The sequence below is a fragment of the Aetokthonos hydrillicola CCALA 1050 genome, assembly GCF_017591665.1.
Classification (GTDB): domain Bacteria; phylum Cyanobacteriota; class Cyanobacteriia; order Cyanobacteriales; family Nostocaceae; genus Aetokthonos; species Aetokthonos hydrillicola.
Map to the genome: position 1 here is coordinate 1 of NZ_JAAKGC010000028.1, position 88,346 is coordinate 88,346.

The following is an 88,346-nucleotide window of genomic DNA, read 5'->3' on the forward strand; positions in this document are numbered from 1 at the left end:
GGAGCAGGGGGAGAAATGGTGGCAGGGGGGGAATTTTGCCTCCCCTGCTTCCCCTGCTTCCCCTGCTTAACCGAACCGTATTGCCACACCCCCCACACTTCCTGGATTTCTCACTTGTGAGAAATCCAGAAGAAGAGTTCTTGAACGTCTATAGACAAAAACCAATTTATGCAAAGTCAAAAGAGCAGATTAGAACTTGGTAAGGAATATCCATCTGCAAATGAAGAATTTGCCATTCAAGCAATTGAACAGATGACCAAAGAGCAGGTTGAAAAAAACTATCATGAAGGCGAAAAACCTGCCCGAAGAGATGCCCATGCCAAACATCATGGTTGTGTAAGAGGCGAATTTATCGTTGAAACCAATTTATCGGAAGAGATGAAAATTGGGATTTTTCAACAACCAGGAAAGAAGTTGACTGCTTGTATTCGCTTTTCCAATGCCTCAGGAAACGTCTCTCAACCTGATTCTAAAGGTGATGGTCGTGGCATGGCAATTAAACTCATTGGTGTAGAAGGCGAAAAGCTGCTACCTGACGAACAGAAAACTCAAGACTTTGTGATGGTCAATTATCCAGTATTTGCGGTTCGCAATCTCCAAGACTATGTTGAGTTTTTTACTGTTCTCAAAGAGGGAAAGGGTAGTTTTCCATTAAAGTATTTCTTTCCTGGTTACAATCCATTTAAATGGCGTTGGTCTGAGTTGATCATTTCTCTGTCGATCTTTAGTAAAAAGATTGCTAGTCCTCTAGGCATTCAATATTGGAGTATGACCGCTTATAAATTTGGCGATCGTGCAATTAAGTTCTCTGCAAAACCTTCTGCTGATAATATTTCAGGGAAGACAGTCTCTAGTTCTTCAAACTATCTTCGTGAAGCTATGGTCAAGCATTTAAAAAGCAACGAAGTTTGTTTTGATTTTTTGATTCAGTTTCAAACAGACGCTGAACAAATGCCAATTGAAGATTCTACAATTGAGTGGAAATCTCCCTTTCACAAAGTAGCTACTATCAAGATTCCTCCTCAGATCTTTGATTCTCCCGAGCAAATGGAATTTTGTGAAAATTTGTCTTATAGTCCTTGGCATTCCCTACCAGAACATCAGCCGCTAGGAGGAATCAACCGCGCACGTAAACAAATTTACACAGCAATTTCAAAGCTGCGGCATGAATTGAATGGTATTTCCCCAAAAGAACCTAGTGAGGAAGATTTTTCTTCACTTTTTGGTCGTTTGAATTGAGCATTTCCCCAAATTTTTTGCGTCGTATGCAGCGAAAATCTTAAAATTGAATTCTCCTAAAATTTGAGGATTCGTTAGCCAAGACTACATGTGTGAATCCTCTATCTCTATCCTTCAAAAGACACGCTTGACGTGAGCTGAACACCGAAGATTTACAATCTATCGATATAAAGCATCTGGCGTGATGAGGGCTATCAAGTTTTTTGCATCTAAATATAACACCCATCATTCTTCTGGTGATGCAATTGGCAGTTTAATAACAAACTCTGTACCTACATTGACCCTTGAATGAAAGTCAATCTCCCAATTGTGCCATTCCACTACAATTTTATAGCTAATAGACAACCCTAAACCTGTTCCATTTCCTGGTGGTTTTGTAGTAAAGAAGGGGTCAAATATTTTCGGCTGAATTTCAGGTTTGATTCCAGAACCGTTATCAGCGATAAAAATGGCGATCGCAGAATCTAACACCCTAGTGGAAATGCGAATTGTAGGACTTAGGGATTCAGTACTTCGAGTCTGCAACTCCTCCTCAAGTGCATCAATCGCATTACACAGTATATTCATAAATACCTGATTCAGTAACCCAGGATAACAATTTATGAGTGGGATCTGACCGTACTCTTTAATCAATTGGATCTCAGGATGATTAGGTTGTTTCAGGCGGTACTGTAAAATTAACAGAGTATTTTCAATACCTTGATGAATGTCTACCTGCTGGCGGTTTTCTTGATCTAACCGGGAGAAGTTCTGTAAAGACTGCACAATTTGGCTAATGCGGTTTGCCCCCTCTGTCATTGACGCCAATAGTTTCGGGAAATCTTCTGTAATAAAATTTAATTTTATAGTTTCTGAATATTGAGCAATTTCTGGAACTACGTTAGGGTAGTGCTGTTGATATAACTTAATCAGGTGCAGCAATCTCTGAGTATATTCCGTTGCAGGTTGGATATTACCGTAGATAAAGCTTGTGGGATTGTTTATTTCATGTGCTACTCCAGCGACGAATTGCCCTAAACTAGCCATTTTCTCATGGAGCACAAGCTGTGCTTGGGTTTGCTGGAGTTCTTGTAGAGTGACTTCTAGCGTTTGTGCCTTTTCTCGTTCTCTTGCTTCACTTTGCTGAAGAGCTAGTTCTACTGTTTTACGTTCCGATACGTCTTCCACTATACCAATAAAATACTTTGGTTTTCGGTGCTCATTTCTAACTAGCGAAATACTCGTTTTGATCCAGCGCGATCGCCCTTGTTGACAAATAAGGCGCTTTTCTGTGATGTAGCTAGGAATTTCCCCATCTAAGAGATGCTGCATGTACCGCCTATCAGACTCTAAATCTTGTGAATCGGTGATTTCTTCTAAAGTTAAGTGCAGCAACTCAGACTCAGAATAACCTAAAATTTCACATAACCTTGGGTTTACAAGGAAAAGCTCACCAGTTAATGTCGCCTGATAAATGCCCACTGCGGCTTGTTCAAAAATAGCGCAGAAAATTTCTTCACTCTCTCGCAGTGCTATTTCAGCCATTTTGCGCGCTGATATATCCTCAACAACGCCAATTAGATACTGAGGAACCTCGCCGTCATCACGGACTAAGGATACACTTACTCTTGCCCATCTTAATTTACCATATTTGCTAATGAAGCGCTTTTCAATCGAGTAATGGGAAATCTGACCAACGAACATCTGGCGTATATACGCTAGCTCAGGTTCTAGATCGTCTAAAAACGTGATATCCTGCCATTTTCGCTGTAATAACAATAATTCTTTATACTCTAAGAGACGACTGAATTCTGGGTTTACTCGGAGAAAATCTCCATATAGTGTCGCTTGATAAATACCTACTGCGGCTTCTTCGTAAATAGCCCGAAAACGTTCTTCACTCTCACGCAAAGCTATCTCTGCTTGTTTACGTTGAGTTATGTCTCGTGCCACCCAAAGGACTGCGTTTTCAGAAATAGGGGATATACTAGCACTAAACCAAACTTTATGTTCGTTGTAACATAAACTATAATCATAACTAGCTAGTTTTTGTGCATCTAAAGCTTGTTTAACTTGCTGCAACCAAGCTTGGTTTGTCTCTTCTCCAAGAAATTGTTCTACAGTTTGATCAATCAAGTCAGATCTATATTGATCTACACAGCTTGGATTAGTTGGTAAAATTTCAATATTTTCAATCTCACTACCTTGCGTGTGAATGATAAGTACTATATCTGTCATCGCCTCAAAGGTAGCTCGCATTTGTGCTTCAGAGGTGCGTAACCTCTCTTCAAGCAGTTTAGTTTTATTAATCTCTTTTTGAAGTTCTTGGCTTAAAAGTTGTAATTTAGATGTTTGGGCTGTCACTACATCTTGTAATACTCCGAGGTTGTGAGAGAGTTCTGTCTCGCTTATTTCTTCTATGCTTTTAGTTCCAGTGATAACACCAACCAGTAATTCACTGTCACATGCTATCAATAACCTCTGTATTTGATGTTTCTCCATAGTTTAGTGGACAGTTATTTTGTTAAATTGGAAACAATTATATACTTAACTTTTGTTGCTGCCTATTTTTGTGGTTAATTTTAGTCCTTTTGTAATTATACTGAAAGTTCAGGTAAATGTAAGCAATAAATTTACGAAGTTCTCAAACTGTTCGTACTATAATAGTTGAACCGTGAGTTGTAATATTTTTGATTTTTTGATTTTTAATTCCCAAACTAGCAATAGGTTGGTGATTTAAGCGTACTCATTATATGATCAGGGCATCAATAGACTTGCCTACCGTTCTGTACTGTAAATTTTGATCACTAAAATGTGATACAAGAACAAAGAGCCAAAAGAATTGCAGTCTCAAAAAGATTTAAAGATATGAACGAACCAGAAACAGAACACAATAATCACTCTATAGAACCAGCGCAAGTTGCAGGAACTCGAAAGATAAATACACCGCAATTTAGTAGCACCGAACTGGGTGAAAGTAACAGCTTAGCTAAAGTTAGAGATCTATTGTTCGGCAATCAGATGCGGGATATTGAAAAAAAATTGACCCGCTTAGAAGAACGTTTGCTTAAAGAATGTACATATTTACGGGATGAGACAAAACAACGGCTAGATTCACTAGAAATATATATAAAAAAAGAAGTTGAGTCTTTAACAGAACGGCACAAAAACGAGCAAGCAGAACGAGAACAATCAATCCAGTCACTAGTTGAAGAACAGAAAAATATAGCTATATCATTAGAAAAAAAGATTGCTTTATTTGATGAACAAACTGCTAACGTTCACAGAGAGATTCGAGAACAAATTCTTAACCAATCCAAAAGCTTTCAAGATGATATTCGGCAAAAATACGAGGAAATTTTAGCTCTCCTGCAACAAGAATCTCAAGAACTCCAGAAAAATAAGACAGACCGTTCTACACTTGCAAATCTGTTTACAGAACTAGCCATAAGACTCAATTCTCACTCGGGGGATGAATTGTGAATTGGGCATGGGGCATGGGGCATGGGGCATGGCGCGGAGGGGCAGGGGAGCAAAAAAGGTTTTTCCGAACACTATTGACTCTTTGTCAGTAAAGACTGACTAATATATTTCTTCTTCTCCTCCGCACCTCTGCCCCCTGCTCCCTAGCCATTACCCAATGCCCAATGCCCAATGCCCCATGCCCTATGCCCCATGCTCCATATCCAATGCCCCATGATGAAAGAACATTCCCAAAAAGAAATAGAAAAATTGACTAAGAATGGTTATAAACAAGCTGACGATGACGAACTTAATGAGCTTCGCAGGTTGCTTTTTGGTGTTGATCCAACCAAATTAAACAAAATTTATGAGCGCTTAGATAATCCTCAGATAACCGCAGAAGATATCAGTCGCTTACTCCCAGAAGCGGTTATTTTGCGGACAATGCAAGATAAAAATCTAAGTGAAGCAATTGTACCTACTGTTGAACAAGCAATTCATACATCTGTTAGACAAGACTTAAATATTCTTTCAGATGCAATTTTTCCCATTATAGGATCAGCTAGCCGCAAAGCGATTGGGACAGCTCTTGATGAGATGCTTCAATCTTTGAATCAAACTCTAGAACATAGCTTATCCCCACAAAGTTTTAAATGGAGACTCGAAGCACGACAAACAGGTAAATCGTTTGCTGAAGTTGTGCTGTTGCGCACCCTAATTTACCGGGTGGAACAGGTATTTCTTATTCATAAAGAAACTGGACTATTACTACAACATGTCGTAGGTTCACAGGTAGCTGTTCAAGATCCGGATTTGGTTTCAGCTATGTTAACAGCTATCCAAGATTTTATCAAAGACTCATTTAAAGTACAACAAGGTGATACGCTGCAAAGTTTGGAGTTCGGAGAGTTGACTATTTCGATTCAAGAAGGTCCAGTAGCAATATTAGCATGTATTATCCGAGGAAATGCCCCCCAGCAATTGAGGTTGATTTTTCAACAAGTCTTAGAAAAAATCCACTTAAAGCTGGATCAAGAGCTTAATTCTTTTACAGGCGAAACAGAGCAATTTACAGCTAGTAAACCTTACCTCGAAGTTTGTCTAGAATCTCAATATAAATTGCCAAAAAAGAAAAATTATATTTACGCATGGACTTTCCTAGGTATAATAACCTTTGCTGTTGGAATTTGGGGATTTTTTGCTATAAAAAATGAAATACGTTGGAAAGGTTTTGTTAATAAACTTAACTCCCAACCAGGAATTGTAGTACTCCAAGCGGGTAGGCAACACGGTAAATATTTTATTTCTGGAATGCGCGATTCTTCTGGTGTAGATCCAAATATGTTGATGACACAAGCGGATCTTAATCCTAAAACTGTTATCACCGAATGGAAGCCTTACCTATCTTTAGAACCACCGTTTGTACTCAAAAGAGCTAAAGACTTACTCCAACCTCCACAAACTGTATCACTAAAAGTCGATGAAAGGGGTATTCTTTATGTCAGTGGTTCTGCAAAGCGCGAGTGGATTCTGGAACTACGTAAATTATGGCGCTTTATTCCTGGTGTTAGTCAGCTTCAAGAGAAAAATCTCGTTGATTTAGAACTTAGTAAGCTTGAGGAATACAAAAAGCAGATTGAAAAACAGATGCCATTTTTTGTACAAGGAACAACAGAATTTTTACCTAATCAAGAGAGTAAACTTCAAAACCTAGTAATAACAGTACAAAAACTTTTAGATCTTGCAAAAAATATAGATAAAGATGTGCGTATTCAAATAGTAGGACACACAGATACCACAGGAACAGAACAAACCAATATACTTCTCAGCCAAGCCAGAGCTAATAAAATATTATCTTATCTTTCGTCGGCTGGGATCAATACCAAAAATTTCCGAGCATTGGGTGTAGGTTCAACCGTGCCCTTGAACGGAGGAAATGTACAAACTAAAGAATCCCTACGTCGAGTCTCTTTTGAAGTCTTATTAGATGAAGGTAAGACTCGGTAAATACAATGAAATTTCTCGTAAGTCGTTAAATATAATTAATTCTGTTTGAGTGATTAAAATTTTATAACTTATTTATTAAGGAATTAAAAGGTTCGTAGTTGCGCTTTAGCGCACTAAAGTGAGCTAGTACAGTGGAAGGGAAGCTTACCGTAGAGTAGCACCTGGCGTGCAATTACGAACTAAATATGTTAAATAAAGTAAAGGATTACTATGATTCAAAAAAAAATTTGTATAGTCGGTGCATTTGCTACGGGTAAAACTAGTTTAGTCGCGCGATTTGTACATGGAATTTTCTCAGAAAAGTATTTGACAACCGTAGGGGTGAAGATTGATAAAAAAACAGTCAATGTTACTGGCAAACAGTTAAATCTTATCGTTTGGGATATTTACGGTGAAGATGAGTTTCAAAAAATACGAATGTCTTATTTGAGAGGGGCATCAGGGTATTTATTAGTAGTCGATGGAACACGGCATAATACTTTAAAAAAAGCTTTGGATTTGCAAAAACAAGTGGAAGAAGTAGTTAAGCTAGCACCCTTTATTTTAGTACTTAATAAATGGGATTTAACTAATGATTGGGAAATTCAGTCTAGCGAAATTGAAGAACTCGTGCATAAGGGTTGGAAGGTGGTACGAACTAGTGCTAAAACTGGAATGGGTGTAGAAGAAGTTTTTCAAAGTCTTGCTGAAAATATCTTGGAGAGATAGATGGTTGATTTCCCCACTCCCGTTATAGAATATGTTCTGACTTTGATTATAGAAAACCGTTCTCTTGCTTATTTTTTAGTAAACAAAGATGGCTGTTTATTGACTTGGGGTGGCAAGCTTGCTGAATATGGGGTTACAAACTTACGTAAAGGAGAAAATGCTCTCAACCAAATTTGCTTCTTAGAAGGTTTATTACCTTTAGATGATTTTCCCCTGTTTCTCCCTTGCTTGCAAACTGAACTCGGCAGGTGTGCAGATGTACATATCTTCTCTACCGAGGAAGGTGATTGGGTGTTGCTCTTAGATGCTACTTTGAATAAAATGCAGACCAGTATTATCCAACAACAAGCAAATGAACTCAGCTTATTGCAGGAAAAAGGGCTTAGGGGATGGGAGTTGGAGATTAATTAAAAATTATATAATTTCGTTTGAATACAATATAAATAATTTTTACAAAAAGTAACCGATGAAACTTAGCTTATGCATGATAGTTAAAAATGAAGCAGTGGCACTACCACAATGCCTTAGCAGTGTGCAAAATGTTGTTGATGAAATAGTAGTGCTAGATACTGGTTCGAGCGATCGCACTCCTGTGATCGCCAAACAGTTCGGCGCGAAAGTCCATCACTTTCAATGGTGTGATGACTTTAGTGCAGCCCGCAATGAAGCTTTAAAATATGTTACAGGTGACTGGGTTTTGGTTTTGGATGCGGATGAAACTCTCTCCTCAAAAATCGTGCCAGATTTACAAGACGCAATTTATCGGGAAGAATATTTAGTTATCAACCTTGTCCGTCACGAAGTGGGCGCACAACAATCACCTTACTCTCTTGTTTCTCGCTTATTTCGCAATCACCCAGATATAAGCTTTTCTCGTCCTTACCACGCGTTAGTAGATGACAGCGTGTCCAAAATTATAAGTCAAGAGCCACACTGGGAGATAGGTTATTTACAAGACGTAGCAATTCTGCATGTAGGATATCAAAAAAATGCGATCGCCCAAAAAAAGAAATTGTTCAAAGCTCAAGCAGCAATGGAAGAGTTTCTTGCTGCTCACCCCAATGATTCTTATGTTTGCAGTAAATTAGGAGCATTGTATGTAAACATCGGAAAAATCTCAGAAGGAATTGAGCTATTAATTCGAGGAATTGCAAATTCTGAAGAAAACCATGAGATTTTGTACGAACTTTACTATCATTTGGGTATTGCGTACAGTCGTTTGAATAATCCCAAACAAGCGATCGCGCACTATCAGGCTGGAATTAAATTGCCTATTTATCCTCTCGTAAAGCTAGGAGCATACAACAATCTAGGCAACTTGCTTAAAGATACTGGAGATTTAAAAGGTGCAAAAGCTGCTTACGAAACGGCGCTGAAGATTGATCCATCTTTCGCAACTGGTTATTGCAACCTGGGTATGACGCTCAAAGCAATGCATTTGTACACCGATGCGGTTACAGCATACCAAACAGCGATCCAGTTTAACCCTAACTATGCTGAAGCTTATCAAAATTTAGGTGTCGTGTTACTGAAACTCGGTAATGTCCAATATAGTTTAGCTGCGTTTCGGACTGCGATCGCTCTTCACCAACAAGATAACCCCAAAGAAGCAAAGCGCCTACGTGAGGGTTTGCAAGAGATGGGGTTTCAATTGTAAGGTTCCGCGCACGAAAGAAACACAATCAAAAATTGAGTTCTTCCAAACATATGCAGAATCGTTATCAACGCTCATTCTCACAAGACTCTACCCTTAGTCCAAAATTATTCAACCTACTAGAAATTGTATTTCCTGGAGCAGGAATTAGAGATCTTGCAGAACAAGCTAGAAAACTAGGCGTCGCGTGGGAAGACGCATCAACACCATTCGCACGCTTCCATGAAGACGGTAGTTTAATAAGCCATGTTGGAGTACTGGAAATTCCAATGCGACTCATGGGGGAAGATGTAGTAGTTGGCGGAGTTCACGCAGTATGTACTCATCCTGATTTTCGTAGGCGTGGTTACTATCGCGAAATTATGAATGAAGTATTAGATTATTGCGATAAGCGCTACCAGACTTTAGTGTTGACTACTTCTAACCCAGAATTTTACCATCCGTTTGGGTTTCGCTTTGTCCAAGAACACATTTTTATAGCTACCGTCAACTCTCCTAGTAGCGTAAATGGAATACGTTTGCTTGATATTAATAATATTGATGACGTCAAGCTTTTACACCGACTGTTAGAAACGCGAGAACCTGTATCAAACATTATTGGCGTAGTCAACGCAAAGGCTTTGTTTCTAGTTAACGAAGCGACAAGATCTATGTATTACTTTCCGGATTTGGACACTATTGCTTGTATGTCTATCGAAAATAACGAACTTAAATTGTATGACTTAGTTGCACCGAAAATATTCCCCCTTCAAGAGCTTATACAAAGAATACCTCACGATATAAAATCCTGTTGTATCTACTTTAACCCACAAAGTCTAAACATAAATGCGGAAGCATTACCAGATATGTTAGATGGAGACTCTCACCTAATGGTTCGTGGTAGATTTACTCCTGAAAACCAAAAATTCATGCTCCCCCGTTCTGCTCGTTGCTAAGTTTTAATAAAATGTTAATTACCTTTAACTCAAGCTGATAGGCTCCAATACACTAAAATGAAAAATTTATTGAAAACATTGTATATCAAGTATGGTATTCCTACTATTCTCGTCCTAATTACAACGGCAACTATCTTATTGCTAACAAAATCTTTTCTTAAAATTCCTGTACTGATTCCAGCAGATTATAACGAGGGCTGGAATGCTTTTCATGCCACGCGTGCTTTTAACAGAAGTCTTTATCCAGAACCAAATGCACTGATATCGAATAATTATCCGCCTCTATCATTTTATATTGTAGGTAGCTTAGGTCTTCTCCTAGGTGATGATATCATTGCAGGGCGTATTATTTCATCGGCTAGTCTACTCATCGTTGGTCTTAACATCGCTTTAGTTGTCAATTGGTTCAGCAGAGCAATAATCACTTCTCTCTTTTCTGGTCTACTGTTTGTTGCTTATATGGCAGCTTACCATCCTGGATATGTGGGCATGAATGACCCTCAACTACTAGGTCATGCCCTTATGTTAACTGGACTTGTTGTATTCCTGTTTTTAGGACAGGAAAAATTGCCATTATTAATAACTATGTTGTTGACAGTTGCTGGTGGACTAACTAAGCATAATTTAATTACCTTACCTCTTGCTATAACCATTTGGCTATTCGTATATAAACGTCGGAGTTTCTATATTTGGATTGCTAGCTCGACAATAGTTTTAGTTAGCTGTTTTCTCGTGTTCTATTTAATTTACGGTTCAAACTTTTTTATTGCTATTTTTGCATCTGCACGTGAATATAACCTTGATATTATTCCTGGTAAACTCACTAATTGGCTTACTCCTTCACTTATTTTGGTCGCAGCATGTATCACCTTTATCACAATCCCCCACCGAAATCATTACACTAACTTAATTGTCCTTTATGTTCTATTTTCTGGTGTTTGGGGTATTTTTATTATGGGAGGTGAGGGTGTAGATTCCAATGCGATATTTGATCTGATCATTGGCCTTACAATAATAAGTGGTCTTGCAGTCGATGAAGTATCAGCACTAGTTGATCAACAAACACTAACACGCTCATCTGTAAAAACAATGAGTATGTTAATTCTGTTGCTTCCAGTTCTACTAGTCATTCCACAAACTCTCAAGGATGTCCGAGATTTGCCCAGCAATTTGAAGAATCAAGAGGCATTAGTTGCTCAGGATATTGCCTTTATTAAAGCACAGCCTGGTCGCGCTATGTGTGAAGAGCTTGCGCTTTGTTACTGGGCTGGAAAATCGTTTGAAGTAGATTTCTTTATGACTGGACAAAAAATTAGAAAGGGTGTAATTTCTGAAGATAACTTATCTAGACTTATTAAGTCTCACTATTTTTCTGTTGTTCAATTTTATCCGGGTATTCAAAGATTGCCTGAGCAGCTAAATCAAGAAATTCTTGGCTACTATGAGGATAAAAAAGCATCTAAATCTGGCTTGATGTTATTACTACCAAAATCTAAATCCAATTTAAGCCAATAGGGTTCAGTTAAGGTTAGTGGTAGTTAGTGGTAGGTTGGTTTGTAGCTTGCTTCCCCGTAGGGGTACGAAGTGAAACCCAACAAAATCCTAAAAATGTTGGGTTTCGTTCCTCAACCCAACCTACGCAATTTTAGGCTTTAGGCTTTAACTGAACCATATTTGTCTATAAAAAACTTGTAAAGGCAAGCGACATTTGCGCTTATCCTATGATTCCCTTCTTTACGCATCCGCACGACACCCACAATTTTTGCTAAATGCTCAACACCAGATGCTTTAAGCCGAGGAAACCTAGTACCGCAAGGCGGAATTCGCTCATTCAAAATTCTGTTAGGAATACAGCGTAGGCTTTTCAGAGATTTTGAATGGTATGCTTATTTACGCCGCGCTGTACTAGTCGAACACTCGCTTCTCGTAACTTCTGAATTCTTTGTATTAATTATCGCACCTTAAGCTGTTAACTCGGTCATCAGAGTATTCAACAGGCACAAATATATATTTATAATATGAACACTTAGAGGGCATAACCTTGACCAACTGGTTTGTAAACTCCTTACGGTCGCCATTTTGAAAAGAAATTTCTCCCGAAGCTCCAATAAATCGAAGATCTACTAATGTCTTTTGTATGAGAGTGCGATCTGGCTGGTCTAATTTTTTTAAAGCGTTGATTAAAGCAAGAGCTGCATCATACGACATTGCTGTATATGCATTGACCTCTTGTGTTCCCCATAATTCTCTAGCTCTTTGGAGAAAGTTTGGATTAGTGGTCAAACGATGCCAAGGTACATCTACCACTAAGCGACCCCCTACAACAGATGCTCCCTTTTGTAGAACCTGAGTATCGTACAGTACCGCTCCTCCTACGACTAAGGAATCGCCCTGATTCGCATCTATTAAGCTTAAAGTGTTTTTGAAAGCGAAAGGGTCGACTTGACCATCAGGAAACAGGACAAACACTGTAGCCCCTTTTTCTTTGGCTCTTTTTATGGCTTGTTGGGATATAAAGCTATGATTGGACAAATTAAATTCTGTATCTTCCAGCTTTACAATCTTTCCTCCTTTTCTTTCAAAAATGGTGCGGAAATTCTTCTCAATAGATCTGCTGTAAAGACTTTCAGGAGTGTAAAAAATTGCTGCTATTGGGTGGTTAGGACTGTGCTTCAGCACATATTTAGCTAAAGACTCGGCACTCATACTAGTGTTAGTTATAGTGCGAAAAAAGAAATCATTTGGAGTGACCTTGTCTCGGATCTCTTCTGCAGTACTACCTGGCGAAATCAATACTAGATGATTTTTTTGGTAAACAGGTAAAGCTTCTACAGTTACTTCAGAAGCATAATCACCAACGACTCCCAAAACGTCAGGCTGGGACACCAGACTCTCAGCAATATTTTTGGCTTGATTAGGATTATTAGCATCATCAGCAATTAGTATTCTAATACCTCTCCCATTTACCTTTACTCCCTTATTTACCTCATCTTGAGCTTGTGCAATTCCTCGCAAAATTGCCTCCGCCATTAACGGATTATTAGTGATGGGAACTGACACAGCAATTGTGTAAGTATTTGCATTCTCATATCCCAACCGAGCATTGTTCAAGAAAATAAGGGTTTCTGGATCATTTTTTCGCTTTTCGTGCGCTACTGTCAAGAAATAAACAGCATTTTTATAATCCTTCTTAGCTAGGGCATTAACACCGAATTGTTTTTCTTGTACAGCAGAATCTTGAGGAAATAAGCTTTCTTCTCCACAACTTAAATGGTCATCAAATTTTAAAGGACAGGTTGGCGACGATACAAATATTCGGGTTGCTAAAGCGATGAGAGCTACAATGCTCACTATTCCAACAAATACATGTAAAGACCTCCGAGACTTTGGAATTCTAGGCCTTATGCGGCTAACCCAAGTTGGATTAGGAGCAAGGGTTGGGGTGATGGGCGAAGGTTGCCGTGGAGGAGGCAGGGTTGGGGTGATGGGCGAAGGTTGTAGTTGTAATTTTAGCGCGGAAAGTTCTTCCAAAACTTCTTCTGCTGATTTATAACGCTCCTTGGGGTTAGAACGCACCATTTTATTTAAGATACGCACTAGTCTATCACTAAATTCTGTTCTATTAGACCAAATAATTTCCCCAGAGTCTTTGTCTTTTGAAAGACAATCAGGTTTTATACCTGTTGCCGCTTGAATTCCAAGCATTCCCACCGCATAGATATCACTGTTAAATCTTGGTCTTCCTTTCTCTTGTTCGTCTGGCATATAGCCTGGTGTTCCAACTAGCACCGTTAAAGGCTGAGCTGAATAAGAATATATTTCGGTGCTAACTTTTTTAATGGAGCCAAAGTCAATCAAGACAATTTTGTTATCTTGTCTGCGTCTAATGATATTTGAGGGCTTTATATCTCTGTGGATCCTATTATGGTGATGGACAAACACTAAAATTTCTAAAATATCTTGTAAAAGTTCAGTAACAACTGCCTCACTCAATTGCTTACCTGGTCTTATTTCGTGGCTCAGATCGTCACCATGGATGAATTCCTGAACAATATAAAATTCTTGATTTTCTTCAAAGTAAGCTAATAATTGAGGAATTTGAGGGTGTTCCCCTAGCTCAAGAAGGGATTGTGCTTCTTCAGTGAATAAACGTTGCGCTATGTGCAAGATAGACGGATCGTCAGTCCCAATTGCAAGTTTTTTAACAACACAAGTTTGCTCTTGACGATGTATATCTCTGGCTAAGTAAGTTTCCCCAAAACCTCCTTTTGCTAATCGACGAATTATTTCGTAACGTCCCCCGACAACCAGTCCCATATTACACTCCCCGCTTATCCCGGATTTCTCACAAGAGTTTAGAAAATAGGGATCAAAAACTGCCAAAATATATGTTGCACAATAATTCCAGCAGCTTTATTGTATGAACCCAGATAAAAACCATTCTAGCCCGGAAGAGTTCATCTTTGAACAAGTAAAGTCATGTCCAGTTGTAGTTAATTTCAAGGGTGAGCATGTAACATCATGCAAACGACATAGTGTTATAAAACAAGATTAGTTTAGGGGCAAAATTTTAGTAAAGTTAAACACAAATCCTAATAAGGAAGAAGGAGTGAAAGCATTTGCTTCTAAAAATTTTAACGAAGCCACTAACAAATTCTAAACATCACTTCAATATAATCGCAATGCTCCTGAAACTTTAATTTCCCTAAACAATGGTAAAGTTAATAATAGTAATGCTTTCAAAATAGCTACTCGCGTCCCATAATATACAAATTAAATGCGTAACAGCTTATGCGAAAACATCCATGCAGTGAATTTGTATCACCTTACCGTTTTTAACAGTAAAAATGAAACTTGTTGGACTAGGTTTATCAATACTATAGTTGAATTGAGTTAGATTACCCTCTTTGGAGCTTTCGATTCTACCGTATGTTCTAATCAATTTATCTTGCTTATCACCGATTTTAATTCCGTCAGGAGTTGCATATTTAGAAGCGGTAGCTTTGATTTCATATACACTAAAGTTACCAGGTTTAGAACCCTCAGCTAAATCAACTGTAATTCCTGAATATGTGAGAGTGCGAGTTTTGCCAATAATCCCAACGAAACCATCTGCAACTTTTACAGGTTTACCTAAAATTTTTCTAACCTGCTTCTCAGACATAGAGAGTGTCACACCACCGACTCCAATGCGATCGTAACGAATTCGAGTTGATTGAGTAGTATTTTGAGAAATATGATAACTTGTGGGAGTCTTAGCAATTGTTGGACTGTCGATATAGCTAGCAAAAGGAATAATCACAGTAGCGACTAGAAGGGGAATTGCTTTTAACATAGAATGACCTTAGTGTGATTGATCGTGTGTTTGTGTTGTGTGTAAAAATTAATAGAAAAATACTTTTTGAATTAGTGTTCAACCAGCTTAACTCATAAGTACAGAACTGAAAACTTCAGTAGTTGTGACATTTTTAACAAAACGAACTCTCGAAGGAGAAACCGTTCTGCGTTCAACAGTGATTAATTTCCGTTGAGAGAAATCTGCGGTGTAAGTAAATTTGCCGTTCTTGGCAACAAATACATTCAAGTTACCGTCTACAGGAGACGCAGCGAAAGCTCTTTCCTGACCACCATTCTTGTCACTAATAACCATGTAGTAAGTGTTATTATCTCCACTACAAATAGTTACACTATGCGCTGTGCCAAATCCTCTTGCTAAAAGACCTGGACAATTACTATTTAACGAAGCTGGTTGCTCGTTTTGAACTGGGCTAGAAGCTTGAGACGATGGAGATATCAAAAATGAGGGAGCTAAGAGTAACAATGCACTAGCGCTTGCTATGGCTAACTTGATGGTTTCATGAGCCAAAGTTTCTCTAGAATTCATGAGTTTTATTTTTCTGTTTAAAGTTTGATCGTTTAAGGTTGTCCTTGTTTGTGTTACTTCACTAGACCTCTGTCACTTTACGGATAAAGTCTCTTATTTTTGTACAAGACTTCAATACTAATATCACCAGAAATACCTCGGGCTAGAGCTTCACTAGTTGCCGCCACAGTACTATTTTCGTAGGAAGTGGCACGATCAATCCCTTTCCGTCGCGGTAATACTAGTGCTTTGCCTGAAATTTTGACTGTATCAGTAGCTTGTAAACGAATATTACCAGATCTTCCACCGCTAAAACTTCGAGATGAAATTTCTGCTCCATCAGTGACAGTCAGAGACTTGCCACTAATACTGATATTACCAGCATTGCCTAATGCAGTTCTATTGCTTTTAGCGTCTGGAAATCCAACACCTGTAGAAACCTAATACAAAGCCAGTAACGCACCATTTTGATCTTTTGGTGCGTTACTGGCGATCGCGTTAAGCTATGGTAACATCTTTTGATAAATACACATCTTGTATAGCGTGGAACAGCTTCACCCCTTCCTCAAAAGGACGCTGGAATGTCTTACGTCCAGAAATTAATCCTGTTCCTCCAGCACGTTTGTTAATTACAGCAGTGCGAACAGCTTCCGCAAAGTCGTTTTTACCAGACGCACCACCAGAATTAATCAACCCAGCCCGTCCGCAGTAGCAATTAAGTACCTGGTAACGAGTCAAATCAATTGGATGATCGCTGGTTAAATCTGTGTAAATCCGCTCATTGGTTTTACCGTAACTCTCCCCAGTCGCTTTAGCAACTGCTCCATAACCGTTATTATTCTCAGGTAGTTTTTGTTTAATTATGTCTGCTTCAATTGTCACACCAATATGATTCGCTTGTCCAGTCAGGTCAGCAGCAAGATGATAATCTTTATCTTGCTTAAAAGCGTTGTTCCGTAAATAGCACCACAGAATAGTTACCATACCAAGTTCGTGGGCACGTTTAAAAGCTTTGCTAACTTCCTGAATTTGTCGGGTGGAGTTTTCTGAACCAAAATAAATTGTCGCACCAACCGCCGCTGCACCCAAATTCCAAGCTTGTTCTACATCGCCAAACATAACTTGGTCATATTGATTAGGATAAGTCAGCAGCTCGTTATGATTGATTTTGACAATAAAAGGGATTTTATGAGCGTATTTACGCGAAACACTACCCAATACTCCCAAAGTTGTAGCAACAGCGTTACAGCCCGCTTCTATCGCCAGCTTAACAATATTTTCTGAATCAAAGTAAATAGGGTTGGGTGCAAATGATGCACCTGCTGAGTGTTCAATACCTTGATCTACCGGCAAAATAGAAAGGTAGCCTGTATTAGCCAAACGACCTGTAGAATAGAGTTGCTGGAGATTACGTAATACTTGGGGGTTGCGATCGCTGTTCAGCCACACTCGATCTACAAAATCCGATCCTGGTAAATGTAATAAATCCTTAGAAACTTTTGCCTTGTAGGTAAGGAGATCTTCCGCTTCCTTACCTAGGGAAGATTCAATTAAATTAGGCGTATCCAGTGCTGCGGTCATAGTTTTCCCCTCAAAATTTTAGCGAATGCTTTGCCTTTAACAAAAAAATTCAGGAGCCAGAAGTCAGAATGCTTCCTAACTCCTGACTCCTGGATTCTGACTTCTGAATTCTCCTTTAAGATAGCACTCCTAAAGTTAGTTCAATACTTCGTCATTCAATGTTATTATTTACTTCTTCTTGCTCTTGTAAACCTAAATTTTGCATGTATCTAAAGGCATAAATCTTCAGGGCAATTTTTTTATTTTTATAACCAAAAGATTGAAACCTAAAACAAATATTAGGATCATTGTAATAGATGTCAATGAAATTAAGAAACTTACAGTATCTTCGAGGTGTGTGAGGTACAAATGTATCAAATAATACTTATATCATGCATTATCGTGCAAAAATTGGTGAACTAGCTGAAAATGATACTTGATAATGCTCAGTCCCACACCCCACGGTAATTTAATGTTTACTTTAGAAATGGGCTCAAACTATGAAAATACTGGTGCTTAATGCAGGATCAAGTAGCCAAAAGAGTTGTCTTTATGAGATGCCAGAAGAGGCTATTGTTGAAGAAGCGATCGCCCCCCTTTGGGAAGCCAAAGTAGACTGGACTCATCATGAAGGGATGGCAGAAATTGAAGTTAAAACCTCTACAGGGCAAAAACTTCAAGAAGAAATACCCGCCAAATCTCGAGGAGAAATTATAGCTCACATGCTCGATACGCTGTGGAATGGTTCTACTCAGGTGATTAGTAAACCTTCAGAAATTGATGGTGTGGGACATCGAGTGGTACATGGAGGAGAGGATTACCGAGAGAGTGTAGTGATTACTGAAGATGTTAAGGACGCGATCGCTCGTCTTGCAAACCTCGCTCCTGTACATAATCCAGTAAATTTAGAAGGTATACAAGCAATTGACGACTACTTAGGACAAGTCAAACAAGTTGCCGTTTTTGATACTGCATTTCATTCTAGTCTACCTGATGCAGCAGCAATTTATCCTGGTCCATACGATTGGGTAGAAAAAGGTATCCGCCGCTACGGCTTTCATGGCATTAGTCACCAATACTGCGCGCAACGTGCTGCCCATTTGCTCAATAAAGATTTAGAATCCTTACGTCTCATCACCTGTCATTTGGGTAATGGTTGCTCTTTAGCAGCAATAAAAAATGGTCGCAGTATTGAAACAACAATGGGTTTCACACCACTTGATGGACTGATGATGGGTACTCGTTCTGGATCTGTTGATCCAGGTATCTTGATCTACCTTTTACAGCAATCGGATGATTCTGCCCAAAACCTGGATAATCTTCTGAACCGTGCCTCGGGTTTACTTGGAATCTCTGGGGTTTCTGGTGATATGCGGCAGATTCAAAAAGCGATCGCCCAAGGTAACCCCCGCGCTCAGCTCGCTTGGGATATCTATATACATCGCCTACGATACTATATTGGTGCCATGCTAGCAATTCTTCAAGGTTTAGATGTTTTAGTATTCACCGCTGGGGTAGGAGAGAACGCTCCCGATATTCGTGCTGCAACTTGTGAAGCATTTGGATTTTTAGGACTACATATAGATCCAGAAAAAAATCAGCACAAACCTATTGACATAGATATTGCTACCCCTGACTCAAAAGTACGAGTCTTAGTAATTCATACTCAAGAAGATTGGGCGATCGCTCAAGAATGTTGGCGACATTTACAATAGGGGATTGGGGATTGGGGATTGGGGACTGGGGACTGGGGATTGGGGAAGAAATGTTTTCAGGTTTGATTGTAGGATTTTTCCTTAAAAAATAATGGTTCTGTTGAAATTTTTAGCAACAGAACCATTTCTTCCGGATGATGGAGTGCATTAGCTGTTAATATTCATTACGCTTGGTTTAAAGAGAGTGCTGTGGGAGAAAATGTTAACTATAGTTGCAGCACCAGTCATGAAGGAGGGTTCAAGCGATGAACAATACTTCGCAGCAAATTGTAAAGCCGATAGAGCAGAAGCAAGCGGAGATAGGTTTTGCCAGTGCTGATCAGACAATGCCTCAGCGTCTAATACTAGCAGGAACATCCGACGGCTTGCTGTTTATTGACTCCAAACAGCATGTAGAACTTAAAGGTCATTCGATCAACGCTCTTGCATCGAGCACTGATGGACTGTGGGCGATCGCTGATCGAAATTCAGTATGGCATCGGGATTCTAAAGGTGAGTGGCATCAAGTCGCTTCAGTAAATGATTTGCGACTAAACTGTATCTTGCCCTTCAAGGGTGCAGTTCTGGTGGGAACATCGGAAGCTCATCTTCTGCGTATTATTGTAGACGGAAGCGTAAATCGGATCAATTGCTTTGAGACAGTTGAAGGACGCTCTGAATGGTACACTCCCTGGGGAGGTCCTCCAGACGTTCGCTCAATGGCAGTGAGTCAGTCGGGTGAACTCTACGTAAATGTGCATGTCGGAGGCATTTTACGCTCCAATGACGAGGGAAAATCATGGCAACCAACTATTGACTTTCATGCAGATGTACACGAAGTAAGAACCATTCCAGAGCATCCAGAGATCGTTGTGGCAGCTACAGCTCAAGGGCTGGCAATTAGTCGCGATAGAGGAAACTCTTGGAGCTTCGACAGCACGAACTTACACGCCGACTACTCACGAGCTATAGCAATTTGTGGAAACACAATCTTGATGACCACTTCTATGGGTCCTCACGGTGGTAAAGCTGCTATCTATCGCCGTGCACTTGATGAGTCAGGAACTTTCTCCAAGTGTGAAGAAGGCTTACCAGAGTGGTTCTCAGATAATATTAACACAGGAACCCTCTCAACCCTCGAAAACATAGCGGCCTTTGGAACATCTGATGGTCAAATTTTTCTCTCCAATGATGCTGGCTTGACGTGGAGCCAGATTGCAACAAATTTGGGCACTATTCTCTGCATGAATCTGATTAAATCAGACTCTTTAAGAGAGTATTAAATGCAGTTGAATCCATCCGAAAATATGGTAGCGAGCGTAGGGTGCGTTACGGCTTCGCCTAACGCACCTTGAATTTGTGGCGTTGCTGACTTACTTAAGTATAGAAATCCTATTATATCTACTATCTACTAAGAGTGAGATCTTTCCTATTACTACCTTTATAAAAAGTTAAACTAAACTTACATAGATACTGAATATTTATTTTTTTCTCTGTGAGATATTTTGCAAGTATTTTGTGAGAAATGAGATGGGAATACTAAACCTATGTTGACTTGGCTATAACTGACCTATCGCTATGAAAATTTCTCACAAACTGGTTGGAAGCTTTGTAGGTGTTTCCTTTTTAACAAGCATTGTTGGTGTAGTTGGGATTTCCCAAAGCGAGAGAATTGCCGCCAATCTTGCAACCAAAGAAGCTGAACACGCTGCCCAAGTGGTTGCGATTTTCGTTTCGCACGTTCAAGAGGATGCTTTGGCGACAGGTGTTTCTCATCCAAATGATTTACAATACTTCACTAGCTTCCTGCATAACCAGCAAAAGCGCGACATTGCCGTGGTCAATCGGCAAAAGCTAATTTTGGCAGATGCTGTTCCTAGAGAAGTTGGTACCATTTTTGAGGAAGACAAAGGCAATGAAGTCCAAGAAACGATTCGAGATGGCAAAATTAGAACCTTTGTAGAAAAGAGCGTTGACTATCCCCAAGGGATTAAACTCGTTGTCACTCCGCTGAAGGATAAACAAAATAAAATCCAAGGAGCAGTCATCCTAGAGTGGTCATCTCTGTATCAGGAGGCGATCGCCCAAGCTAGACCCACAATAATTGTGATTAGTATCACGAGTTTAACCTCTGTTATTTTAGCATTGGTCCTAGGCTTGACAATTTCAAGCAACATTGCCAAACCACTGCAATCCCTGACAGAGATTGCACAGCAAGTTACCCAAGAATCTAACTTTGACCTACAAGCTCCCATACTCTCTAAGGATGAAACAAGCTTTTTAGCGATCGCATTTAACCATTTAATCGAAAGTGTGAAAAAAGTGCTGATTGAAAAAGAACAACATTTAACAGAACTTCAGCAAACTTTAACAGAGCTTCATAACACTCAAATTCAACTAGTTCAAAATGAAAAAATGTCAAGTTTAGGGCAACTGGTTGCTGGTGTTGCACACGAAATTAATAATCCTGTGAATTTTATTCATGGTAATATTACTCATATTAATAGTTACAGTCAAGACCTACTAAAATTGGTTCACGCTTATCAGGCGCATTACCCCAATCCCCCCCAAACACTCCAGATATTTTTAGATGAAGTGGAACTTGAGTTTCTCAATGAAGATCTCGTCAACCTTATGCAATCAATGAGAGTTGGTACTGAGCGAATTCGGAGAATTGTTTTATCTCTTCGTAATTTCTCTCGTATTGATGAAGCCGAACTAAAAGCTGTTGATATTCATGAAGGCATTGACAATACATTAGTCATTTTGGCACACCGACTCAAGGCAAAATCCGAATCTTCAGCAATTAAAGTAGTTAAAAATTACTGTCAACTACCTTTGATTGAGTGCTATGCTGGACAACTTAATCAAGCTTTTATGAACTTGCTGGCGAATGCCATTGATGCACTGGAAGAATCTACACAGCAATACGCAAAAGGTGAAGAACGAACACAACCAAGTACAATTTGGATTTCAACTCAATTGATAGCTGATAATCGAGTACAAATTGTGATCGCAGATAATGGTTCAGGGATACCTGAAACAGTGCGATCGCGGATTTTTGATCCCTTTTTCACCACTAAGCCTGTCGGTAAAGGCACAGGTTTAGGCTTATCCATCAGCTACAAAATAGTCACAGAAAAACATCATGGTAAGATGTGGTTTGATTCCACACTAGGAGAAGGCACCAAATTTGTCATTGAAATACCAGTTCATCAACCTGAACCAAAACCAAGTTGATACCATTTGACTTAAAGACTGAATACATTTGGCAAACAGGGAAGGGGGACAATGGGAGGGAGTGCTTTCTGGAGCGAGTTCCGGTTAAAAGCGTTGTAGCGACTGCCGCCCTGTTGTAGCGTCTTAAAAGGATTTGTATCTAGAATTTAGTGAAATGGTTTGAGATGATCTCTATTAAAGACTTATATTTGCCTTTTAGTTTCCAATTGGTGGTGCTAAAGGTTGACGTGGAGTACCGCCTCCACCAATACTGTTAGGTCCGTTGTTGTCCACAACCTTGAGTGCACCAATAATTTTGTTGAAGTCAGCTAGAAATTGAGGGTCATTGGTGAGACTACGTCCAGTGCTTTTTGAGTACTCTACATCGGCATTGTGTTCAACGCAGAGTTCATTGTAGTCCCAAGCAGAATTGTCAACAACATAAGCACCGTAGTCTTGCATTGCCTGAAATATCTTTTTACCGGCTTTGCTAGTCAGTCCCAAGCTATCAGCTGTCACTCCTGGGGGTATTGCTAGCAAGGAACCCATTACCAATGCTGGATTAGAGCCTTGATAATCACTTGTATTATTATCAGCGTGTTGCGCTGGCCAACGATAACCAGGAGTTGATGATGAAGGAGCGTGCATCCACTTACCCCAAATATCAATCTTGAGCGCGTGACGGATAGGGGTGTCATTCAGTAACTCGCCCACCCGAATGCTACCACCAATGCTGGACAGACTTGAGCCTCCATGTCCACCTTTAATGCCATCACCGTAGATATCCTGCTGTCCAAACCAATTCCCGTAAAGTGGACCACCCTCTTGACATCGAGCAGTCACATTGAAGGATACCAAGGTTTTTCCATCTGGCTTCAGGAACTGCGAAGAGTTATTTGGCGTATAATTTGGCTGAGCATCTCCAATAACCAAATCATAGGGAACGTTCAATGGTTGACCTGCTTCAGGAATCCACTGTGCTTGCTGTTGTGGTGTGGTTCCAGTACAACGACCTTGACCCCACGCGCCAGGCATATAGATTGGCACTTGAGGATCGCTTTGTTTGGTGATGACAAACCAGTCGGTGTCAACGCCAAAACCTTTTGAGCCGATATAGGCATCAACGTATTTTGCATTTGAGCCAATTGGTACGTTCCAAATGCTATCGCAGGCAAACGGCCATGTATTTTTGTCCCTTGGTTGACCAGCGCCGCACTTACTAGTGTCTTGAGCTATGAGCGTGCGAGTGGTAGCTGAAGCTGAATGCAACAGCAATTTCGAGCTATTTGCTCCCTGCTGTTTAATACTTTCAGTCAAATTCAAACTCGATTGATTTTGAGTGTTTGCACTGATGACAATAGCAGGATTGTGAGTATGACTAATCATACTCGCAATATTGGGAGCGAAAATTACCATTTGCCTCTTCTCCTTTTACCTAAGTTGGTTGAAGCTCATATTGGCGAGCTTTCCTCTTCCACGTAGGTAGAGGCTGAACCCTGAAAAATGACGTTTGATTCCGTGGTATTTAACGAATTCAAGCAACATGAGATTTCGTCTAACCACAACAAAGATTGGCAGACTTACAGATGTAAGAATTGCTCAAAACTTGGAATTTAATCATTGACAAAACACAATAAGTCGAAACCTTTAAAGATGTCAATGCGTAAATCTAAGTAATTTCGATACCATAATCTGATAAATCTCGAATGTTCCGTGTTCGATAGCTCACAATCTTGTTACAGTAAGTCTTTCATGAGATAAATAAAAATGTGCTTTTGGCTTTTGAAAAATCTTCCCTGAAGGAAATTCTGTGGATGGTTTTAGGTTCTGGCTTAGACTGTTATTTTGGCAAGATATGCGGGAAATATATATCCGGAAGTCTGGATCTATCTATCATTTAACTAGAATGCTCGCTTTATCTCGTCAATTCTTCATCACCCCTTTTGTTGTTTGTTTCTGCATATTAGGATTGGGGTTGCTCCAATTTCCATGTATGCAGAAATTACTCAAGAGCAACACAACTGCCTCGTCAGAAACTTTAGCAAAGGAGATTAACTCAGAAAAGTTACGTCTCAACTTTTTAAAAAAAGTGCCAAGTTTTGGTTATGATAATTTAATGGCAAATTGGATGTATCTCAGTTTCATACAATATTTCGGAGATGATGAAATTCGTGATAAAACAGGTTATGGCCTTAGCCCAGAATATTTTGAAGTCATTCTAAAACGTGATCCTCGATTTATAAGTGCTTATCTCAGTCTTTCCACTAGTACTTCGATATATGCCGGTATGCCAGAACGATCAATAAATTTGATGGAGGATGGTTTAAAGCTATTATCCCCTTGGGTTCCCAAAAAATCTTACTATATCTGGCGTTATAAAGGAATTGATGAATTATTATTTTCAGGAAATTCATCTGCCGCAAAGCAATCTTTTGCAACATCTGCAGATTGGGCTAGTAAGCATTCTGATGAGGAAAGTAAACAAGTAGCATTCTTTTCTCAAAAAACTACTGAATTTCTTGACAGGAATCCAAGCCTGAGAAAAGCTCAAATTGCAGGATGGACGATGGTTTTAAATAATGGAGTCGATGAAAAAACTCGGCATCGAGCCATCAGCAAAATTGAAGCATTAGGCGGAAAGGTGCTCGTTAATCCCGATGGAACTATGACAATTAGGGGGTAGGGTGTAGGGTGTAGGGGGTAGTGTGTAGGGAAACAGGTATAATTGTATTAACCTTAAAGTGAAACACTATAATCCTTATCTCTTATCGCTCATCCCCTTTTTTGGTACAATGGCAAATTAATTAACTCTCGGACTCTGGAATTACCAATTGATGATCCAGGGTTGCTTTATGGTGCAACCGTTTTTACAACGCTACGGGTGTATGGCAATTCCCTTAATAATCGTTTAACAAATTGGCAAGCACATTATGAGCGTCTACGATTTAGCGTGCAGAGTTTCTGTTGGCAAACCCCAGATGAAGTCAAGTTGCGTCAAGGCTGTGAATTAATCATGGCCCACTTCCCTGTACTGAGGATTACAATTTTTCCTGATGGCCGAGAATGGATAACTGGCAGATATTTACCAAAAGACTTGACGAAAAAACAGAATAATGGTATCGTGTGTTGGCTTGCACGACAGGAATATTCTCGGTCTTTGCCTACTCATAAAACGGGAAATTATTTGGGTCCTTGGTTAGCAAAGGAGAGTGCTCAAAAATTAGATACCCAGGAGGCGATTCTGGTAGATGCACAAGGAAATTGGCTAGAAACTAGCACGGGTAATCTTTGGGGATGGCGAGATGGGAGTTGGTGGACTCCGCCAATAATTTCGGGAATTTTACCAGGGGTTGTGCGATCGCAACTTATCAATTGGCTGAAAATCGAGAAGCAACCAGTGAGGGAGGAACCGTGGACGCCAGAGCTAGTCTCAGGATTTGAGGCGATCGCCTACACCAACAGTGTAGTAGAACTCGTCCCGATTCATACGGTCATCATGCCCATAGGATCGCTAAAATATAATCCCTACCATTGGAGTTTTCTACAACTCCGAAAGTTTTTTCTAGCATGAGAGGAGCATTATTTGCTATAAATTAAGATAAGTTAACATAATTCTTAAGAACGCTGTCCCAACGGATAACAAATGTAGGAGGATAGATCGGTAGTGAATAATAAACGATGGAGAAATGCGGGGCTGTATGCACTGCTGTTTATTGTTGTCATAGCGCTTGGTACAGCGTTTTTTGACAAACAACCACAAAGCAGAGAGTCCTGGCGGTACAGTCAGTTTATACAAAAAGTTCAAAATCGCGAAGTAGATAAAGTCAGTATTAGTGCAGATCGGTCTACAGCGCTCGTAACAGCTAGGGATGGTAGCAAAAAGCTAGTAACCTTAGTCAATGACCCCGACTTGATAAATACTCTGTCTTCTAAAGGTGTAGATATCAGTGTTTTGCCTCAAACTGATGATGGATTTTGGTTTAAGGCAGCAAGCAGCTTATTTTTCCCTATATTGCTTCTAGTTGGGCTATTCTTCTTACTGCGTCGTGCGCAAAATGGTCCTGGTAGCCAAGCGATGAACTTCGGTAAGTCGAAAGCTAGAGTACAAATGGAGCCACAAACCCAGGTAACATTTGGCGACGTTGCAGGAATCGACCAAGCTAAGTTGGAACTTAATGAAGTCGTAGATTTTCTGAAAAACGCCGATCGCTTCACTGCTGTTGGGGCAAAAATTCCTAAAGGTGTACTGTTAGTCGGTCCTCCTGGAACTGGTAAAACCCTACTAGCACGTGCTGTAGCAGGAGAAGCAGGTGTTCCATTCTTCTCTATCTCTGGTTCAGAGTTTGTGGAAATGTTCGTAGGTGTGGGTGCTTCCCGCGTCCGCGACTTATTCGAGCAAGCAAAAGCCAATGCACCTTGTATCGTCTTCATAGATGAAATTGATGCTGTAGGTCGCCAGAGAGGTGCAGGTTTAGGTGGTGGTAACGATGAGCGTGAACAAACCCTAAACCAGTTGCTTACAGAAATGGATGGCTTTGAAGGCAATACTGGTATCATTATCATTGCTGCGACGAACCGTCCTGACGTTCTCGATGCTGCATTGCTGCGTCCTGGTCGTTTTGACCGTCAAGTTGTCGTAGATCGCCCAGACTACGGTGGAAGAGTGGAAATTCTTAAAGTTCACGCCCGTGGCAAAACTTTAGGGAAAGATGTAGATTTAGAAAGGATTGCCCGTCGTACTCCTGGATTTACAGGTGCAGATCTTTCTAACCTGTTGAATGAAGCCGCAATTTTAGCAGCACGGCGGAATTTAACCGAAATCTCCATGGATGAAATCAATGATGCCATTGACCGCGTATTAGCTGGTCCAGAGAAGAAAGACCGCGTAATGAGCGAAAAGCGCAAAACCTTAGTAGCATATCATGAAGCAGGTCACGCTCTAGTAGGTGCATTGATGCCAGACTACGACCCTGTGCAAAAGATTAGCATTATTCCTCGTGGTCGTGCAGGTGGTTTAACTTGGTTTACGCCTAGTGAAGATCGGATGGATACCGGTTTGTTCAGCCGCTCTTATTTAGAAAATCAGATGGCGGTAGCTTTGGGTGGTCGTGTTGCTGAAGAATTAATCTTTGGTGAAGAAGAAGTCACCACTGGTGCTTCTAGTGATTTGCAACAAGTAGCTCGTACAGCCCGTCAAATGGTAACACGTTATGGGATGAGCGATCGCTTAGGTCCAGTTGCCCTTGGTCGTCAACAAGGTAATATGTTCCTGGGTCGCGATATCATGGCAGAACGTGACTTTTCTGAAGAAACTGCTGCTGCAATTGATGAAGAAGTCCGCAAGCTTGTAGACACAGCTTATGAAAGAGCTAAAGATGTATTGGTGAATAACCGCCACATTCTTGATCAACTTTCAGAAATACTAGTGGAAAAAGAAACAGTTGATGCTGAAGAGTTGCAAGAGCTACTCGCTAATAACGATGTAAAAATTGCGGCGCTCGCGTAATTTTTAGTAAAAATCCTCGCATTTTATAATGCGGGGATTTTTAGTACCCATTTGCCAAGAATCCCACGGCTATCAATCGTGGGATTGTCAATTTTGGCAACTAGTTGTCAAAGGGTTGCTAATTTTTTGGCGGCGCATTCAGTTTTCACGATCGCGCTCCAAGTCGTGAATAACCTTTTCTATATACCATTCCTCTGGCATTCCTGGATAGTAACTTTTTGCTTGTGTAATAAGTCGTTGAGCAATTTCCCAATGTCCACCAACTAGTCTCAGCAAACGCTGGCGTAACACGTTATAAGTTGCTTTGCTAGAATCGGAGTTAGTAAATTGAATTTTTTTGAGACTATCTAAGACTTGTTGGTAATTTTCCCAGTCTTCTTTTTCACAAAAAATACTTGCAGCATACTGATAATCTTCAACAGCACGTTGTATTTCTTCTATACAGGAATAAGCCATACCGCGATTGTAGTAAATTTGAGCCTCATCAGGATTAATTTGCAGTGCCTGGGTATAATCTTTAATTGCAGCGTGATAATTCCCCATGGCACGAAAGACATTTCCTCTAGCAATATACAGCAACACATCTTCTGGTTGCGTTTGGAGCGCACAGTTAAAATCTGCAAGTGCTCCTCGATAATCCCCTAATTGAAAACGCGCCTTTCCTCGATTACGATAGACAATGGCATCTTGAAAATTTAACAGTAGCGCTTGATTAAAGTCCGAGATCGCTTTTTGATAATTTCCCAGCTTGCAGTGCACAACCCCGCGACAGCAATAAGCTTGAGCATCTTGTGGATCAACCTTTAATGCCCAGTCTAAATCTTCCATTGCCTGTTGAACATTTCCCCTTTCTGCCTTTTCTAGTAACTGAGTGAAATATTCCTTTTCTGATATGATACGTGCAGGCTTGTAAGTCCATTGCTCAAGGACAACTGTTTTTTCTGTTGGTTGTAACTGCTTAATCTTGTCTAGACATTCCTGACAGTTCTCTTTATCTTTTTGCTCTAAGTATAATTCAGCAGCTTTCTTGAAGTTGGCGATCGCATCTTGAATGAATCCTTGCTTACGGCGTACTATCCCTTTTAAATTGTAAGCCGCTGCATAATTAGAATTGCGACGAATAGCTTGATCAACATCTTCCAATGCTCCTGGTAGATTTTTTAACCCCACCCTTGCTAAAGCTCTACAATAGTAAGCCTCGACACTTTGGGGATTTAGTTTCAAAGCTTCTGTATAATCAAAAACAGCCTTAAGAACTTCGCCGGAGTCGTAATAAGCCAATCCTCTTTGAAAATAAGCCTCAACAAAATAAGGATCCAACTCCAAAGCACGGGTAAAATCCTCAATAGCTCCAGTATAATCTTTTGTATTAGCTTTTTCTAATCCCCTATTGTAGAATTCATCATTCATAGCATTTATTGGAATGAACCAGTTACTTGATCTTAATCTTCCGTTGTAGTGAATGGCGTATTACGATCCTCATTATTAAGATCATCTTCCGCAAACCAATGAGCTACACCAAAACCAGCTGCACGATCATTTTTGGTAAGTTCAGCAGTAAGTTTTAGCCCAAAGCGTCTACCAATCGGCGTTTCAAATACAGTTGAAAAAACAGCGTCTATCTCGTGATTACCACAGAACTGACGTAAAAGCTTTGGAGAACCAAATATAGCTGGTTTAATCACAAAAATACCTCGCCAACCCCTTTGATAACATACTTGTAACTGCTGGAAGTTAGCGACTGATTCATCCAAAGCGAGCTTCGTTGAGTATTGTCTACTCAGATCAAGCATAGCATCAAATTCACTAACAGCTAGAGGCTGTTCCAGAAATTCTATACCATCGCACACTTTTAGCCATTCAACAGCTTCTATAAAGCTCAGTCCACCGTTAGCATCTAACCGCAGCTTTGCATCACTTGGCAATGCTTTTACCAACTCATAAAAAACTTCTAGCTCATCTGCAAGTGGTGCAATGCCAATTTTCCACTTAAAAGTACAATAACCTTGATTCCAAAGTGTTCTCCACTCATGCAAAGCCGCTTTGCCTGATGGTAGCAAACCACTGAAGCTAATTGATTCGAGTGGCTGCAATTTGCTGGTTTGAAGATAGGATATCATCTGATGTCCATATTCAACCCTGCTCCCTCTACCCAGAGGGTAGGTCACTTCTTCCCAAGCTGACTCTAAGCCAAACTGACAACAAGGTAAATGTGAGGGAACAGCAAACACATCATCTTTTGTTATTTCTAATGGTAATTGAGCGCAGAATTCAAGTGCTTGTTCCAAGCTTTCAGATCCAAACCATGTTAAAGGAGCAATCTCACCAAAACCCACACGACCTGTTTTGTCTGTTAACCGAATAATAATACCTTCCCTCACTTCCCATAAACCGTGACTGGTTGCAAGTGGTTGTTTAAACTTACGCTGATAAGGACGAAACTCAAAGCTGTATTTCATAATATAAAGGCAATGGGCATGGGGCAATGGGCAATGGGCAATGGGCAATGGGCATGGGGCATGGGGCAATGGGTAAGATGACTGACTATATTTACCGCTACCCATCCTTGTATTCTGGTATCTTGGTAAGACGGTACAAAAGGTTTTTTGCTGATGTTGAACTCACTTCAGGGGAAGTGGTAACAGCACACTGTCCGAATACAGGACCAATGACAGGGGTATCAACTCCTGGGAGTGCGGTGCAGTTATCTTTAAGTGATAATCCTACCCGGAAACTGCCTTATACACTGGAATTAATTCAAGTGCATGATAACGATCCAACTTGGGTAGGTATAAATACAGCTTTGCCTAATCGCATAATTAAGATAGCTTTGGAAAAACACCTTTTCCCAGAATTGGGTGATTATAGCCAAGTTCGGGGTGAGGTTCCTTATGGACAAGATAAAAAAAGTCGCGTAGATTTTTTGTTATCTCACGAATCTCCACTAACCGGAAATATTCACCATATTTATCTCGAAGTTAAAAATACCACGCTGGCGGAGGGGAAATTAGCTTTATTTCCCGACACAGAAACAACCCGTGGACAAAAACATATACGTGAACTAACAGCGCTGATCCCTGGAAGTCGTGCGGTGATGCTTTACTTCATTAATCGCGGTGATTGTACTGAGTTTGCTCCTGGTGATGCGTTTGATCCTATCTATGGTCAACTATTACGCTCTGCGATCGCGCTAGGTTTAGAAGTGTTACCCTGTCGTTTTGATGTTACCCCAGAAGGTATCCGTTATTTAGGTTTGGCACCATGCAAATTTTAACAACAAGAATTCAGGAGTCAGGAGCCAGGAGTCAGAATGATGAGTAGATGAGTAAAGGGGGTTTAAATCTCCATCATCTACAGGGGAGCATAGCATGACATGAATAAATTCACTATCAAAGGACAAGCACGTTGTCTGTCTATCTCCTGACTTCTGAATTCTGACTCCTGACTCCTTTTTTAAGAGATAACTTGTATAATATTTTGATGTGGTAAAAACAGGGTAGTTCACAAGCTTGTCTTGAAGAGAGAGGAACACTAGCACTATGGGTATGACCCTCACTGAAAAAATCTTGGCAAAAGCTTCTGGTCGGTCGGTAGTGACACCAGGAGAAAATATTTGGGTTGATGTTGATGTGCTAATGACACACGATGTCTGCGGACCAGGAACTATTGGGGTTTTCGAACGCGAGTTTGGAGCAGACGCGAAAGTTTGGGATCCAGACAAGATAGTGTTAATTCCTGACCATTATATTTTCACTGCTGATGAACGCGCTAACCGCAACGTAGATATTTTGCGGGATTTTGCTCAGCAACAAGGGATTAAATACTTTTACGACATTACCGATAGAAGCAACTTTAAAGCCAACCCAGATTATAAAGGCGTTTGCCACATCGCCCTAGCCCAAGAAGGTCACACCCGACCAGGAGAAGTTTTATTTGGTACAGACTCTCATACCTGTAATGCTGGTGCTTTCGGTGAATTTGCTACAGGGATAGGCAACACAGATGCTGGCTTTATTATGGGTACTGGTAAGCTTTTAATTAAAGTTCCTGCTACCATGCGCTTTGTGTTGGATGGTGAATTGCCTCCTTACTTGTTAGCAAAAGATTTGATTTTGCAAATTATTGGAGATATTGGTGTTGCAGGTGCAACTTACCGAACAATGGAATTTGCAGGAGAATCCATCCAACGCATGACGATGGAAGAACGGATGACTTTATGCAACATGGTTATTGAAGCAGGTGGTAAAAACGGCGTCATAGCACCTGATGAAACTACATTTGAATATCTGAGAACTCGTACCGATAAGCCATTTGAGGCAGTTTACACAGATCCTGATGCTAAATTTTATAGCGATCGCCACTACGATGTCTCTCAACTAGAGCCAGTAGTCGCCAAACCCCACTCTCCAGACAACCGCGCTTTAGCACGAGAATGCAGCGATGTCAAGATTGACAGGGTTTATATTGGTTCCTGCACTGGCGGTAAAACAACAGACTTTTTCAACGCCGCTCAAATTCTCAAAGGTCGTAAGGTAAAAGTTCCTACCTACTTAGTACCTGCTACGCAAAAAGTATACGAAGATCTGTTTAAACTTAAGTACGAAGGACAAACCCTCTCAGAAATCTTCCTAGAAGCAGGTTGCATAGAACCGGCAGCACCATCCTGCGCTGCTTGTCTCGGTGGTCCCAAAGACACCTTTGGAAGAGTCAATGAGCCAGAAGTTTGCGTCTCCACCACGAACCGCAACTTCCCCGGACGCATGGGAAATAAAGAAGCTGGTATTTATCTTGCTTCTCCCTACACCGCTGCTGCTTCTGCACTTACTGGTTATGTGACAGATCCTCGTGAGTTTCTGCAATAGAGTTTTATGTACCCACGTTTAGAAACGTGGGGCTCTTCTTTGCAAGATCTCACAGCAATCCTAAATGCAGCTTTACAGCAGCATCTACCAGTACCATCAACTCTTTGTTGAGACTACCTATTACTTCACTAGCAATTCGCTCTTTAGAAATAGTACGTATCTGCTGCGCTTGTACTTTAGATGGTTTGGGTAAACCACTATCTTCTGGACTAAGCAAAACCTCAAAAGGATAGACACGGTTTACATTTGATGTAAGAGGTAAAACCGTGACTGTGGTAGCGGCACGGTTATTAGCATCATTACTAATGATCAGCACTGGACGACGTTTATCTATTTCTGAACCCACAGTAGGGCTAAGATCTGCGTAGAAAATGTCACCACGCTTCATCGGCTAATCCATCCGCAACTGTTATATCCCAAGTGGAATCGATCTCAGCAGATGCTTGTCGATAAGATTCTTCTAATTCTCTATTCCTCAATAACTCCAATGCTTCTTCAATGACTTGGGATCGAGACTTGCATCCCCTGTTCTGCTTATAATTTTCAATAAACTCTACCAAAAATACTGGTAAAGAGATGGATATCTTTTCGACGTTCATTTTGCTACCATTTAGTAGTAATTATTTTCCTACTAATATATTAGACCCGTTTATCGCATAAAATTGTTGTGTTTCTTCAGTTTCTCTGAAATGCGCTAATATGTCTTTGCACCTTGGCGCTATGTACTCATGATTATTCTTGTAATAGGCGTTTCTGGTTCTGGCAAATCCACCATTGGTAAACAGTTAGCAGACTCGCTACACTGGGAATTTAGTGACGCTGACTCATTTCATTCCCAAGAGAATATTGAGAAAATGCGAAATGGTATTCCCTTGACTGATGCTGATAGAATGCCTTGGTTACAGGATTTGCAAGCAGCAATCAAACAATGGTTACAAGAAAATAAAAATGTCGTGCTGGCTTGTTCAGCGCTGAAAGCCAGCTATCGCCAGATGCTTGTATTGGATAAAGAACGAATTAAAATAGTTTACCTTAAAGGATCTTTTCAAGAAATTGAACAACGGTTGCGATCTCGTCGCCATCACTATATGTCGGCAGAACTTCTTCAAAGCCAGTTTGACATTTTAGAAGAACCAACTGATGCAATTAAGGTAGATATTTCCGACACTCCAGAACACATTGTGCAGCATATTAGGGTGAGCTTAGAGATTTAATTAACTTTGGGAAGTGCTGCACAAGTTAACTGCGGCTGAATATTTACCGGAAATGGATCTGCAATTAACTCAATTTTGCCATCGGCACGACGATGCCAGGAAGTAGCTTGGACAAGAGTTTCTGGAAATTGAGGGATTTGGGTAGTGGTACTGCCTGTTTTATGGTGTGAAGTTAGATCGCGAATATCAGACCACGGACGATCTGCCAACGGCAGCAGCGCTTCTCTATCTTTGCTCACTTCCTGTGTGGGATTTTGCGGTATTCCCCCCCGCCCTGTGGCAACAAAACTACTGGCATTTATATGACTTCTATTGGCTGAACAGCCTTGAGCAATTAGCGTACTCACATCAACTAGCTGTGTTGCAAGTTTGGCTAACCCATAAGTAGGGTCAGTATTTGCCTGCGTTTTGATTTCCACCTTGCCCGATAGGCTTGGATTTCCACCTATTTCAGCGTCACCACCAATAGCAGTAATTTTACTATCATTTGAGATAAGTAATCCCTCTGTGTTGATAATCACGTTCCCACCGAAGCTGTTTCTCGCATTAGAAGTGATAAAGCTGTTATCTATTAATACTAAATTGTCACTTTGAATACTTACGCTGCCACCGCGAAATTGACTAGCATCAATAGCACTAGTAACTATCTGACCACTGTTTCGTAGCAATAAAATCGCTGCTTTGATATCAATACTACCTCCCGATGTTCTAGGAGAGCCAGTTGTTATAGAACCATTGTTCAGCAACAATTTTCCCGTGTTGATGATAATATTTCCTGGATTTCCGTTTCCTTCTGAAGAAGCAACCAATCGAGCATGATTGCTTATCGATAACACTTTGCTGTCGATTGTAATAGTTCCGGCATTACCCATTGCTATATCACCAGCGAATTGAGCAAATATATCACTGCCTTTTCCACTAAAGGTTACACTATCACTAGCTTTGATAGTTACGTTGCCTGCATTGCCTTGTCCAAAGGTCAAAGTATCCAATTGCCCAATATTATAGACTTGAATATCTAGAGGTACACCAGTTACAGTCACAGATTTTGCTGTAATATTGATATCTCCAGCCCTACCTATCGCTCCTGCTCCTAACCTACTGAATATAAAACCACCATCAAACGTAACCGCACCCTGAGCATTAATGTTTACACTACCTGCATTTCCTTGTGTTCCAGGATACACATCGGTTGCCAGAAATGCCTCGTTAGTCACCAATAATGAGCCAGTATTGATATTGATATCACCACCCTTCCCCACACTTCCAGCCATTAAGCTAGTTACTTGACTGTTGTCAAGAAAGACGCTACCACGAACATTGATATTCACTTTACCTCCATTGCCTTGCCCAGCTGCAGTAGCATCTAATGTTGAGTTATCACTTAAAGACAATGAGCCAGCTGTTACGTTAATATTCCCGCTATTACCATCGGAGTTAGCAACGTTTTCAATTCTGCTTCCTTTGATGGTGATATTTCCTGTTCCATTAAGTGTAATATCTCCTGCTTGGTTGCCAACCGCTCCCAAATTGCTTGTTATTCCACTACTCAGAAGGCTAGCTCCAGAAATATCTATGTTGTGTGCATTGATTGAAATACTACCACTACTACTATCAAGCACGTTCACACCAGATTTGTTAACTACCGAAACATCAGATGGTATGACACCCGTGGGAAAAACGAAACTGCCATTCTCTTGAAAGATGACTGTCCCGGCTTCACTTAAACCTCCCAATTGAACATGACCCCCTGGAGCTTGTAATAACCCACCATCTAACTGGACATTACCCCCTATTAGCGCCAACGTTTTTCCTGGCTTGACTTCCAAACCTACAAAGTTATCAAAGCTACTAGTTGTACCATTCAATCCTAAAGATTGACCTTGTCCTTTCACAACAATGTTGCCTGGGTTATATCCAAATTGTAAACCAATCGGAACATTTACAGTTAGCAGTGGTGTGGTTTGAGGAGTCGTTGCACTAAACTGAGTTCCATCAGAAAATACAAAACTATTAGCTGTACTTGCAAGAAATGAACCCCCTATATTCAAAGAGGCATTAGGACCAAACAGAATTCCATTGGGATTGAGCAAAAACAGGTTAGCTGCCCCGTTTGCTCTGAGTATACCATCAATCTCTGAGGCAAATCCTCCTGTTACACGGCTGAAGATGTTGGTAATGGTAGGACTATTATTGAAGTATGCTGTGTTGCCACCAGGAACAGAAAACGTTGTAAAACTGTGGAATAAATTATTTCCACGCTGAGTACCCCCCTCAATTAGGCTTGTTGTGCCTTGGATAGAGACTTTGGAATTATTGCTTAAGGTGTTATCTGGTTTGATTTGGGCTAGGGCATAGTCTTCAAAAGAATTAATTGCGATCGCTAAAAAGATAAGGCAGGTTAATTTCCTACCCCATATCTTTGAGCTTTTCTTTTTTATGTCCCTTGTAGACACTACTCGTAAATTAGGCATTAGCTTTTTTGAATACATTCAAGACGGTATTTTTCACGCATGATGTTTGGACGCGCGACTCCTGTCACAAAAATATAATTCCCAATTTAGGCTCTCTTATTACACCAGATGCTTTATTGAAATTCAGCGACAAATGATTCGGTGATGGATGTAAAGAAATGTAAATTAACTGTAGCGTGTACTCTTGCTAAGCCGTAACGCACCTTGAATGTATCGCATTGTGCTGGGTTGTTAATTTTCCACCATATTTTCATTATACTTCCTAGTGAAGGAAATTATTTAAACCTTAAATGGATGCCCCACCTGTAGCAGATGATGTCTTACTCATCAACAGAATCACTAAACGTGACCAAAGTGCTTTATCTCAATTGTACGATCGCTACGCTAGGGTAATTTATTCTATGGCGTTTAAAAGCCTACAGTCTGTCGAAGAAAGTGAAGAAGTCGTTCTAGATGTTTTTGCGCAGGTGTGGCGGATTGCTGAACGCTACGATCCTACAAAGGCTAGAGTCGATGCTTGGTTGTTTGTACTAACTCGCAGCCGAATTTTGGATCGACTCCGGAAACTCCAGCGAAATTTACCATCTTCTCCAGTTTTAACTGAGCTTTGTGAAATCCAAATCCCAGATCAGAGCGTAGATCTAATTGAAGATATTCAAATTAGGGAACGTCGCGATCGCGTTTTATCAGCATTGAAACTTTTACCGAATGAACAACGTTTAGTCATTGAGTTAGCTTACTATCAAGGTTTAACACATACTGAGATTTCCGCTCGAACTGGTATTTCCTTGGGTACTGTCAAGACGAGAATTAGGTTAGGCTTGAGAAAGTTGAAGCTGGCTGTTGACGTTGAAGATTAAATATTTGTGTAAGTCAATTTTTTTATAATTTTTGATTAAAGGCTAAATAATCCCAAGCATGAATACCGAAAATTACTGTTTCTGTGAACTAGCTCCACTTTATGTGCTGGATTTACTAAGTGAGGCAGAAAAAAGTTGGGTTGAACAACAGTTAGCAGAATCTCCAGAATTAGCCGAAGAATTAGCTGAGTACGAGATAGCAGCAACAGCAATTCCCTACAGTGCGCCCATTGTACCAATGGCTACAAATTTGAAAGCTCAGTTGTTTGCCAATTTGGAACTCGAAGAGTTAAAGTCTCCAATCAAACAGAACGTATTACCAGAAAGCATTGTAGAACCGAAGATCGCAGTACGTTACCAAGATATTCAATGGCAACCCCACACTGTCTCTGGTGTAGAAATCAGCATTTTTCATACTGATTTAATTAAGCGGGAGATTGTGGGAGTGCTACGCGCAGAGCCAGGAGCCCACTATCCCCTACATCGTCATGCAGCAAGCGAGGAAATATATATGTTAGAAGGCGATTTGGTAGTAGGGGATGAAGTTTATGGTGCTTTTGATTATATTCGTTCAGAGCCAGGTTCATCTCACGCACCTTACACAACAGGAGGTTGCATGTTCTTTTTCCGTACATCTATGGACGACGAATATCTTGAGTGGTAAACAAATAATTCTCTCTAGAACGCTTCCTACACAGGATCTTCCTCAAGCCAATATCAAGTCGATAACCACTCAAACAAGCAGAAAACAATATATCTTTAACCACCACGCATAAAATTTGGGAATAATAAGCCCACAAACTTTCAAGAGATAGTGTATTGGTAAGATGAATTCAGTAATTATTGCCGGATATCACCTAAGCGAACAACTCTACAACGGTTATAGAAACCTAGTCTATCGGGGGGTTAGGAAGGCTGACTCATTACCTGTAGTCATTAAAGTACTGAAAAATCCTTATCCTAGTTTTAGTGAACTAGTACAATTTCGCAATCAATACACCATTGCTAAAAATCTCAACCACCCTGGAATTATCCAAACCTATAGCTTGGAACCCTATCGAAATGGGTATACGCTAGTGATGGAGGACTTCGGGGGAATTTCTCTCAAGGATTACTTAACCAACAATAATAACACAGAGTCTCTAGATGAATTTTTACAAATTGCGATCGATCTTACTACTACATTAGATTATCTAATACGTTATGGAATTATCCACAAGGATATTAAACCTGCCAATATTTTAATTAACCCTAAAACTAAACAAGTCAAATTAATCGACTTTAGTATAGCATCATTACTGCCACGGGAAACACAAACTTTAATCAGTCCTAATACATTAGAAGGAACACTTGCGTATATTTCGCCAGAACAAACGGGAAGGATAAATCGGGGGATTGACTACCGCACAGATTTTTATTCCTTGGGTGTTACTTTTTATGAATTACTGACAAAACAATTACCATTTCAGTCAGAAGATGCCATGGAATTGGTACATTACCATATTGCCAAAACTGCACCATCAGTCCATGAAATAAATTCAAATATTCCCTATGTTCTCTCAGAAATAGTTAGCAAGTTGATGGCAAAGAATGCATCAGATCGCTATCAGAGTGCATTAGGTTTAAAGTATGATTTAGAAAAATGCTGGGAGCAATTAAAGCAAACGGGCTCGATAGAGAGTTTTCCAATTGCAAAATGGGATGTGTGCGCTCGGTTTGTTATTCCAGAAAAGTTATACGGTAGAGAAGAAGAAGCCAACCAATTATTAGCAGCTTTTGAGAGGGTTGCACAAGGAAACAGTGAATTAATGTTAGTCACTGGTTTTTCGGGTATAGGAAAAACAGCAGTAGTCAATGAAGTACACAAGCCAATTGTGAGGCAACGGGGTTATTTTATCAAAGGTAAATATGACCAATTTAATCGCAATATACCTTTTTCTGCCTTTCTACAAGCCTTCCGCGATTTAATGGGGCAACTACTAACTGAAGACGATACCAAGTTGCAGCAGTGGCAGGATAAAATTATCAAAGCATTGGGTGAAAATGCTCAAGTACTTATTCAGGTTATCCCAGAATTAGAAAGAATTATTGGCTCCCAACCCCCTGCTACTGAACTATCTGGGATGGCGGCGCAAAACCGATTTAATCTGTTGTTCCAGAAATTTATTCAACTATTCACTAATAAAGAACATCCCTTAGTCATATTTTTAGATGACTTGCAGTGGGCGGATTCAGCATCACTTAAACTGATGCAATTGTTAATGGATGAATCCGACAAAGGTTATTTGTTCCTGATAGGGGCGTACCGAGATCATGAAGTTTTCCCAGGACATCCCCTGATACTGACATTAGATGAGATAGCTCATACAGGAGTGAAGATAAATAATATCACACTCAGTCCATTATCAACTGAAAGTGTCAATCAATTAGTAGCAGATACCCTCAACTGTCAACTAGAACGAGCACAACCCTTAACGCAACTGGTGTATCAAAAAACAAAAGGCAATCCTTTCTTTACCACTCAGTTTCTGGTGGCACTGCATGAAGATAATTATATTCAATTTAATTTTCCAACGGGGCATTGGCAGTGTGATATTGCGCAAATCAAGCAACTAGCATTCACAGATGACGTAGTAGAGTTCATGGCGCAACAGTTAGGGAAACTGGGTACAGCAACTCAGTACGTACTGAAACTGGCGGCATGTATTGGGAATCAGTTTGATTTAGCAACTTTAGCAATTGTTAGTGAACAATCCCAAACCGAAACAGCCACCGCGTTGTGGAAAGCTTTACAATTCGGCTTGATTTTACCAATCAATGAAGTTTATAAGTTTTATGTAGGGCAAGAAAATCAAGCTATAGATGAGCAAATTGCACATACTGTAGGATATAAATTCCTCCATGACAGAGTTCAACAAGCAGCTTATTCTTTAATTCCAGAAGAGCAAAAACAGGCGACTCATGTCAAAATAGGTCGCTTGCTGTGGCAAAATATTCCTGAAGGTGAACTAGAGAATCAGATTTTCGCGATCGTCAATCAGCTAAATATCGGGCTCGAACAATTCGATCAGCTAAAAGAACGCTATGAACTCTCACAATTAAATCTGATAGCGGGGAAAAAGGCGAAAGCGTCAACAGCATACAGTTCTGCACTTGCTTACCTAAAAATTGCTAGAGAGCTACTACCATTAAACCCTTGGCAATCTGATTACGATCAAACCTTAAATTTGTACAGCCAAGCAACCGAAGTGAGTTACCTGTGCGGCGAGATGGGCGCAATGGAGAGTTTTGCCCTGGAGATTTTACAACATGCAAAAGCCATAACTGATACAGCCAAAGTGTATGAGGTAAAAATTGAGGCTTACACAGTCCAAGGAAAGTTACTGGAAGCTATTGATACAGCCATGCAATTTTTGGAGCGGATTGGTATTGAGTTTCCAAAAGAACCAACCGATGAGGACTTTGTTTTGGCTTTGCAGGAAACTCAAGCTGCCTTAAGTGGCAAAATAGTTGCTGAATTGGTTGATTTACCAGAGATGCAGAATTTAGAATTACGTGCAGCTTTGGGCGTTTTAGTTAAATTAGATGTACCTGCTTATCTGGCAAAACCTGAACTTCATCGGCTGGTGATCCTCAAGAGAGTTACTCTTTGTGTAAAATACGGAAATTCTTCTGCTTCTGCGTTTGCTTACTCAGCGTATGGACTCATGCTTTGTGGTCAGGTAGAAACTATACCAATAGGCTACGAATTTGGTCAGTTAGCGCTGCAACTGCTCCGTAAGTTTCCAGATCAGGAACACGAAGCAAGAACCCTTTTTATGGTTGATTGTTTTATCACACACTGGAAAGAGCATTTAACATCAACACTCAAGCCATTACTAACAGCTTATACTAGTGCGTTGGATAGTGGGAACTTGGCGTATGCTGGTTATGCTACCCATATTCATTGCTTCCATGCTTACATCGCTAGTGAAGAATTAACCCAACTAGCTAATAAATTAGCAACTTATGGAGCAGTAATAGAAAAAATCAATCAAAAAAACGCTCTTAATTACAACAATATTTACCACCAAGTGGTCTTGAATTTAATCGATTCTAAAACTAATCCTTGGGAATTAGTTGGCGCAGCCTACGATGAAAGGTTGATGCTGGCTTTACATGAGCAAACTAATGATAGTACTGGCTTATGGCATTTTTATGTAAATAAATTAATCCTTTGTTATCTCTTTCAAGAACTCGATTTAGCAATAGAATATACTGCCAAAGCAAAACAATATTCCCGTTCAGGATATGCTACAGCAATTGTTCCACTATTGAACTTTTATGATTCACTGCTCCTACTAGCTTTATTTCCTAAATCCTCAGATGCACAACAACAGAAGATTTTACAACAGGTAGCAGAAAATCAGAAGATTATGCAACAGTGGGCAAATTTTGCACATGTGAATCATTTGCATCGATTCCAGTTAGTCGAGGCTGAAAAGTATCGGGTTTTGGGACAAAAAACAACAGCTATCGAATTTTATGACCAAGCCATTGATCAAGCCAAAGAAAATGGCTACGTCCAAGAAGCAGCACTGGGTAATGAACTAGCTGCCAAATTCTGCCTTGAATGGGGTAAAGAAAGAGTTGCCCAGGGATATATAGAACAAGCATACTACTGCTATGCTCGTTGGGGAGCCAAAACCAAAGTAGAAGACTTACAACAACGCTATCCAGAACTTCTTCAGATCATTGTTCAACAGAAAACCCTCAAAAGTAACCCTTACGAAACACTGGGTAATTCTCTGACAACCACTACCTCTAATCACACCTCAACCTATATCTCAAGTTCGTCGAATAGCAGCATCAATTCGGTATTAGACTTTGCATCTGTCTTGAAAGCTTCTCAAGCAATCTCTACTGCAATAGAGTTAGATGAACTAATCCAGAAGCTAATTCAGATTATTCTCGAAAATTCTGGCGCTGATCGCTGTGTGTTAATTCTCTTTCAAGATGGCTTATGGCAAGTGCGGGCAATTACTACCTTAGAAGGCACTATTTTACAAACTGTGCCGCTAGATAATCATCCTGACGTTCCAATTCCACTCATCCAGTATGTGAAAAACACTCTAGAAACAGTTGTAATTGATGATCTCAAAGCGAATCTGCCTAATTTGATTGGGGAATATATGCTCCAGCATCAACCCAAGAGTATTTTGTGTATGCCAATTCGCAATCAAGGGCAGTTACTAGGGATTTTGTACTTAGAAAATCGAGTAACAACGGGTGCATTTATGGGCGATAGCAAAGCGCAACCAGCAAAGAGGAATTCCCTAGATATGCTACAGTTATTAACTGCGCAAGCGGCTATTTCTCTAGAAAATGCGCTACTCTACAAGACTCTAGAGGACAAAGTAGAACAGCGCACCCAAGAACTTCACAAGAAAAATCTAGAATTATCTGATACTCTCAACCAATTGCAACACACCCAAGCCCAATTGATTCACGCTGAAAAAATGTCAAGTTTAGGACAAATGGTTGCTGGGATTGCCCATGAAATTAACAACCCAATTACCTTCATTTACGGTAATATTACCTGTCTCAGAGAATATTTTCAAGAATTGCTAGACGGTATAACTCTCTATCAGCGGCAATACCCGCAACCAACTACCGAAATTGAAGCTTATTTGAAGTCTACGGATTTAGATTACCTGCGCAAGGACTTACCAAAGGTGTTGGATTCAATCAAACAGGGTAGTCAAAGGATTCAGGATATTGTCTTATCTCTGCGGAATTTTGCTCGCCTCGATGAGGCAGATATCAAACCCGTGAATATCCATGAGGGTATTGAGAATACACTGTTAATTTTGCAACATCAACTGAGCGGAATTGACATCATTAGAGACTATGCTGAGCTTCCACAAGTGAATTGTCATGCCAAACAAATAAATCAGGTCATCATGAATATCTTGAATAATGCTATTGATGCTTTAAATGAAGCAAAAATCACAACTCCTATCATTAGAATTCGTACTGAACTAAAGAATTCTCTAACTAATAATGTGAGCATTCGAATTGCCGATAATGGGACTGGAATTTCTGAGGAAGTCCAGAAACGGGCATTTGACCCATTCTTCACAACAAAACCCGTCGGGAAGGGAAAGGGATTAGGACTAGCAGTGGCTTACTCTGTTATTGCAAGTCATGGCGGACAAATTAACATTACTTCTAAATTAGGGCAAGGGTCGGAATTTCAAATTATCCTACCTATTCTAGGATGAAGGTAAAGCAGTTCTGGCCCTGATCAATACAGGTCATGAACCGAGTGGTCCCAACAACCAGTAACCGGGAGAATCGGGAGAGTCGTCGAAGTAATACTAGATGGTTGGCATCCTTGAATTATCTCTAATGGATGATGTTTTGGTCACCAAATGAAATCACTATCGGTAAGAATGCATTCCAATTCATCTACAATAACCACTTATAGTTAATAGACTTGGAGATAAAGATGTCACCAAATACGTCAAACTCAGAAATGCTATACCGAGAACTTGGCAGTACAGCAGAGAGAGTTTCCGCGATCGGACTCGGTGGTTGGCACATCGGCTTGAAACACATTGATGAGGAATTGGGTATACGTATTATTCCCTCAGCTATTGACCGTGGCATCACATTCATGGACAACTGTTGGGATTACAATGATGGAGTCAGCGAAGCGCGTATGGGGAAAGCGCTGCGCGATGGCTACCGCGACAAAGTATTCTTAATGACTAAAATTGATGGTCGTTCTAAAGCTGAAGCAGCAAAACAGCTAGATGAATCGCTTAAACGCCTTCAAGTTGATTGCATAGATCTCGTCCAGCACCATGAAATCTTACGTTTCGACGATCCGCATCGAGTATTTTATCCGGAAGGAGCAAATGCTGCATTAATCGAAGCACGTGAAGCTGGAAAGCTTCGATATATTGGCTTCACTGGTCATAAAGATCCTTATATTCATTTGCATATGCTGGAAATTGCAGAGCAAAATGGCTTTAAGTTTGATGCAGTTCAAATGCCACTGAATGTTATGGATGCACATTACCGAAGTTTTGCAAAGCTCGTTGTACCAGAATTGGTCAAACGTCAAATTGGCGTTTTGGCTATGAAAACTATGGCTAATGGCATTCTTTTAAAGTCAAACACTGTAACACCAATTGAATGTTTACACTACGCGTTGAATTTGCCCACGTCTGTTGTGATCACAGGAATTGACAGCATGGAAATTCTGGAGCAAGCCTTTGAAGCAGTGCGTACATTCCAGCCGATGAACGAGCAGCAGGTGCAATCGTTGTTAGCAAAAACCGCGCAAGCAGGTTCGCGTGGAGAGTTTGAGCCATTTAAAACTTCATCGATTTTTGACGGTACTGCTCAACATCCAGATTGGCTTGGAGATGAGCCAGAGCGCATCCAGCAACTCATGCCTGCATAGATTTTGGGGTCATTACGAAGACAATATTTTGTCTTCAGTCTGCGTCTCGATTTTCAGGGAAGTAGGGAGTACCTAAAGCTTTGGGCGGTGTCGATTTCCCAACTAATCCCACTAAAGCAAATAAAGCGATCGCATAAGGTAGCATAACTAAAAATTGGTAAGGTATATTTGCCCCTAAAGCTTGAATTCGCAGTTGTAAAGCTTCTGTAGCCCCAAACAGCAAACAAGCCAACCCACTACCTACAGGATGCCATCTGCCGAAAATTAATGCTGCGATCGCAATAAATCCCTTTCCTGCACTCATCCCCTCAGCAAAAAATCTTACCTGTACTAGAGTTAAATAAGCACCTCCTAAACTCGCAAGACAGCCGCTGATCACCACAGCGATATAACGTACAATTTGAACCGAAATTCCTGATGCTTCAGCAGCTTTAGGCGATTCTCCTACTGCCCTTAATGTCAGTCCAAAGCTTGTCTTAAATAAAATATATGTAGTTAAAATAACTAATGTAAATAATAAATATACTAAAATATCTTCTTGAAATAGCAGCGACCCAATTAAGGGAATATTGGCTAAACCAGGAATTTTGATTGCCGAGATTCCAGGCAATTGCTGCGTACTACTGCCACTAAATACTAAGCGTGCCAAAAATGACGTTAACCCACCTGCAACAAGATTAATTGCTAGCCCAGACACCAATTGATCAACACGCAAAGTCACACACAAAGCAGCATGGAGTAACCCTACTAATCCCCCAGCAATGAAGGACGCGGGAACACCAAGCCAAGGATTACCAGTGTAAAAAGTGGCAACAGCACTACTAAAAGCACCAGTAAGCAACATACCTTCCAAGGCAATATTTAACACCCCTGAGCGTTCCGAATACAATCCTCCCAAAGCAGCAAATCCCAAAGGGACAGCTAGACGCAAAGTAGCTACTAAGTAATCAGAGAAAAAGTTGAGATTATTCATAAAGCTTTTTTAGCGCAGCCGTTCGGAGAAATTTCTCTATGTTACTGTGCGTTACACTACATCGCCGTCTAAAAGTAGCTGACGTAGAATTTTGATATTATAATATCACCTATAAATAAGCGAAGTCAGATTCCCGATGGCTGCACCTACAGAAATTCGTCGAAGAGCGATCGCACTCCTGGAGCAATTACCAGGAGACTCTTTAGTCAGGGCAGTTGAATTTTTGGAAGCCCTTTGTGATGAAGCTTTGCAGGAATCGGAAACAACACCGGAAACTAACGAGACAGCGTTAGTTGAAATCATCCAACGTCGTTTACCTTCTGACGACCAACAAAGGTTGGATTATTTACGTCAGCGAAACGAGACGGAAGAAATCACTGATGCTGAACATCAAGAGCTATTAGCATATATTGATCGCGTCGAACAACAGGATGTCGAACGTGCCGAAGCTTTGATTAAATTGGCTCAACTCCGTCAAGTTGATTTGAAAGTATTAATTAGAGAATTTCTACCCAAACACAGCAACGTTACCTGATGTCCGAAAAAACCCCAGAATCTATTAGGCGTATAGTTGCTGCTCGTGCTTTTGGTTACTGCGAATATTGTCGCTGTTCTAATCAATTTGCTACTGAAAGCTTTACGGTTGAGCATATCAAACCCCGAAAAGCTGGTGGAGAAACAGTTTTAGAAAATTTGGCTTGGAGTTGTTCTGGTTGCAATGGTCATAAATATACCAAAACACAGGCGATCGATCCAGAAACAAGAGAAAAAACATCTCTGTACAACCCTCGACAGCAAATTTGGAGCGAGCATTTTAGCTGGAGTGATGATTTTACCGAGGTGATTGGTATAACTTCTTGTGGTCGAGCAACAGTTGAAGCTTTACGTTTGAATCGCTTTGGTGTTGTTAATTTGCGTCGTTTGTTGAGGGATGCAAATCTACATCCACCAGAGAATATAGAAGCTGGTAACTAAAGTTTCTCCATCTGGACTAAATGCAAGGGTATAGACAGTATCTCAATGTATTGTTTTACAACTGACACTGGTTATGCCATATTAACCACTTAAAATTTGCTGGATAATTTCTCGCAATTGTTTCCAGACAATTTCCCCTTTAAATTGCTCCCAAATGCTTGTAGGTTTATTATAGAAGCACAACTGCTGCTGGTTTAGTTCGTAAACCACTGGAATCTCGTACCAAAGCATATCTACTCGTAGGTCAAACGGATTAGTTGTTTGGATGGCTTGTCTGGTTTTTGGATCAAGTTCATCTACTAAGGCGATCGCAAAGCAAAAGTGAGTAGGGAATCTGAAATTAAATAGGGCTTGTCCTGCTGTATCTGGGCTAACCCCTGCTCTAGCCCATACCATTGACTGAGCGGAAAATTGCTGCAAAGTAGTCATTTGTAGGGTAGCAAACTCAGAGAACATGAAGAAGGCTTCTCCTCGCATTCCAAACCCTGGTTCAAAGTCTTTGAATCTTGCAATATAGTTAAACAATATACCCGCATTTAATACATTTTGACGTATTTCTAAACAACCTCGTTGCCGTAATTTTTGCAAAACATTTTCAAAATATTTCTCTATCGCTTGGCGATTAGTACAAGCTTCTATCGTTCTAAAATATTCAACTTCACTATTTTTATATTGACTAGCTCGAATAACTTGAATCAATGCTTGAATAGCTTCATCATTATTTTGATAATAGACTTTATCCCCAATATGAATGTCCTTACCCGTACCAATATTGATATTATACTTACCCAGTTGTTTCAAGCTCTCGCTATCATCACTTATAAGTAATTTTCGGAGGTATTGAACATCAGCTTCTGTTTGCTTGTTTTCAGCAATGCGCTTTAGAATAGAATTTGTTTTGTCGGCAGTATTCATATTTTTTTTAATTCGATTTAATTATTCATTATTAGTTTTAATTGATATCTTAACAAAGTGTTCCTGTAGGAGTGAATGAATAAATCTATAGGAGCCACCTACCCTCTGAAGTATAGTCCGTTCAGTAGCATAGTTAAGGAATTGAGTATAATCCCAAGGGATATAACCGTTCAAGTAAAGAACAAGACGCAAAATGAAATTCTGTTGCAGTTCCTTGTGCTAGTTTTATGAGAATTTCTTTTATTTCATCCAAGGTAGCCATGATTCATTCTCTCCCTCAGAACTACCCTGATAGATAACATCACCAAAATGACCACCGCTAACCTCATTGAGATTATAAATGTATTTCCCATACTGGTTAATTGTTTGAGCTATTTGATTAATCTTTTGTGTCACTTCTGGTTTAACTTCATCCCATCCCTTACTAGGTAAACCTTTACCACCGCGCAACTGAGCTATAACAAAATCTCCTGCATCTATATCAAAATGAGGAATTTGATCGACATTATATAGCTGACGTGCACTGTTAGGTACGGCTTGACCCAAATAATTCATGATATTAGAAACTCTCACTTCTGTATCACCCGATTTATTCCCAGCACCTTGCAAAGCTTCAAGAAAATGGTAGGTGTAGATACTGCATGAATCGTCTTTAATATATGATTTTTGCTCACCTTTGGAGGAAGTAAATACTACTCTTCCTTTACCATGTTTTAATTCGTCAATAAAGCCCTTAGATGGAGCAACTCGCATAAAATCATCAAATTCTTCTTCTAACTCTATATCTGCATTCTTGGAAGTTGCCATTCCGGCAGCATGGCAACTATCAATCACAACTAATAAACGTTCCGCTTGAATTTGCCGCAATGCATCGGTAAAAGTATTTGCAGATAAGGCAGAAGCTGTGATCTTCGTAGGCTTAATATCGTGTTGCAGTAAATAATATTTTTGTGTATTTTTATCTAGCCAACCATGACCAGAATAGTAAATAAAAATGGTTGCATTTTTGTCAGAATCAGCTTTTTCTTTTAACCAATTCAAGCTATCCATAATAGCAGTTTTTGTAGCCTTTCGATTATTTAAAACCCGAATATGCTCTTCATCGTCAGGATAAGCGCATAATTCTGGGTCAATTAAAGCTGCATAAATTGCTTGAGTATCTTTAACAGTAACAGGTAAAGATAAAGGAGCGTATGTAGATTCTCCAACGCCAATTAACAGTGCATAACCATTATTAAACTTAGTTAGATTATCGCTCATTTTGATTTAACTCGATAAAAATAACAACTTCAATTACAAACAAGATCATTTGGTGGATAATTAATTTTTATAACAACTGACGCGGAAAATGACATAGTTGTAAGGCAGGGTTTCGTCGTTGTCAGTTCTATGTACAATTACACCTAGTTCTGCTTTAGATTTGTATCTTACGGCACGTCATCCAGAAAATCTGGGTCTTGCATCTGTTGCAGTTTTGCTAGAATCCATTCGGATTACTTGAACTTGACAATAACCTGGATGTCTGTGAAAATACCATTCATAATGTCTGCTTTCGTCTAGCCTAATTACTATCATAACTTTCTATCTCAGTGAGATTATACGGTTAAGGAACACCAAAATTGTAGTATTTGTCATAATAAATACTAATTATTAGAAGTATTTTTTTTAGTTTTTCTGCACCTCCTTTGCACTAGCCACAATCCCAAACTGCATCAATGAGTGACCATGACGACCTAGAGGCTATTTTTGAACGCATTGTCAATCATCAGGACACTGAAGACGATCGCCAAATCCTAAGGAGTTTACTCCATGCTGGTAATGGTGACGATGAAATACACATTGGCAAGAATATTGTCAATATCGCTGAAGGTAGAGATATTCATATTGGAGATCGCATTTACCAGAGCACAAACGCAGAAGCTATTAGGGAAGCTTTGCGTGAAGTCATCAGTGAGAAAATGGTAAAAACTCAAACGCAGCAAGACATATTGAAAGATATTTTTGCCGGACGGGATTTAACTACTGGGGACATTGAACAGCAAAATATTAAAAACCAAATAAATCTCATCCTCAATATTTCAGATTCTGCTGCGATTAATAAGGCTTTCTCCGCAATCAAGCTTCCTGATGGTTGGTCTGATTGGCGAGATAAACCAAAAGATATGGATGATATCCTCAAGCAACTAGAAGAAATCCCTCATCAAAATTCCACGAACTCACCCTTATTAAAATTTATTTATTTACTAACTCAAGATCAAAGTATCCCTCAAACTACCCGTGAAAAAGTCAAACAGCTATTAACTAATAAAACCTTTGAAACTGATGACAAAACCACATCCACCCAACCACTACATTCCTACCTGCTCATCCAACTTCGTCCAGAAGCAAACCAGGAATTATTTGTCAAAGCGTGGTTTGTCCCTGATGATACCATCCAAGACTCTTGGGAACGTTTTAAACCTCTAACAGTTGACGAGAACCAACCAGAAATTCCCTTTGTACCGGAAGAATTACCCCTATTGCTCGGTAACTTACTCCAGCAATGCTTTGAAGAATACCTGCAAGGACAACCAACAGAACTCACTATTGAAATATTTCTTCCACGCGATCGCCTATGCGATGAAGTTGAAAAATGGTCTTATCAAGATAGCGAAGGCTTTAATATTACTATTGGTACAGAGCATCTGGTTGTGGTGCGTTCTTATGATCGCCTGAAAAAATTACGCACACAACAAGGTTCCTATTGGCGCAAAAATTGGGAAAATGTCAAGCTAATTTGGCAGGATATTCCTTGTATCGAGCAAATCACAACGGTTTCCCAAGCTTGTTTTGACCCCAACCACCTGAGAAAATGCTTAATCGAAAAAATGGTTCTTAAAGTATGCTGTAATTTATCCAACTCAGAACGAAATAGTTTACTCAGTGCAATCCACAGTGCTGGGACACCAATTGTAATTTGGTCGCGTTGTGAGGTGTTGAGTCTCAAGAATCCCCAACACTTTGACGCACTACTAGAACAACCATTACACAAATTATCTGGTCGCGTCAGGGAACAGCGTTTAGCGGCTGATGATGAAATGCACTTGGGTAATCATTTAGTCTTACTATGGGATGACCCCAACCGAATACCGCCAAACCCCGCATTGGAATTCTCTGTGTCATAAATTTAGGAGCAAGTAATGAGCGAATGGTTGATTTTTCGAGGTACAGAAAAGCCCCACGATGGAATCAAAAATCTTCCTGAAGCACCAAAATGGCGTGAGTTTGGGGAAGAAAAAGAAAAACAACGTGGCGAAACCTTTCAAGTCCGTCGCAATGAAATTGAACTGGTGAATGCAGCACTTTATTTACGTCGTCCCTTGCTGGTGACAGGGAAACCGGGAACTGGTAAAACATCCCTCGCATATAAAGTTGCGCACGAACTACAACTAGGTTCCGTACTACAATGGGCGATTACTACTCGCTCAACCCTGGAACAAGGACTTTATCGCTACGATGCGATCGCCCGTCTACAGGATGCCCAAGGTAAAGATAATACCAGGGATATCGGCAAGTATATTCAACTTGGTTCCCTAGGAACAGCCCTGTTACCATCACCTCATCCCCGCGTTTTACTGATTGACGAGATTGATAAAAGTGACATTGATTTACCAAATGATTTACTGAATATATTTGAGGAAGGAGAATTTGAAATACCTGAATTAGCTCGCCTACCTGAAGAATATGAGACAATCAAAGTACGAACCTATGATGGAAGTGTTGCTAATATTACTAAAGGGCGGGTGCGTTGTACCCAATTTCCCTTTGTATTGCTGACTAGCAACGGTGAGCGGGAATTTCCCCCAGCATTTTTGCGGCGCTGTCTACGATTGACGATGGAAAACCCCGATGCAAAAGCCTTGGAAAAAATTGTGCGATCGCACCTGGGGGATGGTGTAATGTCAGAAGCGGAGGATTTAATTGCCCAATTTATCCAGCTTCGAGACAGAAGCGATGCAGGCGACTTGGCGACAGACCAGTTACTTAATGCTATTTATTTAGTAACCCGTCAAAGGAGTCCCGTTGGTGATGATAAACAACGACTGCTAAAGGCGCTTATGGAATATCTCACAAGTACATGAGGATATATGATCGAACGGGTAATTGGTGCTTTTCATAACCTGGGATTCGATTTAGACGATACGGAAATAGCCGATATCCTATGGCTTGGCGTGCAAATGCGACGTTGTGACCCTTCGCCAGTGTCTGAATTGCCACAACAAACAGCAAGATCAACCCCACAAATCCCCTCAAATATCCAATTACCAGTAAATCCAAATAAAAATTTTCAAGACTCTTCCAGCAAAACTGAAACCAGCGCTAACGTTTATCCCCAATCATCACAGGATAGCGATCAAACTTCAAGCGGTTTACCCATCAAAGTTCCTACTGCTCAAGCATTGCGAAATCAGTTGGATATATCTCGCTCACTGCGTCCTTTAAAACGCCGAGTTCCCTCCAAGAGCGCATTTATCCTTGACGAAATTGCCACCGTAGAACGCATAGCTGAAGAGAAACTTTTGTTACCCATAATGCGACCCGCACCAGAACGTTGGTTAGAACTGGCTTTGGTGATAGACGAGGGAGCATCAATGATCCTATGGACGCAAACCATAAAGGAATTTAAACAACTACTGGAAAGACATGGTGCTTTCCGAGACGTGCGAACTTGGGGGTTATTTACTGATGATCGGGGTAAAGTTCGGCTGCGTCCCAGAACTGGTTCAGTATCCCACCAAAAAAGATTCCACAATCCCAGAGAACTTATCGACCCCAACGGTCGGCGCTTGTTTGTAATTATCAGTGATTGCGTTTCCTCAGCTTGGCATAACGGTGCGATCGCAAAAACTTTAGCAGTTTGGGCTAGCACTAGCCCAACGACGGTAATTCAAGTATTACCTGAGTGGCTATGGGAAAGAAGCGCTTTGGGTATTGCTGAGTCAATTTTACTACGCAGGTTGGCTCCTGGAGTTTCCAACCAACACTTAATCATAACAGCGTTAGATTTGCTCGATGAATGTGATGTTACCAATAAACTAAAAATCCCCGTAGTGACGCTAGAACCAGAATCATTAAAAAATTGGGCGCGGATGGTTGCAGGTGGGGGAGATGTACAAATCAAAGGGTTTTTGCTTGCAACTGATACTGAAATATTTAATGTTAGTAGCGAATTAACTGACGATTCCAGCGTTGATCTGACAGCCAAACAGCGTTTGCAACGCTTTCGTCTAACAGCTTCACCAATGGCGCGAAAACTGGCAGGACTTTTGGCGGCTACACCCATTAGTTTACCAGTTGTGCGCTTGATACAGCAGACAATGCTACAGAAATCGAGCCAAGTTCATGTAGCAGAGGTGTTTTTGGGTGGAATATTAAAGCCTTTGTCGCCAGTAAATGAAAATATAGACGGGGATAAAATTCAGTTTGATTTTGCGGATGGGGTAAGGGATTTACTGCTGGATGGGGTTCCGTTAACCGAGTCAACTCAGGTACTGTATCAGGTTTCACAGTACGTAGCCCAAAAAGTTGGGTTATCGGTTGATGAATTTACAGCAATGTTGATAAATCCAGGGTTAGCTGATAGTTCAAGTGGTGTTTTGGTTCGTCCTTTTGCTCAAATTACAGCAAAGGTTTTGAGGCGTTTGGGTGGGAAGTATGCGGAATTAGCCGAACAGATGGAACAGTCTTTCCAACTTTTATCCCAAAGTGCTATATATCCAGTTCAAGAAGAATCTTCCCAACTTCCCTGTGAGTATCGACTAGGCGGCACATTATCATCTGATGCAGATAGCTATGTAGTACGCCAAGCAGACACAGACCTTTATGAAAGCTTGAAAAACGGGGAGTTTTGTTATGTCTTCAACTCTCGCCAGATGGGTAAGTCTAGCTTGCAGTTGCGGGTGATGAATCGTTTGCGGGGTGAAGGCTTTGCCTGTGCTATGGTCGATTTAAGTTCTATTCCCAGGCTAGATATTACACCAGAACAGTGGTACGCCACGGTAATTTATACTTTAATTCGCAAGTTCAATCTTGACACAAATTTTGATTTCAACACTTGGTGGGTCGATGACAATACTCTATCACCAGTACAAAAGTTTAGCAAGTTTATTGAAGATATCCTTTTAAAAAGAATTACTCAAAATATTGTGATTTTCATTGAAGAAATTGACTCCATTTTCAGACCGCAATTCAGCTTGGAAGACTTTTTTGCTCTTATCCGTGACTGCTACAACCGTAAGGTAGATAATCCAGCATATAACCGCCTGACCTTCGCCATCCTGGGTGTAGCAACTCCCTCAGATTTGATTCAAGATAAACGACGTACACCTTTTAATATTGGTCGCGCAATAGAATTAAAGGGTTTTCAGCTTCATGAAACAGAACCTTTGGCAAAAGGTTTAGCTCGGGTTGGAAATCATCAGAAGCTAATGGAGGCTATTCTTTACTGGACAGGAGGACAGCCATTTTTAACTCAAAAAGTTTGTTTGCTTGCTGTAGAATCTAATATGGTTCGACCCAGTAATGGCTATGAAGCTCATTGGATAGAAGATTTAGTTCGTTCAGAAATTATTGAGGACTGGGAAAAGAAAGACGAACCAGAACATTTTAGGACTGTTAGACGCAGAATTTTATTTTCAGAGAAAAGTGCTGAGCAGTCATTAAAGCTGTACCTAAGAATTTTACAGCAAGGAGAAATAATAGCTGATGATAGTTCAGATGAGACGCTGTTGCGTTTATCAGGTTTGGTTGTAAAACAAGGAGACAAATTAAAAGTTTATAATCGCATATATAAAGAAGTTTTTAATGAAGATTGGGTTCAAAAGGAGCTACGAAAAATTACATTGACAGATACTACAGAGAGCGCCAATCAATTCGATCATATACGAGGAGCAATACCTTTATCTTCTCCTTTCTACGTTGAACGTCCACCAATTGAAAAATCTTGTTATGCAGAAGTGCTTAAAGCAGGGACACTCATTAGTATTAAAGCACCAGTTCAAATGGGCAAAACTTCTCTTTTGAATCGAATAATTGATCATGCTAATCAGCATAAATATCGCACAGTGTATTTAAGTTTTCAGCAAATAGATACAGAAATCATCAATAGTCTGAATAAATTTTTGCAATGGTTTTGCATGACTGTTGGAGAGGAATTGAATCTAGCTGAAAAATTAGACGAATACTGGATAAAAGTAAATACATTAGGTAGTAAAACAGTTTGCACTCGATATTTCCGACATTTACTAACTGTAATTCAAACCCCTATTGTTGTAGCTTTGGATGAATTTGATGCAATATTTAGTAATACAAAAATTTATACCGATTTTTTGTCAATGTTACGTTCTTGGCATGAAAGAGCAAAAATTGAGGCTGATTCTGTTTGGAAAAATTTGAGAATTGTAATTGCGCTCAATCAAGAAGTATATATCTCACTAAATATGAATACATCTCCATTTAATGTTGGATTCAGAGTGGATTTAAGAGAATTTAATTTTGAGCAAGTACAAGCATTAACAAAAAGATATGGGTTAAATTGGTCAAAATCCAAGATTGAGCAATTAATAAAATTAGTCGGTGGGCATCCTTATTTGTTACAGGTTGCGTTAAATGAAATTGCCAATGGTAGGAATACGTTGACACAATTAGAAGAAATAATACAAACAGAAGAAAATCCTTTCCATGAACATCTACGCTACCATTTTTTAATGTTAGAAACAGACACAGAATTACAGGCTGCTTTCAAAAAAATAATTACATCTGATACTCCTGTAATCATAAACCCATCTGAAGCTTCTAAACTTAGAAGTATGGGATTAGTTAAGTTTCAAGGCAATGCTGTGATACCTCTTTGCGATTTGTATCGTCGGTATTTTTATAATCTTGGGCGCTAAACTACTTCCTCCCTCTGCATTTTCACTCTTAACTCTCTTTCCACAGCGAGACTGATAGCAATAAACAATACCGTTAAACCCTGAATTGAGTAAACTACAGTTACTGGTACACCTGCGCTACGCTGCATCACATTGGCACCACTACGAAACGCCGCAAAAAATAAACAAGTCAATACTACACCGACAACGCTACCACGACTTAAAAGCACGATCGCAAAAGCTTTTCAACTCAAGTTTTGGGCGATGCTAAATTGCAACACTAATCCTATTGTTTGCGTACCTTCTGGAATGTAGCCCACTAAAGAATCCTAAATTCAATTTTACATTACTCAACCTTAACAGAACTGTATTGCTATATAATGAGAATATGGAAAAACAGTTGGGTAAAAGCAGGTGTAATAGTTATGGAAGCTATTTTTTGGACTGTAGAGGAAGTTGCCCAAAGAGCCAAACAATTTTATGAAAATGGCATTCGCCAACAAGTTGAGTATGGCGATAATATTGGCAAGATGATTGTGATTGATGCTGAAACTGGCGAATATGGAATCGATAAAAGTGGTGTAGAATCAGGATTAATTTTGAAACGGAAAAATCCCAACGCCAGATTATTTACCATGCGAATCGGTTATGATGTTGCGTTTTCTTTTGGTGCTTCTATAGAGCGTATCGTTGAATGATTTACGGAAGATTAATTGATCGCAAAGCTATAGTTCCAGTGATTTTTCGTTTATCACAGCAGCCAGATTTTTCATTGACTTTTGTCGTCGATACTGGATTTAACGGCTATCTTACTCTACCAGCGCAAGCAGTCAGTGCGCTGAATCTTCCTTTGCATTCTAGTACATCTATCAAATTAGCTGACGGTAGTGAAGCTTTAACAGCTATACATTTAGCGACTGTTTTTTGGGACAATGTAGAAAAAGTAGTCCCCATTTTAGCTTCTGGTTATAAGCCTTTACTGGGAGCTGCAATGATGGAAGGATATCATCTCGAAATAGATTTTGCTGACAATGGTTTGGTTTCGTTAGAAAAAATACAATCTTAATCCTCCTTTTGCATTTTTATTCTTATCTCTCTTTCCACCGCGAGACTAATGGCAATAAACAATACCGTTAGTCCTTGAATCGCGTAAACGACAGTTACCGGTACACCTGCACTACGCTGCATCACATTTGCACCACTGCGAAGCGCTGCAAAAAATAAACAAGTCAATACTACACCAACAACGCTACCACGACTTAAAAGAGCGATCGCAATCGCATCAAACCCATAACCAGGCGAAACTTGTTCAAATAACCGATATTTCAACCCCATCACCTCACAACTCCCAGCCAACCCAGCTAAACCACCTGCACCAGCCATGACCAAAATAATGGTACGTTCAACGGATATGTAGGCATAACGGGCGGCTGTCGGGTTAAATCCTACTGTTGTAATTTGGTAACCTAGTGGCGATCGCACTAACAATACCCATAAAATACCAGCCGCAATTAAGGCTAATAAAATCCCAGCATGAGCGAGGCTTTCTGGTAATATAATCGGCAAGCGTGATGCTTTGGCAATTAATGGTGAATAAGGGCTAGGCGCACCTGGTGCCATTAATGGATTTTGCACCAAGTAACTCACTAAATTCACGGCGATATAGTTGAGCAACAACGTAGTTATTACCTCATTTACTCTGCGCATTGCTTTGAGATAACCAGCAATCCAACCCCAAATTGCACCAAACAAAAATCCTGCCAAAAGTGCTAAGGGGATATGAATCACAGCAGGTAATCCTTGCACGTATAACCCAATTAAAGTACTTCCCAACGCGCCTAGATATATTTGCCCTTCCCCACCAATATTAAATTGCCCAGCCCGCAAAGCAACTAACACTCCTAGACTGGTAAACAATAGGGGTGTCATTTTGGTGAGGGTGTTACCGAATCCAAAGTAGGTAGACAGAGATTCTTGAAATAAGGCGCTGTATGCAGTTAAAGGATTTGCCCCAGCAGTTAAGATGAGGATAGCACCAACAATGAGAGCAAAAGTAAGCGCAATTAGCGGTGATAGGATTGGTGAGATGAATTTAATGCGATTAGTTGCGATCATTCTCTCCTCCACCCATCAGGAAACCAATTTCTTCGACGCTTGCTGTAGCTGCATCTAAAACAGCGACAAACTCACCTCTGTACATTACAGCAATGCGATCGCTCATTGTCATCACTTGTTCTAACTCAGTAGAAATATACAAAATTGCTGCACCGCGATCGCGTTCTGCTAATATGCGAGAATGAACTGCTGCTGTTGCCGCTACATCTAACCCCCTTGTCGGTTGCATAGCAATAATTAAAGCTGGTGTTTTCCCCAGTTCTCGCGCTAACACTACTTTTTGCTGATTTCCTCCTGAAAGCTGGCTTACTTTAATATCTTTGCTTGTCGCCCGAATGTCAAACTCTTGCATAGCAGCTAGGGCATGATCTGCGATCGCTTGTTGTTGTAACAAAAAACGGTGACAAAATGGCAGATATTTAAAAGCTTTTAATATCAAGTTTTGGGCAATGCTAAATTGCAACACCAATCCCATTGTTTGCCTATCTTCTGGAATATAGCCTACTAAAGAATGGTTGCGCTTAAACTCAATTTTACCGTGCTTAACACTCCGCAAAAGAGCTATTGCATCAGCTAATTCTCTTTGTCCATTCCCATCTACGCCAGCAATTCCTAAAATTTCTCCCGCCCGCAGATTAAAAGATAGATTATTTACAGCAAGAAAACCTCTTTCATCAGCAACTTGTAAATTTTGGACTGACAGGATAGTCTCTCCAGGCAATGTTGGGTTTTTATTTAACTGTAGAGTTACTTCTCTCCCTACCATCAACGCTGCTAACTGCTGAGGAGATGTTGCTTGAGTTGATGTTGTTGCTACTACCTTTCCTTGGCGCAAGACTGTTACTGTATCACAGAGATTCATTACCTCTTCTAACTTATGACTGATAAAAATAATTGTGTTACCTAGATCTGCTAACTGACGTAAAACGACAATTAACGATTCTACTTCTTTTTGTGTCAAAACGGCTGTGGGTTCATCGAGAATCAACAATTTTGCTTGACGGTAGAGAGCTTTGAGAATTTCTACCCGTTGTTGTATGCCAACCGGTAAATTGTCAACTTTCGCAGTAGGATCAATTTCCAATCCATAAGCTTGAGATAATGCAGCGATTTCTTTTTCTTTAGACTGTAGATTCAGCCACCAAGTTTTGTTTGTTCCTAAGATGATATTCTCTGTAACAGTCAATTCAGGTACAAGCATGAAGTGTTGGTGAATCATACCAATGCCGAGTTTAATTGCCTCATTTGGCGAACTAATTTTTATTGGTTTTTCTCGGAGGTAAATCTCACCTGCATCTGGTTGATAGAGTCCACTAATGATATTCATTAAAGTAGTCTTACCTGCACCATTTTCTCCTAAAATTGCATGAACTTTTCCAGATTCAACAGAGAGATTAATATTGTCGTTAGCAATAAAAGAAGCAAAGCATTTTGTGATATTTTTTAAGCGTAAATAGTTCATATAAACCGGGAATAGCGAGTATTAAACGTGACAGAAAATTTTTGCTCTATGCCCTATGCCCCATTCCCCATGCCCAAATATGTTATTATTTTTTCAGGCAACGTGTATCTTTACCATTTTCTTTACAGTCTTCAAAAATGATTTTTTTACTAACAATTTCTTCTTTTGCATTCAATGCCTTCTGCTTCACTGCTTCCGGTACCATTGTCCCAAATTTTCCTAAAAATAAAATATCTGGTCTTTCTAACCCAATTGTATATATTTGTCCTTTGATTTGTTTAGTTTTCGCTAATTCTGCTATGTAAGCTATTGCTAAATCTAGGCGTTTAACAGCACTGGTTAAAACTGCTTTTGGTGCGACGTCTGATTGATCTTTCGTGTTACCAAAAGCATATATTCCTTTTTCTGCTGCGGTTTGTAAGACTGCGGCTGAGGCATTATCCAACCATTGATAAATGACGTCAGCACCCGAAGAAATTAACGCAAGAGTCGCTTCCTTGGCTTTAGCGACATCGTTCCAATCACCTGTAAAAGTAGAAGTAATTTGGATATTTGGTTTAACAGACTTTGCACCTAACTCAAACCCTCGCAGTTCTCCTTCAGTAGCCGGAAACTTCTCCCCAGCAATATAAGCTAACTTATTAGATTTAGTCACAGAAGCGCCAATAATACCACACAAATAACTTGCTTGTAGATGATCTATTCGTAGCGAAGCAATATTCTCTCCCTTGAGATTACCGTTGACTCCAACAAAAAATGTGTTGGGGAACTGTGACGCAACTTGTTCAGTTGCAGCATCAAATTGTCCCCCGTGCGCAAAAATAAGGTTGTAGCCTTTACGGGCAAAATCTGTTAATACTTCTGTTTGATCGGCTTGTGCTACTTTTTCTACATAAGCGGTTTGTACACCTAGCTTTTGTTTTGCTAAATCGATTCCCTCATAACCAGATTGATTCCAGGCTTTATCGGTAATGATTCCAGGTAGAGCGATCGCGCATTTAAACCCTTGCTCACCACCCGTTGTTGTAGCTGTTGGTTTATTAGTGCAACCTTTCAGCAGTAAGCTTGTACCAAACGCCGCTGAACCAAACAAGATCAATTGACGCCGACTAACTTTTGTGGTCATACCTCGCCTTTAGATAGCTATTTCAACACTCTAAAGTCGGAGGTGCTGTTTTGGAAACAAATTTCCCTGTTCCGTTTTAAGAACTTTACACAGCAAATATGCGGTCAAAAAAAGCTATTATTTCAGCCCACGCAGAAGTAGTCGCCTCTGGATCGTAGCGATAACCATCGTCGCGCATAAAGGTGTGTTCTGCTTCATATAAGACAGTCTTGTGAGGTACTTTAGCGTTCTCAAGGGCTTTGATGATGACTTGGCGATCGCTTTCTGGTATGTGAGGGTCAAGTGTACCAAAGACTATTAACATCTCACCTTTGATTTCACTGACTCGCTCAATTGTGTCAGCTATACCCTTACCCAACTTACCACTTGGTATGCCAGTAGGGTAACAGCAGGCGGCTGCCTTAATTTCGTCATGGAAGGCAGCTCGGAAAGCTAAGTGTCCGCCAATACAAAAGCCTAGCGTACCTATCTTATCAGAAAAAACTGAACTCTCTGCTTTGAGAAATTCAATAACGGCACGACAGTCGGCGTCATAATCAGCTATTGGGGTTCGACGAGCATCATCATTACCCCGCATTCGACCAAGATCGTCTGGCTCTATGACTAGCCCAATTGGTTCTATTCTATGGAAAATTTCCGGTGCTGCTACTACATAACCATGTCCTGCTAAGTAATTGGCTAAACGAATCATTGGACTACCCAATTGATAGATATCGCTGTAAAAAACAATCCCTGGGTAAACTCCTGCTGGTTTGGGAGATGCTATATAGACACGCATCAAACTGTCGTCTACTCTTAGCTCAACATTGCGTTTAGTAATTTGCACTTTTTTACCTCACTTTCTATTTGCAGGATAGCGAAGCTCAGCGCGAGTTCCCTCCGGGATGCTATGTAGTAAGCGTAGCCATTTTCTTTTGTCGCCGATTACGAAGTGACGGCTTCCGCATCGCTTAAGTGGAGCTTTTTGCCTATCGCTTTCCTGTTAAATACATAACTAAAACTTATAATTAACATAAGATTAATAAATATTAGAAGTATTGTAAAAGAAAGTAAACGAATGTAAAGTAAAGTTACAGGCTAACAAAACGCCTGATTCATAAACAATCTGCGTCAAATCCACGCAATCATAAAAACATGACAGCAACCTTACAGCGCAACAAGAGCGCAAACGTATGGGAGCAGTTCTGCAACTGGGTTACCAGCACTGAAAACCGCCTTTATGTAGGTTGGTTCGGTGTATTGATGGTTCCCACATTGCTCGCTGCAACCACCTGCTTCGTAATCGCATTCATCGCCGCACCTCCAGTAGACATCGATGGTATCCGTGAACCTGTTGCAGGTTCCTTAATGTACGGAAACAACATCATCTCCGGTGCAGTAGTACCTTCTTCCAACGCCATCGGTTTACACTTCTACCCCATTTGGGAAGCAGCTTCCTTAGATGAGTGGTTGTACAACGGTGGTCCTTACCAGTTGGTAGTCTTCCACTTCTTGATCGGTGTATTCTGCTACATGGGTCGTGAGTGGGAACTATCCTACCGCCTAGGAATGCGTCCTTGGATCTGCGTAGCATACTCAGCACCTGTTGCTGCTGCGACTGCAGTATTCTTGATCTACCCAATTGGACAAGGTTCCTTCTCTGATGGTATGCCTTTGGGTATTTCTGGAACATTCAACTTCATGTTAGTGTTCCAAGCTGAGCACAACATCCTCATGCACCCCTTCCACCAACTAGGTGTAGCAGGTGTATTCGGTGGTTCACTGTTCAGTGCAATGCACGGTTCACTGGTAACTTCTTCCTTAGTTCGTGAAACAACCGAAATCGAGTCTCAGAACTACGGTTACAAGTTCGGACAAGAAGAAGAAACCTACAACATCGTAGCAGCACACGGTTACTTCGGTCGCTTAATCTTCCAATATGCGTCCTTCAACAATAGCCGCAGCTTACACTTCTTCTTAGCAGCATGGCCAGTAGTTGGTATCTGGTTCACCGCACTAGGTATCAGCACCATGGCGTTTAACCTCAACGGTTTCAACTTCAACCAGTCCATTATCGACTCACAAGGTCGTGTAATCGGAACCTGGGCAGACATCCTCAACCGCGCTAACTTGGGTATGGAAGTCATGCACGAGCGCAACGCTCACAACTTCCCCTTAGACTTAGCTGCTGGTGAAGTTGCTCCTGTTGCAATCAGCGCTCCTGCTATCAACGGTTAATCACTACTGATTATCTCTCGTTTCGCCTAATATTAAAAGCGCTCTCCTTTTAGGAGGGCGCTTTTAGCAGCTATACGGACACTTTTTCAGAGCTATCAACAACCTCTACTTCTGTTCCCTGGATGTAATTTTGACTAGGATCAAATTCTCCTTGGGTTGTCATTAACATGGCATGAATTAATGCTTTTGCTTTCAGCATTATTTCTTCGAATTCCATTTGGGGGTCGGACAGTGCTACAATGCCACCACCAACACCGATTGAGGTTTGTTCAGTTGTTAACACAGCAGTACGAATGACAATATTCAAATCAGCTGAACCATTCAACCCCAAAAAGCCGATCGCTCCTGAGTAAACTCCCCGCGCTTCTTGCTCTAATCGATCAATAATCTCCATAGTTCTCAGTTTGGGTGCACCTGTCATCGAACCACCAGGGAAAGCATTACGAATGCAGTCTATGGCTGTCATATTGCTACGTAACTGACCACGAATTGTCGTTACTAGTTGATGCACTGTGGCGTAGCTTTCTACATCCATTAATTTGGGCACGTGGACAGTACCAACTGCACATACTCGTCCTAGATCATTACGTAACAAATCTACAATCATCAGATTTTCTGCTCGATCTTTTTCACTGTTGCGTAATTTTTCACGAAGGATAAAATCTTCATCCGGTGTCTTTCCTCGTGGTAGTGTTCCCTTGATCGGCTTTGTTTCAACCCAACCTTGGCGATCAATACGTAGAAATCGTTCTGGAGATGAAGACGCGATCGCCACATCACCGAAGCGCAAAAATGCCGAGTATGGAGCAGGATTGATCTGGCGTAATGAACGATAGAATTCCAGTGGATCGGGAGTCGCATCTGTATGAATTTGATTTGTCAAACAAACTTGATACGTTTCTCCTTCGTGAATTTCCTCTAAACATTTCTTAATATCCTTAATATAAGTCCTTTCACAACGACTTAATTGGAAAATTACAGGAGTCTCTTTCTTCTCAACAACGACAGGTGATAAGGGGGGAAGGTGATAAATCTCGTGTCTAAGCAATTCAAACCAAGCTTCGGCTGAGGCTTTTTGCCCCTCTTGGGTTAGACACAGCAAATAGAGGGTTTGCTCCTGGTGGTCAATTGCAATCATCCGATCAGCCAGCAGAAACATAGCATCGGGTAAACTAGAGGGGTGATTTAATTGAGAACCACATTCTGCCTTTAATTCGTAGCCAAAGTAACCCACGAAACCGCAGTTAAAATCGAAGGGTAGATCATCGGATGAACACCGTCGCCATTCAAGTTCTCGCTTGAGATACTCAAAAATCCCCTCTTTCCTACGCGTGATCTTATGAGAATTTGTCACAGTAAGTTCCTGGGATTTTGTCTGATAACGAATGAGCAGACTGTTTTCCCCACTGCTATCTCCCATGAACGAAAAGCGAGCAAGATCAGGTTCAACACGACTGCTGTCTAACCAGAATGCATTAGGTGATTTGCCAAACAGATGGACAAACATCTGCTCAGTATCAGGGCATATGTCGAGCTTGCACGTAGAAAGTTTAAATTTTTGTTGCTGTTTTTGCCAAGAAGAACTGGTTGGTAAAGGAGCAATCTGGCTACTGCCTGTCCAATACTGTTTTTTGGGAGTTTTGCTGCGCTCTTGGGTAAATTTTAGAGTAATTTGTTTAAAATTCTCAAATAAAGTGTGTCCATACTGAGTGCAGATTGACTCTGGATGAAATTGCACGCCCCATAGTGGTAAAGATCTATGGCGTATTCCCATGATCAGGTTGTCCTCTGTCCATGCCACTTTTTCTAAACAGTCTGGTAGGTCATCTGCAACCACTAAAGAATGGTAGCGCACAACAGAGAAAGGTGAAGGAATTCCGGCAAACAAATCAGTTCCAGTATGATAAACCTGACTAAGGCGACCGTGCCGTACCTCCGGCGCATGAATAACTTTTCCTCCGAACTCATTACCAATCCCCTGATGTCCCAGACAAACACCGAGAAGCGGTACTTGGGTCTTTTCAATAGCTTGACGACAGATGCCAAAATCTTTAAGATTCTCAGGACGACCAGGCCCCGGTGAAATTACAATGTTATCGAATTCCCACTGTTGTAATTCTTTCCATGCAAATTGATCATTATAAATTACAGTAGGATACCCCCCATTGACTTCTGCAATTAATTGGTAAAGATTAAAGGTGTAAGAATCATAGTTGTCAATAATTAAGGTTTTCATGTTGTCAATCGCTTTGCCTAGAGCTAGTCGCAAGTAGCGGAGTATGAAATAACAGGGATTTATAAATTTTAATAAAAGCGATTACTAAATTCGGTGTTCTAGATCCTTAACCCACCATTGCAAGGTTTCGGTGCCGTACTCTCTGAGCTAACACACGCTACAAGGATACAGAGATTTTTTCTTAATATTACTATTTGATATAAGAAAAACTAATAACAGTGATAAGAATTATTTACGCTACATCTATTGTAAAAGAAAGTAAACGAATGTAAAGTAAAGTTACAGGCTAACAAAACGCCTAATTCATAAACAATCTGCGTCAAATCCACGCAATCATAAAAACATGACAGCAACCTTACAGCGCAACAAGAGTGCAAACGTATGGGAGCAGTTCTGCAACTGGGTAACCAGCACTGAAAATCGCCTCTATGTAGGTTGGTTCGGTGTACTGATGGTTCCCACATTGCTCGCTGCAACCATCTGCTTCGTAATCGCCTTCATCGCCGCACCTCCAGTAGACATCGATGGTATCCGTGAGCCTGTTGCAGGTTCGTTAATCTACGGAAACAACATCATCTCTGGTGCAGTAGTACCTTCTTCTAACGCCATTGGTTTACACTTCTACCCCATTTGGGAAGCAGCTTCCTTAGATGAGTGGTTGTACAACGGTGGTCCTTACCAGTTGGTAGTCTTCCACTTCTTGATCGGTGTATTCTGCTACATGGGTCGTGAGTGGGAATTGTCCTACCGCTTAGGAATGCGTCCTTGGATCTGCGTAGCATACTCAGCACCTGTTGCTGCTGCGACTGCAGTATTCTTGATCTACCCAATTGGACAAGGTTCCTTCTCTGATGGTATGCCTTTAGGCATCAGTGGAACATTTAACTTCATGTTAGTGTTCCAAGCTGAGCACAACATCCTGATGCACCCCTTCCACCAACTAGGTGTAGCAGGTGTATTCGGTGGTTCACTGTTCAGTGCAATGCACGGTTCATTGGTAACTTCTTCCTTAGTTCGTGAAACAACCGAAATCGAGTCTCAGAACTACGGTTACAAGTTCGGACAAGAAGAAGAAACCTACAACATCGTAGCAGCACACGGTTACTTCGGTCGCTTAATCTTCCAATACGCGTCCTTCAACAATAGCCGCAGCTTACACTTCTTCTTAGCAGCATGGCCAGTAGTTGGTATCTGGTTCACCGCACTAGGTATCAGCACCATGGCGTTTAACCTCAACGGTTTCAACTTCAACCAGTCCATTATCGACTCACAAGGTCGTGTAATCGGAACCTGGGCTGACATCCTCAACCGCGCTAACTTGGGTATGGAAGTCATGCACGAGCGCAACGCTCACAACTTCCCCTTAGACTTAGCTGCAGGTGAAGTTGCTCCTGTTGCAATCAGCGCTCCTGCTATCAACGGTTAATCACTACTGATTATCTCTCGTTTCGCCTAATATTAAAAGCGCTCTCCTTTTAGGAGGGCGCTTTTGCTTGTTAATGTATACTCAATTCGGTATATAGCTTTAGAGATATGATTTTTAAAAGTAAAGCTTCTATAAAAAATTAAGAGTGCAAAATTCATTTCATAGAACTTTTCAAAAAAATTCTTACTTTAGTCTGATTTATTTATGTCGGGTACTTACTTGTGACAAAAAATCAAAATCATAACCTATTAGAGCGACCAGTAAGGATAAATGAACAAGCAACGCCAAAACCATCACTAGCTTTTTTCGATGCAGTTTCTCTAATTGTGGGTATTGTCATCGGAGCGGGAATTTTTGAAACCCCTGCATTGGTTGCGGCGAATGTAACTACTGGTGCTGCTCTATTGATTTTATGGTTACTGGGTGGTGTTGTCTCTTTGATTGGTGCCTTGTGCTATGCAGAACTAGCCACTACTTATCCGAATGTTGGAGGTACTTACTACTATTTAAAACGTGCCTTTGGCAGACAGATCAGCTTCCTATTTGCTTGGTCAAGAATGACAGTCATTCAAACAGGCTCTATCGCTTTACAAGCGTTCATTTTTGGTGATTATGCTGCGGGAATCTTCAATATAGGAAGTTATTCATCTTCTATTTATGCTATCATCGCCGTTTTATCTATCTCGGGGTTAAATATTATCGGTTTGTATCCTGGAAAGTGGACTCAAAATTTACTGACGGCGGTCAAAGTTTTAGGGTTGCTGCTAGTAATAGCAATTGGCATTTTTTTCCCAACTACAACCGAGAGATCAGTGTTACAGACATCTGAAGACTTTTCTCTCTGGGGAGCAGCCATGGTATTTGTGCTACTTACTTATGGTGGTTGGAATGAAGCTGCTTATATTTCAGCAGAGATTCGCAATGGTCGCCGTAATATAGTTCGTTCACTGGTGGTCAGTATTGGTATTATTACCGCTATTTATGTGTTAATCAATTTTGCTTTTCTACAAGGTTTGGGATTAGAACAAATGACTAAATCCAAAGCAATTGGAGCAACTTTGATGGATAAAGCATTTGGTACAGTAGGGAGTTTATTTTTAAGTATATTGGTTATAGTTTCCGCTTTAGGAGCAACCAATGCAACGATTTTAACTGGGGCACGTACAAATTATGCATTGGGTCAAGATTTTTCAGTGTTTCGGTTTATGGGGAGATGGCAAGGACAAAAAGAGACACCAACTCAAGCTCTAATTATACAAGCAGCAGTCGTTATAGTTCTGATAATTTTAGGTACTTTGACCAGAAATGGTTTTGAGTCGATGGTAGATTACACTGCGCCTGTTTTTTGGTTCTTCTTTTTACTTTCTGGGTTATCACTGTTTGTTTTAAGAATCCGCGAACCATATACTCGTCGACCTTTTCAAGTCCCTTTTTATCCTGTGACACCACTTTTATTTTGTGTTGTTTGTGGTTATTTACTTTACTCAAGTATAGCTTACACAGGTGTCGGTGCAATTGTTGGTGTCGTAGTAGTCGGATTAGGTATACCTTTTTTATTTTGGGATGAAAGACGGTAAATCATTCAAAACCCTGACCAACTAAAAAGGACAAAATTATGCTACTAAAAAAAGTTCTCATTCCATTTATTGCAGGGATTAGTTTTGTAGGAGTGATCGGCTGTACAGGACAGCAGTACACTGTTACACCTAAAGAATCTGTTTCGAGGGATAGTTCTCAAGTAGCTGATGCTACAGTTCCTCCGGCAATCTTTCCATTTTAGGATAAAATAACAAAGAGCCATAATATCAATTTAATTGGTATGCAATGAGTAATGACGTTGTTTTTTTTCTAATTGGTGCTGGTGTACTTATCCTCTATCTTGTTTTCTCAGCGCTAACGGAGATGGGGACAAAGCTTCCATGGAAGAAATAAAAAGGAGTCAGGAGTCAGAATACAGGAGTCAGAATGCACCACCCACATGCTTCAGTTATCACTTGAACACTGATAACTGAATTGCGAGGATGGTGTTTTACGAAAAGTTTCAACCCCGGAACACGGTAACTAGTCAACGCGCGGTTTTAATCAGTATTTATTATTCTGACTTCTGACTCCCGACTCCTGAATTCTTCTTCATTTGTGTGTTTCTGTTTTGTTTATTAATTGTCGTTCGTTGAGTTTGTGCTTTTTTTCTACGGCGTTTGGAATTCGGTGAGATCTCTTGTTGAGTGTTAGTTTCAGTAATTGGCAAAAAACTAAGTTGAGTATGATATTTAGTTCGTTCTCTTCTTTGTGCCATTTGTATTGCTTGTTCTCGAGTCCATTGTGGCTGAGGTTGTAAGTCGGGAATATTTGCAAATGGTTCGAGGAGTGACCAATTATCAGTAATTTCAGAGATTACATATGCAATTGTTTTACAGCAACTGTGCGGGTGACAAATAACTTGCTCCTCACTAAAACGGATAATAGACCAATTTCTCTTAATAAAGAAATTATTACGCCGATTATCCTTACTTGCTTCTAAAAAATGTGTCGGTCTACCAGTACGAAAAACATACGGTTCATCAATCTCAATGTCAATATATAAATTCAATTCTTGATCTATATATGTAATATCCGGGGTATATCGATACCGAAAACCAGGGATTACTAAAAATAGCCCTTTATAGACTTTGCCAGAAAAATATTGACTTACAAAATTTATGAACCGAATTTCGATAGGATTTGTTCGTGCGGTGCTACCATTACCATCGTGAGGAATAGTTTGTCTGAGAACCTTTAATAGCTTTTTGGATCTATACTCAGCAACCTGAACAGAACTATGAGCGGCTGCGACTTCTAGATCATGCTTATCCTTTATTTGTTTGTAGTGTTCTAAGTTCTTGAGATAATCTGCAACTTCATCGTCGTGTTTCTGTTTACGTTTAGGGTAAGTTGTGATTTCAGAAAATATGTGACCAGTAATTACACTGATTGTTAGGACAAATAACAACCAAGGAGATACTGAAGTCATTTGAGAGATGATAGGAATCGCGACAACAGCGATCGCTACTTCCAGTACTGTCAAAATGATGTTTAGTTTGTTTGGTTGTGAGCCTGGCTGTCTAGGAGGAATTGGTGGCGGGGATACTAGTGGCTGCGCAGATTTTATTTGCTTAATTTTGGGTGGAATTAGGATGATGGGATAGTGCCTTTGCCGGGATTTAGCTCCTGTTTTTTTAAGCTCATATAGTTCATTTTTCATCAAATTCAGTAGTATTTGTTATTGAACAAGGGAACTGTTAACAGGTAAGATTTATCTGTTACCCATCGGGGTCTAAAACCTTATCAACTCCGCCCGTTACCTGTTTTGATTGGGGAAAATCTCCATTCAAAACCATCCTGTTGCCCGTTAATAATTCGCTTTTATTTGCTACATGTTAACTGGGTATGATTTTGAATGTGTTGAGAAATCCTACTGAATAGGGTTTAGCAACGCGCAACAGCTATTTGTATAAAGATGCAAAAACATCTGTGCTTTTCCACAAAACAACCAGTCCTTATCGGTTCGGGAACCCCCACTATCAAGGTCCGTCAAGTCCATATAATAACTGTTAGTAGTGTTATATATATTGTGAGTAAATTCTGATGACTTCTGAAGATACTAATCTCAAACAAGGTAACGGCGCTAAATTTATCTACCGATTTCTTGGGGGTGCTGCACTTGGTGCTTTTGTTGTGTCCATTCCTATCTCCTATGGGTCTTCCATAGATTTAAACTTAGTTCAATTAGGTATTGCATCATTATTGATTATATCATGTGGGTTACTATCAAGCTTGTGGGGTGAAAAATTTATTGAGGCAGTCACAGGGGTGTTAAATTCTTTTGGTTTTTAAGCCCCAGCGCTTACTAGTGGAGTATTCTTGCCGGGGTTTGGTCAATCTGGGGTAGGCTTTGGGGCGGCGTTTGGTGACTCGTGGTTCGCTGCGTGCAGGACTCTTAAGGAATTGGCATTACTGATTCAATCGGCAACGCCCACTAATACGTTTTTCCCTTTCAGCTACAATAGTTCCTAAATCTGGTCTTCCAGTGAAGCGAAGACGCCAGTGTGCCCAAATACCATAAACCTTATCGACTATGACACCTATGACAGGTAATTTCGTAGGAGCATAAACCCATCCTATACCAAGGATGTCATAGACTCGACGAAAAACTTCCACATTTTTGATGATGCTACCATCCGGAAGTACAGCATGAATTCTCCCCATCGCTGTTTCAAAGTCAATACCGCCATGGGCTTCGGGTTTATAGTTATCGCTTGCTATATCTACAAACGCTACTAAACCTCGTCCTGCATCCCTTTTTTTCAAAAACTTAACTTCTCGCAGACATAACGGACATTCACCATCATAAAGGAGCTTTATCCGCCATGGTGACGACTCTTGAGTTCCTTCAGCAGATTGATGAGACTGAGTTTTTGGCAAAGACATAAGCAACTATAAATTAATTCCTGCCGAAAAGCAGGAAAAATATAGACACTCATTTATCTTAACAAAAATTAACAGCTAGTTACCAACCTTTTATCACTGGTTCCCTTAAAAGTTCACGAGTCCCTCTGGTAACTGTCAAGTTCTTGCCTTTGGTAGAATCTGCTAGAATGTATAAATAATCGCCATTGACAGCATCAAAGTAATAGCGATCTGCATTTTTTAGTGGCAATCGCAGAGATTGGCGAGTCTTTTTGTTGACACCAACATAAGTGTGTGGTAGATCTCCACCACAAATGCTGACCCAAAAACTCTTAGTTTCCACTGCTAGGAAGGTGCTCTCCCCTTGTCGGCAATAACTGCGCACTTTTTGAGGTTGAACTGCCTCAACGCTTTGATTTAACAGTGAACATATTCCTAGCAGACCTAGAATTAGCTGACATAGACGAAATTTCATTTCCAGATTCCCTAATATATGTTTTATTTATGACATAATTTTTGACAACGTCTGCTAGCACTATTACGGATAAAGTTCCATGAATTATTGCCAGGTCGAAACTCATTAAAGTGACCTGTATTAAGTACAATTAACTATAGATGGTCGTACAGTTTTGGGGTTAATGAAGCGGCAATTCAATGATAAAAGTGCTACCTTTACCTTGCCACTTTCAAAAACCCATTGTTCATAAGTCTCAGGATCAGCCTTTTTTAAAGCTAAACAGTGGAGTCGTTTGCAAATTCTTGGAGTGTCTAATGGGCAAATGCTATCAATTAAGACAGATGCAAGCATGGCAAGGTTTGTAGCATAGTGGTCAGGAGGCGCAGAGTCAGGAATTAAGAATTAGAATGCAAAAGTGAAATTACACACTATTTTTTCTTGTCTCCCAATAAATATAGCAAAATACCAGAATGGATAGATTTAACTTGAAATTGATTAGACGGTTTTGGGCGATCGCCAAACCCTACTGGTTTGGTTCAGAAAAATGGTCATCGGGTGGTCTGCTGTTGCTGTGCGTATTACTGTTACTAGCATACACGGGTCTTGCAGTTGTCCTTAACGCCCAGCAGGGAGCTTTAATTTCCGCTCTTTCAGCCAAAGATGAGTCGAGATTTGGGAAAAGTATACAGGTTTTCATCGGCGTGCTGGTTCTTTATGCACCGCTCTTAGCTGGCTACGACTATTTACAAGACAGACTTGGTCTTTCTTGGCGACGATGGCTTACGAATAATTTTCTAGATAATTACTTCAGCAATCGCGCTTTTTATAACCTTAATAGTTCAAACACAGAGATTGACAATCCAGATCAGCGAATTGCTGAAGATGTCAAAAGCTTTACTCAGGATTCTCTAAGATTTTTGCTCACCTTTGTAGGATCTATCCTCAAAGTCATTGCTTTTAGTGGGGTTTTGTGGGGAATATCCAAGCCTTTGGTTATTTTTCTTGTCATCTACGCCTTGAGTGGCACAATTTTGACCACAGGGGTTTTCGGTAAACCTCTAATCCGACTGAATTTTGAGCAACTGAGAAAAGAAGCTAACTTTCGCTTTGGCTTAATTCACATCCGCGAAAATGCTGAATCAATTGCCTTTTATCGGGGAGAACAGCAGGAGTCAAACCATCTGAAAAACAGATTTATGGAGGCATTTGATAATTTTAAGCAACTCATATTTTGGGAGCTTAATCTTAATGTTTTGACCAATGCTTACGAGTTTATCCCCTTCATTATTCCAGCACTAGTTATTTCCCATAACGTCTTTGCTGGGGAAATTGAAGTCGGAAAAATTTCAGAAGCGCAAGGTGCTTTTGTTCGGGTATTTTTCTCATTAAACGTGATTGTGTCTCGCTTACAATCTCTGGCGAGTTTTGGGGCTGGGATTGATCGTCTCTACAGCTTTGCTGAGTACTTGGAACCAAAAGCCCCTGCTTTACCCGGATTTTTTCTAACCCAAGAAAATCAGAAACAAGATGAAACTCCGACTATTGATATAGTAGAAGAGAGCCGTTTCGCTATCAAAGACCTGAATTTACAAACGCCGAACTATCAAAGAACTTTGATTAAAGATTTATCAGTAGAGCTGTCATCAGGTCAAGGACTGTTGATTAGAGGACCAAGTGGTTGTGGAAAGAGTTCTTTGTTGCGCGCGATCGCTGGATTATGGAATGCAGGTACAGGCGTCATCGTACGACCAAAACTGAATGAGATGCTATTTTTACCGCAACGTCCCTACATGATTTTAGGAACGTTACGCGATCAGTTACTTTATCCCTATACCAATGTTGAGCTTGATGACTCTGTACTTAAACAAGTACTGCAACAGGTGAATCTAAAAGACTTGGATGAACGTTACGGTGGTTTCGATGTAGAACAAGATTGGGCGTCGCTTCTATCTTTGGGAGAACAACAGCGCCTTACCTTCGCCCGTCTATTACTTAACAAACCCGCCTATGCAATTTTAGATGAAGCAACGAGTGCCTTGGATCTAAAAAATGAAGAGAGTTTATATCAGCACCTGCAGCAGAGCAGCACAACTTTTATCAGTGTCGGCCATCGCCCTAACTTAGTAGATTACCACCAATTGGTATTGGAGTTATCTGAAGATCAAAATTGGCTCCTCCAGCAACCAGAAGTCGCTGTTAGGTGACGACTCCACACACTTCTCCTCCGGAGTAAGTGTGGGCTTCTGAAGAAATTCAGCAGCGCGTCATTAGCCTCAGTAATCCGTTATGCAAGGGTTACTATGTTTTCCAAGAATGTATAGGCACTCCGGGATATAGGGTTAGCAACCCGTTTCCTAGTCCCGTGACACTGCGGTTAGTGATTAAACATTTCTACTGGTAGAGGGAAAGTGTTACTAGCTTGAAACCTTGGAAAAATATTGGCAAAGGAAACCACCCGTAAGGGTCGAACTCATTACTAGTTCAAACAAAAAACATGCTCGTATTAGTTATCAACAAGCACGGACAGCCGTTAATGCCCACAACCCCAAGAAAATCGCGAATTCTTTTACAATCAGGTAAAGCCAAAATTGTAGGAAGAGATCCGTTTACAATTCAGTTGATTTATGGCAGCAGTGGCTACAAGCAACCTATTTCATTAGGAATTGACGCTGGCTATAAACACGTCGGGTTTAGTGCCATTACAGAAAAAGAAGAATTGATTGGTGGAGAGGTAGAACTTTTAGATGGTGTGTCAGAACGCATCACTGAAAAGCAGAAATACCGTAGAACTCGCCGTAACCGATTACGTCATCGTGCCAAACGATTCGATAATCGTAAACGTAATAAAGGCTGGTTAGCTCCATCAATTCAACACAAACTAGATACCCATTTGCGGTTTGTAGAACGTGTCAAATCCAGGCTTCCTGTTACCAAGATAACGGTAGAAACAGCCAAGTTTGATATTCAGAAAATCAAAAACCCGGACATTCAAGGGGAGGGATACCAACAAGGGGAGCAACTTGGTTATAGGAACTTAACGAACTACATTCGTCATCGTGACGGGTACAAATGTCAAAACCCAGACTGTAAAAATAAGAGTGCTGATAAAGTTCTTCAAGTTCACCATATTGGCTATTGGAAGAATCCGCCAGACAGAAGCAATCGACCCAGCAACTTGATTACTCTTTGTGACAAGTGTCATAGCTCACCCAATCATAAAAAAGGAAAGATTTTGCACGGATGGCAACCAAAAGTTAAGTCGTTTAAAGCAGAAACTTTTATGTCTACTATCTACAAGCGAATACTTGAGGAACTAGATGCAGAGCAAGCTTTTGGCTATGAAACAGACTTTAAACGGGAAGAATTGAAGCTCGAAAAAACTCACCACAATGATGCATTTATTATTGCTGGTGGAACGACTCAGCAAAGAATAGAACCTTTGATGATTGAACAAATTCGTCGTCATAAAAGGTCAATGGAACAGTTTTACGATGCCAAATACATCGATAAACGTACAGGAGAAAAAGTTAGTGGTTCTATTTTGAATTCTGGTAGACGTACCCGCAACAAAAACTTAAATGGAGAGAACTTGAGAGTTTATCGGGGTTTAAAAGTTTCCCAGGGTCAACGACGCATCAAAAAGCAACGTTACCGTTACAACCCCAATGATTACGTGATGTTTGAAAACAATGTTTATCGAGTCGTTGGAATGCAAAACTTAGGAACTGGCGTCAAGCTAGCCAACTATCCTGGTGTCGCAAACAAGGTTGTTAACGTCAACAAAGTCCAACCCATTAGAAGGAGAAGTGGTCTATGTGTCCGTGCATAGTTTGGCGATTCCGACGCCGGGATACCGGCTAACGCTTCGCTATCAACCATCCCGCTCCCTGGTTGAGCGTTGGTCAACTTTGGTCGCAGATGGTTTCCTCACCGCCCCGCCATTCATCCCACACTGATCCGGAGTACCGGATTCAGTTGTGGGGCTTCTGCCGGATCAAGCTAAGTTTAATCTACTGGCTGTTAAATAAGTAAAGCTAATAACTAATATAAGTTTTCTTCACTCGTATGGTATTGTAAAAGAAAGTAAACGAATGTAAAGTAAGGTTACAGGCAAACAAAACGCCTCATTCATAAAGCATCATCGCAATCATAAAACCATGACAGCAACCTTACAGCGCAACAAGAGTGCAAACGTATGGGAGCAGTTCTGCAACTGGGTCACTAGCACTGAAAATCGCCTCTATGTAGGTTGGTTCGGTGTATTGATGGTTCCCACCTTGCTAGCTGCAACCATCTGCTTCGTAATCGCCTTCATCGCCGCACCTCCAGTAGACATCGATGGAATCCGTGAACCTGTTGCAGGTTCATTAATCTACGGCAACAACATCATCTCTGGTGCAGTAGTACCTTCTTCCAACGCCATCGGTTTACACTTTTACCCCATTTGGGAAGCAGCTTCCTTAGATGAGTGGTTGTACAACGGTGGTCCTTACCAGTTGGTAGTCTTCCACTTCTTGATCGGTGTATTCTGCTACATGGGTCGTGAGTGGGAACTGTCCTACCGCTTAGGAATGCGTCCTTGGATCTGCGTAGCATACTCAGCACCTGTTGCTGCTGCGACTGCAGTATTCTTGATCTACCCAATTGGACAAGGTTCTTTCTCTGATGGTATGCCTTTGGGCATCAGTGGAACATTCAACTTCATGTTAGTGTTCCAAGCTGAACACAACATCCTGATGCACCCCTTCCACCAACTAGGTGTAGCAGGTGTATTCGGTGGTTCACTGTTCAGTGCAATGCACGGTTCATTGGTAACCTCTTCCTTAGTTCGTGAAACAACCGAAATCGAGTCTCAGAACTACGGTTACAAGTTCGGACAAGAAGAAGAAACCTACAACATCGTAGCAGCACACGGTTACTTCGGTCGCTTAATCTTCCAATATGCGTCCTTCAACAATAGCCGCAGCTTACACTTCTTCTTAGCAGCATGGCCAGTAGTTGGTATCTGGTTCACCGCACTAGGTATCAGCACCATGGCGTTTAACCTCAACGGTTTCAACTTCAACCAGTCCATTATCGACTCACAAGGTCGCGTGATTGGAACCTGGGCTGACATCCTCAACCGCGCTAACTTGGGTATGGAAGTAATGCACGAGCGCAACGCTCACAACTTCCCCTTAGACTTAGCTGCAGGTGAAGTTGCTCCTGTTGCAATTAGCGCTCCTGCTATCAACGGCTAATCATTAAGATTTGTGTGAGTTACCTCACGCTGTGCAGAACAACTAAATAATAAAAGCAAAAGTCAAAAGCGCTCCTGTTAAAAGGGGCGCTTTTGCTTGTAGGGGAGTTAATGAAGCGGCAATCGAATGGTGAAAGTGCTACCTTTACCTAACTCACTTTGTACAGCCAAACTGCCATAATGTGCTTTAATAATTGCTTGGGAGATCGCCAAGCCTAATCCCGAACCGCCAGTGCTACGAGAGCGATCGCTATTCACCCGATAGAAGCGGTCAAAAATGCGAGAAAGCTCCTGTTCTGGAATCCCAATGCCGGTATCTTCAACCCCAATCACGACATGAGTTTCATTACGGTTTAAAGTAACTATCACCTTACCACCATCAGGGGTATACTGAATGGCATTTACAATTAAGTTAGAAATTAGACGATAAAGCTGTTCAGAATCGCATACGATAGAAAGGGGTTGAGGCACCTGGATTAAAGATGTCAACGATACTTTGGCTTTTGATGCCATTGCAGCAAATTCCTCGATTAAGTCGCTAACTATCTCATTCAAGCAACACAGTTCATGTCGCATTGTTAGAGATTGTCGATCTAGGCGAGATAAAAGGAGCAAGTCAGCAACCAAATTCGTGAGCCGTAGATTTTGACGCTCTACAGTTTGCAGAATTTCTCGCGCTTCTATTTCATCCAGTTCGGGTGTCATCAGCGCTGACTCTACCGTTGCTCGTGTTGCAGCCAAAGGAGTTCTTAATTCGTGTGCTACGTCGGCTGTAAATTGTTGAATTTGTTTGTATGATTGATAAATTGGCTGCATTGCTAACCCTGCTAACCACCAACTAGCAACAGCGACTAAAGCCATTGCAAGTGGCAATCCCACAAACAAAATCAATTTCACAACACTCAAATAACCACTGAAGTCTTCAAGACTTCGCCCTACTTGAAGATATCCCCAGTGCCGATTATCCTGGGTATGCAAGACAAAGGAAATTTGATGGTAAAGATTGCCTCTACTATCTTTTATAGTTTGCCAAAGTTTATTATTAAAAGCTAAAGGTAGATCCTTTGGATGAAAACCTGCTATGGCAATCAAGTTTCCCGAATTATCAAAAAAACGGACGTAGTAGTTGCCTTTGTTAATTGCGCTTAAAATATGGCGTTTAGAACTTAACTGCTGTTCCATGCAACCAGTACTAACTGGACAAATATTTGGTAAAAGCTGCTCTAAAACTGGTTCTAAACGTCCAGGTTGTCGTAGTTTCAATTCGATGCTGTCGTGCAGGGTTCCCCCAACAGATTCTATTTCTCGGTCTAAAGTTACCCAATGAGCATGAGACACAGCTTTGTATAAGCCGAACCCACAAGCAGCTAAGATAACGGCCATGACACCAGCATATGACAAAGCTAAGCGAATGCGAGTTAGCTTAAACAGCCTATCTTGATTCATTCTGTAAAATTTAGCCGATATCCCATACCGTGTAAAGTTTCAATGGGGTTAGAGCAGCCACTTGAAGCCAATTTGCGCCTCAGCAAACGCATTTGAGCTGCTACAACATTACTAATAGGTTCTGCACTCACTTCCCAAAGCTGATTGCGAATCTGTTCAGTTGTAACAATTTGGTTCGGATGTTTCATGAAATATTCTAGCATCTGGAATTCTTTATGAGTTAGGGGGATAGCCTGTTTTTCTCCCTTAGCATTTTGACTGACAATTGTGCTGTTGCCGTAATCTAAAGTCAAATTACCAACGGTTAATTGTATTGGCTCCAGGTGAGGCGATCGCCTCTGTAATGCTCGTAACCGTGCCAACAATTCCGCCATTCCAAATGGCTTCACCAAGTAGTCATCTGCACCTGCATCTAGCCCAGCCACTTTATCCTCCATTGTATCTTTTGCCGTTAGCATTAACACAGGTAAAGAATTTTTATTGCTACGTAGCCGTTTACATAACTCCAAACCAGAGATCCCAGGTAGCATCCAATCAACAACAGCTAGTGTATACTGCGTCCAGCTATTTTCTATATATGCCCATGCATCGCTACCATCCATCACCCAGTCAACAATATACTTTTGCTGATTCAAAGTGCGCTTAATAGCAGCGCCTAAATCTGGTTCATCTTCAACTAGCAAAACCCTCATAAAAAATTAAGATGTCAATGGTTGGTTTAGATTTTCTGAAATAAGCATACATAATTGGAAAAACTGCATAGGCTCAATCGGTTTAGATTTAAAAGTTTGTGAAGGATACAAATGACAGGAGGTAACAAATTTAACAAAAATTAATTCTAACTCCTTGTTCAAGTTCTCTGAGTAGTTGAGAATCATCTACGTAAAGCTAATGACCAATGGATAAATCAAGATACTGGAAACTAGTAAGGATTAATGGGGCGGGATATAGCCAAATTGTCGAAATTGGCGCAGCTAAAGAGTTTTTCGCCTTAGAGTTTAGTGAGTTCTCATCTTCCGATAGTGTGTCAGGTGAAGATATAGAGCAACAGCTACTAAGATGGGTAACGGATACTAGCAATCCTCAAAGGAGGATAATAGCACAACGTTGTTTACTGTGCTTCATATCCTGGCAAATTGAGCAAGTTTGTTTGCAACTAGAAAACCAATTTGGTAATGTTCATGGGTTTAGTTGTCGTGAGTTACTGCCATATGTTCTCGATGACGATGGTAGCATAGAACCAACAACGTCCTATAACTGTTTGTCTAGAGAAATTTTACAAAGTTTTGCTCCAGAACAAAGCAATCTGACAACATGGACAAGTATAAAGGTAAGACAGCACCCAGCACTAAGTAAATTTTTGTTACAGTGTGGATTATATATCATCAGTGACTGGGCAATTCTCAACGACACGCAACCAAAACAGTTAAAGCGAATTTTAGGAGAATTTCATTGCCTTACAGCTACGGAGATTGATTTAGCACAAAGACTTTTAGAAAGTTATCACACTATCTATCGTGCTGATAGGCTGCAAAAACGTGCTAAAGGAATCAGGGGACAATGTGCTGCACCGACAATCGAACAGCTGCAAAAAATTTCCGAAGGTCTTGAAGGTAAGGCTCATCAGAAGCTTAAGAGTGAAGCTGTGATGAGACAACTCCAAAACCTAGCTGACAGACTGCGACAGTATCGAATTCATATTCGAGGTGGTCGTTTACCCACAGTATTTAGAGAAGATAGGTATTTAGATATACCTTACTCTGACTCTGCTGATATCTGGGAAAATAAACAGGAACAAGCTGAGTTTTTACAGTCCTATCGTTCTCAATTGAAAGCATGTTTAGATCAAGCATTGGGGATGGTAACACAATCACGGGTGAGACAACTACAGCGTAAAGACGAGGAAAAGGCGAAGATGTTCTTGACAGCACTGTACCTATTTCACTGTGAGAAAGTGTCAATGACAGAAATTGCCAAGCGCTTGGGACTACGAGCGCAAGATGCAGTGACTCGCTTGTTGAAACTCAAGGAATTTCGAGCCGATGTCAGACAGCAACTTTTGGTGATGTTGCGATCGCGCGTCCTCGAATTAGCTAAAAACTACTCCACGCTAGAAAACCTCACCACTTTAGAACAAGAAATTACACTTGTCCTTGATGAACAAATTAGCAGCTTAATTTCTGAGGTAGAAACAGAAGCGCAAAGTGCGAAAAATAAATCTTCCATTAGTTGTTTTAGTGAAAGACTATGTCAACAATTAAAGAAGAATTCAGACGGTGTAGGGGAACCTACGGCTGAAAGCGCGGGATTGAAATGCACTAACGCCTGCTGAATCTTCGCTCTGAATTCTTTTAATTGAAAATATCGAATCTGCAGAGTGAGCAATACCCGCCAAAGTTATTTAACACTATTTTATGAGAAAGAAACTATGATGAATTTTTTAAGTAAAACTCAATCAATCTTGTTGGAATTTGAAAGATTACCAACAGCAGCGATTACCCTTTCAGAGGATGCAATTAATCAAGCATTAGAACTCAGTCGTCAAATAAATAATACCTCTCGGCAGTGGCAAACATATTTGAATGCTTTGGCGTTATTTGCATTTGAGAGATGGGTAGAAAAAAGGGATGATTCACTGAGCGTTAATCGAGAAGAATGTACAGTTTTACAACCAGAAATTACAAATATTTTCACTGTCGCCGATAAATTAAAAATTGGTGAATTTAAACTGTGTGTGATTGCCACTGGTAGCCTCACGGATGAAGAAATTACCTTACCAAGAGCCGTGGTAGATATACCAGAATTTGTTGCACACTTTTATGTATTAGTTGAAGTTTTAGAAGAGCAAGAATGTGCTGTTGTTAGGGCGGTTACAACCCATCAGGAATTGATGAAAAATTTGAGAAACGCTAATTTAGAAGTTTTATCAGATTGGACATATCAGATACCTGTAACGTGGTTTGTTGATCACCCAGACCAGTTACTACTATATTTACGTTGTCTAGAACCAGAAGCGATTCCTTTACCAATAGTACCAAAGGAAAGGGTTGACAACCTTTGGAGGATGCAAAGTGAATTAACAGCATTGTTACCCCATCTCCAAATACCAGAACGGGAACTTTGGGAGGTTTTGACTTGGGAACAAGGAACTGCAGTACTCACGAGTCCTGAAATACTAAGTTGGATATATAACATGCAAAAACAAGACTCTCATACAAGTACGCAAACCTCCCTACGACGGACTTCCTATTTATCTGATTTAATTAAACTGTTGACACAACCAGCGCTTAATGTTGGATATTGGTTGTGGGATGAATTGGATGAATTAGCACAGGAATTTTCTTGGGCATTGTTGCCGAGATTAGCACCAATAACAGAAATGCGAAGTGCTACAGAAGAGTTCGAGGCAATTGTATCACAATTTCAGCAACAACATCTAGAAATTCCTGTGCAGGCACGTGCAGCTTTCAAGGATTTGCTGTTAGCTGGAACGTCCCTGCGGCTATATGCTGTGACTTGGCATTTATTATCAGAAACAGACTCCCCTCAGTGGACATTACTGCTGATTTTAGGCGCACCTTTACCAGAGACTTTACCAGAAAACTTAAAGCTACGGGTGAGTGACCAAACTGGGATTTTAGTAGAACAGGGTGTTAATCCACAACGGGGTAATGATTATTTATTCACTCGTGTGGTTGGTAATTGGGATGAGAAGTTTGTTGTCAGCGTCAGTTTAATGGATGGTGTGGAATTAACATTACCACCGTTTGCATTTGATTTGGAGCGATCGCCCTTGGAGGGAGCTCTTAGTAGGGAGCTCTTAGCAGGGAGCAGGGGAGCAGGGGAGCAGGGGAGCAGAGGAGCGGGGGAAGCAGGGGGAGAATAAGAAAATTAATTTTTACTATTCCCAATCCCCAATCCCCCTTATGACGAAATTACATCTTAACGCTCTTCTATGACTCTGGCGAGAGAATAATCAAGGTGACTGGAAATCGTGGCTACACAAACAAAGTCTGCTTGGGTGACTACCCTAAAACTAGGGTTTCAAATTTATTCTGGCGAGAGTAATAAAACAGCGTTAAAGTACAGCAAATTGAGTCTACTTGTTTATTTGAACTTCGTTTTGGTCAAGGACAACAAATTCATTCTACTCTTCCCTATCCGGAAAAAGTGATTAAGCTTTATCAAAATTGGCAGCGAATTTATCAAAATTTTTATGTAAATCTTGATAAAAATTCGTTACGGGGGAAAGTTGCAGATGCAGGAAATTTAGCAGCACCAACGATTGATTGGCATGGAAAATTAGTCCAAGCAGAAGCACAACTGTTATATGAGTTTCATAATTGGTTACGTAGTGCTGAATTATATGATATTCGGTCATTAATTGCCAATAAAAATAGAGACGCAATAACCAAATCTCCTGTAGAATTGTTTCTGACTTGCAGTCCGTTAGACTTAGCTCGGTTACCTTGGGAAGCTTGGGAAATTAATACGGAATTTGCTGCTGATAAAATTCATATTGTTCGCGCACCTCTTAATATTCGAGAGACGGTGACATCAAAACCCCCTGGTAATCGTCAAGCTAGAGTTTTAGTAATTTTAGGCGATGAGACAGGTCTAGATTTTAGTTCAGAAAAGTCTGCAATTCGTTCCTTAGAAAAAGTTGTAGAAGTGAAATTTGTTGGGTGGAAACCAGGAAAAGATATTCCTAAATTAAAAACTGAAATCGTCGAGGCGATCGCATCAGAGATTGGATGGGATATTTTATTCTTTGCAGGACATATTCAGAGGGAACTCTTAACAGGGAACTCTTAACAGTGTACCCACGGATGCGCGCCGTGGGATTGAAACAAGGACGCCGTATTTAAGAGCGCTGCGCGTCTCGAAATACATCTTTATTTGCAAGTGGGCTTTAAACCCACAAAGTCACGTTTTTTTTCTTTCCCTGTTCCCTGTTAAGAGTTCCCCGTTCCCTTTTTTTTGTAATGAAACTAGCCTAACGGGAGGACAATTATTTATAGCACCAAATGTAAGTGTATCAATTAGCGAAATAGTCCCGGCTTTGACTGTTGCGAAAGAACGGGGATTGCAGTTTGCAATTTTTAATTCTTGCAGTGGTTTGAGTATAGCCAATAAACTAATTGACTTGGGTTTGAGTCAAGTTGCAGTTATGCGAGAACCAATTCACAATCGCGTTGCTGAAGAATTTTTGGTTTTGTTTTTACAAGCTTTGACACAATACAAAAATGTTCATGAATCAGTATTAGCAGCTTGCGAGTATCTGAAGTTAGAAAAAAACCTGACTTATCCAAGTTCCTACCTGATTCCTTCTTTGTTTCGTCATCCAGAAGCAGCGTTATTCCGTCTGGAACCTTTTGGACTCAAGCAACGACTCAAACAATTAATACCAACTCGCCGGGAAGCGATCGCGCTCACGTCTCTCATATTAATTAGTTTACAACTACCTGTGCAGCAATTTTTATTAGAACGGCGGGTACTGGTACAAGCGATCTATCGCCAAGTGACTCATCAATTTGAAAAGGTAACGACTCCTCCGGTTTTATTGGTACAAATTGATGAACAATCAATTCAAAAAGCAAAGATACAGACCCCTATTGTACCAATGGATCGCAAGTATTTAGCACGTTTAGTTGATAAACTTAATGATGTAAAAGCCAGAGTCGTTGGGATTGATTATTTGCTGGATCGCAATCAAGAGCAAAGCGATCGCATCCTGGTACAATCTCTTCACAATGCAGTGAGAAACTCAGCGCATCCTACATGGTTTGTCTTTGCAACAACCCGAGATCAACATGGTCAATGGCTGAATCCTTTACCAGATATCGCTAGTCGGAACTGGAGTTTGCAAGGTGAAATTGATATTTTACCAGGATATATGCAACTGTTCCCCTTTGGGGAGCCTAACTCGGAGCCTTTGTTCTTCGCTGGCTTGTTAGCGATTTCCCATCAGTTACAGCAAATATCCAACTCGGTACAGCCGCAATTAAACAGTCGCAAAGATTTTATTCAACAGATAAGATCAAGCAAGGAAGCAACTGCGATCGCACCGCTACTCAAAACCCAACCCTTGATCGGAAAGGATGCAACCAAATCAGCAGTCTTGCAACATTTACCAACAGCACGAATTGTTCATTTTGCAACTCATGGCATACTTGATGATGCTCAAGGTTTGAATAGTGCGATCGCTCTTGCACCAAGTCCGTCATCTGAGGGTAAACAGGTGCGTAAAGATAACGATGGTTTATTGACAGCCAATGAAATCTTAGATTTAAAACTCAACGCTGAATTGGTAGTCCTAAGTGCTTGCGACACTGGACGGGGAAGGATCAGTTGACCAATTGTACAAGGAGGATAAATATAGTCAAGGCATTCCTTTAGCAGAACGTGTACTTACTATCAGAGAGAAAGTACTGGGCAAAGAACATCCTGATGTTGCACTTAGCTTGAACAATTTGGCTTTACTGTACTATACACAGGGGAACTATCAAAAAGCCGAACCTTTGCTTGTGCGCTCACTTCCTATCAGAGAGAAAGTACTGGGAAAAGAACATCCTGATGTTGCTACTAGCCTGAACAATTTGGCTTTACTGTACTATACACAGGGGAACTATCAAAAAGCCGAACCTTTGCTTGTGCGCTCACTTGCTATCAGAGAGAAAGTACTAGGCAAAGAACATCCTCATATTGCACTTAGCCTGGATAATTTGGCATTTTTGTACTATTCACAGGGAAACTATCAAAAAGCCGAACCTTTGCTTGTGCGCTCACTTGCTATCTCTGAGAAAGTACTGGGAAAAGAACATCCTGATGTTGCTACTAGCCTGAACAATTTGGCTGAACTGTACCATGCACAGGGAAACTATCAAAAAGCCGAACCTTTGCTTGTGCGCTCACTTGCTATCTCTGAGAAAGTACTGGGAAAAGAACATCCTGATGTTGCTACTAGCCTGAATAATTTGGCTTTAGTGTACGATGCACAGGGGAACTATCAAAAAGCCGAACCCTTACATCAGCGCTCACTTGCTATCAGAGAGAAAGTACTGGGAAAAGAACATCCTGATGTTGCTAGTAGCCTGAAGAATTTGGCAGCACTGTACAACGCACAGGGGAGCTATCAAAAAGCCGAACTATTGTATCAGCGATCACTTGCTATCAGAGAGAAAGTACTGGGAAAAGAACATCCTGATGTTGCTAGTAGCCTGAATAGTTTGGCAGCACTGTACTATGCACAGGGAAACTATCAAAAAGCCGAACCCTTGTATCAGCGCTCACTTGTTATCCTTGAGAAAGTACTGAACAAAGAACATCCATATGTTGCACTTAGCCTAAACAACTTGGCAGGACTGTACGAAGCACAGGGGAACTATCAAAAAGCCGAACCTTTGCTTGTGCGCTCACTTGTTATCTTTGAGAAAGTACTGGGCAAAGAACATCCTGATGTTGCATTTAGCCTGAACAACTTGGCAGGACTGTACAACGAACACGGGAACTATCAAAAAGCCGAACCTTTGCTTGTGCGCTCACTTGCTATCTTTGAGAAAGTACTGGGCAAAGAACATCCTGATGTTGCATTTAGCCTGAACAATTTGGCTGCACTGTACTGGGCAGAGAATAATATCACTCGTGCCACTGATTTTTTTAGTCGTGGACTAACTGTTGAAGACCATAATCTCGCACTCTTGTTTGCTGTAGGCTCCGAGCAAAGAAAACAAGACTATGCCAGAAAATTTATTGGGTCAACTTATGAGATCATTTCTCTATCCCAAAACCTGGATTTAACAGTCGTCAAAAAGCATCATCAACAGCTAACGATGGTGTACTCACAGCACTAGAATTCGCCGGACTGGATTTACACGGGACGCAATTAGTGGTGCTGTCTGCTTGCGAAACCGGACTTGGTGATGTGAAAGTGGGAGATGGATTGTACGGATTGCGTCGTGCTTTAGTGATTGCTGGTTCTCAAAGCCAAGTTTTGAGTTTGTGGAAGGTGAGCGATCAGGGAACTAAGGAATTGATGGGAAAATATTACCAGGGTTTAAAGGCAGGTAAGGGCAGACATGAAGCACTTCGTTTCGCACAACTAGAAATGCTCTCCAATCAAGACTATCAGCATCCTTACTTTTGGGCAAGTTTTGTCCCTTCTGGCGATTGGACTCCACTTCATCAATGGTAAAGTTTTCAGTGCGAAATAGAAAATAAGGACGCAAGAAGACTTGATTACAAATTAGGTGAGCCGTTGAACCGTAATGCAAATCATCGCAATTTCAATAAAAGTTTCCCAGGTTTCTGGTAGACGTTCATCATCTTTACCCCTCCCCCACCCTCCCCCTTGGAAGGGGGGGGGGATGGGTTTGTGATCTTCCCCTATGCCCAGGACAGTGGGGGGACTTTTGATCTCCCCCCGAGGATCGGGGGGATTAAGGGGGGTATTAATTTATATTCGTAGTATGAAGCTTATTCTCAGAGGGCTTTTTTTACTACTTAACCAATTTTTAAAACATCCTCTAAGACATCTTAATTCTTCTGTTGCTGATTCAACCATGTTTCTAAGTCAGCAACTGCTGTAAAATCTAACAATGTTTGTGCTAAAGTTTCTAACTGTTCAGTAGACAATCTCCGCACCCGTTCAATTAATGATTCATCTATTGGGTTGAATCGTCGATTCAGCTGAAGTATGATTATCCGTTCTTCACCTTCTTTGTTACCCTTCTGTAATATATCTTGATAAATGACTGACTCTTGCATCATGTCCTCACTTAACAATCGACGAATCAAGTTTTTCTCAAAGCGTAAACCTGCTAAGATCTCTGTGTATCCAGCGATATTTTGCTTTGTAACTCTATCTGAAATTGTAGCAATCCTTTGGGCAACTTGGGATAACAACCCTTGGGGTGAGGTTGTTTGTGTTAATGGTGCTAAAGGGAGTAATGCTTCATGATTGAGAAATAGTGCTGAATCTTGCTCCCACATTCGGATGACTCGATAGCGATGAGTTGTCGTTTCGTCCACATATTCTTCGGTGAAAGCAATTTCATTGTCTGTTTCTTGTAAGAAAATGATGACCTGGGTGACGGGAACGCGATATTGTCGCTTAAGTCTGACAGAATAATCCAACGTTCGGAAAGGAATGGGAGGGACGGATTTTGTTCGGGTTTGAAATTCGAGATGTAAAATCCGATTTTCTGTTTGCAAAAATGTTACCGAGTCAGCACGAATTGGTTCTATGCTCAATTCAGTTTTTAAGACTTTGATGTTTCGAGGTTCTACTGGTAACAGCCAGCGAGCAAACTCAGAGGGATATTTTTCAGCTAAGATTTTACAAACGTTATCAAAAGCCACAGGTTACAACTAAGCTAGAGTGAATTTTCTCTACATTTTGACATAACCATTATTCTGAACTAACCTCCGGTCATCCTCATCTAAATTTTCGTCGGTTTGCAAGTTCCCATTCAAGTTTGTTAATAATCGTAGCACAAGAGAACGTATTCGATGATTATGTGGTAGGATTAGAAATCCATCAATCGCCGCCTCCTGTACTTTTCCCCTACCCAAAAGCCAGAACCAGAGTATGCGATCGCTCTGGTCGCTCCAGTAAGGACACGACTGTGGTTAATGCGATCGCTGTTTTCCACACTAGAGCGATCACATTTTGGGTGATGGAAGAGCTAGATGCAATGCGCTTAGGGGAGACCTATGTTGATGTGATGAGCACGCAACATCCGGACAGTATCTCTTAATCCATTCTGTTCCAGTACTGAAAATACCTCCTCAAGTGTCTTTGTTGGGTTTGTGAGCGCTTGTTGCTGCCGGAGTACAGTACGATATACTGTATCTACAGAGACTTCAATGCAGCGCATAACAAACACATCAGGATGTACAGCCTCGATCCGATAGGGTGCTAATTTTTCTTGAGGGAAATCTTTTAAATTGAAGGTAATGATGGTATCGCACTGACCGACGATTGCAGCTGCAAGGACATGGCGATCATCCGCATCTGGCAAAGACAGTGTAGGAATAATCGTTTCATACCCTTCTACAAGCGCATCCTCAACATGCAAATCCATGAGGGCGCGTGTGCGTTCTAGGTGTGTAAGTGAAAGGTCTGGTCGATTTACACGGACATTGCGTATCCATTCATCGTGTATCATTGCCGACCAACGAAGTTGGTAACTACCCGTGGTGGCAAGACGCATAAAGAAGTCACGTAGAGGCGCAGGATATAGGACACATCCATCAAGGAGGGCAATGGCAACAGACATCCACTAATATCCCATGTCAAGTTCCTGTGCTTGTTTTGTTAGCTCGTCGAGTGCTTGATGGCGAGCGGCTTCATTGTGTTGCTTATACTGCAAAACATCAGAGGCAAGTATGCGTCGATAGACCCCGACTTTACGAGAAGGGATTATTCCTTGTTCGAGTAACTTAATTACATAGGGACGTGAGACATTGAGTATATTAGCAGCTTCCTGTGTTGATAGTTCCGCCTGTAACGGCAAGATCATGACCGGATGTCCGTTGCTGATTGTCTCTAAAATTTCGGTTATCAGCCGAAATGTCTCACCTGAAAGAGTGATTTCCGCGTTTGCTACAGACGGTTCGTTGATCCCAAAGGTTATCTTGTCGGGTGGATTGTCAAGCAACCGTCTCAGAGAATATAAAGCCGCTTTAGCCATAGTGGCGACTTCGGGAGTCG

At 40.7% G+C, this 88,346-nt stretch carries 72 protein-coding genes and 1 pseudogene; 44 read left to right on the plus strand and 29 right to left on the minus strand.

Annotation, left to right across the window (positions count from 1 at the left end):
- Positions 1-168: 168 nt before the first annotated feature.
- Positions 169-1,239 (plus strand): catalase family protein, encoded by a 1,071-nt coding sequence (locus G4P69_RS16095; RefSeq protein ID WP_208338387.1) that lies wholly within the window; start codon positions 169-171, stop codon positions 1,237-1,239.
- A gap of 225 nt (positions 1,240-1,464) precedes the next feature.
- On the opposite strand, the gene G4P69_RS16100 is transcribed toward G4P69_RS16095, so the two are convergent.
- Positions 1,465-3,720, minus strand: coding sequence for a PAS domain S-box protein (locus tag G4P69_RS16100; RefSeq protein WP_208350577.1), 2,256 nt, complete (start codon positions 3,718-3,720; stop codon positions 1,465-1,467).
- A 366-nt stretch (positions 3,721-4,086) separates the two neighbouring features.
- Between G4P69_RS16100 and G4P69_RS16105 the strand changes: the two genes are divergently transcribed.
- The 7 genes from G4P69_RS16105 to G4P69_RS16135 all read left to right on the plus strand — a co-directional run bounded on the left by G4P69_RS16105 (position 4,087) and on the right by G4P69_RS16135 (position 11,499).
- Positions 4,087-4,701: a hypothetical protein gene (locus G4P69_RS16105; protein WP_208338389.1), complete on the plus strand. Its 615-nt coding sequence runs from the start codon at positions 4,087-4,089 to the stop codon at positions 4,699-4,701.
- A 216-nt stretch (positions 4,702-4,917) separates the two neighbouring features.
- Positions 4,918-6,687, plus strand: a complete 1,770-nt coding sequence (locus tag G4P69_RS16110; RefSeq protein WP_208338537.1) for an OmpA family protein — start codon at positions 4,918-4,920, stop codon at positions 6,685-6,687.
- A 210-nt stretch (positions 6,688-6,897) separates the two neighbouring features.
- Entirely contained in the window at positions 6,898-7,395 is a 498-nt protein-coding gene (locus G4P69_RS16115) for a Rab family GTPase (RefSeq protein ID WP_208338390.1), read from the plus strand.
- Entirely contained in the window at positions 7,396-7,806 is a 411-nt protein-coding gene (locus G4P69_RS16120) for a hypothetical protein (RefSeq protein WP_208338391.1), read from the plus strand. It begins immediately after the preceding gene.
- Positions 7,807-7,879: 73 nt separating this feature from the next.
- Positions 7,880-9,052 carry a tetratricopeptide repeat protein gene (locus G4P69_RS16125; protein WP_208338540.1) on the plus strand — a complete coding sequence of 391 codons (1,173 nt, stop codon included), beginning with the start codon at positions 7,880-7,882 and terminating at the stop codon, positions 9,050-9,052.
- Positions 9,053-9,102: 50 nt separating this feature from the next.
- Positions 9,103-9,984, plus strand: a complete 882-nt coding sequence (locus tag G4P69_RS16130; protein WP_208338542.1) for a GNAT family N-acetyltransferase — start codon at positions 9,103-9,105, stop codon at positions 9,982-9,984.
- A 57-nt stretch (positions 9,985-10,041) separates the two neighbouring features.
- Positions 10,042-11,499, plus strand: a complete 1,458-nt coding sequence (locus G4P69_RS16135) for a hypothetical protein (RefSeq protein WP_208338392.1) — start codon at positions 10,042-10,044, stop codon at positions 11,497-11,499.
- A gap of 432 nt (positions 11,500-11,931) precedes the next feature.
- On the opposite strand, the gene G4P69_RS16140 is transcribed toward G4P69_RS16135, so the two are convergent.
- The 3 genes from G4P69_RS16140 to G4P69_RS16150 all read right to left on the minus strand — a co-directional run bounded on the left by G4P69_RS16140 (position 11,932) and on the right by G4P69_RS16150 (position 15,868).
- Positions 11,932-14,301 carry a bifunctional serine/threonine-protein kinase/ABC transporter substrate-binding protein gene (locus G4P69_RS16140; protein WP_208338393.1) on the minus strand — a complete coding sequence of 790 codons (2,370 nt, stop codon included), beginning with the start codon at positions 14,299-14,301 and terminating at the stop codon, positions 11,932-11,934.
- A 472-nt stretch (positions 14,302-14,773) separates the two neighbouring features.
- A complete protein-coding gene (locus G4P69_RS16145) occupies positions 14,774-15,319 on the minus strand; it encodes a hypothetical protein (RefSeq protein WP_208338394.1) in 546 nt (181 codons plus the stop codon).
- A gap of 87 nt (positions 15,320-15,406) precedes the next feature.
- Complete coding sequence (locus G4P69_RS16150) at positions 15,407-15,868, minus strand: hypothetical protein (protein ID WP_208338395.1); 462 nt, start codon at positions 15,866-15,868, stop codon at positions 15,407-15,409.
- 186 nt (positions 15,869-16,054) lie between these two features.
- On the opposite strand from G4P69_RS16150, the gene G4P69_RS16155 reads away from it, so the two are divergent.
- Positions 16,055-16,291 (plus strand): hypothetical protein, encoded by a 237-nt coding sequence (locus G4P69_RS16155; RefSeq protein WP_208338396.1) that lies wholly within the window; start codon positions 16,055-16,057, stop codon positions 16,289-16,291.
- A 54-nt stretch (positions 16,292-16,345) separates the two neighbouring features.
- Here G4P69_RS16155 and G4P69_RS16160 read toward each other — a convergent pair whose 3' ends face one another.
- Positions 16,346-17,428 carry a class I fructose-bisphosphate aldolase gene (locus tag G4P69_RS16160; RefSeq protein WP_208338397.1) on the minus strand — a complete coding sequence of 361 codons (1,083 nt, stop codon included), beginning with the start codon at positions 17,426-17,428 and terminating at the stop codon, positions 16,346-16,348.
- Positions 17,429-17,907: 479 nt separating this feature from the next.
- On the opposite strand from G4P69_RS16160, the gene G4P69_RS16165 reads away from it, so the two are divergent.
- From G4P69_RS16165 to G4P69_RS16175, 3 genes are all read left to right on the plus strand, one after another.
- Positions 17,908-19,122, plus strand: coding sequence for an acetate kinase (locus G4P69_RS16165; RefSeq protein WP_208338398.1), 1,215 nt, complete (start codon positions 17,908-17,910; stop codon positions 19,120-19,122).
- Between the two features lie 245 nt (positions 19,123-19,367).
- Positions 19,368-20,384, plus strand: coding sequence for a beta propeller repeat protein (locus tag G4P69_RS16170; RefSeq protein WP_208338399.1), 1,017 nt, complete (start codon positions 19,368-19,370; stop codon positions 20,382-20,384).
- Between the two features lie 295 nt (positions 20,385-20,679).
- Complete coding sequence (locus G4P69_RS16175) at positions 20,680-22,341, plus strand: sensor histidine kinase (RefSeq protein WP_208338400.1); 1,662 nt, start codon at positions 20,680-20,682, stop codon at positions 22,339-22,341.
- Positions 22,342-22,536: 195 nt separating this feature from the next.
- Here G4P69_RS16175 and G4P69_RS16180 read toward each other — a convergent pair whose 3' ends face one another.
- Positions 22,537-23,736, minus strand: coding sequence for a hypothetical protein (locus G4P69_RS16180; RefSeq protein ID WP_208338401.1), 1,200 nt, complete (start codon positions 23,734-23,736; stop codon positions 22,537-22,539).
- Positions 23,737-24,226: 490 nt separating this feature from the next.
- Here G4P69_RS16180 and G4P69_RS16185 point away from each other — a divergent pair, with 490 nt between their 5' ends.
- The 3 genes from G4P69_RS16185 (at position 24,227) to ftsH3 (ending at position 27,826) form a co-directional block, all read left to right on the plus strand.
- The gene (locus G4P69_RS16185; protein ID WP_208338544.1) at positions 24,227-25,003 is read left to right on the plus strand and encodes a hypothetical protein; all 777 of its coding nucleotides are present in this window, start codon (positions 24,227-24,229) and stop codon (positions 25,001-25,003) included.
- 84 nt (positions 25,004-25,087) lie between these two features.
- On the plus strand, positions 25,088-25,891 hold the full coding sequence (locus tag G4P69_RS16190) for an aminotransferase class IV (protein WP_208338545.1): 804 nt from the start codon (positions 25,088-25,090) through the stop codon (positions 25,889-25,891).
- Between the two features lie 93 nt (positions 25,892-25,984).
- Entirely contained in the window at positions 25,985-27,826 is a 1,842-nt protein-coding gene (ftsH3, locus tag G4P69_RS16195) for an ATP-dependent zinc metalloprotease FtsH (RefSeq protein ID WP_208338402.1), read from the plus strand.
- Between the two features lie 138 nt (positions 27,827-27,964).
- On the opposite strand, the gene G4P69_RS16200 is transcribed toward ftsH3, so the two are convergent.
- Both G4P69_RS16200 and G4P69_RS16205 read right to left on the minus strand, forming a co-directional pair.
- Positions 27,965-29,236: a tetratricopeptide repeat protein gene (locus G4P69_RS16200; RefSeq protein ID WP_208338403.1), complete on the minus strand. Its 1,272-nt coding sequence runs from the start codon at positions 29,234-29,236 to the stop codon at positions 27,965-27,967.
- 32 nt (positions 29,237-29,268) lie between these two features.
- Complete coding sequence (locus G4P69_RS16205) at positions 29,269-30,285, minus strand: o-succinylbenzoate synthase (RefSeq protein ID WP_208338404.1); 1,017 nt, start codon at positions 30,283-30,285, stop codon at positions 29,269-29,271.
- Between the two features lie 77 nt (positions 30,286-30,362).
- Between G4P69_RS16205 and sfsA the strand changes: the two genes are divergently transcribed.
- Together sfsA and G4P69_RS16215 are read left to right on the plus strand one after the other, a co-directional pair.
- The gene (sfsA, locus tag G4P69_RS16210) at positions 30,363-31,100 is read left to right on the plus strand and encodes a DNA/RNA nuclease SfsA (RefSeq protein ID WP_208338547.1); all 738 of its coding nucleotides are present in this window, start codon (positions 30,363-30,365) and stop codon (positions 31,098-31,100) included.
- A gap of 271 nt (positions 31,101-31,371) precedes the next feature.
- Complete coding sequence (locus tag G4P69_RS16215; RefSeq protein ID WP_243902069.1) at positions 31,372-32,688, plus strand: 3-isopropylmalate dehydratase large subunit; 1,317 nt, start codon at positions 31,372-31,374, stop codon at positions 32,686-32,688.
- Positions 32,689-32,737: 49 nt separating this feature from the next.
- Here G4P69_RS16215 and G4P69_RS16220 read toward each other — a convergent pair whose 3' ends face one another.
- Positions 32,738-33,076: a type II toxin-antitoxin system PemK/MazF family toxin gene (locus tag G4P69_RS16220; RefSeq protein WP_208338406.1), complete on the minus strand. Its 339-nt coding sequence runs from the start codon at positions 33,074-33,076 to the stop codon at positions 32,738-32,740.
- Positions 33,063-33,287, minus strand: a complete 225-nt coding sequence (locus tag G4P69_RS16225) for a ribbon-helix-helix domain-containing protein (protein ID WP_208338407.1) — start codon at positions 33,285-33,287, stop codon at positions 33,063-33,065. The genes G4P69_RS16220 and G4P69_RS16225 overlap by 14 nt, the downstream gene beginning before the upstream one ends.
- 129 nt (positions 33,288-33,416) lie before the next feature.
- On the opposite strand from G4P69_RS16225, the gene G4P69_RS16230 reads away from it, so the two are divergent.
- A complete protein-coding gene (locus G4P69_RS16230) occupies positions 33,417-33,902 on the plus strand; it encodes a gluconokinase (RefSeq protein ID WP_208338408.1) in 486 nt (161 codons plus the stop codon).
- On the opposite strand, the gene G4P69_RS16235 is transcribed toward G4P69_RS16230, so the two are convergent.
- Together G4P69_RS16235 and G4P69_RS16240 are read right to left on the minus strand one after the other, a co-directional pair.
- Complete coding sequence (locus G4P69_RS16235) at positions 33,899-36,376, minus strand: two-partner secretion domain-containing protein (RefSeq protein ID WP_208338409.1); 2,478 nt, start codon at positions 36,374-36,376, stop codon at positions 33,899-33,901. The genes G4P69_RS16230 and G4P69_RS16235 overlap by 4 nt on opposite strands.
- A 113-nt stretch (positions 36,377-36,489) precedes the next feature.
- The gene (locus G4P69_RS16240; RefSeq protein WP_208338410.1) at positions 36,490-36,630 is read right to left on the minus strand and encodes a hypothetical protein; all 141 of its coding nucleotides are present in this window, start codon (positions 36,628-36,630) and stop codon (positions 36,490-36,492) included.
- Between the two features lie 36 nt (positions 36,631-36,666).
- Between G4P69_RS16240 and G4P69_RS16245 the strand changes: the two genes are divergently transcribed.
- From G4P69_RS16245 to G4P69_RS16260, 4 genes are all read left to right on the plus strand, one after another.
- Complete coding sequence (locus G4P69_RS16245) at positions 36,667-37,236, plus strand: sigma-70 family RNA polymerase sigma factor (RefSeq protein WP_208338411.1); 570 nt, start codon at positions 36,667-36,669, stop codon at positions 37,234-37,236.
- A 58-nt stretch (positions 37,237-37,294) separates the two neighbouring features.
- On the plus strand, positions 37,295-37,900 hold the full coding sequence (locus G4P69_RS16250) for a cupin domain-containing protein (protein ID WP_208338412.1): 606 nt from the start codon (positions 37,295-37,297) through the stop codon (positions 37,898-37,900).
- Between the two features lie 163 nt (positions 37,901-38,063).
- Entirely contained in the window at positions 38,064-43,499 is a 5,436-nt protein-coding gene (locus tag G4P69_RS16255) for a trifunctional serine/threonine-protein kinase/ATP-binding protein/sensor histidine kinase (RefSeq protein WP_208338413.1), read from the plus strand.
- 227 nt (positions 43,500-43,726) lie between these two features.
- Positions 43,727-44,689, plus strand: a complete 963-nt coding sequence (locus G4P69_RS16260) for an aldo/keto reductase (RefSeq protein WP_208338414.1) — start codon at positions 43,727-43,729, stop codon at positions 44,687-44,689.
- A gap of 34 nt (positions 44,690-44,723) precedes the next feature.
- Here the strand turns inward: G4P69_RS16260 and G4P69_RS16265 are convergent, their stop codons facing one another.
- Positions 44,724-45,662, minus strand: a complete 939-nt coding sequence (locus tag G4P69_RS16265) for an ABC transporter permease (protein WP_208338415.1) — start codon at positions 45,660-45,662, stop codon at positions 44,724-44,726.
- A 136-nt stretch (positions 45,663-45,798) separates the two neighbouring features.
- Between G4P69_RS16265 and G4P69_RS16270 the strand changes: the two genes are divergently transcribed.
- Both G4P69_RS16270 and G4P69_RS16275 read left to right on the plus strand, forming a co-directional pair.
- Positions 45,799-46,197 (plus strand): hypothetical protein, encoded by a 399-nt coding sequence (locus tag G4P69_RS16270; RefSeq protein ID WP_208338416.1) that lies wholly within the window; start codon positions 45,799-45,801, stop codon positions 46,195-46,197.
- A complete protein-coding gene (locus G4P69_RS16275) occupies positions 46,197-46,637 on the plus strand; it encodes an HNH endonuclease (protein WP_208338417.1) in 441 nt (146 codons plus the stop codon). Before G4P69_RS16270 ends, G4P69_RS16275 begins: the two co-directional genes overlap by 1 nt.
- A gap of 81 nt (positions 46,638-46,718) precedes the next feature.
- On the opposite strand, the gene G4P69_RS16280 is transcribed toward G4P69_RS16275, so the two are convergent.
- Together G4P69_RS16280 and G4P69_RS16285 are read right to left on the minus strand one after the other, a co-directional pair.
- A complete protein-coding gene (locus tag G4P69_RS16280) occupies positions 46,719-47,552 on the minus strand; it encodes a hypothetical protein (RefSeq protein ID WP_208338418.1) in 834 nt (277 codons plus the stop codon).
- A 240-nt stretch (positions 47,553-47,792) separates the two neighbouring features.
- Entirely contained in the window at positions 47,793-48,812 is a 1,020-nt protein-coding gene (locus tag G4P69_RS16285; RefSeq protein WP_208338419.1) for a caspase family protein, read from the minus strand.
- A gap of 455 nt (positions 48,813-49,267) precedes the next feature.
- On the opposite strand from G4P69_RS16285, the gene G4P69_RS16290 reads away from it, so the two are divergent.
- From G4P69_RS16290 to G4P69_RS16300, 3 genes are read left to right on the plus strand one after another with little or no spacing between them, the layout of a single operon-like run.
- Positions 49,268-50,716, plus strand: a complete 1,449-nt coding sequence (locus tag G4P69_RS16290; protein WP_243902070.1) for a VMAP-C domain-containing protein — start codon at positions 49,268-49,270, stop codon at positions 50,714-50,716.
- A 15-nt stretch (positions 50,717-50,731) separates the two neighbouring features.
- Positions 50,732-51,673, plus strand: coding sequence for an AAA family ATPase (locus G4P69_RS16295; RefSeq protein WP_208338420.1), 942 nt, complete (start codon positions 50,732-50,734; stop codon positions 51,671-51,673).
- Positions 51,674-51,679: 6 nt separating this feature from the next.
- Entirely contained in the window at positions 51,680-55,483 is a 3,804-nt protein-coding gene (locus tag G4P69_RS16300; RefSeq protein ID WP_208338421.1) for an SAV_2336 N-terminal domain-related protein, read from the plus strand.
- Here the strand turns inward: G4P69_RS16300 and G4P69_RS16305 are convergent.
- Positions 55,480-55,704 (minus strand): annotated as a pseudogene (locus G4P69_RS16305) (ABC transporter permease); the annotation flags it as partial. The gene G4P69_RS16300 and the pseudogene G4P69_RS16305 sit on opposite strands and share 4 nt — an antisense overlap.
- A gap of 183 nt (positions 55,705-55,887) precedes the next feature.
- Between G4P69_RS16305 and G4P69_RS16310 the strand changes: the two are divergent.
- Positions 55,888-56,160, plus strand: coding sequence for a hypothetical protein (locus tag G4P69_RS16310; protein ID WP_208338422.1), 273 nt, complete (start codon positions 55,888-55,890; stop codon positions 56,158-56,160).
- Complete coding sequence (locus G4P69_RS16315; protein WP_208338423.1) at positions 56,157-56,528, plus strand: clan AA aspartic protease; 372 nt, start codon at positions 56,157-56,159, stop codon at positions 56,526-56,528. Before G4P69_RS16310 ends, G4P69_RS16315 begins: the two co-directional genes overlap by 4 nt.
- On the opposite strand, the gene G4P69_RS16320 is transcribed toward G4P69_RS16315, so the two are convergent.
- From G4P69_RS16320 to G4P69_RS16335, 4 genes are all read right to left on the minus strand, one after another.
- Positions 56,525-57,577 carry an ABC transporter permease gene (locus G4P69_RS16320; protein WP_208338424.1) on the minus strand — a complete coding sequence of 351 codons (1,053 nt, stop codon included), beginning with the start codon at positions 57,575-57,577 and terminating at the stop codon, positions 56,525-56,527. The two genes, G4P69_RS16315 and G4P69_RS16320, sit on opposite strands and share 4 nt — an antisense overlap.
- Positions 57,564-59,039: an ABC transporter ATP-binding protein gene (locus tag G4P69_RS16325; protein WP_208338425.1), complete on the minus strand. Its 1,476-nt coding sequence runs from the start codon at positions 59,037-59,039 to the stop codon at positions 57,564-57,566. The genes G4P69_RS16320 and G4P69_RS16325 overlap by 14 nt, the downstream gene beginning before the upstream one ends.
- Positions 59,040-59,124: 85 nt before the next feature.
- On the minus strand, positions 59,125-60,165 hold the full coding sequence (locus G4P69_RS16330; protein ID WP_208338426.1) for a BMP family protein: 1,041 nt from the start codon (positions 60,163-60,165) through the stop codon (positions 59,125-59,127).
- An 85-nt stretch (positions 60,166-60,250) separates the two neighbouring features.
- Complete coding sequence (locus G4P69_RS16335) at positions 60,251-60,991, minus strand: dienelactone hydrolase family protein (RefSeq protein WP_208338427.1); 741 nt, start codon at positions 60,989-60,991, stop codon at positions 60,251-60,253.
- 308 nt (positions 60,992-61,299) lie between these two features.
- Here G4P69_RS16335 and psbA (G4P69_RS16340) point away from each other — a divergent pair, with 308 nt between their 5' ends.
- Entirely contained in the window at positions 61,300-62,382 is a 1,083-nt protein-coding gene (psbA, locus tag G4P69_RS16340; protein ID WP_208338428.1) for a photosystem II q(b) protein, read from the plus strand.
- 70 nt (positions 62,383-62,452) lie between these two features.
- On the opposite strand, the gene pabB is transcribed toward psbA (G4P69_RS16340), so the two are convergent.
- Positions 62,453-64,618 carry an aminodeoxychorismate synthase component I gene (gene pabB / locus G4P69_RS16345; protein ID WP_208338429.1) on the minus strand — a complete coding sequence of 722 codons (2,166 nt, stop codon included), beginning with the start codon at positions 64,616-64,618 and terminating at the stop codon, positions 62,453-62,455.
- 343 nt (positions 64,619-64,961) lie between these two features.
- Between pabB and psbA (G4P69_RS16350) the strand changes: the two genes are divergently transcribed.
- From psbA (G4P69_RS16350) to G4P69_RS16360, 3 genes are all read left to right on the plus strand, one after another.
- On the plus strand, positions 64,962-66,044 hold the full coding sequence (psbA, locus tag G4P69_RS16350) for a photosystem II q(b) protein (protein ID WP_208338430.1): 1,083 nt from the start codon (positions 64,962-64,964) through the stop codon (positions 66,042-66,044).
- Between the two features lie 221 nt (positions 66,045-66,265).
- The gene (locus tag G4P69_RS16355) at positions 66,266-67,621 is read left to right on the plus strand and encodes an APC family permease (RefSeq protein WP_208338431.1); all 1,356 of its coding nucleotides are present in this window, start codon (positions 66,266-66,268) and stop codon (positions 67,619-67,621) included.
- Between the two features lie 38 nt (positions 67,622-67,659).
- Positions 67,660-67,824, plus strand: a complete 165-nt coding sequence (locus tag G4P69_RS16360; RefSeq protein ID WP_208338432.1) for a hypothetical protein — start codon at positions 67,660-67,662, stop codon at positions 67,822-67,824.
- A 312-nt stretch (positions 67,825-68,136) separates the two neighbouring features.
- Here the strand turns inward: G4P69_RS16360 and G4P69_RS16365 are convergent, their stop codons facing one another.
- Complete coding sequence (locus G4P69_RS16365) at positions 68,137-69,285, minus strand: PDDEXK family nuclease (protein WP_208338433.1); 1,149 nt, start codon at positions 69,283-69,285, stop codon at positions 68,137-68,139.
- A 383-nt stretch (positions 69,286-69,668) separates the two neighbouring features.
- Here G4P69_RS16365 and G4P69_RS16370 point away from each other — a divergent pair, with 383 nt between their 5' ends.
- Positions 69,669-69,917 carry a hypothetical protein gene (locus tag G4P69_RS16370; protein ID WP_208338434.1) on the plus strand — a complete coding sequence of 83 codons (249 nt, stop codon included), beginning with the start codon at positions 69,669-69,671 and terminating at the stop codon, positions 69,915-69,917.
- 117 nt (positions 69,918-70,034) lie between these two features.
- On the opposite strand, the gene G4P69_RS16375 is transcribed toward G4P69_RS16370, so the two are convergent.
- Together G4P69_RS16375 and G4P69_RS16380 are read right to left on the minus strand one after the other, a co-directional pair.
- Positions 70,035-70,511, minus strand: a complete 477-nt coding sequence (locus G4P69_RS16375) for a thiol-disulfide oxidoreductase DCC family protein (RefSeq protein ID WP_208338435.1) — start codon at positions 70,509-70,511, stop codon at positions 70,035-70,037.
- 79 nt (positions 70,512-70,590) lie between these two features.
- Entirely contained in the window at positions 70,591-70,965 is a 375-nt protein-coding gene (locus G4P69_RS16380) for a hypothetical protein (RefSeq protein ID WP_208338436.1), read from the minus strand.
- A 452-nt stretch (positions 70,966-71,417) separates the two neighbouring features.
- On the opposite strand from G4P69_RS16380, the gene G4P69_RS16385 reads away from it, so the two are divergent.
- The 3 genes from G4P69_RS16385 to psbA (G4P69_RS16395) all read left to right on the plus strand — a co-directional run bounded on the left by G4P69_RS16385 (position 71,418) and on the right by psbA (G4P69_RS16395) (position 76,187).
- The gene (locus G4P69_RS16385) at positions 71,418-73,151 is read left to right on the plus strand and encodes an ABC transporter ATP-binding protein/permease (protein WP_208338437.1); all 1,734 of its coding nucleotides are present in this window, start codon (positions 71,418-71,420) and stop codon (positions 73,149-73,151) included.
- Positions 73,152-73,441: 290 nt separating this feature from the next.
- Positions 73,442-74,776 (plus strand): RNA-guided endonuclease IscB, encoded by a 1,335-nt coding sequence (iscB, locus tag G4P69_RS16390; protein ID WP_208338438.1) that lies wholly within the window; start codon positions 73,442-73,444, stop codon positions 74,774-74,776.
- Between the two features lie 328 nt (positions 74,777-75,104).
- On the plus strand, positions 75,105-76,187 hold the full coding sequence (gene psbA / locus G4P69_RS16395) for a photosystem II q(b) protein (RefSeq protein WP_208338430.1): 1,083 nt from the start codon (positions 75,105-75,107) through the stop codon (positions 76,185-76,187).
- Between the two features lie 107 nt (positions 76,188-76,294).
- On the opposite strand, the gene rppB is transcribed toward psbA (G4P69_RS16395), so the two are convergent.
- Together rppB and rppA are read right to left on the minus strand one after the other, a co-directional pair.
- Positions 76,295-77,632, minus strand: coding sequence for a two-component system sensor histidine kinase RppB (rppB, locus tag G4P69_RS16400; RefSeq protein ID WP_208338439.1), 1,338 nt, complete (start codon positions 77,630-77,632; stop codon positions 76,295-76,297).
- The gene (rppA, locus tag G4P69_RS16405) at positions 77,629-78,324 is read right to left on the minus strand and encodes a two-component system response regulator RppA (protein WP_208338440.1); all 696 of its coding nucleotides are present in this window, start codon (positions 78,322-78,324) and stop codon (positions 77,629-77,631) included. The genes rppB and rppA overlap by 4 nt, the downstream gene beginning before the upstream one ends.
- Before the next feature lie 206 nt (positions 78,325-78,530).
- Between rppA and G4P69_RS16410 the strand changes: the two genes are divergently transcribed.
- The 6 genes from G4P69_RS16410 (at position 78,531) to G4P69_RS39265 (ending at position 85,826) form a co-directional block, all read left to right on the plus strand.
- A complete protein-coding gene (locus tag G4P69_RS16410) occupies positions 78,531-79,964 on the plus strand; it encodes a hypothetical protein (RefSeq protein ID WP_208338441.1) in 1,434 nt (477 codons plus the stop codon).
- A gap of 96 nt (positions 79,965-80,060) precedes the next feature.
- Positions 80,061-81,518 (plus strand): DUF1822 family protein, encoded by a 1,458-nt coding sequence (locus G4P69_RS16415; RefSeq protein ID WP_310834100.1) that lies wholly within the window; start codon positions 80,061-80,063, stop codon positions 81,516-81,518.
- Between the two features lie 284 nt (positions 81,519-81,802).
- A complete protein-coding gene (locus tag G4P69_RS16420) occupies positions 81,803-82,447 on the plus strand; it encodes a hypothetical protein (protein ID WP_208338442.1) in 645 nt (214 codons plus the stop codon).
- Between the two features lie 247 nt (positions 82,448-82,694).
- The gene (locus G4P69_RS16425) at positions 82,695-83,987 is read left to right on the plus strand and encodes a CHAT domain-containing protein (RefSeq protein WP_310834099.1); all 1,293 of its coding nucleotides are present in this window, start codon (positions 82,695-82,697) and stop codon (positions 83,985-83,987) included.
- Complete coding sequence (locus G4P69_RS39260) at positions 83,953-85,485, plus strand: tetratricopeptide repeat protein (RefSeq protein ID WP_313890546.1); 1,533 nt, start codon at positions 83,953-83,955, stop codon at positions 85,483-85,485. The genes G4P69_RS16425 and G4P69_RS39260 overlap by 35 nt, the downstream gene beginning before the upstream one ends.
- An 11-nt stretch (positions 85,486-85,496) precedes the next feature.
- The gene (locus G4P69_RS39265) at positions 85,497-85,826 is read left to right on the plus strand and encodes a CHAT domain-containing protein (RefSeq protein ID WP_243902080.1); all 330 of its coding nucleotides are present in this window, start codon (positions 85,497-85,499) and stop codon (positions 85,824-85,826) included.
- Positions 85,827-86,167: 341 nt separating this feature from the next.
- Here the strand turns inward: G4P69_RS39265 and G4P69_RS16440 are convergent, their stop codons facing one another.
- Positions 86,168-86,992: a DUF4351 domain-containing protein gene (locus tag G4P69_RS16440; RefSeq protein WP_208338443.1), complete on the minus strand. Its 825-nt coding sequence runs from the start codon at positions 86,990-86,992 to the stop codon at positions 86,168-86,170.
- Positions 86,993-87,108: 116 nt separating this feature from the next.
- On the opposite strand from G4P69_RS16440, the gene G4P69_RS16445 reads away from it, so the two are divergent.
- Positions 87,109-87,390 carry a hypothetical protein gene (locus G4P69_RS16445; protein ID WP_208338445.1) on the plus strand — a complete coding sequence of 94 codons (282 nt, stop codon included), beginning with the start codon at positions 87,109-87,111 and terminating at the stop codon, positions 87,388-87,390.
- On the opposite strand, the gene G4P69_RS16450 is transcribed toward G4P69_RS16445, so the two are convergent.
- A complete protein-coding gene (locus G4P69_RS16450; protein WP_208338447.1) occupies positions 87,334-87,912 on the minus strand; it encodes a PIN domain-containing protein in 579 nt (192 codons plus the stop codon). The genes G4P69_RS16445 and G4P69_RS16450 overlap by 57 nt on opposite strands.
- A 3-nt stretch (positions 87,913-87,915) precedes the next feature.
- A partial coding sequence (locus G4P69_RS16455) for a helix-turn-helix domain-containing protein (RefSeq protein ID WP_208350578.1) occupies positions 87,916-88,346 on the minus strand: 431 nt, incomplete at its 5' end.

What these genes read in the sequence shown, in the direction of transcription:
- G4P69_RS16170 (WP_208338399.1), top strand. Translation starts at nt 19,368, where the DNA reads ATGAACAATACTTCGCAGCAAATTGTAAAGCCGATAGAGCAGAAGCAA.
- rppB (WP_208338439.1), bottom strand. Translation starts at nt 77,632, where the DNA reads ATGAATCAAGATAGGCTGTTTAAGCTAACTCGCATTCGCTTAGCTTTG.
- G4P69_RS16100 (WP_208350577.1), bottom strand. Translation starts at nt 3,720, where the DNA reads ATGGAGAAACATCAAATACAGAGGTTATTGATAGCATGTGACAGTGAA.
- G4P69_RS16105 (WP_208338389.1), top strand. Translation starts at nt 4,087, where the DNA reads ATGAACGAACCAGAAACAGAACACAATAATCACTCTATAGAACCAGCG.
- G4P69_RS16240 (WP_208338410.1), bottom strand. Translation starts at nt 36,630, where the DNA reads ATGAAAATATGGTGGAAAATTAACAACCCAGCACAATGCGATACATTC.
- G4P69_RS16410 (WP_208338441.1), top strand. Translation starts at nt 78,531, where the DNA reads ATGGATAAATCAAGATACTGGAAACTAGTAAGGATTAATGGGGCGGGA.
- G4P69_RS16115 (WP_208338390.1), top strand. Translation starts at nt 6,898, where the DNA reads ATGATTCAAAAAAAAATTTGTATAGTCGGTGCATTTGCTACGGGTAAA.
- iscB (WP_208338438.1), top strand. Translation starts at nt 73,442, where the DNA reads ATGCTCGTATTAGTTATCAACAAGCACGGACAGCCGTTAATGCCCACA.
- G4P69_RS16325 (WP_208338425.1), bottom strand. Translation starts at nt 59,039, where the DNA reads ATGAACTATTTACGCTTAAAAAATATCACAAAATGCTTTGCTTCTTTT.
- G4P69_RS16245 (WP_208338411.1), top strand. Translation starts at nt 36,667, where the DNA reads ATGGATGCCCCACCTGTAGCAGATGATGTCTTACTCATCAACAGAATC.
- G4P69_RS16260 (WP_208338414.1), top strand. Translation starts at nt 43,727, where the DNA reads ATGTCACCAAATACGTCAAACTCAGAAATGCTATACCGAGAACTTGGC.
- pabB (WP_208338429.1), bottom strand. Translation starts at nt 64,618, where the DNA reads ATGAAAACCTTAATTATTGACAACTATGATTCTTACACCTTTAATCTT.
- G4P69_RS16165 (WP_208338398.1), top strand. Translation starts at nt 17,908, where the DNA reads ATGAAAATACTGGTGCTTAATGCAGGATCAAGTAGCCAAAAGAGTTGT.
- G4P69_RS16180 (WP_208338401.1), bottom strand. Translation starts at nt 23,736, where the DNA reads ATGGTAATTTTCGCTCCCAATATTGCGAGTATGATTAGTCATACTCAC.
- G4P69_RS16385 (WP_208338437.1), top strand. Translation starts at nt 71,418, where the DNA reads ATGGATAGATTTAACTTGAAATTGATTAGACGGTTTTGGGCGATCGCC.
- G4P69_RS16270 (WP_208338416.1), top strand. Translation starts at nt 45,799, where the DNA reads ATGGCTGCACCTACAGAAATTCGTCGAAGAGCGATCGCACTCCTGGAG.
- G4P69_RS16320 (WP_208338424.1), bottom strand. Translation starts at nt 57,577, where the DNA reads ATGATCGCAACTAATCGCATTAAATTCATCTCACCAATCCTATCACCG.
- G4P69_RS16160 (WP_208338397.1), bottom strand. Translation starts at nt 17,428, where the DNA reads ATGACCGCAGCACTGGATACGCCTAATTTAATTGAATCTTCCCTAGGT.
- G4P69_RS16285 (WP_208338419.1), bottom strand. Translation starts at nt 48,812, where the DNA reads ATGAGCGATAATCTAACTAAGTTTAATAATGGTTATGCACTGTTAATT.
- sfsA (WP_208338547.1), top strand. Translation starts at nt 30,363, where the DNA reads ATGACTGACTATATTTACCGCTACCCATCCTTGTATTCTGGTATCTTG.
- G4P69_RS16365 (WP_208338433.1), bottom strand. Translation starts at nt 69,285, where the DNA reads ATGAAAAATGAACTATATGAGCTTAAAAAAACAGGAGCTAAATCCCGG.
- G4P69_RS16095 (WP_208338387.1), top strand. Translation starts at nt 169, where the DNA reads ATGCAAAGTCAAAAGAGCAGATTAGAACTTGGTAAGGAATATCCATCT.
- G4P69_RS16220 (WP_208338406.1), bottom strand. Translation starts at nt 33,076, where the DNA reads ATGAAGCGTGGTGACATTTTCTACGCAGATCTTAGCCCTACTGTGGGT.
- G4P69_RS16205 (WP_208338404.1), bottom strand. Translation starts at nt 30,285, where the DNA reads ATGAAATACAGCTTTGAGTTTCGTCCTTATCAGCGTAAGTTTAAACAA.
- G4P69_RS16145 (WP_208338394.1), bottom strand. Translation starts at nt 15,319, where the DNA reads ATGTTAAAAGCAATTCCCCTTCTAGTCGCTACTGTGATTATTCCTTTT.
- G4P69_RS16330 (WP_208338426.1), bottom strand. Translation starts at nt 60,165, where the DNA reads ATGACCACAAAAGTTAGTCGGCGTCAATTGATCTTGTTTGGTTCAGCG.
- psbA (WP_208338430.1), top strand. Translation starts at nt 75,105, where the DNA reads ATGACAGCAACCTTACAGCGCAACAAGAGTGCAAACGTATGGGAGCAG.
- G4P69_RS16120 (WP_208338391.1), top strand. Translation starts at nt 7,396, where the DNA reads ATGGTTGATTTCCCCACTCCCGTTATAGAATATGTTCTGACTTTGATT.
- psbA (WP_208338428.1), top strand. Translation starts at nt 61,300, where the DNA reads ATGACAGCAACCTTACAGCGCAACAAGAGCGCAAACGTATGGGAGCAG.
- rppA (WP_208338440.1), bottom strand. Translation starts at nt 78,324, where the DNA reads ATGAGGGTTTTGCTAGTTGAAGATGAACCAGATTTAGGCGCTGCTATT.
- G4P69_RS16135 (WP_208338392.1), top strand. Translation starts at nt 10,042, where the DNA reads ATGAAAAATTTATTGAAAACATTGTATATCAAGTATGGTATTCCTACT.
- G4P69_RS16200 (WP_208338403.1), bottom strand. Translation starts at nt 29,236, where the DNA reads ATGAATGATGAATTCTACAATAGGGGATTAGAAAAAGCTAATACAAAA.
- G4P69_RS16125 (WP_208338540.1), top strand. Translation starts at nt 7,880, where the DNA reads ATGATAGTTAAAAATGAAGCAGTGGCACTACCACAATGCCTTAGCAGT.
- G4P69_RS16235 (WP_208338409.1), bottom strand. Translation starts at nt 36,376, where the DNA reads ATGCCTAATTTACGAGTAGTGTCTACAAGGGACATAAAAAAGAAAAGC.
- G4P69_RS16140 (WP_208338393.1), bottom strand. Translation starts at nt 14,301, where the DNA reads ATGGGACTGGTTGTCGGGGGACGTTACGAAATAATTCGTCGATTAGCA.
- G4P69_RS16295 (WP_208338420.1), top strand. Translation starts at nt 50,732, where the DNA reads ATGAGCGAATGGTTGATTTTTCGAGGTACAGAAAAGCCCCACGATGGA.
- G4P69_RS16275 (WP_208338417.1), top strand. Translation starts at nt 46,197, where the DNA reads ATGTCCGAAAAAACCCCAGAATCTATTAGGCGTATAGTTGCTGCTCGT.
- G4P69_RS16230 (WP_208338408.1), top strand. Translation starts at nt 33,417, where the DNA reads ATGATTATTCTTGTAATAGGCGTTTCTGGTTCTGGCAAATCCACCATT.
- G4P69_RS16265 (WP_208338415.1), bottom strand. Translation starts at nt 45,662, where the DNA reads ATGAATAATCTCAACTTTTTCTCTGATTACTTAGTAGCTACTTTGCGT.
- G4P69_RS16130 (WP_208338542.1), top strand. Translation starts at nt 9,103, where the DNA reads ATGCAGAATCGTTATCAACGCTCATTCTCACAAGACTCTACCCTTAGT.
- G4P69_RS16215 (WP_243902069.1), top strand. Translation starts at nt 31,372, where the DNA reads ATGACCCTCACTGAAAAAATCTTGGCAAAAGCTTCTGGTCGGTCGGTA.
- G4P69_RS16225 (WP_208338407.1), bottom strand. Translation starts at nt 33,287, where the DNA reads ATGAACGTCGAAAAGATATCCATCTCTTTACCAGTATTTTTGGTAGAG.
- G4P69_RS16185 (WP_208338544.1), top strand. Translation starts at nt 24,227, where the DNA reads ATGCTCGCTTTATCTCGTCAATTCTTCATCACCCCTTTTGTTGTTTGT.
- G4P69_RS16280 (WP_208338418.1), bottom strand. Translation starts at nt 47,552, where the DNA reads ATGAATACTGCCGACAAAACAAATTCTATTCTAAAGCGCATTGCTGAA.
- G4P69_RS16415 (WP_310834100.1), top strand. Translation starts at nt 80,061, where the DNA reads ATGATGAATTTTTTAAGTAAAACTCAATCAATCTTGTTGGAATTTGAA.
- G4P69_RS16370 (WP_208338434.1), top strand. Translation starts at nt 69,669, where the DNA reads ATGACTTCTGAAGATACTAATCTCAAACAAGGTAACGGCGCTAAATTT.
- G4P69_RS16110 (WP_208338537.1), top strand. Translation starts at nt 4,918, where the DNA reads ATGAAAGAACATTCCCAAAAAGAAATAGAAAAATTGACTAAGAATGGT.
- G4P69_RS16150 (WP_208338395.1), bottom strand. Translation starts at nt 15,868, where the DNA reads ATGAATTCTAGAGAAACTTTGGCTCATGAAACCATCAAGTTAGCCATA.
- G4P69_RS16375 (WP_208338435.1), bottom strand. Translation starts at nt 70,511, where the DNA reads ATGTCTTTGCCAAAAACTCAGTCTCATCAATCTGCTGAAGGAACTCAA.
- G4P69_RS16450 (WP_208338447.1), bottom strand. Translation starts at nt 87,912, where the DNA reads ATGTCTGTTGCCATTGCCCTCCTTGATGGATGTGTCCTATATCCTGCG.
- G4P69_RS16300 (WP_208338421.1), top strand. Translation starts at nt 51,680, where the DNA reads ATGATCGAACGGGTAATTGGTGCTTTTCATAACCTGGGATTCGATTTA.
- G4P69_RS16250 (WP_208338412.1), top strand. Translation starts at nt 37,295, where the DNA reads ATGAATACCGAAAATTACTGTTTCTGTGAACTAGCTCCACTTTATGTG.
- G4P69_RS16315 (WP_208338423.1), top strand. Translation starts at nt 56,157, where the DNA reads ATGATTTACGGAAGATTAATTGATCGCAAAGCTATAGTTCCAGTGATT.
- G4P69_RS16255 (WP_208338413.1), top strand. Translation starts at nt 38,064, where the DNA reads ATGAATTCAGTAATTATTGCCGGATATCACCTAAGCGAACAACTCTAC.
- G4P69_RS16175 (WP_208338400.1), top strand. Translation starts at nt 20,680, where the DNA reads ATGAAAATTTCTCACAAACTGGTTGGAAGCTTTGTAGGTGTTTCCTTT.
- G4P69_RS16290 (WP_243902070.1), top strand. Translation starts at nt 49,268, where the DNA reads ATGAGTGACCATGACGACCTAGAGGCTATTTTTGAACGCATTGTCAAT.
- G4P69_RS16360 (WP_208338432.1), top strand. Translation starts at nt 67,660, where the DNA reads ATGCTACTAAAAAAAGTTCTCATTCCATTTATTGCAGGGATTAGTTTT.
- G4P69_RS16310 (WP_208338422.1), top strand. Translation starts at nt 55,888, where the DNA reads ATGGAAGCTATTTTTTGGACTGTAGAGGAAGTTGCCCAAAGAGCCAAA.
- G4P69_RS16380 (WP_208338436.1), bottom strand. Translation starts at nt 70,965, where the DNA reads ATGAAATTTCGTCTATGTCAGCTAATTCTAGGTCTGCTAGGAATATGT.
- psbA (WP_208338430.1), top strand. Translation starts at nt 64,962, where the DNA reads ATGACAGCAACCTTACAGCGCAACAAGAGTGCAAACGTATGGGAGCAG.